The 111499-nt window shown below is 64.0% G+C and carries 113 protein-coding genes and 3 tRNA genes (2 of these 116 running past the window's edge); 40 read left to right on the forward strand and 76 right to left on the reverse strand.

What is annotated here, in order from left to right:
- Both ACW5CM_RS11830 and ACW5CM_RS11835 read right to left on the reverse strand, forming a co-directional pair.
- Window positions 1-288, reverse strand: the 5' end (the start) of a protein-coding gene (locus ACW5CM_RS11830; RefSeq protein ID WP_438254625.1) for an undecaprenyl-diphosphate phosphatase. 540 nt of this gene lie to the left of the window's left edge; 288 of the gene's 828 nt are visible here — the first part of the coding sequence; the start codon lies at window positions 286-288; the stop codon falls past the left edge of the window.
- 29 nt (window positions 289-317) lie between these two features.
- Window positions 318-1613 (reverse strand): M20/M25/M40 family metallo-hydrolase, encoded by a 1296-nt coding sequence (locus tag ACW5CM_RS11835; protein WP_457125105.1) that lies wholly within the window; start codon window positions 1611-1613, stop codon window positions 318-320.
- A gap of 110 nt (window positions 1614-1723) precedes the next feature.
- On the opposite strand from ACW5CM_RS11835, the gene ACW5CM_RS11840 reads away from it, so the two are divergent.
- Window positions 1724-1806 (forward strand) — tRNA-Leu (locus ACW5CM_RS11840).
- Between the two features lie 55 nt (window positions 1807-1861).
- On the opposite strand, the gene ACW5CM_RS11845 is transcribed toward ACW5CM_RS11840, so the two are convergent.
- From ACW5CM_RS11845 to ACW5CM_RS11855, 3 genes are all read right to left on the reverse strand, one after another.
- Complete coding sequence (locus ACW5CM_RS11845; RefSeq protein WP_438254627.1) at window positions 1862-2521, reverse strand: hypothetical protein; 660 nt, start codon at window positions 2519-2521, stop codon at window positions 1862-1864.
- Window positions 2522-2599: 78 nt separating this feature from the next.
- Window positions 2600-3694, reverse strand: a complete 1095-nt coding sequence (locus ACW5CM_RS11850; protein WP_457125106.1) for a VIT1/CCC1 transporter family protein — start codon at window positions 3692-3694, stop codon at window positions 2600-2602.
- Between the two features lie 109 nt (window positions 3695-3803).
- Window positions 3804-5546, reverse strand: a complete 1743-nt coding sequence (locus tag ACW5CM_RS11855) for a DEAD/DEAH box helicase (protein WP_438254629.1) — start codon at window positions 5544-5546, stop codon at window positions 3804-3806.
- Window positions 5547-5664: 118 nt separating this feature from the next.
- On the opposite strand from ACW5CM_RS11855, the gene ACW5CM_RS11860 reads away from it, so the two are divergent.
- The 4 genes from ACW5CM_RS11860 to ACW5CM_RS11875 all read left to right on the forward strand — a co-directional run bounded on the left by ACW5CM_RS11860 (window position 5665) and on the right by ACW5CM_RS11875 (window position 8772).
- Window positions 5665-6492 (forward strand): SGNH/GDSL hydrolase family protein, encoded by an 828-nt coding sequence (locus ACW5CM_RS11860; protein WP_457125107.1) that lies wholly within the window; start codon window positions 5665-5667, stop codon window positions 6490-6492.
- Window positions 6493-6605: 113 nt separating this feature from the next.
- A complete protein-coding gene (locus ACW5CM_RS11865; RefSeq protein ID WP_438254631.1) occupies window positions 6606-7199 on the forward strand; it encodes a hypothetical protein in 594 nt (197 codons plus the stop codon).
- A complete protein-coding gene (locus tag ACW5CM_RS11870) occupies window positions 7196-7756 on the forward strand; it encodes an RNA polymerase sigma factor (protein WP_438254633.1) in 561 nt (186 codons plus the stop codon). The genes ACW5CM_RS11865 and ACW5CM_RS11870 overlap by 4 nt, the downstream gene beginning before the upstream one ends.
- Window positions 7753-8772 carry an acyltransferase family protein gene (locus ACW5CM_RS11875; RefSeq protein ID WP_438254634.1) on the forward strand — a complete coding sequence of 340 codons (1020 nt, stop codon included), beginning with the start codon at window positions 7753-7755 and terminating at the stop codon, window positions 8770-8772. Before ACW5CM_RS11870 ends, ACW5CM_RS11875 begins: the two co-directional genes overlap by 4 nt.
- Here ACW5CM_RS11875 and ACW5CM_RS11880 read toward each other — a convergent pair.
- Window positions 8726-9550: a TrmH family RNA methyltransferase gene (locus ACW5CM_RS11880; RefSeq protein ID WP_439254668.1), complete on the reverse strand. Its 825-nt coding sequence runs from the start codon at window positions 9548-9550 to the stop codon at window positions 8726-8728. The genes ACW5CM_RS11875 and ACW5CM_RS11880 overlap by 47 nt on opposite strands.
- 33 nt (window positions 9551-9583) lie before the next feature.
- Between ACW5CM_RS11880 and ACW5CM_RS11885 the strand changes: the two genes are divergently transcribed.
- Window positions 9584-10423 (forward strand): Sir2 family NAD-dependent protein deacetylase, encoded by an 840-nt coding sequence (locus ACW5CM_RS11885; protein ID WP_438254636.1) that lies wholly within the window; start codon window positions 9584-9586, stop codon window positions 10421-10423.
- Window positions 10420-11004, forward strand: a complete 585-nt coding sequence (locus ACW5CM_RS11890) for a histidine phosphatase family protein (RefSeq protein ID WP_457125108.1) — start codon at window positions 10420-10422, stop codon at window positions 11002-11004. Before ACW5CM_RS11885 ends, ACW5CM_RS11890 begins: the two co-directional genes overlap by 4 nt.
- Before the next feature lie 4 nt (window positions 11005-11008).
- Here ACW5CM_RS11890 and ACW5CM_RS11895 read toward each other — a convergent pair whose 3' ends face one another.
- Genes ACW5CM_RS11895 through ACW5CM_RS11915 form a run of 5 tightly spaced genes read right to left on the reverse strand, consistent with a single transcriptional unit; the run spans window position 11009 to window position 16997 of the window.
- Complete coding sequence (locus ACW5CM_RS11895; protein WP_457125194.1) at window positions 11009-11803, reverse strand: HpcH/HpaI aldolase/citrate lyase family protein; 795 nt, start codon at window positions 11801-11803, stop codon at window positions 11009-11011.
- Between the two features lie 14 nt (window positions 11804-11817).
- Window positions 11818-12291, reverse strand: coding sequence for a MaoC family dehydratase (locus tag ACW5CM_RS11900; RefSeq protein WP_457125109.1), 474 nt, complete (start codon window positions 12289-12291; stop codon window positions 11818-11820).
- Complete coding sequence (locus ACW5CM_RS11905) at window positions 12291-13454, reverse strand: acyl-CoA dehydrogenase family protein (protein WP_439254671.1); 1164 nt, start codon at window positions 13452-13454, stop codon at window positions 12291-12293. The genes ACW5CM_RS11900 and ACW5CM_RS11905 overlap by 1 nt, the downstream gene beginning before the upstream one ends.
- On the reverse strand, window positions 13435-15438 hold the full coding sequence (locus ACW5CM_RS11910; protein ID WP_457125110.1) for an acetyl/propionyl/methylcrotonyl-CoA carboxylase subunit alpha: 2004 nt from the start codon (window positions 15436-15438) through the stop codon (window positions 13435-13437). Before ACW5CM_RS11910 ends, ACW5CM_RS11905 begins: the two co-directional genes overlap by 20 nt.
- 5 nt (window positions 15439-15443) lie before the next feature.
- Entirely contained in the window at window positions 15444-16997 is a 1554-nt protein-coding gene (locus ACW5CM_RS11915; RefSeq protein ID WP_457125111.1) for a carboxyl transferase domain-containing protein, read from the reverse strand.
- A 96-nt stretch (window positions 16998-17093) separates the two neighbouring features.
- On the opposite strand from ACW5CM_RS11915, the gene ACW5CM_RS11920 reads away from it, so the two are divergent.
- Complete coding sequence (locus tag ACW5CM_RS11920) at window positions 17094-17687, forward strand: TetR/AcrR family transcriptional regulator (RefSeq protein ID WP_457125112.1); 594 nt, start codon at window positions 17094-17096, stop codon at window positions 17685-17687.
- A 21-nt stretch (window positions 17688-17708) separates the two neighbouring features.
- Here the strand turns inward: ACW5CM_RS11920 and ACW5CM_RS11925 are convergent, their stop codons facing one another.
- From ACW5CM_RS11925 to pdhA, 3 genes are read right to left on the reverse strand one after another with little or no spacing between them, the layout of a single operon-like run.
- Window positions 17709-19100: a dihydrolipoamide acetyltransferase family protein gene (locus ACW5CM_RS11925; RefSeq protein WP_457125113.1), complete on the reverse strand. Its 1392-nt coding sequence runs from the start codon at window positions 19098-19100 to the stop codon at window positions 17709-17711.
- Window positions 19097-20107: an alpha-ketoacid dehydrogenase subunit beta gene (locus tag ACW5CM_RS11930; RefSeq protein ID WP_457125114.1), complete on the reverse strand. Its 1011-nt coding sequence runs from the start codon at window positions 20105-20107 to the stop codon at window positions 19097-19099. The genes ACW5CM_RS11925 and ACW5CM_RS11930 overlap by 4 nt, the downstream gene beginning before the upstream one ends.
- Window position 20108: 1 nt before the next feature.
- Window positions 20109-21221, reverse strand: coding sequence for a pyruvate dehydrogenase (acetyl-transferring) E1 component subunit alpha (gene pdhA / locus ACW5CM_RS11935; protein WP_457125115.1), 1113 nt, complete (start codon window positions 21219-21221; stop codon window positions 20109-20111).
- A 168-nt stretch (window positions 21222-21389) separates the two neighbouring features.
- Between pdhA and ACW5CM_RS11940 the strand changes: the two genes are divergently transcribed.
- Window positions 21390-21863 (forward strand): Lrp/AsnC family transcriptional regulator, encoded by a 474-nt coding sequence (locus tag ACW5CM_RS11940; protein ID WP_438254650.1) that lies wholly within the window; start codon window positions 21390-21392, stop codon window positions 21861-21863.
- On the opposite strand, the gene ACW5CM_RS11945 is transcribed toward ACW5CM_RS11940, so the two are convergent.
- On the reverse strand, window positions 21835-22782 hold the full coding sequence (locus tag ACW5CM_RS11945; RefSeq protein WP_457125116.1) for an alpha/beta fold hydrolase: 948 nt from the start codon (window positions 22780-22782) through the stop codon (window positions 21835-21837). The two genes, ACW5CM_RS11940 and ACW5CM_RS11945, sit on opposite strands and share 29 nt — an antisense overlap.
- A gap of 60 nt (window positions 22783-22842) precedes the next feature.
- On the opposite strand from ACW5CM_RS11945, the gene ACW5CM_RS11950 reads away from it, so the two are divergent.
- The gene (locus ACW5CM_RS11950; RefSeq protein WP_457125117.1) at window positions 22843-23562 is read left to right on the forward strand and encodes a 3'-5' exonuclease; all 720 of its coding nucleotides are present in this window, start codon (window positions 22843-22845) and stop codon (window positions 23560-23562) included.
- A 62-nt stretch (window positions 23563-23624) separates the two neighbouring features.
- Here ACW5CM_RS11950 and ACW5CM_RS11955 read toward each other — a convergent pair whose 3' ends face one another.
- The 3 genes from ACW5CM_RS11955 to glgA form a co-directional block, all read right to left on the reverse strand.
- Entirely contained in the window at window positions 23625-23879 is a 255-nt protein-coding gene (locus ACW5CM_RS11955; protein ID WP_438254655.1) for a type B 50S ribosomal protein L31, read from the reverse strand.
- A gap of 84 nt (window positions 23880-23963) precedes the next feature.
- Window positions 23964-24749: an ABC transporter ATP-binding protein gene (locus ACW5CM_RS11960; protein WP_438254656.1), complete on the reverse strand. Its 786-nt coding sequence runs from the start codon at window positions 24747-24749 to the stop codon at window positions 23964-23966.
- A 17-nt stretch (window positions 24750-24766) separates the two neighbouring features.
- On the reverse strand, window positions 24767-25951 hold the full coding sequence (gene glgA, locus ACW5CM_RS11965) for a glycogen synthase (RefSeq protein ID WP_438254657.1): 1185 nt from the start codon (window positions 25949-25951) through the stop codon (window positions 24767-24769).
- Window positions 25952-25997: 46 nt separating this feature from the next.
- On the opposite strand from glgA, the gene ACW5CM_RS11970 reads away from it, so the two are divergent.
- Complete coding sequence (locus ACW5CM_RS11970; RefSeq protein ID WP_457125118.1) at window positions 25998-27242, forward strand: glucose-1-phosphate adenylyltransferase; 1245 nt, start codon at window positions 25998-26000, stop codon at window positions 27240-27242.
- Between the two features lie 22 nt (window positions 27243-27264).
- Complete coding sequence (gene serB, locus ACW5CM_RS11975; protein ID WP_457125119.1) at window positions 27265-27900, forward strand: phosphoserine phosphatase SerB; 636 nt, start codon at window positions 27265-27267, stop codon at window positions 27898-27900.
- A gap of 95 nt (window positions 27901-27995) precedes the next feature.
- Here the strand turns inward: serB and ACW5CM_RS11980 are convergent, their stop codons facing one another.
- Window positions 27996-28706, reverse strand: coding sequence for a beta-ketoacyl-ACP reductase (locus ACW5CM_RS11980; RefSeq protein WP_438254660.1), 711 nt, complete (start codon window positions 28704-28706; stop codon window positions 27996-27998).
- A 128-nt stretch (window positions 28707-28834) separates the two neighbouring features.
- Between ACW5CM_RS11980 and ACW5CM_RS11985 the strand changes: the two genes are divergently transcribed.
- The 4 genes from ACW5CM_RS11985 to ACW5CM_RS12000 all read left to right on the forward strand — a co-directional run bounded on the left by ACW5CM_RS11985 (window position 28835) and on the right by ACW5CM_RS12000 (window position 30854).
- Window positions 28835-29428: a DUF4190 domain-containing protein gene (locus tag ACW5CM_RS11985; protein ID WP_457125120.1), complete on the forward strand. Its 594-nt coding sequence runs from the start codon at window positions 28835-28837 to the stop codon at window positions 29426-29428.
- Window positions 29429-29491: 63 nt separating this feature from the next.
- Window positions 29492-29845: a DUF3099 domain-containing protein gene (locus ACW5CM_RS11990; protein WP_438254662.1), complete on the forward strand. Its 354-nt coding sequence runs from the start codon at window positions 29492-29494 to the stop codon at window positions 29843-29845.
- A complete protein-coding gene (locus ACW5CM_RS11995) occupies window positions 29842-30033 on the forward strand; it encodes a hypothetical protein (protein ID WP_438254664.1) in 192 nt (63 codons plus the stop codon). Before ACW5CM_RS11990 ends, ACW5CM_RS11995 begins: the two co-directional genes overlap by 4 nt.
- On the forward strand, window positions 30030-30854 hold the full coding sequence (locus ACW5CM_RS12000) for an SURF1 family cytochrome oxidase biogenesis protein (RefSeq protein ID WP_457125121.1): 825 nt from the start codon (window positions 30030-30032) through the stop codon (window positions 30852-30854). The genes ACW5CM_RS11995 and ACW5CM_RS12000 overlap by 4 nt, the downstream gene beginning before the upstream one ends.
- Window position 30855: 1 nt before the next feature.
- On the opposite strand, the gene trmD is transcribed toward ACW5CM_RS12000, so the two are convergent.
- From trmD to rpsP, 4 genes are read right to left on the reverse strand one after another with little or no spacing between them, the layout of a single operon-like run.
- Window positions 30856-31569 (reverse strand): tRNA (guanosine(37)-N1)-methyltransferase TrmD, encoded by a 714-nt coding sequence (gene trmD, locus ACW5CM_RS12005; RefSeq protein WP_438254667.1) that lies wholly within the window; start codon window positions 31567-31569, stop codon window positions 30856-30858.
- A 20-nt stretch (window positions 31570-31589) separates the two neighbouring features.
- Window positions 31590-32171 (reverse strand): ribosome maturation factor RimM, encoded by a 582-nt coding sequence (gene rimM / locus ACW5CM_RS12010; RefSeq protein ID WP_438254669.1) that lies wholly within the window; start codon window positions 32169-32171, stop codon window positions 31590-31592.
- Window positions 32155-32385, reverse strand: a complete 231-nt coding sequence (locus ACW5CM_RS12015; protein ID WP_438254670.1) for an RNA-binding protein — start codon at window positions 32383-32385, stop codon at window positions 32155-32157. Before ACW5CM_RS12015 ends, rimM begins: the two co-directional genes overlap by 17 nt.
- A 6-nt stretch (window positions 32386-32391) precedes the next feature.
- Entirely contained in the window at window positions 32392-32811 is a 420-nt protein-coding gene (gene rpsP, locus ACW5CM_RS12020; RefSeq protein WP_438254671.1) for a 30S ribosomal protein S16, read from the reverse strand.
- A 210-nt stretch (window positions 32812-33021) separates the two neighbouring features.
- Between rpsP and ACW5CM_RS12025 the strand changes: the two genes are divergently transcribed.
- Window positions 33022-34167: a glutamate--cysteine ligase gene (locus tag ACW5CM_RS12025; RefSeq protein WP_457125122.1), complete on the forward strand. Its 1146-nt coding sequence runs from the start codon at window positions 33022-33024 to the stop codon at window positions 34165-34167.
- Here the strand turns inward: ACW5CM_RS12025 and glpK are convergent, their stop codons facing one another.
- Both glpK and ACW5CM_RS12035 read right to left on the reverse strand, forming a co-directional pair.
- Window positions 34168-35667, reverse strand: a complete 1500-nt coding sequence (glpK, locus tag ACW5CM_RS12030) for a glycerol kinase GlpK (RefSeq protein WP_457125123.1) — start codon at window positions 35665-35667, stop codon at window positions 34168-34170. It abuts the gene before it with no gap.
- Window positions 35668-35768: 101 nt separating this feature from the next.
- Window positions 35769-36734 carry a sugar-binding transcriptional regulator gene (locus tag ACW5CM_RS12035; protein ID WP_438254674.1) on the reverse strand — a complete coding sequence of 322 codons (966 nt, stop codon included), beginning with the start codon at window positions 36732-36734 and terminating at the stop codon, window positions 35769-35771.
- 90 nt (window positions 36735-36824) lie between these two features.
- Between ACW5CM_RS12035 and ACW5CM_RS12040 the strand changes: the two genes are divergently transcribed.
- Complete coding sequence (locus ACW5CM_RS12040) at window positions 36825-38546, forward strand: glycerol-3-phosphate dehydrogenase/oxidase (protein ID WP_457125124.1); 1722 nt, start codon at window positions 36825-36827, stop codon at window positions 38544-38546.
- Between the two features lie 59 nt (window positions 38547-38605).
- Here the strand turns inward: ACW5CM_RS12040 and ffh are convergent, their stop codons facing one another.
- Both ffh and ACW5CM_RS12050 read right to left on the reverse strand, forming a co-directional pair.
- Window positions 38606-40156, reverse strand: coding sequence for a signal recognition particle protein (gene ffh / locus ACW5CM_RS12045; RefSeq protein ID WP_439254684.1), 1551 nt, complete (start codon window positions 40154-40156; stop codon window positions 38606-38608).
- 78 nt (window positions 40157-40234) lie between these two features.
- A complete protein-coding gene (locus tag ACW5CM_RS12050) occupies window positions 40235-40822 on the reverse strand; it encodes a TetR/AcrR family transcriptional regulator (RefSeq protein WP_457125125.1) in 588 nt (195 codons plus the stop codon).
- An 80-nt stretch (window positions 40823-40902) separates the two neighbouring features.
- On the opposite strand from ACW5CM_RS12050, the gene lipB reads away from it, so the two are divergent.
- Together lipB and lipA are read left to right on the forward strand one after the other, a co-directional pair.
- Entirely contained in the window at window positions 40903-41541 is a 639-nt protein-coding gene (gene lipB / locus ACW5CM_RS12055; protein WP_457125195.1) for a lipoyl(octanoyl) transferase LipB, read from the forward strand.
- Window positions 41538-42524: a lipoyl synthase gene (gene lipA, locus ACW5CM_RS12060; RefSeq protein ID WP_457125126.1), complete on the forward strand. Its 987-nt coding sequence runs from the start codon at window positions 41538-41540 to the stop codon at window positions 42522-42524. Before lipB ends, lipA begins: the two co-directional genes overlap by 4 nt.
- Before the next feature lie 48 nt (window positions 42525-42572).
- Here lipA and ACW5CM_RS12065 read toward each other — a convergent pair whose 3' ends face one another.
- The 3 genes from ACW5CM_RS12065 to smc all read right to left on the reverse strand — a co-directional run bounded on the left by ACW5CM_RS12065 (window position 42573) and on the right by smc (window position 47672).
- Window positions 42573-43073 carry a DUF2004 domain-containing protein gene (locus ACW5CM_RS12065; RefSeq protein ID WP_438254683.1) on the reverse strand — a complete coding sequence of 167 codons (501 nt, stop codon included), beginning with the start codon at window positions 43071-43073 and terminating at the stop codon, window positions 42573-42575.
- A 21-nt stretch (window positions 43074-43094) separates the two neighbouring features.
- A complete protein-coding gene (gene ftsY / locus ACW5CM_RS12070) occupies window positions 43095-43970 on the reverse strand; it encodes a signal recognition particle-docking protein FtsY (protein WP_438254685.1) in 876 nt (291 codons plus the stop codon).
- Window positions 43971-44120: 150 nt separating this feature from the next.
- Window positions 44121-47672 (reverse strand): chromosome segregation protein SMC, encoded by a 3552-nt coding sequence (gene smc / locus ACW5CM_RS12075; protein ID WP_457125127.1) that lies wholly within the window; start codon window positions 47670-47672, stop codon window positions 44121-44123.
- 479 nt (window positions 47673-48151) lie between these two features.
- Here smc and ACW5CM_RS12080 point away from each other — a divergent pair, with 479 nt between their 5' ends.
- The 5 genes from ACW5CM_RS12080 to ACW5CM_RS12100 all read left to right on the forward strand — a co-directional run bounded on the left by ACW5CM_RS12080 (window position 48152) and on the right by ACW5CM_RS12100 (window position 52747).
- Window positions 48152-48436 carry a hypothetical protein gene (locus tag ACW5CM_RS12080; protein WP_439254690.1) on the forward strand — a complete coding sequence of 95 codons (285 nt, stop codon included), beginning with the start codon at window positions 48152-48154 and terminating at the stop codon, window positions 48434-48436.
- A 15-nt stretch (window positions 48437-48451) separates the two neighbouring features.
- A complete protein-coding gene (locus ACW5CM_RS12085) occupies window positions 48452-49540 on the forward strand; it encodes a GNAT family N-acetyltransferase (RefSeq protein WP_457125128.1) in 1089 nt (362 codons plus the stop codon).
- Window positions 49537-50613, forward strand: coding sequence for a GNAT family N-acetyltransferase (locus ACW5CM_RS12090; protein ID WP_457125129.1), 1077 nt, complete (start codon window positions 49537-49539; stop codon window positions 50611-50613). Before ACW5CM_RS12085 ends, ACW5CM_RS12090 begins: the two co-directional genes overlap by 4 nt.
- 122 nt (window positions 50614-50735) lie before the next feature.
- On the forward strand, window positions 50736-51431 hold the full coding sequence (locus ACW5CM_RS12095) for an ABC transporter ATP-binding protein (protein ID WP_438254694.1): 696 nt from the start codon (window positions 50736-50738) through the stop codon (window positions 51429-51431).
- Entirely contained in the window at window positions 51428-52747 is a 1320-nt protein-coding gene (locus ACW5CM_RS12100; RefSeq protein ID WP_457125130.1) for an FtsX-like permease family protein, read from the forward strand. Before ACW5CM_RS12095 ends, ACW5CM_RS12100 begins: the two co-directional genes overlap by 4 nt.
- A gap of 38 nt (window positions 52748-52785) precedes the next feature.
- On the opposite strand, the gene ACW5CM_RS12105 is transcribed toward ACW5CM_RS12100, so the two are convergent.
- The 7 genes from ACW5CM_RS12105 to ACW5CM_RS12135 form a co-directional block, all read right to left on the reverse strand.
- Window positions 52786-53922, reverse strand: a complete 1137-nt coding sequence (locus ACW5CM_RS12105) for a hypothetical protein (protein WP_457125131.1) — start codon at window positions 53920-53922, stop codon at window positions 52786-52788.
- 4 nt (window positions 53923-53926) lie between these two features.
- Complete coding sequence (gene mutM / locus ACW5CM_RS12110) at window positions 53927-54802, reverse strand: bifunctional DNA-formamidopyrimidine glycosylase/DNA-(apurinic or apyrimidinic site) lyase (RefSeq protein WP_457125132.1); 876 nt, start codon at window positions 54800-54802, stop codon at window positions 53927-53929.
- Window positions 54795-55487, reverse strand: a complete 693-nt coding sequence (gene rnc / locus ACW5CM_RS12115) for a ribonuclease III (RefSeq protein WP_457125133.1) — start codon at window positions 55485-55487, stop codon at window positions 54795-54797. Before rnc ends, mutM begins: the two co-directional genes overlap by 8 nt.
- Before the next feature lie 17 nt (window positions 55488-55504).
- Complete coding sequence (gene rpmF, locus ACW5CM_RS12120; protein ID WP_438254702.1) at window positions 55505-55714, reverse strand: 50S ribosomal protein L32; 210 nt, start codon at window positions 55712-55714, stop codon at window positions 55505-55507.
- 2 nt (window positions 55715-55716) lie between these two features.
- On the reverse strand, window positions 55717-56214 hold the full coding sequence (locus tag ACW5CM_RS12125; protein WP_457125196.1) for a YceD family protein: 498 nt from the start codon (window positions 56212-56214) through the stop codon (window positions 55717-55719).
- 120 nt (window positions 56215-56334) lie between these two features.
- Window positions 56335-56832: a pantetheine-phosphate adenylyltransferase gene (gene coaD / locus ACW5CM_RS12130; protein ID WP_438254703.1), complete on the reverse strand. Its 498-nt coding sequence runs from the start codon at window positions 56830-56832 to the stop codon at window positions 56335-56337.
- Between the two features lie 59 nt (window positions 56833-56891).
- Window positions 56892-59072 (reverse strand): ATP-dependent DNA helicase RecG, encoded by a 2181-nt coding sequence (locus tag ACW5CM_RS12135; RefSeq protein WP_457125134.1) that lies wholly within the window; start codon window positions 59070-59072, stop codon window positions 56892-56894.
- Between the two features lie 44 nt (window positions 59073-59116).
- On the opposite strand from ACW5CM_RS12135, the gene rsmD reads away from it, so the two are divergent.
- Window positions 59117-59695, forward strand: a complete 579-nt coding sequence (gene rsmD, locus ACW5CM_RS12140) for a 16S rRNA (guanine(966)-N(2))-methyltransferase RsmD (RefSeq protein ID WP_457125135.1) — start codon at window positions 59117-59119, stop codon at window positions 59693-59695.
- On the opposite strand, the gene thiL is transcribed toward rsmD, so the two are convergent.
- On the reverse strand, window positions 59665-60657 hold the full coding sequence (thiL, locus tag ACW5CM_RS12145) for a thiamine-phosphate kinase (RefSeq protein ID WP_457125136.1): 993 nt from the start codon (window positions 60655-60657) through the stop codon (window positions 59665-59667). The genes rsmD and thiL overlap by 31 nt on opposite strands.
- Window positions 60658-60680: 23 nt before the next feature.
- Here thiL and ACW5CM_RS12150 point away from each other — a divergent pair, with 23 nt between their 5' ends.
- On the forward strand, window positions 60681-61196 hold the full coding sequence (locus tag ACW5CM_RS12150; RefSeq protein ID WP_438254709.1) for a DUF3515 family protein: 516 nt from the start codon (window positions 60681-60683) through the stop codon (window positions 61194-61196).
- Between the two features lie 13 nt (window positions 61197-61209).
- Here ACW5CM_RS12150 and ACW5CM_RS12155 read toward each other — a convergent pair whose 3' ends face one another.
- The 8 genes from ACW5CM_RS12155 to ACW5CM_RS12190 all read right to left on the reverse strand — a co-directional run bounded on the left by ACW5CM_RS12155 (window position 61210) and on the right by ACW5CM_RS12190 (window position 69822).
- Window positions 61210-62298, reverse strand: a complete 1089-nt coding sequence (locus ACW5CM_RS12155; RefSeq protein ID WP_457125137.1) for a D-alanine--D-alanine ligase family protein — start codon at window positions 62296-62298, stop codon at window positions 61210-61212.
- Window positions 62204-63337 (reverse strand): NAD(P)H-dependent glycerol-3-phosphate dehydrogenase, encoded by a 1134-nt coding sequence (locus ACW5CM_RS12160; protein ID WP_457125138.1) that lies wholly within the window; start codon window positions 63335-63337, stop codon window positions 62204-62206. The genes ACW5CM_RS12155 and ACW5CM_RS12160 overlap by 95 nt, the downstream gene beginning before the upstream one ends.
- Window positions 63327-64082, reverse strand: a complete 756-nt coding sequence (locus tag ACW5CM_RS12165) for a lysophospholipid acyltransferase family protein (protein ID WP_439254700.1) — start codon at window positions 64080-64082, stop codon at window positions 63327-63329. The genes ACW5CM_RS12160 and ACW5CM_RS12165 overlap by 11 nt, the downstream gene beginning before the upstream one ends.
- Before the next feature lie 5 nt (window positions 64083-64087).
- Window positions 64088-65455 (reverse strand): UDP-N-acetylglucosamine 1-carboxyvinyltransferase, encoded by a 1368-nt coding sequence (murA, locus tag ACW5CM_RS12170; protein WP_438254714.1) that lies wholly within the window; start codon window positions 65453-65455, stop codon window positions 64088-64090.
- Between the two features lie 77 nt (window positions 65456-65532).
- The gene (gene leuD / locus ACW5CM_RS12175) at window positions 65533-66153 is read right to left on the reverse strand and encodes a 3-isopropylmalate dehydratase small subunit (protein ID WP_438254715.1); all 621 of its coding nucleotides are present in this window, start codon (window positions 66151-66153) and stop codon (window positions 65533-65535) included.
- A 2-nt stretch (window positions 66154-66155) separates the two neighbouring features.
- Complete coding sequence (leuC, locus tag ACW5CM_RS12180; protein WP_438254717.1) at window positions 66156-67625, reverse strand: 3-isopropylmalate dehydratase large subunit; 1470 nt, start codon at window positions 67623-67625, stop codon at window positions 66156-66158.
- Window positions 67626-67778: 153 nt separating this feature from the next.
- Window positions 67779-68795: a TerC family protein gene (locus tag ACW5CM_RS12185; protein ID WP_438254718.1), complete on the reverse strand. Its 1017-nt coding sequence runs from the start codon at window positions 68793-68795 to the stop codon at window positions 67779-67781.
- Between the two features lie 187 nt (window positions 68796-68982).
- On the reverse strand, window positions 68983-69822 hold the full coding sequence (locus ACW5CM_RS12190; RefSeq protein ID WP_457125139.1) for a hypothetical protein: 840 nt from the start codon (window positions 69820-69822) through the stop codon (window positions 68983-68985).
- Window positions 69823-69934: 112 nt separating this feature from the next.
- Here ACW5CM_RS12190 and ACW5CM_RS12195 point away from each other — a divergent pair, with 112 nt between their 5' ends.
- From ACW5CM_RS12195 to ACW5CM_RS12210, 4 genes are read left to right on the forward strand one after another with little or no spacing between them, the layout of a single operon-like run.
- Window positions 69935-70492, forward strand: a complete 558-nt coding sequence (locus ACW5CM_RS12195; protein WP_457125140.1) for an RNA polymerase sigma factor — start codon at window positions 69935-69937, stop codon at window positions 70490-70492.
- Window positions 70489-71502, forward strand: a complete 1014-nt coding sequence (locus tag ACW5CM_RS12200) for a DUF4349 domain-containing protein (RefSeq protein ID WP_457125141.1) — start codon at window positions 70489-70491, stop codon at window positions 71500-71502. The genes ACW5CM_RS12195 and ACW5CM_RS12200 overlap by 4 nt, the downstream gene beginning before the upstream one ends.
- A 60-nt stretch (window positions 71503-71562) precedes the next feature.
- On the forward strand, window positions 71563-72111 hold the full coding sequence (locus ACW5CM_RS12205; protein WP_457125142.1) for a helix-turn-helix domain-containing protein: 549 nt from the start codon (window positions 71563-71565) through the stop codon (window positions 72109-72111).
- Window positions 72111-73361 (forward strand): MFS transporter, encoded by a 1251-nt coding sequence (locus tag ACW5CM_RS12210; protein ID WP_457125143.1) that lies wholly within the window; start codon window positions 72111-72113, stop codon window positions 73359-73361. Before ACW5CM_RS12205 ends, ACW5CM_RS12210 begins: the two co-directional genes overlap by 1 nt.
- Window positions 73362-73381: 20 nt before the next feature.
- Here the strand turns inward: ACW5CM_RS12210 and ACW5CM_RS12215 are convergent, their stop codons facing one another.
- Together ACW5CM_RS12215 and ACW5CM_RS12220 are read right to left on the reverse strand one after the other, a co-directional pair.
- Window positions 73382-73816: a hypothetical protein gene (locus ACW5CM_RS12215; RefSeq protein WP_438254725.1), complete on the reverse strand. Its 435-nt coding sequence runs from the start codon at window positions 73814-73816 to the stop codon at window positions 73382-73384.
- A 141-nt stretch (window positions 73817-73957) separates the two neighbouring features.
- Window positions 73958-74030 (reverse strand) — tRNA-Glu (locus ACW5CM_RS12220).
- 156 nt (window positions 74031-74186) lie between these two features.
- On the opposite strand from ACW5CM_RS12220, the gene ACW5CM_RS12225 reads away from it, so the two are divergent.
- Entirely contained in the window at window positions 74187-74825 is a 639-nt protein-coding gene (locus ACW5CM_RS12225; RefSeq protein ID WP_457125144.1) for an MBL fold metallo-hydrolase, read from the forward strand.
- A 7-nt stretch (window positions 74826-74832) separates the two neighbouring features.
- Here ACW5CM_RS12225 and pepN read toward each other — a convergent pair whose 3' ends face one another.
- Window positions 74833-77325: an aminopeptidase N gene (gene pepN / locus ACW5CM_RS12230; RefSeq protein ID WP_457125145.1), complete on the reverse strand. Its 2493-nt coding sequence runs from the start codon at window positions 77323-77325 to the stop codon at window positions 74833-74835.
- A gap of 294 nt (window positions 77326-77619) precedes the next feature.
- Here pepN and ACW5CM_RS12235 point away from each other — a divergent pair, with 294 nt between their 5' ends.
- The 4 genes from ACW5CM_RS12235 to ACW5CM_RS12250 all read left to right on the forward strand — a co-directional run bounded on the left by ACW5CM_RS12235 (window position 77620) and on the right by ACW5CM_RS12250 (window position 81243).
- A complete protein-coding gene (locus ACW5CM_RS12235; protein ID WP_036279545.1) occupies window positions 77620-77823 on the forward strand; it encodes a cold-shock protein in 204 nt (67 codons plus the stop codon).
- Window positions 77824-77986: 163 nt separating this feature from the next.
- Window positions 77987-79093: an ABC transporter substrate-binding protein gene (locus tag ACW5CM_RS12240; protein WP_457125146.1), complete on the forward strand. Its 1107-nt coding sequence runs from the start codon at window positions 77987-77989 to the stop codon at window positions 79091-79093.
- A gap of 102 nt (window positions 79094-79195) precedes the next feature.
- Window positions 79196-79993, forward strand: a complete 798-nt coding sequence (locus ACW5CM_RS12245; protein WP_438254731.1) for an ATP-binding cassette domain-containing protein — start codon at window positions 79196-79198, stop codon at window positions 79991-79993.
- Entirely contained in the window at window positions 79990-81243 is a 1254-nt protein-coding gene (locus ACW5CM_RS12250) for a sugar ABC transporter permease (protein WP_457125147.1), read from the forward strand. Before ACW5CM_RS12245 ends, ACW5CM_RS12250 begins: the two co-directional genes overlap by 4 nt.
- Before the next feature lie 178 nt (window positions 81244-81421).
- On the opposite strand, the gene ACW5CM_RS12255 is transcribed toward ACW5CM_RS12250, so the two are convergent.
- From ACW5CM_RS12255 to ACW5CM_RS12295, 9 genes are all read right to left on the reverse strand, one after another.
- Complete coding sequence (locus ACW5CM_RS12255; protein WP_457125197.1) at window positions 81422-81544, reverse strand: DNA topoisomerase IB-related protein; 123 nt, start codon at window positions 81542-81544, stop codon at window positions 81422-81424.
- Window positions 81545-81626: 82 nt separating this feature from the next.
- Window positions 81627-81698 (reverse strand) — tRNA-Gln (locus ACW5CM_RS12260).
- Between the two features lie 94 nt (window positions 81699-81792).
- Window positions 81793-82290, reverse strand: coding sequence for a lipocalin family protein (locus ACW5CM_RS12265; protein ID WP_457125148.1), 498 nt, complete (start codon window positions 82288-82290; stop codon window positions 81793-81795).
- A gap of 63 nt (window positions 82291-82353) precedes the next feature.
- Window positions 82354-83859 carry a glutamate--tRNA ligase gene (gltX, locus tag ACW5CM_RS12270; RefSeq protein ID WP_457125149.1) on the reverse strand — a complete coding sequence of 502 codons (1506 nt, stop codon included), beginning with the start codon at window positions 83857-83859 and terminating at the stop codon, window positions 82354-82356.
- Window positions 83860-83871: 12 nt separating this feature from the next.
- Window positions 83872-85131 carry an MFS transporter gene (locus ACW5CM_RS12275; RefSeq protein ID WP_457125150.1) on the reverse strand — a complete coding sequence of 420 codons (1260 nt, stop codon included), beginning with the start codon at window positions 85129-85131 and terminating at the stop codon, window positions 83872-83874.
- Entirely contained in the window at window positions 85128-85904 is a 777-nt protein-coding gene (locus tag ACW5CM_RS12280) for a fumarylacetoacetate hydrolase family protein (RefSeq protein WP_457125151.1), read from the reverse strand. Before ACW5CM_RS12280 ends, ACW5CM_RS12275 begins: the two co-directional genes overlap by 4 nt.
- Window positions 85905-86043: 139 nt before the next feature.
- On the reverse strand, window positions 86044-87138 hold the full coding sequence (locus ACW5CM_RS12285; protein WP_457125152.1) for a branched-chain amino acid aminotransferase: 1095 nt from the start codon (window positions 87136-87138) through the stop codon (window positions 86044-86046).
- A 45-nt stretch (window positions 87139-87183) separates the two neighbouring features.
- The gene (locus ACW5CM_RS12290; protein WP_438254743.1) at window positions 87184-88233 is read right to left on the reverse strand and encodes a 3-isopropylmalate dehydrogenase; all 1050 of its coding nucleotides are present in this window, start codon (window positions 88231-88233) and stop codon (window positions 87184-87186) included.
- Between the two features lie 66 nt (window positions 88234-88299).
- Window positions 88300-89835: an MFS transporter gene (locus ACW5CM_RS12295; protein WP_457125153.1), complete on the reverse strand. Its 1536-nt coding sequence runs from the start codon at window positions 89833-89835 to the stop codon at window positions 88300-88302.
- Window positions 89836-89900: 65 nt separating this feature from the next.
- Between ACW5CM_RS12295 and ACW5CM_RS12300 the strand changes: the two genes are divergently transcribed.
- The gene (locus tag ACW5CM_RS12300) at window positions 89901-90458 is read left to right on the forward strand and encodes a TetR/AcrR family transcriptional regulator (RefSeq protein WP_457125154.1); all 558 of its coding nucleotides are present in this window, start codon (window positions 89901-89903) and stop codon (window positions 90456-90458) included.
- Between the two features lie 27 nt (window positions 90459-90485).
- Here the strand turns inward: ACW5CM_RS12300 and serA are convergent, their stop codons facing one another.
- The 3 genes from serA to ACW5CM_RS12315 form a co-directional block, all read right to left on the reverse strand.
- Entirely contained in the window at window positions 90486-92090 is a 1605-nt protein-coding gene (gene serA, locus ACW5CM_RS12305; RefSeq protein WP_457125155.1) for a phosphoglycerate dehydrogenase, read from the reverse strand.
- A 131-nt stretch (window positions 92091-92221) separates the two neighbouring features.
- Complete coding sequence (locus ACW5CM_RS12310; protein WP_439254719.1) at window positions 92222-92557, reverse strand: hypothetical protein; 336 nt, start codon at window positions 92555-92557, stop codon at window positions 92222-92224.
- Complete coding sequence (locus ACW5CM_RS12315) at window positions 92554-93024, reverse strand: hypothetical protein (RefSeq protein ID WP_438254749.1); 471 nt, start codon at window positions 93022-93024, stop codon at window positions 92554-92556. The genes ACW5CM_RS12310 and ACW5CM_RS12315 overlap by 4 nt, the downstream gene beginning before the upstream one ends.
- Window positions 93025-93094: 70 nt before the next feature.
- On the opposite strand from ACW5CM_RS12315, the gene ACW5CM_RS12320 reads away from it, so the two are divergent.
- Window positions 93095-94033 (forward strand): hypothetical protein, encoded by a 939-nt coding sequence (locus ACW5CM_RS12320; protein WP_457125156.1) that lies wholly within the window; start codon window positions 93095-93097, stop codon window positions 94031-94033.
- A 54-nt stretch (window positions 94034-94087) separates the two neighbouring features.
- On the opposite strand, the gene ilvC is transcribed toward ACW5CM_RS12320, so the two are convergent.
- The 7 genes from ilvC to ACW5CM_RS12355 form a co-directional block, all read right to left on the reverse strand.
- A complete protein-coding gene (gene ilvC / locus ACW5CM_RS12325) occupies window positions 94088-95116 on the reverse strand; it encodes a ketol-acid reductoisomerase (protein ID WP_438254752.1) in 1029 nt (342 codons plus the stop codon).
- Window positions 95117-95197: 81 nt separating this feature from the next.
- On the reverse strand, window positions 95198-95707 hold the full coding sequence (gene ilvN / locus ACW5CM_RS12330) for an acetolactate synthase small subunit (RefSeq protein ID WP_438254753.1): 510 nt from the start codon (window positions 95705-95707) through the stop codon (window positions 95198-95200).
- Window positions 95708-95710: 3 nt separating this feature from the next.
- Entirely contained in the window at window positions 95711-97513 is a 1803-nt protein-coding gene (locus ACW5CM_RS12335) for an acetolactate synthase large subunit (protein WP_438254754.1), read from the reverse strand.
- Window positions 97514-97583: 70 nt separating this feature from the next.
- Window positions 97584-99299, reverse strand: coding sequence for a dihydroxy-acid dehydratase (gene ilvD / locus ACW5CM_RS12340; protein ID WP_438254756.1), 1716 nt, complete (start codon window positions 99297-99299; stop codon window positions 97584-97586).
- A gap of 9 nt (window positions 99300-99308) precedes the next feature.
- A complete protein-coding gene (otsB, locus tag ACW5CM_RS12345) occupies window positions 99309-100106 on the reverse strand; it encodes a trehalose-phosphatase (RefSeq protein WP_457125157.1) in 798 nt (265 codons plus the stop codon).
- A gap of 35 nt (window positions 100107-100141) precedes the next feature.
- Window positions 100142-101554 (reverse strand): alpha,alpha-trehalose-phosphate synthase (UDP-forming), encoded by a 1413-nt coding sequence (locus tag ACW5CM_RS12350; protein WP_438254759.1) that lies wholly within the window; start codon window positions 101552-101554, stop codon window positions 100142-100144.
- Between the two features lie 40 nt (window positions 101555-101594).
- Entirely contained in the window at window positions 101595-102830 is a 1236-nt protein-coding gene (locus tag ACW5CM_RS12355) for an MFS transporter (protein ID WP_457125158.1), read from the reverse strand.
- Between the two features lie 140 nt (window positions 102831-102970).
- Here ACW5CM_RS12355 and ACW5CM_RS12360 point away from each other — a divergent pair, with 140 nt between their 5' ends.
- Window positions 102971-103267, forward strand: coding sequence for a hypothetical protein (locus ACW5CM_RS12360; RefSeq protein WP_438254762.1), 297 nt, complete (start codon window positions 102971-102973; stop codon window positions 103265-103267).
- A gap of 13 nt (window positions 103268-103280) precedes the next feature.
- On the opposite strand, the gene ACW5CM_RS12365 is transcribed toward ACW5CM_RS12360, so the two are convergent.
- The 3 genes from ACW5CM_RS12365 to ACW5CM_RS12375 are packed head-to-tail and all read right to left on the reverse strand — an operon-like array spanning window position 103281 to window position 105899.
- Window positions 103281-104459: an acetyl-CoA C-acetyltransferase gene (locus tag ACW5CM_RS12365; RefSeq protein ID WP_438254763.1), complete on the reverse strand. Its 1179-nt coding sequence runs from the start codon at window positions 104457-104459 to the stop codon at window positions 103281-103283.
- Window positions 104456-105109 carry a CoA transferase subunit B gene (locus ACW5CM_RS12370; RefSeq protein WP_438254764.1) on the reverse strand — a complete coding sequence of 218 codons (654 nt, stop codon included), beginning with the start codon at window positions 105107-105109 and terminating at the stop codon, window positions 104456-104458. Before ACW5CM_RS12370 ends, ACW5CM_RS12365 begins: the two co-directional genes overlap by 4 nt.
- Before the next feature lies 1 nt (window position 105110).
- Entirely contained in the window at window positions 105111-105899 is a 789-nt protein-coding gene (locus ACW5CM_RS12375; protein ID WP_438254765.1) for a CoA transferase subunit A, read from the reverse strand.
- Window positions 105900-106003: 104 nt separating this feature from the next.
- Here ACW5CM_RS12375 and ACW5CM_RS12380 point away from each other — a divergent pair, with 104 nt between their 5' ends.
- Complete coding sequence (locus ACW5CM_RS12380; protein WP_438254766.1) at window positions 106004-106789, forward strand: IclR family transcriptional regulator; 786 nt, start codon at window positions 106004-106006, stop codon at window positions 106787-106789.
- Between the two features lie 3 nt (window positions 106790-106792).
- On the opposite strand, the gene ACW5CM_RS12385 is transcribed toward ACW5CM_RS12380, so the two are convergent.
- The 5 genes in view from ACW5CM_RS12385 to ACW5CM_RS12405 are tightly spaced (each overlapping or abutting the next) and all read right to left on the reverse strand, a layout consistent with a single transcriptional unit that may run on beyond the window.
- The gene (locus ACW5CM_RS12385) at window positions 106793-107701 is read right to left on the reverse strand and encodes an alpha/beta fold hydrolase (RefSeq protein WP_457125159.1); all 909 of its coding nucleotides are present in this window, start codon (window positions 107699-107701) and stop codon (window positions 106793-106795) included.
- On the reverse strand, window positions 107698-108450 hold the full coding sequence (locus ACW5CM_RS12390) for a 3-hydroxybutyrate dehydrogenase (protein WP_438254770.1): 753 nt from the start codon (window positions 108448-108450) through the stop codon (window positions 107698-107700). The genes ACW5CM_RS12385 and ACW5CM_RS12390 overlap by 4 nt, the downstream gene beginning before the upstream one ends.
- A complete protein-coding gene (locus ACW5CM_RS12395) occupies window positions 108443-109174 on the reverse strand; it encodes a TetR/AcrR family transcriptional regulator (RefSeq protein ID WP_438254771.1) in 732 nt (243 codons plus the stop codon). Before ACW5CM_RS12395 ends, ACW5CM_RS12390 begins: the two co-directional genes overlap by 8 nt.
- Window positions 109167-110717, reverse strand: a complete 1551-nt coding sequence (locus tag ACW5CM_RS12400; protein WP_457125160.1) for a class I adenylate-forming enzyme family protein — start codon at window positions 110715-110717, stop codon at window positions 109167-109169. The genes ACW5CM_RS12395 and ACW5CM_RS12400 overlap by 8 nt, the downstream gene beginning before the upstream one ends.
- Window positions 110717-111499, reverse strand: partial view of a branched-chain amino acid ABC transporter permease gene (locus ACW5CM_RS12405; protein ID WP_457125161.1) — the 3' portion only. Its footprint extends 360 nt past the window's final position; only the last 783 of its 1143 coding nucleotides appear in the window; its start codon lies beyond the right edge, outside the window — the gene reads right to left on this strand; its stop codon occupies window positions 110717-110719. Before ACW5CM_RS12405 ends, ACW5CM_RS12400 begins: the two co-directional genes overlap by 1 nt.

Genomic DNA, 111499 nt, shown 5'->3' on the forward strand with positions numbered 1-111499 from the left:
GCTGCCGATAATGATCAGCCAGCCCATTTTGGCGTCGGGGTCATTGCGGGGAACGCTGCCGGCCAGTGAGCGGAACCAGCGGCCGATGATTCTCGTGATGTCGCGCCAGAAGAACACCACGACAGCTGCCTCTGTGCCGATCTGAGTGATTGCCGTGAAAGCCGCACCCGGATCCTCGCCCGAGCCGGTGAACGTACCGACGATGCGCAGGTGCGCACTCGATGAGATCGGCAGGAACTCGGTCAGTCCCTGGATGATGCCGAGGAACAGCGCTTCGAGCAAATGCATGGAGAGACCTTCTGATGGTGCGGAGCGGGTTAGTAGGAGCGCAGCAGATCGGTGAGAACCTGTTTGCCGAAGACAAGCGATTCTACGGGTACGCGCTCGTCAACCCCGTGAAACATCCCTGTGAAATCCAGATCCGGCGGCAGCCGCAGCGGTGCGAACCCGTATCCGGTGATGCCGAGGGTTGCGAGAGCCTTATTGTCAGTGCCAGCACCGAGCAGATAGGGAATCACGGGAACTCCGGGGTCGTACTTGCCGAGGCTGTGCACCATTGCCTCCACCAGCTCGCCGGAGAACGGGGTTTCCATCCCGATGTCGCGGACGACGGTCTCGATCGTGATGTCGTCACCGACGATGCGTTGCAGTTCGGTGAGGACCTCGTCTTCGGTACCGGGAAGTACTCGCACGTCGATAAGTGCTTCGGCGCGTTCCGGAATCACATTGTGCTTGTAGCCGGCGTTGAGCGCGGTGGCGTTCGCGGTCGTTCGAAACGTCGAGCGAAGAAACGCCGCGGCGGGACCGGATGTTCCCGCAAGTGCGTCGGGATCATCAACGGGACGGCCCGTGAGCTCGCTGAGTCCGTGCAGCAGCGCGTGCGTGGTGGGAGTGAGCCGGATGGGCCAGCGCGTGTTCCCGATGGCAGTAACGGCCTGCGCGAGTTTCAGCACGGCGTTATCGTCGTGCAGGCGGCTGCCGTGGCCCGCGCGGCCATGCGCGACAAGTCTGATCCAGATGAGCGCCTTCTCCCCCACCTGCAGCAGATAGGCGCGACGATCATCGACGTTGATCGAATATCCGCCGACTTCGCTGATCGCTTCGGTGGCACCGCGGAACCATTCGGGGCGGTCTTTGACGACGAGGGCCGAGCCCTCGACGCCGCCGTTCTCCTCGTCGGCGAAGAACGCCAGAACAAGATCACGCTCGGGTTGCTCCCCTGCTCTGAGGATGTCTGCGACAGAAGTCAGAATCATCGCATCCATGTTCTTCATGTCGACAGCGCCGCGACCCCACAGCATCCCCTCCCGGATCTCGCCGGCGAAAGGGTCAACGCTCCAGTCTTCGGCTATCGCGGGAACGACGTCGAGGTGACCGTGGACGACAAGTGCAGGTTTGCTCGAATCGCGACCGGGCACGCGCGCCATGACATTCGTGCGGCGCGAGATCGGCTCGTAGTACTCAGCAGCCAGCCCCAGGCCCTCGAGATACGCACCGACGTACTCGGCGGCTTCCCGCTCGCCGTTGGCGCGTCCGCCACCAAAATTGGACGTGTCGAACCGGATCAGATCTTGCGCGATGCGCACGACTTCGGGATGCGAGGACGGAACCATATGGTCAGGCTACCGAAGTCCTCCGGCACGCCCGGGGTGCACTGTGGTTCGTCGAGCCTGCCGAGATCTGGTAATGTTTCTCTTCGGTCGGCAACGACTTTTCATCACCTGCGCGGGTGGCGGAATGGTAGACGCGCTACGTTGAGGTCGTAGTGCCCGCAAGGGCGTGGGGGTTCAAGTCCCCCTCCGCGCACAGAACGAAAAAGGCTCCCGAAAGGGAGCCTTTTTCATTCCATCAGGTCGAATTCTTATGTGCTCTCTGAGACCTGCGGATCGAATCTGAGTCGTTCTTGCAACTCATCGACGAGTGCACTGAACTTCGTATTGCATCCATCGATCTCTCGTACGAGCGGTTCCTTGTTTTGCGGTTGTGGCGATTCTTCCAGCTCGAGCGCGGCATCCCGAACGCGATCCAGCCGCAGCGCGATCGCTGCCACATGCCGGAGAATCTCTTCGTTGTCCCCGCTGGAGGCCAGGAACTCTGCCCAGCGGCTTAGCGCTTCGGAGAGTCTCCGCCGTTCATCGACGACGACTTCTCGCAGCACATGCAACTGCGCCGACAGTTCAGCGGGTGTGCTCGCATCCACTAACGTCGGGATGCTTCGGGGGTGTACCCGTCCCCGAGAGATCTCACTGCCTTCTTCATCAGCGAGGGCATGGAGGAATTCTGAGAGTGCCAGACGGTTGACGGGCGCCCACCTTCTCGCCGCCGACTTCTCCATGACGCGGCTCAGCACGAGCGCCGTCAGCAGGAAGGTGACCAGGCCGGCCGCCAACCCCGACAGAATCACCAACTCTTGCCAGATGCCCGTAGCGATATCTATCCAGAGGATGATCCCAATAACGACGAACGCTCCCACGAGCACAGCGATCCGCTGGGTCTGCACGCGCGCTGCATCTCGACGCATGACTCCACCTCCTGATGACTTCCTTCGTCGTCACCATAGCGCGCCCGGTGTGGGCGGTGAGCATTCGCTCGGACGCGCTCAGACCGCGCCGACGCCGAAGAACAGCCCCAGCGCGTAAGTGACTGCAGCGGCACCGAAGCCGATAGCGAGCTGTCGCAACGCGCGACGAAGCGGCGGGCCGCCCGAAAGCACACCGACCATCGCTCCGGTGCCGAGAAGCGCGATGCCCACCAGTGCAAGCGCCACCACGATCGCCGTGAGTCCGTGCAGGCCGAAGATCCACGGCAACACCGGGATGATCGCCCCGGAGGCGAAGAGCAAAAAGCTCGAAATCGCTGCCGTCCAGTCGCTTCCGATGATGTCGTGATCGTTCGATGCCGCGCGGATAGGGCCGGTAGCAGTGCGGCGTACCCCCTCTTGCGCAGCGGTGATGATCCGGCGTGAGCGGGCCAGTGCCTCGTCCTGATCGATACCGCGCGCACGGTAGACGAGCGCAAGCTCGTTCTCATCGATGTCGAGATCGCCGGCGGCCAACGCCGCATTCTCATTAGCCTCGGTGGAAGCCAGCAGCTCGCGCTGAGATCGCACCGACACAAACTCGCCTGCCCCCATCGACAAGGCCCCGGCGAGCAATCCGGCGATACCGCTGAACAGCACGAAACCCGAGCTGACGCCGGTAGCGCCGATGCCGAGCACGAGGGCGAGGTTGCTCACAAGACCATCGTTGGCACCGAATACGGCGGCGCGGAACGAGCCGGAGAGCCGGCGCCGTCCGCGCGCGGCAAGGCCGCGAACCACCTCGTGGTGGATCTTCTCGTCGGCGCGCATTGCCGGAGTCGCGTACTTCTCGGTGTCATACGGCGAGCGAGCTTCTGCGCTCTGAGCAAGTACCAGCACGAAGATCGATCCGAATCGGCCTGCCATCCAACTCAGCAAGCGCGAGCGAAAGCCCGCTCGCGGCAAGCGTGCAGGCTCCTGCCCCAGCAGATCAAGCCAGTGCTGTTCGTGGCGCCGTTCCGCGTCGGCGAGGCTCTGCAGGATCTCCTGCTCCTCACCCGTCTTTCGTGCGGCAAGCTGCTGATAAACGGAGCCCTCAGTGCGTTCCTCCACGAGGTAGCGCGCCCAGCGCCGCCGGTCAGCGGGGGTCGGCTCTGCGGCTGCAGGCGCAGTCATTGTTCCTCCGAGAAAAGTAGTGCATGTGCCCAGCTGGGGCTCATCAACCGTATCGGTGCACGGACGCCCTCCCCGCCGAAACAGCGGGATTGCCAGCATTTCGGGGCTCCTAAGAGCGAACCCGCTTGCGCAGCAGCTCAATACGCGATTGCAGTTGTGTGACGGTCGCCTGGGCGACGGCAGGTCCCCCGCAGAGGCGACGCAGTTCGGCATGCACGGCGCCATGTGGCTCACCGGCTTGTCGAGCGTAAAGGCCCACCAGGCTGTTCAGCAGCTGCCGCTGCTCACGTAGCGTGCGATGCAACGGCGCCGGTAGCGTGGTGACGGTTTCTGGGCCTTCGACGGCCTCGCGCGCTTCGCGCAGCTTCGACTGCCGAGATTGGCGTTGCATCAGCAACTCATGAACGTGCTCAGGCTCCAGCAACCCCGGGATGCCGATGAACTCTTCTTCTTCGGGGGTGCCAGGCTCAGCCAGCTGACCGAAATCCTGTCCCTCAAAGACCACGCGGTCGAAGTGAGCGAGAGACGAGATCGCCTGGTAGCTGAATTCCTGTGTCAGCGCGTCGGATGCGTCTTCTTCACGATTCGCGCTCTCCAGCAACGAGTCATCAAGACCGTCTTCGTCTTTGCTCTGGCGATCAAGTGCGTGGTCGCGCTGCTTCTCAAGCTCGTTTGCGAGCCCCATGAGCACAGGAACATTCGGCAAGAACACGCTCGCTGCCTCGCCGCGGCGTCGTGCACGCACGAAACGTCCGATGGCTTGCGAGAAGAACAGGGGCGTTGACGATGACGTTGCGTAGACACCCACCGCGAGGCGCGGAACGTCGACGCCCTCCGACACCATCCGCACTGCGACCATCCACCGGCTGGTATTCGCGCTGAACTTCTCGATGCGCTCCGAAGCGGAGGCGTCATCGGAGAGCACGACCGTGGGCTGCTCGCCAGTGATGCTGTGCAAGATCTTCGCGTAGGCGCGCGCCACTGTCTGATCCGTCGCCAGCACCAAGCCACCGGCATCCGGCACATGAACGCGGACCTCGGTGAGCCGGCGGTCAGCGGCTGACAGCACCGCAGGCATCCACGCCCCCTCAGGATCCAGCGCCGTGCGCCAGGCCTGGGAGTTGACGTCCTTGGTGTTGTCTTGTCCGAGATGGGCTTCGAGCTCATCCCCCGCACTTGTGCGCCAGCGCATCTTGCCGGAGTACATGTGAAACAGCACGGGGCGCACCACACCGTCGGCAAGGGCACGGCCGTAACCGTAGGCGTAGTCCGTGCTTGAGATCCGGGCGCCGGACTCATCCGGGGCGTACGTGACGAACGGGATCGGAGCGGTGTCGCTGCGAAAGGGCGTCCCCGACAGCGATAGGCGTCGTTTGGCTGGACCATAGGCGTCACGGATCGCGTCGCCCCAGCTCAACGCGTCGCCACCATGATGGACCTCGTCGAGGATGACCAGGGTCTTGGCATCTTCGGTCAAGTGACGGTGCACAGAAGATTTGGCGGCCACCTGCGCGTATGTGACGACGACACCGTGATATTGCCGCGATGGTGCCCAGTGGCTGTTACGGAATCGAGGGTCCAGCCGGATATGTACCCGGGCCGCAGCATCCGCCCATTGTGTCTTGAGATGCTCCGTCGGCGCGACGACGATGACGCGGTTCACCTCGCCCATGCGAAGCAATTCCACAGCCAGAGTCAGCGCGAAGGTCGTCTTACCAGCGCCCGGTGTTGCGGCGACCAGAAAGTCCCGTTGATCACGCGCGAAATAGGTCTCGAGAGCCTCGCGCTGCCAGGCACGAAGTTTGTCGGCCGTTCCCCATGGGGCGCGCTGGGGGAATGACGGAGAGAGCATCGATTCAAGGATAAGCGAGGGCGCGGACATCGGGATCCTCCCCCACCGTCGACGACGCTGAGGGTAGGCTCGGTGCCTGCACGGTCACGATCCATGGCACGGCATGAAGGAGAGCATGATGACCGCTCACGAAACTCCGCGTACACCGTATATACCAAACGAGTCCACGCATCCGTGGCGTCGGTTCGTGGCCGTTGGCGACTCGTTCACCGAGGGCATCGGAGACCCCGATCCCGCCGCACCAGACGGGCACCGAGGATGGGCTGATCGCGTCGCAGAGGTGCTCTCCCAACAGGTTGATGACTTCGCATATGCGAACCTCGCCGTCCGGGGCAAGCTGATCGCGCAGATCGCCGCAGAACAGATCGAACCGGCCGTAACGCTGCGCCCTGATCTCATCTCGATCTGCGCCGGCGGCAACGACGTCATCCGCCCCGGCACCGATCCCGACCAGATTGCCGTTCAGCTTGAGGATGCGGTCGCTCGGCTCACGTCGACCGGCGCGGCGGTCGTGCTATTCACCGGTATCGACACGGGTTTCACGCCCGTGCTGCGAGCGTTTCGAGGCAAAGTCGCCATCTACAACGAGAACGTGCGCGCGATCGCCGATCGATACGACTGCATCATTGCTGATCAGTGGTCGCTCAAGACCGTGCAGGATCCGCGCTTCTTCGGCGATGATCGGCTCCACTTCAACGCCCTCGGGCACCACGAGGTCGCACGCATGGTGCTTCGTGCGTTGAACGTGCCGAACGATCTGCGGCCGATGCAGCCGGATCCGTTGCCCGCGCGAACCTGGCGCGAGGTTCGGGCGGAGGACCTCGGTTGGGCACGGGAGCACCTGGTGCCCTGGGTTCTTCGGCGGCTGCGTCACCAGTCTTCCGGCGACCTGATCACAGCGAAGCGGCCTGAGCCTTCACCGATCGCGCCCTACGAGCCTTCCTAGAGTGAGCGACTCCGCTCAACGCAATGTGAATCTCCATGCAACATTTCTGCGTATGCTGGCCATTTCCTTGGTGACGACGGATTCTTCGCTGTCGTGGAACGCTGGGAGACAACATGCGAAAGCCCACGCTTGACGAGCTGCTCACGGGCAGCGGTCGAGATTACACCCCGCCCGCTTCGACGTCGGCGGCGCTGGACTCCGTCGTCGCCGAGGCACGGCGCTCCGCGAGCCGGGTGCGCAAGCCGGCGCGTGCACTCTGGCTCATTCCTGGGGCGATAGTCGCCGTCGGCGCGCTCACCGCGAGCGCGGTGGTCGTCGATAACCTGCTGCATGCCGATCTGCCGCTCGCGGTGGAGTACACGACGAACACCGGAATCCCCGTCTCGTGTACGGCCCAGATCGAAGGCGGCTCGCTTTTCGCAACGCAGCCGCACGCAGTGATCGAGTACTTCCAGACTCATGATTTCTCCGGGATCGGCCAGCGGATCTACGACTACGCGCTCGTCCTGACCGGTGACACGGAGGCAACACCAGGGGTGCTGCCGGCATCGTCGCAGTGGATTCCCACAGACGAGTTCTTGTCCGACGATGAAGCATTCTCGTTCTCGCTGACGTCGTTCTTGCTGACAGACGCACTCGTCGAACTCGATATCAGCGGGAGTGGCGACTCCTGGCTGAGTAGCGACTGCACAGGACAGCTCCGGTGACGATCGCCTTGCCGCCCAGGCCACTCGCGACCCAGTCGCCTGACATCGAACGGGCTTTCCGCGAATCAGCCCCTGCGTTGCTGGGGTATTTCATTCGCCGGGTGACACCGGAAGAAGATGCCGCCGACCTCCTCAGCGAGACCTTTCTCGCTGCATGGAAAAGCCCGAAGCGCAACGCAATCATGCCGGAAGCGATGAAGCCCTGGCTGTTCGGGATCGCCAGGAACGTGCTCTCCCAGTATCGCCGTGGCGTGCGACGACGTTCAGCTCTCGGCGACCGTCTGCGGTCGCATGTCCGCGCGGATCTGGCCGCGCAACTCGATGGTTCAACGGCCGCGCTAAATCCGGACGTGGCCGAGCATGTCCGGCATCTCATTTCGGACCTGCCCGCGATCGACCAGGAGATCATCACCCTCGTCTACTGGGAAGGCTTCACCCAAGAGGAGGTCGCGGCCATCCTGGGCCGGCGGGCGGTCACTGTGCGCAGCCGCCTCTCCCGCGCCCGCGCACGGCTGGCTCACCAGCTCGCCGACAGCACTGCATCGACTGAACTTTGAGCGCTCGCCCCTCCAATCTGTTCGATGCTCTCCGCCTGGCCGCAGCCTCCATGGTCATTGTCGGCCATGCCTGGCCGCTTTCGGGGCTCTCGGGTGTGCCGACCTTCGCGGGAATCCGTATTCATCATCTCGGCGTCTACATCTTCTTCGCGATCAGCGGCTACCTGTTGGCCACCAGTTGGGAACGCGACCCGCGGGCGATACAGTTCTTGATCCGGCGTTGCCTGCGGATCTTCCCAGCACTGATCGTCGTCGTCGTGCTGACCGTGTTTCTGATCGGCCCGGTCGCCAGCACGCTCCCAGCTGCTGATTACTGGGCGTCGAGTGATACCTGGCGATACCTCCTGACCATGCTGCTCTTTGCGCAGTACGAGTTGCCAGGAGTGTTCACGACCAACCCTGAACCTGTCGTCAACGGGTCGCTGTGGAGCCTGGGCGTCGAATTCTGCTGTTACCTCGTGCTGCTCGTCACCGCGCTGCTGGGACATCGCGCTGGCCGCGCGATCCGCGGAGCGCTCATCCTGACGATCGGATCAGCAGTCCTCACGGGTTGGCTCTTTGGGCCGATGCGCACGACGGCAATGGCACTGGTCTTCTTTTTGCTCGGTTCGCTGGCTTCTAGAGGTGGCAAGCTTGCGCACTGGCCGATCTGGCCAGCACTGATCGGGCTCGTTGCGATCGGACCCACGCAGGGCTCCGCCGCTACCCTGCTCGCGTGGCCCGTAGTCACCTACGCCGTCGTGGCAATCGGATCCAGACCGAGCCGGAGTGCAGGTGTCGTGCGCAGACCAGGCGATCCGTCCTACGGTATGTATCTCTGGGGTTTTCCCGTCCAGCAGCTGCTGATCGTGTTGTTCGGTCCTGTACCGTTGCTCGTCAACATCGCTCTGTCGTTGTCTGTTTCGATGGCCCTCGGGTATGCATCGTGGCTCTTGATCGAGAAACGCGCAATCGCCCTGGGTTCACGCGTCACCTCGTCGCGTAAAAGGTCACTGCCGATGCCGCCGCGACGTTGAGAGAGTCAACGCCACCCATCATCGGAATCGTCACTCTCCGGGCAAGCACGCGATCGGTAGCGGGGATGATGCCGTCACCTTCGGTACCGAACACCAGCGCGAGCTTCTCGTGATCTTCGACGACCAGCTCATCGAGGGTAATGGCGCCCTCCCCCAGGGTCATTCCCGCAACGACGTAACCCGCGTCCTTCAACAGCTCAATGTCCGCCGGCCAACTCTCAATCCTCGTCCACGGCACTTGGAAGACCGTGCCCATACTCACGCGCACGCTCCGCCGGTACAGCGGGTCAGCACACCTGGGCGTAACCAGCACCGCGTCGATGCCCAGTGCCGCAGCATTGCGGAACGCGCCGCCGACATTCGCATGATCGGTGAGGTTCTCCAGGATCGCGATCCGTGATCGGCCCGCGTCCGCTGATTCGTTCGCCGCACTGAGAAGGTCAGCGAGGCGTGGCATCTGCGGACGATGCATCGCAGCCAGAGCTCCCCGGTGCACGGCGTAGCCGGTAACTGCTTCAGCTACGTCATCCGTCACGACGATGATCCGCGTATCGCTCTCCTGCCCGAGCAGTTCAGCGATCCCCTCCACCCAGCGCTGTTGGACCAGCACCGAGCGTGGCTTATGACCGGCGTTGATCGCCCGCTCGATCACCTTCGCTGACTCGGCGATGTAAAGCCCGCCGGCAGGCTCCTGCACCCGTCGCAACGCGGTATCAGTCAGGTTGCGGTAGTCGGCCAGGCGCGGGTCGGCCGGATCTGACACGTACTCGAGATGCATACCCTCGACAGTAGACTCGATGCGGGAGGTTCCGTGAGTGCGACGACAGCTGCAGAGGTCTCTGACAGCATCGCAGCCGCAGCTGATCTGCTTCGCGGACGCCGGATTGCGTTACTCACCGGAGCAGGAATCTCTACGGATTCGGGCATCCCGGCGTATCGGGGTGAGGGCGCGCGTACCCGAACCGACCCGATGACCGGCCAGCGCTACCTGGCCGACGAAGAGGCCCGACGTCGCTACTGGATCGGCGGTCATCTCGGCTGGCGGGCCTTCGCCTCAGCCCAGCCGAACACCGGCCACACCACGCTGGCTGAAATGGAGCGCGATGGCCTCGTCACCGGCGTCATCACCCAGAACGTTGATGGACTGCATCTGCGTGCTGGCAGTGCACGCGTGATCGAGGTGCACGGCACGATGCGGCGAGTCGGCTGTCTGCAATGCGGTCAGGTATTCGACCGGCGAGATATCGCGACCCAGCTGGAACAGCTGAACCCCTGGATCACCGTCCCGGAGAACATCCAGCTCAACCCCGACGGCGACGTTGCTCCGGAGAGCACCGAGAACTTCATCGTGCCCAGCTGCACGGTATGCGGTGGGATGCTGAAACCTGACGTGGTCTTCTTCGGCGAGTTCGTCCCCCGTGACAGGTTTCGCGCGGCGGAATCGCTGCTGCACGCAAGCGATGCCTTGATCGTCGCCGGATCCTCCCTCGTAGTGAACTCGGGCGTGCGCATCGTCGAACGCGCCCGCCGACGCGGCATCCCCCTGATCATCATCAACCATGAGCCCACCCGTGCCGATCCTTGGGCGCATGTGACGCTCGCTGCCGGCACCAGTGATGTCCTTCCCGCCCTTCAGGAGCTTCTGACGTGACACTTTTGACCCTCGTACGACATGGCCAGACCGACTGGAACCTCGCCCGCCGCATTCAGGGCACCACAGATATCCCTCTGAATGAGACGGGACGAGCGGATGCCCGCGCCGCTGCCGCAAGGCTCGCCCCCGACACCCACCACGCCGTCTATGCCAGTCCCCTGGTCCGGGCGCATGAAACCGCCCAGATCATCGCAGCGGAGCTGGGTCTGGCCGAGCCTGTATTGGCCCCGGACATGCGCGAGCGCTCATTTGGTGAGGGTGAGGGAATTCTCGTCGCCGACTATCTCACCCGGTACGGCGATTGGCATGCCGCCCCCGCAGGTTCGGAAACGCTGGCTGCGGTATGCGAGCGCGCGCTGGATGCTCTGGACACCATCGCCCGCGACGCCCGGCGACGCTCAGCGCCTGTCGCCGAATCCGTGATCGTCGTGACCCACGGCGGCGTGATTCGTGCACTCCTGAACCATGTGTCCAGCGGCAGTCTCCCCCGCGAAGGCGAACTGCTGCGCAACGGTTCCGTGCACCGATTCGAATCTTCGCCCGGCGTTCTGCGGTTGTTGCTGCCCAGTACTGTCTGAGCGTCTACTGCGCCCGTGTCACCGTCGCGCGAGCATGACGCAGGAGGGGCTCGTCGATCATCTGGCCCTCGAAACGGAACACTCCGCGTTCGCCCACAGCAGCCGCCAGCATCGCGCGTGCCCGGGTCAGCGCCTGCGGATCGGGCGCATAGGCTTCACGGATGACGCCGACTTGGCTCGGGTGGATGCATGCCGTGGCCGCAAAGCCCGAGGCCACTGCATCCCGCGCCTCTTCAGCGAGACCCGCCATGTCGTCGATGTCGATGTGCACCGCGTCGATTGCGGCCTTCCCGTGTGCTGCTGCTTCCACAAGGATGCGCGAGCGCGCATAGCGTGCAACGTCGCGGTATGCGCCGTCGGGATACCGGCTCGATGTGCCGCTGAGGGAGGCGACCAGGTCCTCAGCTCCCCACATCATCGCCACGATGCGCGGGTGATCAACGATCTCTGCCGCCGCGCTGACGCCCCGCGCCGTCTCGCACAGGGCGATGAGTTCGAATCTGTCGTCGAAGGCATCCAACGCGGCCGCATCTTCGGTTTTCGCAACCATAACGGTGCGATAGCTCGACTGATCGAGCATCGCGAGGTCGTCCGCGAACTCCGGGCTGTCTGGCGCATTGACCCGTACGATGACCCGGGCCGGGTCGAGCGCTGAGGCCAGCACGTTCCGGCGGGCCTCGGTTTTCGCATCCGGTGCTACGGCATCTTCCAGATCGAGGATCACGGCATCCGCGCGATCAGCAGCTTTCGCAAAGCGCTCCGGTCTATCCGCCGGGCAGAACAGCAGGGCAGGCCCCATCTCGAGCGCCACGGTCACTGCTCCTTCGGCTGACAGTGCATGAGAGCGACGCGTGTCGCGATCGCGACGATGACACCGTCCTGGTTGCGACCGGTGTGCGCGATCGTGCAGATGCCCTGCTCCGGACGCGACCCTGATAGCCGCTTATCGGTGATCTCACTCTCGGTGTACAGGGTGTCACCGGCGAAGAGCGGATGCGGGAACGCGATGTCACCGAGTCCGAGCTGGGCCACCAGCGTGCCCTGGGTCAGTTGGGCGACGGATGCCCCGACCATGGTCGACAGCGTCCACATCGAGTTCATCAGCCGCTGGCCGAACTCTTGGGTCTCAGCGAAGGCCGCATCCAGGTGCAGTGCCTGGGTATTCATCGTCAACGTGGTGAACAGCATGTTGTCGGCCTCTGTGGCTGTACGCCCTGGTCGATGCAGGTAACGCGCACCCACTTCGAACTCTTCGAAGTACAGTCCGCGCTGGACGATGTCGGTCATCAGGTCAATCCCAATCCACGAGCGATCACCAGCAGTTGCACCTCGGTCGTGCCTTCGCCGATCTCGAGGATCTTCGAATCACGATAGTGGCGTGCGACCGAGAACTCGTTCATGAAGCCGTTGCCGCCGAAGATCTGCGTCGCATCCCGAGCATTGTCCATCGCTGCGTCTCCGGCAACGAGCTTCGCGATCGCGGCCGGCTCGGCAAACGGCTTTCCGGCGTCCCGCAGGCGTGCGGCGTGATGCCAGGCCAGGCGGGCCGTGTGCACCCGGGTACGCATCCTCGCCAGCGTGAACTGAGCGTTCTGACGCGTGCTGAGCGCGCTGCCGAAGACTGTGCGGCTCTTGGCGTAGTCGACAGCGGCTTCCAAGCATCCCTCCGCAGCGCCCGTTGAGAGCGCCGCGATGGCGATGCGCCCCTCGTCGAGGATGTTGAGGAAGTTCGCAAACCCGCGCCCCTCTTCACCCAGCAGATTCTCCGCGGGGACGCGCGCGCCGTCAAAGCTCAGCGGGTGTGTGTCTGAGGCATGCCAACCGACCTTGTCGTACGGTGCTTCCACGGTGAAGCCCGGGGTGCCGTTGGGAACGATGATCGTCGAGATTTGCTTACGCGCCTGCGCGCCCGGAGTCTGAGTGGTACCGGTGACCGCGGTGACTGTCACGAATCGAGTGATGGGCGTGCCGGAGTTCGTGATGAACTGCTTCGATCCGTCGATCACCCATTCGTCGCCATCGCGGCGAGCGGTTGTGCGGGTGGCTCCGGCATCGCTGCCGGCCTCAGGCTCGGTCAGTCCGAACCCGGCCAGGGCGCGGCCAGCGAGCAGATCCGGCAGATACTCGGCGCGCTGCGCATCCGTTCCGAACCGGAAGACCGGCATTGCGCCCAGGCTTACTCCGGCCTCCAGTGTGATCGCGATGGACTGGTCCACCCGGCCGAGGGCTTCGATCGCAAGGCCGAGAGCCATGTAGTCGCCGCCCTGCCCACCGACTTCCTCAGGAAACGGCAACCCGAACAGCCCAAGCTCGCCCATCTGCGAAACAACGTCCATCGACAGCGTGTGCGTGCGATCAGCCTCGTACGCCTGCGGTGCGACAACGGCGTCGGCGAACTCACGCACCATGGTGCTCAGTTCGAGTTCTTCTTCAGTGAGGTCGTAGGTCATGGTCGTTCTCCTCCGTCGGGTGTTCTGAGGCGGATGTGACGGTCGCAACGGATTGGTCACGCCGTACTTGGTCGCCGACGGCAACCAGTAGATGCACGTCGCCGTCGTGTGGTGCGAGCACCGGATGCTCCATCTTCATCGCTTCGATAGACACGAGCGGCTGTCCCGCTGTGACGTGAGCTCCGTCGGTGACGTGTACGGCGACGACGCTGCCTGGCATCGGGGCTCGCGCTTCCGGGCTCGTCTCGGCGGCAGCGGGCTGCTGAGCAGCCAGACGATGGCGCATGCGAGCACGTCGGCCCAGCGGGCGGAGCCGCGTGGTGTGACCGGCCACCGACACCCAGACCGCTCCTTCTTCGTCGATCGCACTGGCGGCGGCGTCGGCATCCGATGTCCATCCGCCAGGTACGTCGACGAGCTCGCCGCTGTCGGCGAGGAAAGCAATTTCGCGAGCGGTTTCATCGGTCAGGGCTGCCCAGACCGATCCGCTGCGATGAGAATTGCCTTGCTGCATGAGAAACACGTTCTGGGGCTGTTTCTCATGCAGCACGGTGTTTCTCGCGGCCTGCAGCATGCCGGGCGATGCCACGAGGGGCGACAGCGGAAGCAGCGTCTCGATCAGCCCGGTGTCCAAGTCCCCGCGCAGGACACGCTCGTTGGTCACCAACTGCCGCAGGAACGTGATGTTCGTCTCCACCCCGAGCACAACAGTGCGGGCGAGAGCCGCGTCCAGTCGGGCAAGCGCCGACTCCCGGTCAGGGCCGGAGGCGATGACCTTGGCGATCATCGGATCGTAGAAGCCGGTGACTTCGCTGCCCGTCTCGATCGCGGCATCCACGCGCACGCCCGGCGGGGCATCGAAACGCAACACGTGCCCGGTCGACGGCAGAAAGCCCCGTTCCGGAGACTCCGCGTAGATGCGGGCTTCGACGGCATGGCCAGTCACGGCCGGCGGCTCGGGCAGCTTCTCCCCCGCGGCAACCGACAGTTGCAACGCGACAAGATCCAGTCCGGTGACCGCTTCGGTGACGGGATGCTCCACCTGCAGTCGCGTGTTCATCTCGATGAAGAAGAACTCATCCGGGGCATCCGCATCGACCAGGAATTCTACGGTGCCGGCACCGACATACTCGACGCTCTCGGCCGCTCGAATCGCCGCGGCGAACAGTTGCGTTCGAACGGCCTCCGCGAGCCCCGCGGAGGGAGCTTCCTCAACGACCTTCTGGTGCCGTCGTTGCAGCGTGCACTCGCGCTCGCCGAGGGCGATCACCGTGCCGTGCGCGTCGCCGAAGACCTGTACCTCGATGTGGCGCGGGCGCGCGATAAGTCGCTCCAACAGCAGCGAATCATCGCCGAACGCTGCTGATGCCACGCGACGAGCCGATGCCAGCGCACCGGCGAGCTCATTAGCCTGCGAGACGACCTCCATCCCCTTTCCGCCGCCGCCGGCACTGGGCTTGACGAGCAGCGGGTAGCCGACCTCTGCGGCACGCTGGGCAATCTGTTCGTCCGAAAGTCCGGTGGCATCGAAGCCGGGGACGACCGGCACACCATGGGCTTCGACCTGTTCCCGGGCAGCGGACTTGTCGCCCATGATCTCAATTGCTCGGGGCGAGGGGCCAATGAAGGTGATTCCCGCTTCCGCACAGGCTTCTGCGAGGGCGATACTCTCAGACAGAAAACCGTAGCCGGGATGAATCGCCTGCGCGCCACTCTGCTGCGCGGCAGCGATGATGGCGTCAACGCTCAGGTATGACTCCGCTGCCGGTGCCGGGCCGATCAGCACGGCGCTGTCGGCTTCACGGACGTGCGGCGATGTGGCATCGGCCTCGCTGTAGACGGCGACGCTGTGCACTCCACGTTCGCGCAGTGTGCGAATGATGCGTCGAGCGATCTCCCCGCGGTTGGCGACGAGGACGGTGTCGAAGTCCGCGCGCGCGGGACGACGAGTGGTGATCGCGGTGGCTGGCTCACTAGTGGTCATGGCACTCACATCCGGAAAAGGCCGAAGCGCGGTTCGGGTAGCGGGCTGCGGGCGATGACATCCAGTGCGAGCCCGAGCGTGTCGCGGGTCTGGTCGGGGTCGATGATTCCGTCATCCCATAGCCTCGCGGTGGCATAGTACGGCTCCCCCTGAGTCTCGTACTGGGCACGGATAGGCGCTTCGAACGCGGTGCGCTCCTCGCCGCTCCAGTTCTCGCCGCGCCCGGTGAGTTGGTCTTCTTTCACGGTCGCCAGCACCGAGGCTGCTTGCGCGCCACCCATCACGGAGATCCGGCTGGCAGGCCATGTCCACAGAAAACGCGGTGAGTACGCGCGGCCGCACATCGAGTAGTTGCCGGCGCCGAAGGATCCACCGATGATGACGGTCAGCTTCGGCACCCGAGTCGTGGCAACAGCGGTGACCATCTTCGCGCCGTCCTTGGCGATGCCGCCGGCTTCAGCTTCGGAGCCGACCATGAAGCCGGTGATGTTCTGCAGGAACAGCAGGGGAATGCCGCGTTGGTCGCACAGCTCGATGAAGTGAGCTCCCTTGAGGGCGGACTCGCTGAACAATACGCCGTTGTTCGCAACGATGCCGATCGGATGTCCGTGGAGCCTGGCGAATCCGGTGACCAGTGTCGTGCCGTACTCAGCCTTGAACTCGTGGAACGAGTCGCCGTCGATAAGTCTGGCGAGAACCTCTCGCACGTCGTAGCTTGCGTTCACGTCTACGGGAACCACGTCGTACAGGCTGGATGGCTCCGCGGGCTCGTGAGAGGGATCCACATCCCACGCCGGCTGTGCGGGCTGCGGCAGGGTGGCAACGATGTTGCGCACGATCTCCAGGGCATGCTCATCGTCTTCGGCGAGATGGTCGACGACGCCCGAGCGGCGGGCATGCAGCTCTCCCCCGCCGAGTTCTTCAGCGCTGACGACCTCGCCGATCGCCGCCTTCACCAGCGGTGGCCCGCCGAGGAAGATCGTGCCCTGGTTGCGCACGATCACTGTTTCATCGCTCATAGCGGGGACGTAGGCGCCACCGGCGGTGCAGCTGCCGAGCACGGCCGCGATCTGCGGGATGCGTTCCGCGCTCATACGGGCCTGGTTGAAGAAGATGCGACCGAAGTGCTCGCGGTCGGGAAACACTTCGTCCTGTTTGGGGAGGAATGCTCCCCCAGAATCGACGAGATAGAGGCACGGCAGCCGATTCTCCAGCGCGATCTCCTGCGCGCGCAGGTGCTTCTTCACCGTCATCGGCAGGTAACTGCCCCCCTTGACGGTGGCGTCATTGCATACGACCATCACATGCCGCCCGTGCACCAGACCGATGCCCGCAATGACACCCGCCCCCGGAGCTTCGCCGTCATACATGCGATCCGCAGCGAGCGGCGAGACCTCGAGGAAGGGGCTGCCCTCATCCAGCAGCCGGGTGATGCGCTCTCGCGGCAGCAGCTTGCCCCGTTCAACGTGCCGCTGGCGGGAACGTTCGGGACCTCCGAGCGCGGCGGTCGCCAGACGGTCGCGCAGCTCGCGCGCGAGCGATTGCTGGGTAGGGGGCATCGTGATGTCCTCCTTGACTCACGTGGTGGCACTCATCATGCATTTTCGGTTAGTGTTCACTAACCAGTTCATTTAGGTTAGCGAGCATTAACTGAGATGACAACCCCTGTCACTGCGCGAGATCGCGCCAAGGCCGAGCGTGCCGATGCCCTCCTGCAGGAAGCGGCGCGCCTTTTTGCTGAGCGCGGATACTCCGGGGTGAGTCTTGAGGACATCGGGTCCGCCGTCGGTGTCTCCGGTCCCGCTGTGTATCGTCACTTCGCCGGCAAGCAGGCCCTGCTGGGAGCTGTGCTGATCAAGGTCAGCGAGGAACTCGTCAGTGGCGGCCGGAACGTGTTTGACGGCGCAGCGGACGAGAGAGAGCGGATGCGGGCACTCGTCACCTTCCACGTTGATTTCGCACTGTCCAACGCCGACGTCATCCGGGTGCAAGACCGGGACCTGGCCCATCTCGCAGATGCTGACCAGGCGGAGGTCCGCCGCCTGCAGCGCACCTATATCGACCTGTGGATCGACGCATTGCATCCCTTGCAGTCGGGCGCAACCGATGAGCTGCGCCTCCGCGTCCAGGCGTGCTTCGGCCTCATCAACTCCACGCCCCACAGCACGCGCAGCGCTTCCCGTTCGAAGAAGACAACCGCGCGCACGCTGATCACGATGGCCGAGGCCGCACTGCTCGCTGGCCTCTGATTTCAGACCGGCTCCGCGCGATCACCGCAGGAGCATCGCCCGGCCCGGTTGTTCGAGAATATCCGCGACGTCCTTGACGAAGCGCGCACCCTCGGCGCCATCCACGACGCGATGATCGAACGAGAGACTCAGCGTCATCATTTGCCGCAGCGCGATCTCACCGCGGTATTCCCAGGGTTGACGACGAACCGCTCCCACCGCGAGAATTCCCGACTGACCGGGTGGCAGGATCGGGGTTCCCGCATCGATACCGAAGACTCCGATGTTGGTGATCGAGAATGTGCCACCCATCAGCTCGGCCGGCGAGGTCTTCCCGGACCGCGCAGTCTCGGTCAGAGCACTCAGTGCGTCGGCGAGCTCTGGCAGAGTCATCTGATCCGCATCACGGATGTTCGGCACGATGAGACCACGCTCGGTTGCCGCTGCAATGCCCAGATCGACGTAGTGCGGCTGTACGATCTCCGCGGCTTCCTCGTCCCAGCGCGAGTTCAGCCCGGGTGTACGGGGCAGGGCCAGGCAGACAGCCTTCGCCACGACGACGAGCGGTCCGATCCGATGCTCGGCCAGAGCGCGATCCTGACGCAGGCTCGCGATGAGATCCATCGTTTCGGTGACATCAACCGTGTGGAAGGTGGTCACGTGCGGAGCGGTGAACGCACTCTGCACCATCGCGGCGGCGGTGTGCTTGCGCACCCCGCGAATGGGAATGCGTGTTTCACGCTCCCCCGGCGTCGACGGAGGCGCTGTAGGCGGCGCCGGATGCTTCGATGCTGCTGTCTCAGCGGGACCGGTCTGCGGAGCCGCACCGATGCGCTCGGCATAGGCATCGATGTCATCGCGTGTAATGAGCCGGTCACCGACTTCCGCGGCAACCAGGACGATGTCTACGCCCAGCCGCTTGGCGTAGGCGCGCACCGGCGGCGTGGAACGCGGCCGTTCACCGGTCTGGCGGGTCGCTGGCATCTCGGGCAGAACATCGTGCGGGGCCGCCTCCAACACAGCGGTATCGATAGTCCTGGTCCCCACAGCCGAGCGCCGAGCGCGCCGGACCGGGCGTGCCGTGCTCGACGGAGCTGCGCCATAACCCACCAGATTCGGCGGTGTCTTCTCCGCTTCCTCTGCCGGAGCCTGGGCCTGGGCCTGGGCTGGCGGCGCTGCACCATCCGCGGCTTCGCCGGCGACGTCGAAGGCGATGAGCGGTGCACCAACGGCCACGGTGGCTCCGGCCTCGGCGTGCAGACTGTGCACGGTGCCCTCATAGGGTGACGGCAGCTCAACAACGGCCTTAGCGGTTTCCACCTCGGCCAGGGTCTGATTCAGCGTGACGGTGTCACCGGGCGCAACGAGCCACTGCACGACATCGGCTTCCGTGAGCCCCTCACCGAGATCAGGAAGACGGAATTCTTCGATCATGATTCGGCCCCCGTCAAGCTGTTCGGCCGCTCAAGGACGCGGTCGACGGCATCAAGAATCCGGTCCAGATCCGGCAGATGGAACTTCTCCAGCTTTGCGGGCGGATACGGCACATCGTGTCCGGTTACGCGCAGAGGGGCGGACTCGAGATACTCGAAGCAGCGCTCCGTGATGCTTGCGATCACCTCAGCCGCAACTCCGGCCTCCCGTGATGCCTCGTGCGCGACAACGACGCGTCCGGTACGCCGAACGGATGCGGCGACCGTGTCGTAGTCGATGGGCGACAACGAACGCAGATCGATCACCTCGAGAGACAAGCCCTCGTCGGAGGCAGCGTCCGCGGCATCCAGCGCTGTGGATAGCATCGCGCCGTACGTGATGACCGTGGCATCCGATCCTTCGCGGACGACACGGGCGAGCCCCATCGGCGAAGCATCCGCCAGCGAAGATTCCAAGTCAACCTCGCCCTTGTGGTGATAGAGGCGCTTGGGTTCGAAGAAGATCACCGGGTCGTCTGATGCGATCGCCTGCTGTAGGCAGCGATAGGCGTCCTCCGGGTTGGAGACAGCGATCACCCGTAGCCCGGCGGTGTGTACGAAGTAGGCTTCCGGGGACTCCGAGTGGTGTTCCGCCGCACCGATTCCACCGGCCCAGGGAATGCGGATCGTGATCGGCATCTTCACCCGGCCCTGCGTGCGGTAGTGCAACTTCGCAACCTGCGAGACGATCTGATCAAACGCCGGATAGACGAATCCGTCGAACTGGATCTCGACCACGGGTCGGTACCCACGGTAGGCCAGCCCGACTGCGGCGCCCACGATCCCGGACTCGGCGAGTGGAGTATCGATCACGCGCGTCGCGCCGAACTCGTCCAGCAACCCGTCGGTGATGCGGAACACGCCCCCGAGCTTTCCGATGTCTTCACCCATCAGCACGACTTTGTCGTCGTCCTTCATGGCCTGACGGAGTCCAGCGTTGAGGGCCTTGCCCAGAGTCATCACGGTCATCTCACGCCTCCTCGAAGCTCGAGAGGTACGCTGCGTACTCATCGCGCTGGCGATCGATACCGCAATGCGGCTCGGCGTACACACCATCAAAGACGGCGAGCGGCTCACGGGTCACCATGCTGATGCATTCGGCACGCATCTGACGAGCGATGACATCTGCGTCGGCATGTGCTGCGGCGATCTGCTCGTCATCGATCTCTCCGGCGGTGCGCAGGTGCGCTTCCAACCGTGCGATCGGGTCACGCGTGCGCCAGGCCTCAAGCTCGGCAGCATCCCGGTAACGCGTCGGGTCGTCGGAGGTGGTGTGCGGCCCCATCCGGTAGGTCACCGCCTCGATGAACGCCGGTCCCTTACCTGCCCGCGCATGCGCCAGAGCCCAGCGCATCGCAGCCATACAGGCCAGTACGTCGTTTCCGTCGACACGCATGCTGGGGATGCCGAATCCGGGGGCGCGGCCGGCAATCGGATACTGCGACTGCACAGCAACGGGCTCGGAGATCGCCCAGTGGTTGTTCTGGCAGACAAACACCACCGGTGCCTGATAGGAAGCAGCGAACACCATGGCCTCGTTGACATCACCCTGGCTGGTGGCGCCGTCTCCGAAATAGGTCACGGCAACTTCCGGGGCCTTGTCGTATTTGATGCCCATCGCGTAGCCGACAGCGTGCAGTGTCTGGGCGCCGATGATGATCTGCAGCGGCGCAACGCGCATCTCCTGCGGATCGAAGGGTGCACCCTCTTCACCGCGCCACACGCGGACGAAGTCCGCCGGCTGCGCGCCCCGCGCGTAGATCACGCCGGTCTCGCGGTAGCTCGGGAACACGAAGTCGATTGGGTCCAGAGCGCGCGCTGTGCCGATCTGCGCCGCTTCCTGGCCGTTGCACGGTGCCCACAGGCCCAGCTGTCCCTGGCGTTGCAGCGCAACACCCTCGGAGTCGATGCGTCGAAGAATCACCATGTCGCGATGAAGGCCGCGCAGCTGCGCGGCGTCAACGTCAGCGACCAATGCGTCCAGCGCGGGGTTGCTCAGGCGCGTCCCGTCGGGCGCGATGAGCCGCTCGGAGAGCTCAAGATCCTGTGTGGTGTCTGCGATCGGGGTGGTCTGCGGTGACATCATCGTCCTCCTGTCAGGTGACTCCCTCGTGAGGAGTTGCACGCCTGCTCCGACATCGTCATCGGATGCTTCGAGCGTACGTCTACTGATCAGCACGCTCAAGCATTGAGCCAACCGCTGAGCATGTTGCCCATTAACGCGGCACAGATCCTGCTAACGTTTGGCACTATGTCGACGCTTGACCGAGTTGATCTCGAACTGCTCACTGTGCTCGCTGAGGACCCACGCACGACGATTGTTGCGCTCGCAGACATGCTCGGCTTGTCGCGCAATACGATTCAGGCCCGAATGGCTCGGCTTGAGCAGACCGGAGTGTTCCTGTCCTACGAACGCTCGTTCTCACCGGAGGTGCTCGGTTTCCCGCTGCAGGCGTTCGTGAGTATCGGGCTGCGTCAGACCGATCTGCCGCGGATCACCGCGGAACTTGCACGAATTCCCGAGATTCTGCAGGTGCACGGTTTGAGCGGATCCATCGATCTGCTTGCGCGAGTGGCGTGCCGTGATGCACGGCATCTCTTTGACACGGATGCGCGAATTCTGTCCATCGAAGGCGTGGAGCGTACCGAGACTTCGCTGGCGATGGGCGAAGTGATTCCGTTCCGTGTTGCGGGGCTCATCGGCCTTGCGCGACGGGAACCCTGAGGAAGCGACGAATGTGCCCGGCCGCTTCCGCGGGGGTTTCATAGTGGATCAGGTGTCCGACATCTGCGATTTCCACCAGCTCCGCGCTCGGGAACAGAGTGGCCAGATGCCGTTCAGCTTCGATCGGGGTGATGTCATCCTGTTGCGCCGCCACCAGCAGCGTCGGCACCGCGATGCGCGGGGCGAAGGCTCGCACATCCTGCGAGACACTGGCGACGAAGGCATCCCGAAGCACGTCACGATCAGCGAAGTCCGAGAAGTAGGTGTCGTGCTGGTCATGGATGAAACGCCGCAGCACGGGGTCCTTGGTCTTCGCCATCGTGATGCTTGCGACGCGGACGATCAGACGACTGCGCAGCAGAGCTGTGCCGAGCTTGGCCGGCAGCTTCGCGCCCAGTTCGTAGTAGAGAACGGCCAGCCGGGTCATCAGTCCCTTCGGCCCCTCCAGTGCCGGCGCGCCGATCGGGTTGATGAGAATGAGACGGGGAGTCTGCAAGCCGGTGGCGACAGCGGCTGAACTGACGATCGAACCGAAAGAATGCCCGAGGATCACCGCTCCCGGTGCCACCGCCGCGGCGAAGTCCTGCAACCACCCCGCGTACTCGTCGAGATCGTGGGTGCTTCCGGGTAACGGTGGCGTCTCGCCGAAGCCGGGAAGGTCAGGCGCGATCACGCGCACGTCAGGCAGGTACGCCAGAACCGGCTCGAGGCCATGGTGCTCGCCCCGGAAACCGTGCACGGCGATGACGGTCAACGGCTCTGTCTTCGGGGCCGCCGCGTCCTGTGCACTTTGGTCGGTATCCGAGTCGGCTGACGGACCGTAAACCCAATACGCTGTTGTTCCGCCGCGCACTTCGACCTCGTGACGCTCAATCGGAATACGGCTCAAACGATCGGCGTACGGCGAGAAGACGGGCATGATTCCAGTCTACGGGCGAGCCTCAGCGACAATGTCCGAGGCTCTCCATACCGTTAGGGCATGGCAACAGATCTCGAACTCCCCGACTGGCTCGGTCGTATCGGCGTCTTCGATCTTGAGACGACGGGTGTTGATGTCAGCGCCGATCGCATCGTCACCGCGCACGTCGGAGTGCTCGACGCGAAGGGGCGCGAGATCGCAGCCCGATCGTGGATGGCCGATCCCGGTATCCCTATTCCCGACGGTGCAGCGGCCGTGCACGGCGTGACCACCGCACAGGCCCAGCGCGACGGGCATCCGGCTGCCGAGGTCGTCAGCGAGATCACCGCAGCGCTGCGCGCCCTGTTTGCACAGGGAATGCCGGTGGTCGCGTACAACGCCTCGTACGACTTCTCGCTGCTGACGAACGAGTGCCTGCGTCATGGCATCGCACCGCTTGAGACTCCGGGCCCAATCATCGACCCGCTGGTGATTGATAAGGCCGTTGACCGGTACCGCAAGGGCAAACGAACGCTCGAAGTGGTCGCTCAACACTATGGTGTCCAGCTCGATGGCGCACACGAGGCCTCAGCAGATGCCATTGCCGCGGGCCGCGTCGCGCAGGCGATCGGCCGATCCTTCGAGCTCGCTCCTTCAGCCCAAGAGCTACACACTCAGCAGATCAGCTGGGCCCGTACTCAGGCCGAAAGCCTCACAGAATACTTCATCCGCATCGGCCGGCTCGACGCCAGCGATGCGCTCGACGGCACCTGGCCGGTACGGGCGTACACCAGCGTCTGAACCCCCGCCCATGAACGACGAAAGCCCCGCCGGAGCGGGGCCTTCGTGCTGCGGGAAGCTGCTTACTTGCTGCCGCCGAAGCCCTTGAAGCGCTGGTTGAACTTCTCGACGCGACCGGCCGAGTCCATGATGCGCTGCTTGCCCGTGTAGAACGGGTGCGAAGCCGAGGAGATCTCGACGTCGATGACGGGGTACTCCACGCCGTCCAGCTCAACGGTCTTGTCGCTGGTGACGGTGGAACGGGTGAGGAACGTCTCGCCCGAGCCGAGGTCGCGGAACACGATGTCCTTGTAGGCGGGGTGAATGTCAGTCTTCATGCGGATTCCTTGGCTTGCGGGTGCGTACAAATTGAAAGTCAGAGGGTGCAGGTGCACCAGGGGTCGAGTTTAGCAGATGCGCGGTCACGAAGTCGCGCGCGCCGCGTACCGACCTTCTTCCGACGAGAGTGCGATCGGCAAGCCGAACGTGTCGGTGAGGGCCGCGGCAGTCAGTGTCTCGGCGATCGGACCGGCAGCAACGATCGCGCCGTCACGGATGAGGAGCACGTGGGTGAATCCGATCGGAATCTCTTCGACATGGTGAGTCACCATGACCATCGCCGGCGTCGTGGGCGACGATGCGTACCCGCTCAACAGGCTCAGCAGTTCTTCACGCGCGCCGAGATCGAGGGATGCCGTCGGCTCATCCAACAGGAGCAGTTCCGGGTCGGTCATCACCGCACGAGCGATCTGCACACGCTTCTGCTCGCCGTCGCTGAGTGTGCCGAACGTGCGGTCTGAGAGGTGACCGAGTTTCCATTCCTCCAGAACGCGCAGCGCGCGACGCTCATCGATGTTCTCGTACTTCTCGTTCCAGCGGCCCATCACTGAGAAGGCCGCGGTGAGTACGACGTTGAGCACTGTCTCGTCGCGTGGGATGCGCTTGGCCATCGCAGAGGAGGCGAAGCCGATGCGCGGACGGATCTCGAACACGTCGGCGCGACCGAGTGTCTCGCCCAGGATGTCGACCCTGCCCTCCGTCGGGTGCATCAGCGTGTCGGCCAACTGCAGCAGGGTCGTCTTGCCCGCGCCGTTCGGCCCGAGCACCACCCATCGCTGGTCGTCTGCAACCTGCCAGGTCACATGATCGACGATGTTGCGCCCGTCACGGCGCACGACGACATCGGTGAATTCCAGAGCGCTCGGCATGATTCCAGCCTATCGGCTCAGGGCATCAGGTCTGCGTACAGCGCGCGGGTGGCGTCAGCAATTGCGGACCAGCTGAACTCTTCGGCCGCTCGCTGTCGACCGGCTGCCCCGAACGATGCCGCACGGTCCGGGTCCAGGCAGACTTCGGTCAGCACGCGCGCGAGATCTGCGACGTAGCGGTCCGGGTCAACGGGTGTTCCGGTGCCGTCCTGCACCTGCTCGATCGGGACAAGCCGCCCCGTTACGCCGTCATCGACGACTTCGGGAATGCCTCCCGTCGCGGTACCGACCACCGCCGCACCACACGCCATCGCCTCCAAGTTCACGATGCCCAGAGGCTCGTAAATCGATGGGCAAACGAAAGTCGTCGCGGCGGTGAGGATTGCGGACAGTTCCTCGCGAGGCAGCATCCGTTCGATCCAGATCACGCCCTGTCTGCTCTGTTGCAACTGGCGGACCCCGTCCTGCACCTCGGCCATGATCTCGGGCGTATCCGGCGCGCCCGCGCAGAGCACGAGTTGCACCTCGGGTGGCAGCTGGGCTGCGGCCCGAAGCAGATACGGAAGCCCCTTCTGGCGGGTGATCCGCCCGACGAAGACCACAGACGGGCGCGTGATGTCCAGCCCGATGGTCTGCAGGAACGCCGGGTTGCGCACCGGCTGCCAGCGCTGCACATCGATCCCGTTATGGATGACGTGCACCCGATCCGGGTCGATCTGCGGGTAACTGCGCAGAATGTCCGAGCGCATACCGGCGGAGACGGCGATGACGGCCGCCGCATTCTCATAGGCGAGCTTCTCGATGCCGCTGGAGACGGCATAGCCGCCACCAAGCTGCTCCGCCTTCCACGGGCGCAGCGGCTCGAGGCTGTGCGCTGTCAGAACATGCGGGATGCTGTGCAGTTGTGAGGCGATGTGACCGGCGAAGTTCGCGTACCAGGTGTGGCTGTGCACCAGGTCTGCTCCCCCGATATCGCCGACCATCGCGAGGTCGGTGCCGAGGGTTTGTATTGCCGCGTTGAGACCGGAGAGTTCAGCAGGGGTCCGATATGAGCGTGTGCCTGCTTCATCGCGATCAGCGCCGAAGGCCCGTACCTGAACATCAATGGATTCCCGTAGCGCTGCGACGAGTTCTGCCACGTGAACGCCCGCTCCGCCGTAGATCTCCGGCGGATATTCCTTCGTGATCATGTCAACGCGCATGTCTGAACGCTAGTACAGCGACACCTTCGGGATCTATGGTGGATCCATGGCGGTCCCTCAGAAGGTTTTCGGCATCATCCTCGCCGGTGGCGAGGGCAAGCGGCTCATGCCCCTGACAGCGGATCGAGCCAAACCGGCGGTGCCGTTCGGCGGCCAATACCGGTTGATCGATTTCGCAATCTCGAATCTCATCAATTCCGGTTTGCGACAGGTCGTCGTGCTCACCCAGTACAAGTCCCACAGCCTCGACCGGCACATCTCGCAGACGTGGCGGATGTCGTCGCTCCTCGATTCGTACGTGACGTCTGTGCCCGCTCAGCAGCGGCTCGGGAAGCGCTGGTTCTCCGGATCTGCCGACGCTATTCTGCAGAGCCTGAACCTCATCAATGACGAAAAGCCGGACATCGTCGTGGTCATCGGTGCCGATCACGTCTATCGCATGGATTTTCGTCAGATGCTCGATGCCCACATCGCGTCCGGCGCGAAAGCCACGGTTGCGGGCATCCGTCAACCGCTCTCTCTCGCAGATCAGTTCGGTGTGATCGATGCCGAGGACGACGGCAGCGGCCGCATCCGGGCATTCTTGGAGAAGCCGACGGATGCTGCCGGCCTCCCGGACGCGCCGCATGAGGTGCTCGCGTCCATGGGCAACTACATCTTCGACACCGATGCGCTCATCGAGGCTGTGCAGGCCGATGGCGAACTCACAACCTCCGGCCACGACATGGGTGGCGACATCATCCCGTATTTCGTAGATCGCGGCGAGGCCGGTTACTACGACATGAAGGACAACGATGTTCCGGGTTCGTCGTTGCGTGATCGCGCTTATTGGCGAGATGTCGGAACGATCGATTCGTTCTTCGATGCACATATGGATCTCATCTCCACACTGCCCGTGTTCAACCTGTACAACACGGCCTGGCCGATTCGCACGCAGAGCGTGAACGCACCGCCCGCAAAGTTCGTGCGTGATGCGGTCGGACGCATCGGCAATGCGATCGACTCGATCGTGTCGCTGGGCTCTGTGCTGTCTGGCACGCATCTCGAACGCAGTGTCGTGGGTCCGGGGACGCTCGCGGCCGGCGGGTCGACGATAACCGACTCCGTGCTGTTCGACCAGGTGATCGTGGGCCAGGGTGCACGGGTACATCGAGCGGTGCTCGACAAGAACGTCGTCCTCTTCGACGGTGCAACCGTCGGCGTCGACCGGGAGCGTGATCTGGAGCGAGGCTTCACCGTAACCGACTCCGGAATCACCGTGGTCGGAAAGGGTGTGCAGATCGAAGGCTGATCTGCGCGCTACGCTCGATCGCGTGACTGCTGCGCGTTTTCTCGTCGTTCTTGATGCCGATTCCACTCTCATCCGCAACGAGGTGATCGAGCTGCTCGCTGACGAAGCCGGCAGACGCGCCGAAGTGCAGGCGGCTACTGAGGCCGCCATGCGCGGCGAGATCGATTTTGCGGCGAGTCTGCGTTCGCGCGTCGCAGCGTTGCAGGGGGTGCCGACATCCGCGTTCGAGCGCGTGCGTGCGCGCGTCGAGCCGACACCAGGCGTGCGCGAACTGACGGATGCTGTGCACCAGCGCGGCGGCATCGTCGCGGTCGTCTCGGGGGGATTCCACGAGATCCTCGACCACATCGCCCCGGCACTGGGCGTGGATCGCTGGCGGGCGAATCGGCTCGCCGTCGCCGATGACCAGCTCACCGGTCAGGTCGAGGGTGAAATCGTGGATGCTGCCGCGAAAGCGCATTCGCTCATGTCTTGGGCGTCCGAGCTCGGCGTCGCGCAGCACGCGACGATTGCGATCGGCGACGGCGCCAACGACCTGCAGATGATGGCGGCGGCGGGTCTCGGACTCGCGTTCAACGCGAAACCTGCAGTGCGGGAAGCGGCAAGCATCGTCATCGGACCGCAGGATCTCAGCGAGGTCATCGCTCTACTGCCCTGAATCAACCGGGTCTTGTCCGATGTCAGAGGTGCCGCGCTCGGTCCCGGCATGCATGCCCACCGGCCCCGGAGCGGCTGGTGACTCTGATTAACGAGTCAGTGTCCCATTCCCAGTCCACCGTCGACGGGAATGACAGCGCCTGAGATGTAGCCCGAGTCGTCACCGGCGAGCCACGTCACGACCCCGGCAACCTCGTCCGGCGTGGCGAAGCGTGCGGCAGGAATGTTCGCCTTGTACTTCTTCTGCGTCTCTTCCGGCAGCTCCGCCGTCATATCTGTCTCTATGAATCCGGGAGCGACCACGTTGGCCGTGATGCCGCGGGCACCGAGTTCGCGGGTGAGCGAACGGGCAAAACCGACCAGCGCGCTCTTCGACGCCGAGTAGTTGACCTGGCCGGCGGATCCATACAGCCCGACGACGCTGGAAATCAGGATGACTCGACCGAAACGTGCCTTCAACATGCCCTTGGACGCACGCTTGACCACCCGGAAGGTGCCGCCGAGGTTGGTCGCGACGACACTGTCGAAGTCGTCTTCGCTCATCCGCATCAGCAGCGTGTCTTTGGTGATGCCGGCGTTGGCGACGACGATCTCGACCGGACCGAGCTTCGCTTCAACCTCGGTGTAGGCGGCATCGACCGAGGCGGCATCCGTCACGTCTGCGCGCACAGTGAGCGTGCCCTCAGGACCTTCCCCGCTCCGGGCAGTGACAGCAACACGATAACCATCGCGGACGAACCGCTCGGCGATCGCACGGCCAATGCCGCGGTTGCCGCCGGTGACGAGGACGACGCGTTCTGAACTCATGTTTTCCCACTCCCAAGGCGCACGGTTTGGCCCGAGCTATCCTATCGGGACGGCAGTCCGTGCTGCGTTGGAGCAAATTGACAGGGGTATGGTCTCCTGCCAGCCTGTCAACAACGAAAGGCAGCCTCATGAGCGACAACAACAACCCCCTCGGACCGGACTCGGCTGTTCCGCCCGTTCCGCAGGCGACCCCGTACGCTCCGCCGCCTCCCTACCCGGGTGCTGCTGTGCAACCCAGCACGACTCCCCCGCAGTACGTGCAGCCACAGCAGTATGCACAACCCCAGCATTACGAGCAGCCGCAGCAGCACGTCCAGCCGCAGCAGCCGCAGTACCCGTACGCAGTCCAGCAGCAGCCGTACGCACCGCAGCAGCCTTACGCTGCCCACCAGCCTTACGTTGCCCACCAGCCCTACGCCGCGGGCCAGCCATACGCTGTTGCTCCATCGCCGAGCGGTCTATCCGTAACCTCGTTGATCACCGGGATAGCGGGTCTCCTGCTGAGCTTCGCCCTGGTGCCCCTGGCAGCATCCATCGTCGCCGTGATTACCGGACATATGGCGCTCAAGCGCAGCCGGGAGAACTCGGCGATCGGTGGCCGTGGGCTGGCTATCACCGGACTCGTCCTCGGATACTTCGGAGTCGCCATTCTCGCCATCGGACTGATCATCCTCGTCGTCTCCTTGCTCTTCTTCGGCAGCATCGGACTGATGGTGGCCTAGCGCCGTCGATTCACCGCTTTCACGGCATCCGGCAACGTCCACGCGGCGTAGGCTTGAGGTACCGTGAAACGCTCCCACCAGGCCCCCGCAGTCACCTCCCTGCCGCAGTCCCCGCAGGAAGAGGCGACCGGTCGCGCCCGGCGATATGTGCTCACGATGGTAATCCGCATGGTCTGCTTCGCGTTGACGGTCTTGGTGACGCCCTACGGCTGGTACACCTGGGTGTTCGCCATCGCAGCCGCCGTGCTGCCGTATATCGCGGTGGTCTTTGCGAACGCCGTCAGTCCCACAACGCGCACTGCGGCAGAGTCCCCGACGGAGCAGCTGGCTGCCTCTTCCTCAGCTCCTCCGCCGGAGAAGGTCGAGGATCCGCCGGTGATCCGGTTGCAGGAACGACCGAAGGACGCTGAGCAGTGACGCATCAGTGCTCACGCGCCGCGTGTCGCAGCGACGCAACCCAGCAGATCGTCTGGCGAAATCCGCGCATTCACCCGGAGGATCGCGAGAAGATCTGGCTGGCCTGCGATGAGCATGCGACGTTCCTCTACGACTATCTCGCCGCCCGGGACTTTCCCGTGACCATACGTGAAGGACTCCCGAAGTGAGCAACCGTTTCGTCCGATGGGCCCTGTACCTCGTTATCGCGGCCGCTTTCGCCGTTGCCTGCGTCTTCCTGTCGAACTGGCAGTTTGACAGGGGCGCGAACCGCGCCGAACAGATCGAGCTCGTCGAGAAGAACTACGACGCTGCCCCGGTTGCGTTGGATGAACTCATCGGGAGCGACGGAACTCTGGCGGCGGACGAGGAATGGCGTCCGGTGAAGCTCCAGGGCGAGTACCTCGCCGGGGACCAGATGCTCGTGCGCAACCGGCCGCACGGCGGTACCAGCGCGTTCGAAGTGCTTGTCCCCTTCCGGGACACGGACGGTCGCATCTTCGTCGTCAACCGCGGCTGGGTTCCGCCCGGTGAGGGCCCGCTGCCCGATGCTGTTCCTGCACCGCCCTCGGGCATCGTCGAGGTGACCGTTCGGCTACGTCCGGGTGAGCCCCTGCCAACGTCGGGACGCAGCGCCCCCGAAGGACAGGTGCCGACGATTCATCTGCCGAGCATCGCTGATGCTGTCGGCGGCGATGTCATCACGGGGGCCTACGGTCTCATCAAAAGCGAAGACCCGGCACCGGAAACCGCCCCGGGTGGCTTCGACTCCCCCACTGATGATCCGGGCCCGCACCTGTCGTACGCGATCCAGTGGATCCTGTTCGGCATCATGGGGTTCATCTTCATCTTCTACATGATCCGCACAGAGGTACAGAAGCGTCGGGAAGAGCTAGAGGGACGCCCGACGCCTGTGAAGCGCCCCCGTCGTCGTGATCGCGATGCGGATGTCGAGGACGAGCTGCTCGACGACGTCGAAGCTCGCGTCTGATTCAGTCGCCGAGCAGATCGGGGCGTCGAAGTCTCGTCCGCTCAAGCTGCTGCTCGCGCCGCCATTTCGCGATCGCTCCGTGATTGCCGCTGAGCAGAATCTCGGGCACCGCACGGTCACGCCAGAGCGAGGGCTTAGTGTATGAGGCGTACTCGAGCAGCCCGTCCTCGTGCGACTCCTCGACCAGGCTCTCGGGGTTACCGACGACGCCGGGAATCAGGCGTCCAACAGCTTCGATCATCGCCATCGCAGCGACCTCGCCGCCATTGAGCACATAATCGCCCAGGCTGACCAAGCGCACTTCCCCGACAGTCGCGGCGTACTCGAACACCCGCTCATCGATACCCTCATAGCGACCGCAGCCGATGATGAGGTGCTCACGCTGTGCAAATTCACGCGCAGTGCTCTGTCGGAAGACTTCGCCTGCCGGCGACGGAAAGATGAAGGTCGGCTGCGTCGTCGATGCGGTCGCCAGGTCGTCAATGGCACGAGCCCAGGGTTCAGGCTTCATCACCATGCCGGCGCCGCCTCCGTAGGGCGTGTCGTCCACTGTGCGGTGCCGGTCGTCGGTCCAGTCGCGGAGATCGTGCACATGCAGATCAAGCAGTCCGCTTTCGCGCGCTTTGCCCAGCAGGGAAAGCGTCAGCCCGTCGAAGTACGACGGGAAGATCGAGACGACGTCGATGCGGTGGGCTGAGCCAGGCGATGAGTGCATGCGTTGATCGTAGTGATCGATCATTCAGCTGTGGCGTCGGGAAGCTCTTCGAAGAGGCCAGGAGGCGGGGTCACAACGACACGGCCACCGGACACATCAACGGACGGAACGATGGCTTCCACGAAGGGAACCATGATGTCCTGCTCACCGGCTTTGACGATCAGCAGGTCCTGCGCAGGCATGTGCTCGACCCGGACGACCTTGCCGATAACGACATCATCACGCACGACATCGAGGCCGACCAACTGATGGTCGTACCAGGCGTTGTCCTCGGTTTCGTCAACATCCTGATCGATCCAGAGGATCGCGCGCACGAGACCCTCGGCGCTATCGCGGTCATCGATGCCGTCAAAAAACACCACGGGATTGCCGTTCATCACCCGGTACTCGCGGACAACGACGGTCTTGCGGTGCCACGGAGATGCCTCGGGCACCTGCAACGTGAACTCGGCCCCGGTGACGAAACGTCGCTCAGGGTTATCGGTGTACAGCTCCAGCTTCAGCGCGCCTTTGAGGCCGTGAGCCTTGACAAGGCGTCCGACGCGCAGCTGGTTCTTGCCCTGGTTTCGTTCTGTCGACACCACGTCAGTCGTCCGCGACATCAACGCGAACCCGACGCCCATCAGCCAGAGCCGTGATGAGCGTACGCAGTGCCTTTGCGGTGCGTCCGCCGCGCCCGATTACGCGCCCCCGGTCGTCGGGGTGCACGCGCACCTCGAGCAGATCGCCTCGCGGCGAGTTGGAAGCTTCGATGCGAACATCGTCGGGGTGATCAACGATCCCCTTGACGATGTGTTCGAGCGCGGCGGCAAGCACAGCGAATTACTCGGCGTCGGCTGCGGGGGCCTCAGCGGCCTCCGCGTCGGCTGCGGCGGTCGGCTCAGCGGCCTTCTCTGCCTTGGGCTTCACGACGGACTTCTTCGAAGCGTCGATCTCGAACGGAGCCTTGGGCTCTGCAACCTGGACAGTGGACTTCGCGTCCTTGTCACCCTTGAACTTGCCCCAGTCGCCCGTGAGCTTGAGGAGCGCAGCAACCTGCTCGCTCGGCTGTGCGCCGACGGAGAGCCAGTACTGTGCACGCTCCGAGTCGACCTCGATGAACGAGGGCTGCTCGGTCGGGTGGTACTTGCCGATTTCTTCGATGACGCGGCCATCGCGCTTGGTGCGCGAGTCGGCGACGACGATGCGGTAGTAAGGCGCACGGATCTTGCCCATGCGCTTGAGACGAATCTTTACAGCCACGATTCTCCTGAATTGTGTGGAAGGAAACGAACTGATCGCCTGGAGAGTGGGGTGCACAACCCGGCGGAAGCTCTAATGAGTGAACGCGATCTGGATAGAGGGTCGAGAACGTCGTTCGACCTTCTATTCTGCCAGATGCCGGAGGCAGTCGCGAAACCTCAACACTCAGGGTCCAGGCGTGTCGCCGCATCTGCGTGTCAGAATGTGCACGTGCAGCAAGAATTCGCGCCCTCGCCACGCTCCACTGTGGGTCTGGAATGGGAGGTCATGCTCGCTGATCCGAGCACAGGTGATCTCGCCGGGCGGGCGCCTGAACTGCTCGAGGCGCTGGAGGCCGAGAGCGAACCGGAGCGGCATACCGTCACCGGCGAGCTGCTCACCAACACCATCGAGGTCACCAGTGGCATCGGCACGTCGGTGTCCCAGGCGATCGGCGACATCGCCCATGCCATCACCGCTGTTCGCGCGGCGACGGATCCCGCCGGTATTGAACTGCTGTCGGCCGGCAGTCACCCTTTCGCGCAGTGGTTCGATCAGCAGGTGACCGACAAGTCCCGCTATCACCGGATGATCGAACGCACCCAGTGGTGGGGCCGCAACATGATGATCTGGGGCATCCATGTGCACATCGGCGTGGAAGATCGCGACAAGGTGTTCCCGATCATCAATGCGCTGGCCTGTTTCCTGCCGCATCTGCAGTCGCTGGCGGCGTCCAGCCCGTTCTGGGCGGGTGAGCGCACCGGATATGCCTCGAACCGCGCCCTGGTGTTCCAGCAGCTACCCACAGCAGGCTTGCCCTGGCCGTTGCAGAGCTGGGCCGAGTTCGAACGCTACCTGGGCGACATGACCCGCACCGATGTGATGGCCGATGCTTCCGAGATTCGCTGGGATATTCGCCCGGCACCGCGTTGGGGCACGATCGAGGTGCGTGCCTGCGACGGTTTGTCGACGCTCACCGAACTCGCCTCCGTCGCGGCGCTCGTGCAGGTTCTCGTCGAGCATTTCTCGCGGATACTGGATTCCGGTGAGCCGCTGCCGCAGATGCCGGCCTGGTTTCACCGCGAGAACAAGTGGCGTGCGGCTCGGTATGGTTTGGACGCCCGACTAATAATCGATGCCGACGGCTCACAGCAGCCGGTACGAGATCATCTGCGGGAGCAGATCGCTGCGCTCACCCCAGTGGCGAGAGATCTGGGGTGCGAGTCCGAGCTCGCATCCATCCACACAATCCTCAGCGAGGGTGCCAGCTATGAACGTCAGCTCGCTGTTGCGGATGCCGCGGACGGCAATCTCCACGAAGTCGTACAGCACCTCATCCGTGAGTTCCGCTCCGGGCCCGGAGTGCCAGTGATCTGACTAGTCCTCGTCGACCCAATCGAAAGTGCGGGTCACGGCTTTGCGCCAGCGAGCGAGTCTCCGCTCACGCTCGTCGTCGTCGATGCTGGCACTCCAGCGCTGGTCCTCCCGCCACATGGATCTGAGCTCGTCCAGATCGCTCCACACCCCGACAGCAAGGCCGGCGGCGTATGCCGCGCCCAGAGCCGTCGTCTCGATCACAGCGGGTCGGATGACGGGAACGCCGATGATGTCGGCCTGAAGCTGCATCAGCGTGGCATTGCCGACCATGCCGCCATCGACCCGCAACTCCTGCAATGTGACGCCGGTGTCAGCGGTGACGGCATCCAGCACCTCACGGGTTTGGAAGGCCACGGCTTCGAGAGCGGCGCGGGCGATATGCCCCTTGTTCGCGAAACGGGTGAGGCCGAGAATCGCGCCACGCGCGTCCGGCCGCCAGTACGGCGCGAACAATCCGGAGAAGGCCGGCACGATGTAGACGCCGCCATTGTCTGGCACAGTCAACGCAAGCTCTTCGACCTCGGGGGCTTCCGAGATCAAGCCGAGGTTGTCACGCAGCCACTGCACGAGGGAGCCGGTGACGGCGATGGAGCCTTCCAGTGCGTAGCGGGGCGGCTCCTCACCAAGCTGATACGCCACCGTGGTGATCAGGCCGTTGTCGCTGGCGACGATGTCTTCGCCGGTGTTGACGATGAGGAAGTTGCCCGTGCCGTAGGTGTTCTTCGACTCGCCCAGATCGAACGCGGCCTGCCCGAAGGTTGCAGCCTGCTGGTCGCCGAGGATCGACGCGATCGGCGTGCCCTGCAGCGTTGTGCTGGCAGCTTCGCCATATACCTCGGACGAGGATCGGATGTTCGGAAGCATTGAGCGCGGGACGCCGAAGGCGGCCAGCAGCGATTCGTCCCAGTCGAGTGTGCGCAGGTCCATCAACAGCGTGCGGCTCGCGTTGGTCACATCTGTGACGTGAACCCCGCCCTCTGATCCTCCGGTGAGGTTCCACAGCACCCAGGCGTCGGTTGTTCCGAACAGCAGCTCCCCGCGTTCTGCGCGCTCGCGAGCTCCGTCGACGTTGTCCAGAGCCCAGGCGATCTTGGAAGCCGAGAAGTACGTTGCCAGCGGCAGCCCCGTTGTTTCGGCGAAACGACGCACTCCGCCGTCGGCTGCGAGCTCATCGATGAAGGGCTGGGTGCGGGTGTCCTGCCAGACGATCGCGTTGCAGATAGGCTCGCCGGTCGCGCGATCCCACACGACGGTGGTCTCGCGCTGGTTCGTGATGCCGATCGCAGCGACATCGGCAGCCGTGATGCCGGCCTGTGCGACAGCCTCATCGATGACGAGCTGGACGTTCTGCCAGATCTCGCTGGCGTCGTGTTCGACCCACCCAGCTCGGGGGAAGATCTGTTCGTGCTCTCGCTGACCGGTTGCGACGATCGCGCCCTTGTGGTCGAAGACGATGGCGCGTGTGCTCGTGGTGCCCTGATCGATGGCGACGATGTGCATAGGTGTTCTCTCCAGCCGGTGACGGCATTGTCTGCTCTGCAACAGCCTAGAAGAAGACGGACGTGTGACTCAGCCGTGATGCACGAATGTGCAAGCGCTACTCACGAAGCGACCAACTGCTCGGCAAGATGTTCGTCCAGAACCAGATCAGTGATCAGTCTGGTCGCGATCGCCCCGCGCAGGCTCGGCAGCTTCTGTGCGCCCGAAACCACGCAGATTCGCCGCGATGATCGAGCCAAGACCGAGAAAGCCGGCCCGGTCGCACGGCTGTTCAGCTGGATGTCGCGCCAACTGCCGTCTGGCCGGTAGAACACGGTCGCGATGTCGCCGACGACATGCTCATCGCGCAGGCTCCGGTAATCGGCCTTCTCCAGGTATCCCCCGATGTACACGCGGCTCGGGATCTCGGCGAACGGCGACCCGAGACCAAACAGGATCACGTCGGCGCGCGCCTGCAGGTCGAGGACTCGCCGGGTACTGCGCTCACGCCACATCGCCTCTTTCGTGGCCGGGTCATCGAAGAACGCCGGTACCGGAAACTGCTGGATGCTGGCGCCGAACGCCTGCCCGAACCGGTGCAGGATCTCACTGGCGTAGTCGACGCCGGTCGTGAACGTATTCCCAGCGCCGTTGAGTTGCACGACCGTCGAGTTATGCGTGTCTTTCTTCGGCAAATGGCGACTGATCGCGTCAAGCGTTGATCCCCAGGCGATGCCGAGCGTCATGTTCGACTCGAAGTACAGCGGCAGCTGACGGGCAGCGCTCATGGCTACGCGTTCGAAGCGTTCGACATCGGACAAACCCTGCGGGGTCGGCACAACGTGTGCGGCGATGCCGAAACGCGTCCGGATGGCCTCTTCCAATCGCAGCTCCTGCTCCTGCGGCGGGTGAATCTGAATCTCGACCAGGCCCGTGTCTCGTGCATGGGTCAGCAGCCGCGAGATGGACGAGCGCGACGTCGCCAGTTCTCGAGCGATGGCATCCATCGTCATGTCCTGCAGGTAGTACATCTGGGCCGCGCGCAGCGCAGAGGCCGCCCGCGGATCACTCGCTGGCCGCTCGACCATGGAAGCCTCCTTGCACGTTCGTGCATCTCACTTGCGCAGTTGTGCTGACACGCTCAGGATATACCGTGAAGGCCCAGCAAGGAGAGACACATGAGCGCTGCCATCACGACCCCGATCGAACGCGACAACGTCCGCGCCGCACGAGAGAGCGGCCGCACGAGCGTTGTCGTCATCGGTGCTGGAATCAACGGCATCGCCACGTTCCGTGACCTCGCGATGCAGGGCGTCGACGTGCTGCTGGTCGAGCGCAATGACTTCGCATCTGGCGCGACCGCGGCTTCGAGCCACATGATCCATGGCGGCATCCGCTATCTGGAGAACGGCGAGTTCCGGCTCGTCAAGGAGTCCGTCCAGGAGCGCAACGGTCTGCTCAAGGTCGCCCCGCACTACGTCAAGCCCCTGCAGACCACAATTCCGATCTACTCGACCTTCTCCGGCATCCTCGCGGCGCCCCTGCGCTTCCTCACCCACAAACAGGGCAAGCCTCAAGAGCGCGGTGCGTTCCTGATCAAGATCGGCCTCACCCTCTACGACACGTTCTCCCGCGACGGCGGTTCGGTCCCCCGGCACCGTTTCCTCGGCCGCAAGAAATCACTCGAGCAGCTGCCCAAGCTCGACAAGAACATCAAGTACACGGCCACCTACTACGACGCGTCTGTGCATGACCCGGAGCGGCTGGCGCTGGACGTGCTGCGCGATGGCGAGGCCGCTCATGACGGCGCCCACGCCCTGAACTATGTCGAAGCCGTCGGGCTGGATGACCAGGGCGTGCTGCTGCGCGACCGCGAGACCGGTAACGAGTTCCACATCACAGCCGACACTGTTGTGAATGCGTCAGGACCGTGGACGGATCTCACCAACGAGGCACTCGGAACCGATACGGCGTTCATGGGCGGCACCAAGGGATCGCACATTGTGCTCGACAATCCGGAGTTGCTCGAAGCGACCGCCGGACGCGAAATCTTCTTCGAGCACTCCGATGGGCGCATTGTCCTCATCTACCCGCTCAAGGATCGCGTGCTCGTCGGCACGACCGATCTCGAGGCAGATCCCCGCGAGCCCGCCCGCTGCACCGAGGAAGAGGTTCAGTACTTCTTCGACCTGGTCGGCCATGTCTTCCCCACTATCGCCGTCGACCGCTCGCAGATCGTCTATCGGTACTCGGGCATCCGCCCCCTGCCGCACCACGATGACACTGCACCCGGTTTTGTGTCGCGTGACTACCGCATCGAGCGACGCAAGGACGCAGGTTCCCCCGCCGTGTTCAGCCTCGTCGGCGGCAAGTGGACGACGTTCCGTGCGCTCGGAGAGAACCTCGCGAATCACGTGTTGGAGGAGCTGGGGCGCGAGCGCGTCGCCAGCACCGTGGGCGTGCGCATCGGCGGCGGAAACGGCTACCCGAAGACGCCACGACGCAAGATCGAGTGGCTGCGTGACAACGTCGGCGACACCGCCCGAGGCCGTGTGCTCTTCACCCGCTACGGCACGCGTGCCGCCGATGTCGCTGCGTTCATCGCCGAAGCCGAAGACGCTGCCGTGATCGGCGATGCGCTCTCCACCCGAGAACTGCTCTGGATGGTCGAGAACGAACAGGTCTGCCACGTCGCGGACGTCATCTTCCGTCGTACCAGCCTCGCCTTCACCGGCGATGCGGATGCCCAGGTCGTACAGACGATTGCTGAGGCGCTGGCGCCGCTGCTGCAGTGGTCTGCAGATCGCACCGCAGCAGAGATCGACGACACGCTCACGCAGCTGCGTGAGGCGCACGGCGTCGCTGTCGCTGTCGCTGTCGCGGAGATCGCCTCCAGCTGAGCCGTCTCGCAATGCGAAAGGAGCTCCCGCCGATTGGCGGGAGCTCCTTTTCGTGAAGGTCAGTTCTTACCGAAAAGCTTCTGAATCTCGGCGAGGTCGGCTTCGGTCGGAGCCGTCTGTCCGCCCAGTCCGAATCCGGAACCGGTGGCGGGCCCGGTCGGCAAGCCGGCATTCTCAGCTGCACGCTTTGCCGGGTTGCCCGAGCGGGACACGCTCTTACTCTTGCTCTTCTTGCCGCGCTTGGAGGAAGCACCGGGACGCCCCATACCGGGCATAGCACCCATCCCAGGGATGTTCGGGGTGCCACCGCGCGCGACGGTCTTCATCATCTTCGCAGCCTGGTCGAAGCGCTGCACGAGGGAGTTCACGTCGGTAACGGTCATGCCAGACCCCTTGGCGATACGCAGACGGCGCGAGCCGTTGAGCACCTTGGGGTTGTGACGCTCGCCCGGAGTCATCGAGCGGATGATCGCCTCGGTGCGGTCGATCTCCTTCTCATCGAAGTCTTCGAGCTGCTGCTTCATCTGGCCCATGCCCGGGAGCATCCCGAGCATCTTCTTCATCGAACCCATCTTCTTCATCTGCTGAAGCTGGTCGAGGAAGTCCTCAAGGGTGAAGGCCTCGTTCGCGAGTTTCTCGGCAACCTTCTGCGCCTCGTCCTCGTCGAAGGCCTCCTGGGCCTGTTCGATCAGGGTGAGGATGTCACCGAGGTCGAGGATGCGGCTCGCCATGCGGTCCGGGTGGAAGGGCTCGAGGTCATCGAGGCCCTCACCGGTGGAGGCGAAGATGATGGGGCGCCCGGTGACGGATGCCACAGAGAGGGCAGCTCCGCCTCGTGCATCACCATCGAGCTTGGAAAGGACAACACCCGTGAAGTCGACGCCCTCCTGGAAGGCCTTCGCCGTGTTGACAGCATCCTGACCGATCATCGCGTCGATGACGAACAGGACCTCGTCCGGGTTCGTGGCCTTGCGGATGTCGGATGCCTGCTTCATCAGCTCGGCGTCGACGCCCAGACGACCGGCGGTGTCGATGATGACGACGTCGTGCTGCTGACGGCGGGCGTGCTCCACGCCGTCACGTGAAACCTTCACCGGGTCACCGGTGCCGTTGCCCGGCTCGGGAGCGTAGATGGTGGCACCGGCTTGCTCGGCAACGACCTGAAGCTGGTTCACGGCGTTGGGGCGCTGAAGGTCGGCGGCTACCAGGAGCGGGGTGTGCCCGTCCTTCTGCAGCTGCTTGGCGAGCTTGCCAGCGAAGGTCGTCTTACCGGAGCCCTGAAGACCCGCGAGCATGATGACCGTCGGCGGAGTCTTGGCAAACTCCAGTCGCCGCTGCTCGCCGCCGAGGATCCCGACGAGCTCCTCGTTAACGATCTGCACGACCTGCTGCGCCGGGTTCAGTGCCTTGCTGACCTCATCGCCGAGAGCGCGTTCCCGCACCTTCGCCGTGAAGTCCTTGACGACAGCGAGTGCGACGTCGGCATCCAAAAGAGCGCGTCGGATCTCGCGGACGGTGCCGTCGACGTCGGCGGCAGTCAGCTTTCCCTTCGTGCGAAGGTTGCGGAAAGTCTCGGTAAGCCGATCGGAGAGCGTGCCAAAGGTAGCCATGGTGCTCTCGATTCTACGCGAGCGCGACCTCGAGCTCGACCTTGCGCGCGCCGCGAACTGGTTTCCTCCGCGAGCCGTTCAGATTCTCCATGGAAGTGCGTGAACGTCCGACATTGCCTCGTTCAACAGCGCCTCCAACGACCCACTGCCTGCTCCACGCTCGGCCCAGACGCGCAGTGATGACATCAGCGCTGCCGCGTAGGCGGCCCCGAGGATGTCGGCGCGGATCGCGCCGATGTCGGCACGGCATGCCGCCTCGGCAATGCCGGCGGCCAGTCGCGCTTGGCGAAGCCCGGTGTCACGCACGAGTTCTTCTTCCAGGCCCATCACAGTGGCGTTGCGCAGGGCGAGGGCAAGCGGATCCGGCGCGAAGTCCGTCATGACGCGCACGAGAATCGCACGCAACTCTGCTCCCCCGGCATCCGACCCGAGATTCGAAAACGCTGTCAGCGCCTGCTCGATCCGGGCGTCCAGCCCGGACCAGAGCACATCGCTCTTCGATGCGAAGTAGTTGAAGAAGCTTGAACGGCTGACGCCTGCGCGCTGAGTAATATCTGTGACCGACGTCGAGCCGTAGCCCTGCTCGAGGAAGAGCTCGCACGCAGCCTCGGCAAGCGTCTCTCGCGATGAGGCGCGGGGACGCCCGGCTCGAGGTTCATTTATCACCCTCTCACCGTACATCGCACGCCGATTCGACTCGCGAGATGTATTGTTAGACCGCATCCAACAATATGTGAAAGGTGATCATGCTCGACATCCTGACTCCGGGTCTCGCGCCAGACCTTGTCCCCTATCTCGACGGCTGGGCGCTGCAGCGCAGCATCCATCACGACGTCGTCGAGGGCGCTCGCCCGGACACGTTGGTCCTCCTCGAGCACGAGGCCGTCTACACAGCCGGCAAGCGCACAGAGGATCACGAGCGTCCGCAGGACGGCACACCTGTTATCGATGTCGATCGCGGCGGGAAGATCACCTGGCACGGCCCGGGCCAACTCGTCGGCTATCCGATCGTGCGTCTGCGCGAACCGATCGATGTCGTGGCACACGTGCGACGGCTCGAGCGCGTGCTGATCGATATTCTCCGGCCGCTCGGTGTGGATGGCTATCAGGTCGAGGGGCGCAGCGGGGTGTGGGTGCGCCGTCCGCTCTCGGAAGACAAGGTCGCGGCAATCGGCGTGCGCGTGCAGAACGGGGTGACGATGCACGGCTTCGCGATCAACTGCAACAACTCGCTCGCCGGCTTCGGCGGGATCATCCCGTGTGGCATCGCCGATGCCGGAGTCACAACAGTCAGTGAAGTAGTCGCTGCAGAGACCTCGCCCGCAGACCTTGTCACTGCTGTGGCCGAAGCGTTCCTCACCGAGTACTCGGCGGTGGCTGCATGAGCGCGCCAGAAGGGCGGAAGCTGCTGCGGCTCGAAGTGCGCAATGCCGAGACGCCGATTGAACGAAAGCCCGCGTGGATCAAGACCAAGGCGAAGCTGGGGCCCGAATACCAGGCACTGCACTCGCTCGTGAAGGACGAAGGCCTGCACACGGTGTGCCAAGAAGCCGGTTGCCCAAATATCTTCGAGTGCTGGGAAGACCGTGAAGCAACCTTCCTCATCGGCGGATCGCAGTGCACCCGTCGTTGCGATTTCTGCCAGATCGACACCGGCAAACCTGCCGCTTATGACACGGACGAACCGCGCCGCGTCGCCGAAAGCGTCGCCCGAATGGAGCTTCGTTATGCCACGGTCACCAGCGTTGCACGCGACGATCTTCCCGACACCGGGGCCTGGCTGAACGCCGAGACGGTACGGCGGATCCATGCGCAGAATCCGAACACCGGCGTCGAACTGCTCGCGAACGACCACGGTGGCGACCCCAACTTCCTCGGGGAGATCTTTGACGCCCGGCCCGAGGTATTCGCCCACAACGTCGAGACCGTGCCGCGCATTTTCAAGCGCATCCGCCCGGCGTTCCGCTACGAGCGCTCGTTGGGTGTGCTGACTCAGGCCCGCGATGCCGGCCTCATCACGAAGTCGAACCTCATCCTCGGCATGGGCGAAGAACCAACCGAAGTGATCGACGCACTGCAGGACTTACATGATGCGGGCTGCGACATCATCACGATCACGCAGTATCTACGCCCGACCCCGCGACACCTGCCGGTGGCACGCTGGGTGAAGCCGGACGAATTCGTCGAGTTCAAGCAGGAAGCCGAGCGAATCGGGTTCCTCGGGGTTCTGGCGGGTCCGCTCGTGCGGTCGTCGTATCGCGCCGGACGCCTCTGGGCGCAGTCGATGCTGTCGAAGGGACGCGAGATCCCACCGCACCTGGCGCACATCGCAGAAAGCGCGGATCTGGGCTTCGCGCAGGCCGTGTGATGACGCTCCGGGCAGCGCGTCGGCGCTGTCCGGAGTGGGCGGAAAGATTTAGTCGGCGCTCATGACCGATTGCACGGTGCCGTCTGAAGCGAGGTTCACCAGCAGGACTTCATCGGTCTCGTCAGCATCCAGCGCGTACTCGAGTACGGCGAACGGCTCGGATCCACCGTGCTCATCGGCCAAGATCGTCATGCTCATCAGTCGCAACGAGCGGATGATGTCGACCGAATCGTCACCGCTGACATCCACCAGGACCTCTGCGAGCTCATCGCCATAGGCTTCCTGCTGCTGCAGGATGTACTCGGTCACTTCGCTGGTGCGATCATCCACCTCCGCGAGCATTCCGCGCCGTGCCGTGGCATCCACATCCTCGAGTCCAGAGATCAACGAGGCTGCGATATCGAGAGCGTCCGGGGAAACATCATCCTGGTCCGGAGCGGTGAGGTCGACCGTCACCGACTGGTCGCCGAGGTCGACCGTCTCGGACCAAAAAATTGATCCGTCCGGCCCCGAGGACAAAAGCCCGAAGTAGTCGTGTTCGATCGCCATAACGCTATGAAACCAGTCCAATCACTGCCCGACAAGGGATGCCACGAAGACGTGCGGCGTGAAACCCGTGAGGTCGTCGATTCCCTCACCCTGACCGAGGAGTTTGACGGGGATTCCCGTTCGCTCCTGTACCGCCAGCACAAAGCCGCCCTTGGCTGAGCCATCAAGCTTGGTGAGCACGAGTCCGGTGACACCAGCATGTTCGAGGAACGATTCGGCCTGCATGACGCCGTTCTGTCCGGTCGTGGCATCCAGAACCAGAAGAACCTCGCTGATCGGTGCTTGCTTCTCGATGACGCGGCGGATCTTGCCGAGTTCATCCATCAGGCCGCCCTTGGTGTGCAGGCGCCCCGCGGTGTCGATGATTGCAATCTCGATGCCCTCGCGCTGTGCATACTCGATCGTCTGAAACGCGACGGATGCCGGATCTTGCCCCTCCTGCTGAGGACGAACGATCGCCGCTCCCCCGCGCTGGGCCCAGGTTGCGAGCTGCTCGACGGCCGCGGCACGGAAGGTGTCTGCGGCACCGACGACGACGCTGCGCTGGTATCCGCGCAGGAACTTCGTGAACTTCCCGATCGTGGTCGTCTTGCCGACGCCGTTGACGCCGACGACCAGCACGACAGCTGGGCGCTCCGTGAGCTTCAGCGTCGTGTCGAACTTCGCGAAGTGCTCTTCCAGCGTCTCGCGCAGCATCCGCTGCAGATCTTTCGGGTCGGTCGTGCGGTACTTCTCGACCTTGTCGCGCAGCTCGTCGACGATGCGCTCGGAAATGTCCGGCCCGAAGTCCGCCGTGATCAGCGCCGTCTCGAGGTCTTCCCACGTCGTTTCATCGATCGTGGGTTTGACGAACATGCCGCGCAGTGCGCGACCCAGGGACCAAGACTTCTCCGCCATGGCTCCAGCCTAGGCGGTGCTGCCTGGTGCCCGTGCCGATTTCCAGACGCTCGAGGGTCGCGGCGGCGTGTCGCACGTGCAGGTCGGCCGGACACGCCGTGGGCGAGTTTGGTCGTCTGGGATTTGGGCCGGTCTGCGGATGCTCTTCGCTCAGCTTGCGGCAGCGGCGCGGTCTCCCACGCGCTGGCCGACAACCGCCGAGACGCCGTCCTGGCGCATGGATACGCCGTACAGGGCATCGGCGATCTCCATCGTGCGCTTCTGGTGCGTGATCACCAGCAACTGCGAACTTTCCCTCAGCTGCTCGAACACGGTGAGTAGACGACCGAGGTTGGCGTCATCCAACGCGGCCTCGACCTCGTCCAAGATGTAGAACGGGCTCGGCCTGGCCTTGAAGATCGCCACCAGCAGCGCGACAGCGGCAAGTGACCGTTCACCACCAGAAAGCAGGGACAACCGCTCGATCTTCTTACCAACAGGCCGTACCGAGACCTCGATGCCCGTGGTGAGCATGTTGTCCGGATCAGTCAGGGAGATGCTTCCCGAACCGCCAGGGAACAGCAGGGGGAAGACCTCGCCGAAGGCGCGCTGAGTATCCTCGAACGCACTCGCGAAGATCGTCTGCATCCGTTCGTCGAGATCAGTGATGATCGTCAACAGATCCTGACGGGTCTGGGTGAGGTCGGCGAGCTGTTCCGTCAAGAATGCATGGCGCTGCTCGAGCGCGGCGAACTCCTCCAACGCCAGCGGGTTCACCCGACCGAGTTGGTTGAGCTTTCGCTGAGCTTCGGAGAGACGGCGTTCTTGGATGCGTCGGTCATACGGGATAGCGGTGGAATCCGCGCCGTCTTCCTCGGCGGTTACCGGCTCTGCCAGCGGGTCGCGCGGCACCGGCTGATCCGGCCCATATTCCGCAACGAGAATATCTTCGTCGAGCGCGAGTTCGGATGCCACGCGCTCCAGCAGACTGGTCAGATGCAGCTTTTTCTCATGGATCTGCAGCTCCAGCCCGTGCACGCTCTCGGTGAGCCCGGCAAGCCGCTCGCGAAGCGAAGTCTCCTGTGCACGGAACGCCGTCAACTCCTCGTTCTGCGCTGATCGAGCGCTCTCTGCCTCGCTCAGGCTGATGCGCGCTTCCGTCACCGAGCGGTCGATCGAATCCAGAACCCGCGGCAGTTCATCAGCCACAGCGGTCGCCGCTTCGCGCTGCGCCCGCCGGATCACGGCACGCCGCGCAGCTTCCGCCGCAGCATCCCGTTCCTGCTCCCGCTGGCGCTCCAGGCTCGCGGCCCTGGCCTGAGCTGCACGCACACGCTCACGCAGTGTCTCGATCTCCAACCGCGCACGCACTTCGTCTTCACGGGCGCTCTCCAGCGCTTCGAGCAGGCCGTCTCGGGCCGAGGCATCCAGCACTGGCCTCGGCGTTGCCTCAGCCGCTGCCAACTCAGCCGTCGTTGAAGCCGCTCCGGCCTCGGCATCCGCGACGGCTGCCTGCGCCTGCGCGAGCCCGGCCTCAAGCCGCTCGCACTCCGCAACAGCCGACTCATGACGAACGGTGACTCTGTTGACCTGCTCCGCGTGCGTCGCGAGCGCCGCATCGTGCTCACGCAGCGCCCGCAACGAATCCTTCGCCTGACGACGCGTGGTCTCCACCCGCTCCGAGGCATCCTCCCGCGCCGTGCGCAGTGAGTCGACGATCACGCGGACCTCGGCGAGCCGGTCCTGCGCCGCATCCCGTTCCGCGGCGAGCTCCAAGCGCGAGCGTTCCCCGCCCGATCCGGTTCGCAGCGTCTGTGCGGTGATGACATCACCGCCGGTTGTGACGATGGTGACGGTCGTGTTTACGAGCGCGTCCAGTGCCGCTCGCGCGCGGCGGGCTGCGTCAAGATCGTCAGCCACCAGTACATGAGAGAGCACCGCCAGCACACCAGCCGGGGCAGTGACGACCGACGTCGCCGCCGTCACGCCGGCAACCTCCGGCAGCACGGCCTCAGACGCCACAGCTTCAGCGGCAACGAAATCTACGACACCGAGTTTCTGCTCAACAGATTCTGCTGCCAGCGCGAAGGCTGCCGCCGAGTCGTCGACCAGCACGCCCTCGGCAAGCGGTCCGAGAACCGCGGCTATCGCAGCTTCAAATCCTGCCGTCACCTGTACGGAATCGCCGACCAGTCCCCGCACGCCCGCAGCGCCGGATTTCACCACCTCGGCCGCACCGCCCGAAAGCGACAGGGCGCTGCTCAGTGCCGATGCCTTCGCCGTCAGTGACTCCGCCTCGCGCTCAGCTGAGTGCAGCTTCTCCCGCAGCGCTTCCCGCTCGGTCTCGGCGGCAGTCGCTTCCCGCTGCGCAGTCTCATAGGCCGCGGCATGCTCAGCCGCGGTTCCTACGGGGGCTTCCGCTTCATCGATCTGTTCGAGCGCATCGGCCGCCTCACGGCGTCGTTCATGAGCCGCTTCGAGCGCGTTCTCCTGGCGCAGCACAGCGCCACGAACGGCAGCCAGTGCCGATGCCGCTGCCTCTGCCGTGCCGCGTAACGCAGTGATGCGCATGTCATGCTCGGAGACCAGTGCGCTCTGCTCGGCGATGTCCACATCGAGGGTGTCGAGTTCTGCCCTCGCGTTGATGACCTCGCGACTAGCGCTTGCCGCACCATCCTGAGCGTCACCGAGACCGGCCGATATCGCCGTGATCTCATCCTTGGCCTCGTCGATCATCGCCTGTGTCACCGTCACTGCGGTGACGGCAGCGTCGTCCGCGTCCGACCCCAGCAGCGCGAGCCGTTGGTTGGCCAGCGTGTAGAGCGACCGCATCCGCTCCTGTGCTTGTTCAAGGCCGAAAGTGATGCGCCGTGCCTCGTCGACGCCGGCCGAGTTCTGAGTAGCTTCGAGCCGAGCGATGCCGGCACGAACAGTATCGGCCTGATCTGTCAGCACCAGCCGCTCCGTGTGCCGCTCCTGCTCGGTGTGCGTATGGTCAGCCAGCGCGGTTCGCAGCGCGACGACGTCATCGGCGAAGATGCGCGCCTTCGCGTCACGGACGATGGCGGCGATCGATTGTGCTTCGCGGGCGATCTCGGCCTGCCGGCCGAGCGGCTTGAGCTGGCGCCGGATCTCGCCGGCGAGATCACTGAGCCGGGTGAGATTGGCCTCCATGGCGTCGAGTTTGCGGAGGGTCTTCTCCTTGCGCCGGCGGTGCTTGAGGATGCCGGCGGCTTCTTCGATGAACCCGCGACGATCCTCCGGCGATGCCTGCAGCACGGTGTCCAGACGTCCCTGCCCGACGATGACGTGCATCTCTCGACCGAGACCGGAGTCGCTGAGCAACTCCTGCACGTCGAGCAGCCGGCAGCTTGAGCCGTTGATCGCGTACTCACTGGAGCCGTTGCGGAACAGCGTGCGGCTGATCGTCACCTCGGCGAATTCGATCGGCAGAGCGCCGTCACTGTTGTCGATGGTGAGCTGCACTTCGGCACGGCCCAGAGGACCACGCGTGGATGTTCCGGCGAAGATGACGTCTTCCATCTTGCCGCCGCGCAGCGTCTTGGCGCCCTGCTCACCCATCACCCAGGCCAGGGCGTCGACGACGTTCGATTTGCCGGATCCGTTCGGTCCGACGATGCAGGTAACGCCGGGTTCGAACACGAAACTGGTCGGCTGTGCGAACGACTTGAAGCCCTTAAGCGTCAGGCTCTTCAGATGCATACGAGCACCACTCGTTCGGGAAGAATCACGCCTGAAGATTATCCGAAGCCGCCCCGGAATCCAGCATCCCGCGCGGCGCGACTCCGGATCCGCGACGACCGCGACACGCCGTAAAGACGGCAATTGCTTGACGTACGCTGTGCCTGCCCACTAAATTGACAAACCGGATCGCTCACGAAAGGAGGACGCTCATGATTACTTCAACTCTCATCGCTCACACCGCAGGCACTGCCGCGGATCGTGCGGAGAATCTGGCGTCCTCGTACTTCGGCATCCGTCCCAGCACGCTGTCGTAGCACCGCCATCTGAGATTCCTGGCCCGTAGTGGGCCTTCTCTGCCGGTCTACGCCGCCTCCGCATCGGTCGTCTCTCTTCGACCCTCTGCACCCCTTCTGGCCGCGTCTCATCTTTCGAGCGCACAGGCCTCTGCATCCGATCATCGGACTCTGCACCCATCTCTACACGAAACGAGCAACACCGTGAGTACTCGCACGCTGCTTCGCAGCACCGCCCACCCGCCATGTACCGAGGACCAGGAGATCCTCGAGATCACTGTTCCCAGCAACCGGCACGAACTCGCTCTGCGCGATCGGCTGTCATTGCGTATCGGCCTGTGGCTGCTAGTCCGTGCCCAGCGCCCGAACCGGCCGTCGAAGCCAGCTATGAGCCGTGAGCAAGTAATGCTCATGCTCGAAACACGCCGCACCGTCGAGCGTGAGGCGCTGGCCGTGGTCATGTACGACCTGCACCGCGTTCAGCGTTGATCGAAAGGATCAATCATGGCAATCACCCTCACCGACGCCGCGACGCTGCACCTGCTTCCTCTTCCGGAGGCGGGTGCAGCACCCACCGCGCTGATCCGCCAGTACGCGGACGTGCGCAATGCATCGATTCTCGAGACGAGCGGACGCGATGATGATGTTTTGCCAGTCGAGTCGTTACTGCCCGTGCTGTACTCGACGCGCGCTTCGCGCAGGCGTCAGTGGTACATCGAGCAGGACGGCTCGATGATCGGATGCATCAGGGCAGACATCCTGCAGGATGCCGATGGCGAATCCGCCATCGTTGTCATCGCTCTGCTTCAGAAGCACGGGGGCCAGGGCCTCGGCACTGCAGCGCTCGCTCACCTCGAATCGGAACTTCGAGAAGCCGGGGTTCGCAAGCTCCTGTGCTGGGTGGAGCACCACGGCGACGACACGGATGTGATCTGCTCGCCAACAGGCTTCGGATCTGTGCCCCGCGACAACGTCGCACATTTCCTCGAGCGCCGCGGGTTTGCGCTCGGTCAGGTCGAACGCGCCAGCGCTCTGACCTGGGATGCTGACACCGTTCACGGACTCGAGCGCGCGCGGGCCGCAGCCCAAGAGCACGCGCAGGACTACCGCGTCGTGCAGTGGCTGTCGCCAACGCCTGCCGAGTATGTTGACGGCTACGCGTGGATGAAGTCCCGAATGTCGACCGACGCCCCAGACGCCGATCTCGGAATGCCCGAGGAGATCTGGGATGCCGCACGGGTGGCAGAACTCGATGCGCGACAAACCGCGAAGGGCTTCACGATCCAGGTCACGGCCGCGCAGCACCTCGCCACCGGCGAGCTGTGCGCATTCAACGAGTTGGCGATGAGTATCAGCGATGCGTCCAGCGTCACCCATCAGTACGACACCCTCGTGCTGGCGGGGCATCGCGGCCATCGTCTCGGTGCCTTGGTGAAGACGGCCGGTCTCCTCGGATGGCACCAGAAGTTCCCTGCGTCCCCGCGCGTGGTCACCTACAACGCCGAGGAGAACCGCCCGATGCTTGACATCAACGAGGCCCTGGGCTTCGCACCGTTCGCCTATGAGGGCGCCTGGAAGAAAGATCTGACGTGAACGCACCCATCATCACCGACCTGGTGATTCCGGCATCCCTCGACACGATCGACGCTGCGGAATTTCGAGCGATGGTCGACCTCGGCAATTGGATGGCGCAACTCGACAGCGGCATCGACGATCTCGACGACACCCCCGAACAGCTGCTGCCTTCGTGGCGCGACCAGACCGACCGCACGCGGCGCGGTTTCATCGCACGGCGGGACGGTCAGATCGTCGGCGCCGCCGAGATCACAACGTCGAACGCCGCGGGAACGACCTCCGCAGAGATCGGATTCATGGCTCTTCCCGACGAGCTCGCGGGCGCCGTCGGCCAATCGCTGTTGGAGCGCGTCGAGCAGGAAGCGCGGGTACTCGAACGTTCCGCACTGCAGACGTGGTCGCTGCATCCCGCGGCCCAGGGCGAGCGGATGCTGACACCAGCGACCGGCTGGGGTGAGGTCGCATCCACGCCGCTCAGCGCGCTGCTTACAGCGAATGGCTACGCACTCGAGCAGGTCGAGCGCAACAGCGTACTCCCCCTCGACGGTCCGCTCATCGATGCTGAGCGCCGGCTTCGGGAGGCCTCAGCCATCGCTGGGGCAGATTACCGCGTCGTGAGTTGGACGCTGCCGACGCCTGCCGAGTTACGTGCCGGATACGGAAGCATGATCGCTCGTATGGCCACTGATGTGCCCAGCGGAGACCTCCTCATGGAGGCAGAGATCTGGGATGACGAGAAGGTTAGTCGCCGCGACATGCAGTTCGCCGCGGGTGGTCAGATGATGTCGGTCGCGGCGGTGATTCATGAGCCGACCGGTGCCATGGTGGCGTTCAACGAGCTGCTGGTCGGCGCGGATCGCGCGAGCGTCACCCATCAGTGGGGAACGCTCGTCGCGAAGGAGCACCGGGGCCGACGCCTGGGCACGATCGTGAAGTGTGCGAACCTGCTGCGGTGGAAGGAGCTGGCCCCGAAATCGCCCAAAGTCTCGACATTCAACGCGGAAGAGAATCGTCGGATGCTCGACATCAACGAGGCGATCGGCTTCGTGCCTGCTTCCTATGCCGGAGGGTGGCAGAAGCGACTCGGCTGAGGCCTGCCTGCTGACAGCCAGCCAGCCAGCCAGCCGAGGATCATCCTCGCGATGTACGCCCGGCCGGTTTGACACGACTGCAGATGGATGACCGCACGGGCACCGGCGACGAGGCTGGAGGTATGAATGATTTCGTCCTCGAAGCCTCCGGACTCACAAAGAGCTATGCGACAACCTCCGCCCTCGCCGGCGTGGACCTGCGTGTGCAGCGCGGCCAGTCGCTCGCAATCATGGGAGCGTCGGGATCCGGCAAGACGACGCTCTTGCACGTGCTTGCCGGCATCGTCACACCGGATGCCGGTGCCGTGCGCTTCATGCCCGCATCCGGCGCACCGATCGATGTGACCGGCGGGTCCGAAAGTGTACGTTCACGTCTGCGGCGCGAGCAGTTCGGTTTCGTCTTTCAGCAGGGTTTGCTGATGCCGGAGCTGACGGCCGTCGAGAACGTGGCGCTCGCGCTCATGATCAACGGCGTGAAGAAAACGGATGCCACAACCCAAGCCGCTTCGTGGCTGCACGCGCTCGGACTGGCAGGAAAAGAGGACAGCCGAATCGGCGAGCTCTCTGGCGGCCAGGCGCAGCGCGTCGCGATCGCCCGCGCTCAGGTGGCCGGCGCCGAGCTCGTTTTCGCAGATGAACCGACGGGAGCATTGGATTCACAGACCGGCGCCGAGGTGATGGATGCTCTGCTCTGGTCGACGACCGGCCAGGGCAAGACGCTGCTCGTCGTCACACATGATTCCGATGTCGCCGCGCGCTGCTCACAGACCCTGCACGTGCGTGACGGCCGTTTCGTCCAGAGCGGTGTCTCCGCATGAACGCGCGTGTCCTCGCTCTGCTACTGCGAACCTCGCCGGGAGACCGTGCCATCGTCGCCCTCCCCATCATCGCCTTCGGTGTTGTGACCGCACTCGTCCTGACGGTCATCGGCGGCGCACAGGCATTCTGGACGTGGACTGACCCTGACGCAGGGCTTTACCAAGCGCTCGCCGCAATCGCCGTCGTCCTGCTGATTGTCCCGCTGTTCACACTCGGCGGTGCGGCAGCTCGGCTCTCGGCACGGCGCAGGGATGAGAAGCTCTCGACGCTTCGGCTCCTCGGTGTCTCCCCCGCCGGTGTCGTCGCAGCGACGGTGATCGAGTCGACGTTGTTGGCATTCGCCGGTGCCGTTGCCGGGCTGCTCGGATACTTCGTTCTGGCCCCGCTGGTGGCTCTGATTCCTTTCCGTGGCGAAGCGCTGGGGATCGAATCAGTGTTGCTGCCAGCAATCCACATCCTCGCGGTCGTCATCGGGGTCGTTCTGCTCTCCGCGGTCAGTGCCGCGATCGGCCTGCGGCGCGTCGTCATCTCGCCGCTCGGCGTGCGGATGCGCACTGACGTGCCAAAAGTTCACTGGATTCGCGCGGTGTTCGCTGTGGCAGTGATCGCGGTGGCCATCGCCCTGATCCAGGTGTTCCCCCAGGTCGCGGGACTGGCGGTCACGATTCTCGTGGTTGCTGCGCTCTTCGGCGCAGTTCTCGCAGTGCTCAACCTCGTCGGCCCCTGGGTCCTGAAGTTGCAGGCGCGCCGACGCCTGAACCGTGCCCAGCGCCCCGAGCAACTGCTTTCTGCCCGTCATGTCTTGGAGTCTCCGAAGGCAGCGTGGCGACAGGTTAGCGGCGTGGCGATGACGAGTTTCGTCGCGGTCTTCGCCGGCACAGGCGTTTCGCTGATGGACACCATGAGCGGTGCTGAGGCGGATGCCAATCTCATGCTCGCCGTCGACATTCGCACCGGGCTCATCATCACGCTCGCTGCCTCGTTCCTGATGGTTGCTGTTTCCGTCGGCGTGAATCAGGCATCCAGCATCCTCGATCAGCGTGATCTGCATCGGAGTCTGCACTTTCTCGGCATGCCGTTGCGCACCGTCGATATTGCACGCCGCCAGTCGATGATGTCGCCGCTGCTGATGACGGCGATCGGATCGGCCGTGTGCGCCGCCGCGATGATGCTCCCGCTGATCGGCATCTCGATCATCGTCGCACCGTTGTCGCTGTTGACGATCGCCGCGGTTATCGCCGCCGGAATCGGACTCGTGTGGCTCGGCGCGCGGGTGACAACACCGTTGTTGGCGCGGGCATTCTCCGCGGCCTGACGGCCAGCATCGCCAGGGAGCGACCGCACGACCGTGCGTCAGTGGCCGTCGACGATCGACATGACCGCGGCGAACAGGAACAGCCCCGGGACCACGTACAGAAATGCGAGTATGGCGAACCAGCCGAGCGCTCCGAGCACGGCCGACCACCCCGTGCGACGATCGCTGAGCTTCAGCCGCTGACCGGCCGATCCGATCCTCGGTCTGGGCGCTGTCCACGATTGGTCGGATGCCTCAACCGCGGTTCGCGAGGCTGCCAGCGCTGACAATCCATCCTGGCCAGGCACGTTCTCGTCACGGTAGCGGGTCGCCGTTCGCACCAGGGGCGGCGCAGTTCCATGCAGTGCTGCATCGATCGCGAGCCAGGCGTGTGGTTTCGCGTAGTCTGCCGCTTCGGGTGCGAAAAAGACTACTGAATCGTCCACGATCTCGATGTTGAACGAACTCGCATGGTCAATGAGCGCCGCCATCACGTCGGGCGGGAGCACGAACAAGGCATCACGCTCGTAGCGTTCCGGCGCGAAAACCTGGAAGAACCTGTCGAAGTCGCCTTCCAGCGAGAGCCGCTGTGCAGGATCCACACGCACCGGCAGCCGTTTCGAGACTCCACCTGCCGCTTCGGAACCGAGGATGAGATGCGGCATCGGCACCGGAAGCTTCACGACCAGATAGTGCCAGATGTCGCCCCCACCGCGCCCGCGTCGCAGGTTGCCGAACTCGATCCCGTCTGCCACGAACCTCGGGTAGAAGAACGTCTCGTCATTGCCCACAGTGATCAGGGAGCGAAAGTGCGCACGACGTGTGGGCTGCGGCTCAAATCCGTTGGCCAGGGCTGTCAGCGTCTGCCGCCACTCCGTTATGCGGGAACGCGGTGACGGCGGCCGTTTGGACCACCGACTCAACCAAAAGGCACCGACGCACCAGAAGAGAAAAACGATGACGACGACCGCCATGTCGCGCACGTCAGCGGTTGTGATCCGATTGTCCTGGAGAGTGTCTATCCGTACCGCCAGGGTGAACCAGGCTAAGCAGAGATACCACAGCATCAGGCAGCGGTTCACGTGAACAAGCATCTGGCGCACCGTGGGCACCCAGCTCGGTCGGCCCTCCCTGCGAAGCCGAGCCATCGCCGCGGCGACATCAGCCTCCGGGGCGTTCAGCCACTGCAGATTCATGCCCTCATCCACCGACTCTGCGACGTCGCTGGCAGCGCGGGCAATAGTGACTTGAGCGGTTCATGAACGCCGCACGCCGGATCTCGCCACCACAGCGCGGGCACGACTGGCCCCCGCGACCGTAGGCATTCAGCGAATGCGCGAAGTAGCCAGCCTCGCCGTTGACATTCACGTACTGTGCGTCGAAGCTCGTGCCGCCCTCTGCCAGCGCCTTATGCAGCACCAGTCGGGCCTCGTTCAACAGGCGGCGGACAGCCTGCGCCGAAAGAGCGCGCCCGTCGGTTTCCGGATGGATGCGCGCCGCCCAGAGCGACTCATCGGCGTAGATGTTGCCAATCCCACTGATGACGGTCTGGTCGAGCAGAATGCGCTTGATTGCGCTGGATCGGCGCCGCACTGCGGCGATGAACGCGGCGTCATCGAACTCAGCATCCAAGGGGTCACGAGCGATGTGCTGCACCTGCATGGGCACCGAATCGGAGCCGTCGAGCACAAGAGCGTCCACGGCGAGAGAGCCGAAGGTACGTTGGTCGGCGAAGACGACGGCCAGTCTTCCGTGCGAGGGATGCTCGACACCGATCCGGATCCGTTCGTGGCGCTCGGCTGGAGCATTCGGAACCCGAAGCAGCATCTGACCGCTCATCCCCAGGTGCGCCGTCAGCGCGTATCCCGGATCTGCCAGCGGCAACCACAGAAATTTGCCACGGCGCGATGCCGCAGTGATCGATACGCCTTCCAAGCGGTCGACGAAATCGACGACACCGGCCGTATGGCGGGTCAGCGCACGCTCGTCGAAGACCTCAACACTGGTGATCGTTGCGCCAATAACGGCGGGGGCGAGGCCTGCGCGGACAACCTCGACCTCAGGAAGTTCAGGCACTCTTGCTGAGGGAGCGCCAAGCGCTGAGGGCAGCCGCCATCTCAGCGGTCTTCTTGCTGGTGCCCTCGCCTGTCATGGCAACTGCACCGACGAGAACCGTCGCGGTGAAGCGCCGATCGTGGTCGGGACCACTTGAGGTGATCGTGTACTGCGGCGGCGTGGAGCCGATGCGAGCAGCCAGTTCCTGCAGGCTCGTCTTCGGATCCATTGCGGCGCCGTAGCGCTCCGGATCGGCGAGCAACGGCTCGGTCAACCGAAGAATAAGCTCGGTTGCCGTTTCCGGGCCCGCCCACAGATAGGTGGCGCCGAAAACAGCTTCCATGGTGTCGGCAAGGATCGAGTCCTTTTCACGGCCACCAGTCTGCTCTTCACCGCGTCCCAGCAGCAGGTGCTGCCCCAAGCCGATACCACGAGCGACCTCTGCCAGCGCAACCGTCGAGACGACGCTCGCACGCCGTTTGGCAAGCTGGCCTTCATCAATATCGGGATGGGTGGTGAACAGCATCACTGTCACCGCCTGTCCCAACACGGAATCGCCGAGGAACTCGAGACGCTCGTTGTGCGGAATGCCACCGTGCTCATACGCGTACGAGCGGTGGGTCAACGCCAACGCAAGCAGCTCAGGGTCGATATCGACCCTGAGCTTCTTTGCGAGAGCTGCAGTCCCGCCGGGGACCTCCGCCACGATCGTGAGACCGCGACTCAGACGTCTGCGACCTTGCGGCCCTTGTACTCCATGAACAGCTCCGTGCCCTGCGAGTCGGTGACGACCTTCGCCTGGTGCGGGCGGCTGTAAACGACCTTGCCGTTCTCGATGGTCTTGACGAGGGCCGGGGCCTCCGCCTTCCACTGCGCGCGACGCGAGCGGGTGTTCGAACGGGAAACCTTGCGCTTCGGGGGGTTACCTGCCATGGCTAACTCTCTTCTGTATTCTCAGGAGCACAACTGTCTGCCGCGCTCCCCTGGTCTGTGATCTGTTGGAGCACACTCCACCGAGGATCGATGGGAGTGTCACTCTCCGCCCCGGCGCTTCCGGTCAGCTTCTCACCCGTGTTCGGGTCGAGCCCCGGGCAATCCGGCTGACACACCGGCTGAAATGGAAGAGCCAAAACGGCCGCTTCCCTGACTAGCGTTTCAAGATCCACGTGGTCGTCTTGAACCTCGAAGTCAGTTTCTTCTTCACCAGGATACGCGAAAAGCTCCTGGAACTCGACTTCGACAGGCTCAGTGATGTCAATGAGGCATCTTCCGCAGACGCCGGTGTACTCAGCGTCGACGCTTCCGGTTACCAGAATGCCTTCGTGCACTGACTCCAGGCGCACCTCGATGTCGAGCTCGGTACCGGCTTCGAACGAGACGATGCCCTCACCCCACTGCTCTTTCAGAGCAAAGGAGAACTGATGCTCCCGCATCTCCCCTGGTCGTCGGACGATGTCTCGGACCGGCACCACGAATGGGCCGTTGAATCGGGTCTTCACACTTTCATGTTACCGGCGGATGCCGGGAACGGCACTGTTACCCGCGCGGACAGGTCACAGTCCGCGTGCGCCGGTGTCGAGGAACGCAGCGACCGCCCGCGGCACGAACGGTGCCACATCTCCACCGAGTGCCGCGACCTGGCGCACGAGGGAACTCGAAACCATCGCGTGCGAGGGATCGGGCAGCAGGAAGACTGTTTCGATGTCAGCGAGGTGTCGGTTCACGATGGCCATTGGAGATTCGTAGGCGACGTCTATCTGTGAGCGGATGCCCTTGACCAGCACGCCCGCATTGACGTTTCGGGCGTAGTCGACCAGGAGACCCATGCTCCAGGAATCCACCACGATGTTGCCTCCCATCCCCTCTTCGGCGATGGACTGCTCAAGCAGCGACATTCGCTGTGAAAGCGGCAGCATCGCCTGCTTGCCGGGGTTGTGCACCACCAGCACGTGCAGCTCGTCATAGAGCTTCGCTGCTCGTCTGATCACATCAAGATGACCAAGCGTGGGTGGGTCAAAAGAACCTGGGACAACGGCGATCCGGCTGCTCACTTCGACTCCTTCGAACGCTCAGTACGTCGCATGAGGTCAGCCTATTGCACGTTGCCGATCTAGTTCTTCGCCAGAGCCGCCCGATCGTCCTCCGTCACGCGCTGCGCGATGACCTCCCGCAGTCCTGTGTGAGATGCGAGCTGCGGGTCTGTTTCGAGGATCTGCTCGGCGAGATCTCTGGCCCTGGCAATCAGCTGGGAATCTTTGACCACGCGCAGCAGGCGCAACGACGAGCGCACGCCGGACTGCGTAGAACCGAGTACATCGCCCTCTCCGCGCAGCTCGAGGTCGACTTCAGCCAGGGCGAAGCCATCGAGGGTCGCAGCTACGGCTTCAACCCGCTCGCGGGCCAGCGACCCGGCTTCGGCCTCGGTCACCAGCAGGCACAATCCCGGTACCTCGCCACGGCCGACCCGTCCGCGAAGCTGGTGCAATTGTGAGACTCCGAAACGGTCAGCATCCAACACGATCATCGTGGAGGCGTTCGGAACGTCGACACCGACCTCGATCACCGTCGTCGCGATCAGAACATCGATCTCGCCACGGGCGAACGCCTGCATCACGGCATCCTTCTGATCGGCAGGCATCTTGCCGTGCAGAACCGCGCGCCTGAGTTGTCCGACCGTTGGGTGGGTCGCCAGCGCCTCGTCCAACTGCACAACTCCCCAGCGCGGCCCCGTGGCGCCTTCTTCGGTGGGGACGAGCGCGGCCGCGTCCTCTTCGCCGCTGCTCTTCTTGGTCGTATCGATCGCCGCGCACACGGCGAATACCTGCCGTCCTTGTGCGACCTCTTCAGCCGCCCGATCCCAGACCCGACGGAACCAGTCAGGATGCTCCGCCAAGGGGGCGACGAATGTCTCGATCCCGGCGCGCCCGGCAGGCATGGTCCGGATCACCGAGGTGTCCAGATCACCGAAAACAGTCATCGCGACGGTGCGAGGAATAGGCGTGGCCGTGAGCACCAGTGCGTGCGGGCTCGATCCTTTGGCTCGCAGTGCTTCGCGCTGTTCGACGCCGAAACGGTGCTGCTCATCGACGACCACGAGTCCCAGATCAGCGAAGGTGGTCTTATCCCCCAGCAGAGCGTGAGTTCCGACCACGATCAGCGACTGCCCGGACGCAACGCGCAGCGCGGCTTTCCGGCGCTCCGGTGCTGACATCTGCCCCGTCAGGAGCGTCGGCATGACCTCGGGTGCCAGCTGTGGCCCCAGCATCCGTGTTATCGATCTCAGATGCTGGGAAGCCAGCACTTCGGTGGGCGCGATCAGCGCCGCCTGGCCACCGGTCTCGGCAACCTGCAGCATCGCCCGCAGCGCGACCAGGGTCTTACCCGAGCCGACTTCTCCTTGGACGAGCCGATTCATCGGCCAGCTGCCGGTGAGATCTGCCGCGATCTGCTCGCCGACAGTCTGCTGATCGGGTGTGAGCGTATACGGCAGCGCCGCATCGAATCGCTCGAGCAATCCGCCGGGTGTCGCATCCCGGCTCGTCGCGCTCAGCTCGCGAACGGCAGCCCGCTGCTGCAGCAGCGCTGTTTGCAGCACGAGAGCCTCGTGCATACGCACTGTGCGCACTGCCGGGTCGACTTCGTTGAGATTCTGCGGACGATGCAGTTGCACCAGCGCTGTGCGGGCGTCAAGCAGCTGCTCGCGCCGTCGCACTTCATCAGTGAGCGGGTCAGGAACCTCGCCGAGCTTTGGCAGCACCGCCTCCACGAGTTCACGAAACTGTCCGCTTGAGACAGCAGAGGTTGCCGGATAGATCGGGATCGGTCGATGCGCTCTGTCGTCAGCACGTGCCTGCGCGCTCTCATCGTCGTCGAAGAGCTCATATTGCGGGTGCGCGAACTGGGTGACGTCGTTGTACGTTCCGACTTTGCCGGAGAACACCCCGCGACGCCCGCGACGCATCTCGCCTGCCCGCCACTCCGCCTGTTTCAGATTCTTGGCGAAGAACGTCAACGACACGCGACCATTACCATCCCCGATGATCACATCGGTCATTGCCCCGGGTCGGTTTCGCATGCCCCGTGCCGTCGCGGAAAGCACCTCTGCAACGATCGTCACCGTCTCGCCCACGGGCAGGTCAAGGATCGGAGTGAGCTCTGCGGGATCGGCATAGCGGCGTGGGTAGTGACCGAGGAGATCCCCCACCGTGGTCATTGCGAAGGCACGCTCGATCTTCTTCGCGGCGGCCGGACCGATGGCGTCGGACAGACTCGAGGTGAGAGAGAAGACCATGTCTGAAGTCTAGAGAACGCCCCGGACAGCCATAGGCTGAACGGGTGACAAGAATTATCGCCGGCGCCGCGCGCGGCCTCCGCCTCGAGGTGCCGGGAAAGGGCACTCGCCCCACCAGCGACCGCGTGCGTGAGTCGCTGTTCGGTGCGCTCGAGTCAGCGGATGCCATCGCCGGTGCCCGCGTGCTCGATCTCTATGCTGGCTCCGGAGCACTCGCGCTGGAGTCGCTGAGTCGCGGTGCCGTGAGTGCAGAGCTGGTCGAGCGGTCGCGCTCTGCGGCATCCATTGTCCGCCGCAATATCGCGACGGTGAGCAAGGCCGTCACCGGCACCGTCGCTCATGTTCACGAAACTGCTGTGCTGGCGTTCTTGTCTCGGGCCGCCGGCCCCTATGACCTGGTCTTCATCGACCCGCCTTACGATCTCGACGATGCGGCGATGACCGCCGATCTCATCGCACTTTCGCCGTTACTGTCGCAAGACGCTGTTGTCGTCATCGAGCGTGCACGACGGGCGACAGCGCCTGATGTCGCAGCCGCCGGGCTCGAAGTCTTCCGTGAGAAGGCCTACGGTGACACCGCGCTGTGGTGGGCTCAGCCCGTCGTCGAGTCCCAGTCACGGTAGGGATCCCAGCCACTAACGTCCACCGGCTCGCCGTCGCACAGCACGCCCTCGTCCACGCGCTCGCGCACGGAACCGATGATCCGAAACCCGGGCGGCAACACGCCCGGTGGGAACGTTGCCAGCAGTGCGTGATCCTCGCCGCCAGCCAGTGCCAGCAGCGCATCCTCGCCCAGCGCAGAACGCACCAGATCCAGTGTGACATCGGATGCCGCGGCAAGCCGCCGTGCATCCAGCGCAAGCCCATCAGAGATGTCCATCATCGCGGTCGCACCGGCGACGGATGCCATGACGCCCAGCGCGATCGGCGGTGCCGGGCGCAGCTGGGCATCCAACGCGGACCGCTCCCCTGCTGCCAACTGGGACGTGACCACGGCAATCGGTGTGCCCTGATCGCGGAACTTCCCGAACAGCACCGCGAGTCCGCGGGCAGCATGCCCCAGCTCGCCGGCTACGGCGACGACGTCTCCGACGCGTGCGCCCCCTCGTGTGACAGCATCCCGCCCCTCCAGATCGCCGAGCGCCGTGACGGCGACCGTCAGCACATCAGAGACCGTCAGATCGCCGCCGACCACCGCGCACCCCGGCGCAAGGGCCTCACAGGCTGCGCGCAGCCCGTCCGCCATCTGCTCCACGAACGACACACGCATATCGCGCGGAACGGCCAGCGCGACCAGCAGCGCGGTCGGCCGAGCACCCATCGCGGCGATGTCCGCAAGGTTGACGGCGGCTGATTTCCAGCCCAGGTCGTAACCGCTGGACCAGGCCAACCGAAAGTCGGGACCGTGTACGAGCGTATCCGTTGTCGCCACCACTGTTCCCGACGCTGCCGCGATGACAGCCGCGTCATCACCGGGTCCGATGATCGCGGCGGCCGCGCGCGGGGTGCGGGCCAGAATGGCACGCAGAACCGTGCCTTCGGAAACATCGCCCAGGCGCGGGTCATCAGCTGAGTCGGAAGGCATGCTGTCAAAGGTAGCCTGGAATCATGTCTCGTCGTTTTGCCGCCGTCGCCTCCGTTGTGCTGGGAGCGGCGCTCTTGAGCGGATGCTCGACGACCGTGCACCTGGAGCCGGCCGCGGACTCGAATAATCCGCTCTGCGCTGAGGTATCGGTTGGTTTGAACAACGCCCGCAGCGTTGCCGATCTCGACCGCCGATGGACCGATGCTCAGGCCACTGCGGCCTGGGGCGCGCCGGGTGAGGATTCGGCCGTGCTCTTGCGCTGCGGGGTCACCGTTCCCGCGCCCACGAGCGAATTGCAGTGCGTCACGCTGGAAGGTGTCGACTGGCTCGTCGATTCCTCAGCTACCCCGTTCTTGACGCTGACCACCTACGGGCGCGACCCCGCCGTGCAGCTCTACGTCAACACCGGTGCCGTCAGCTCCAATGACGTGATCAGTTCACGTTCGCTGGTCGGCGCAATCACCGCTATCCCCGCCGTCGGCAAATGCACGACACCTGACGAACTGGACGAAGACACCCAGCAACTGCTGGACGGCTGAAGCGCCGCGCGCGTCAGCGCTCCAGTCCGAGCTCAACGAGCTCGGTGATCAGATCGCGGTAGCTGAGGCCGGAGGCGATCCAGCACTTCGGGAACATCGAGATCGGCGTGAAACCGGGCATCGTGTTCAGCTCGTTGACGATCAACTCTCCGCTGGGCGTCACGAAGAAGTCCACCCGTGCCAGGCCCTGACCATCCACGGCTTCGAACGCACGAACAGCCGTTGCCTGCAGACGTGCGATGAGCTCGTCGTCGACATCCGCCGGACAGACGATCTCCACGCCATCACCGCCGAGGTACTTGCCTTCAAAGTCGTAGAAGCTCCGCGAGGTCAGGACCACCTCGCCCGGAAGCGAGGCGCGCGCCGATGCGCCGTCGCGTCCGGCGAGAACTCCAACCTCGATCTCACGACCCTCAACCTTGGACTCCACGAGAACCTTGTCGTCTTCGTCGAATGCAATGCGCATCGCCTCGTCCAAGCCCTCACCGTCGACAACGCAGGAAACGCCGACGCTGGATCCGGCGGTGGCCGGTTTGACGAACACGATGCCCCCGAGCGCGGCGATCTCGCTGCGGACGCGATCGGGATCGCTCTCCCACTGCGTGCGACGAATCGTCAGCCCGGGTGCGACGGCAATACCGGCCGATGCCAGGGCGAGTTTCGTGAAGTGCTTGTCCAGGCAGATGGCGGAATCCAAGATGCCGCATCCTGCATAGGGCACCCCGATCACGTCGAAGAAGCCCTGTATAGCACCGTCCTCGCCGTGCAACCCGTGCAGCAGCGGAAGCACAACATCGATCTCGCCATAATTGGTGACGGATCCATCGGCCTGTGCCACACGCAGTGTGCGGTCGCCTTCTGGCTGTGGCCACAGCACGCGAGTACCGTTATCGATCACCTCGGGCAGATGCGCGGCATCCAGAGCGAACTTCGCTGCGTCATCGGCTTCGAGCACAAAGGCTCCCGCACGTGTGATCCCCACGGGGATGACCTCGTAGCGGTCGCGATCAATCGCCTGCAGCACTCCGCCCGCCGTTGCGGAACTGATGGAATGCTCGCTGGAACGCCCGCCGAAGAGCACCACCACCGTCTGCTTGTCCATGATTGGTTCTCTCCTCCTGGGGAGTGTCGTCTTCAGTCGTCAGGTGCGGTGCGATATCGCGGGGGTTCATCTTCCCGTCGAGCACCATCTTCACCTGTTCGACGATGGGCATGTACACGTCAGACTCGTGTGCGAGTTTGAGAATCGGGGCGACGGATGCCAGACCCTCTGCGGTCTGGTTCATCTGCTTGACGACGTCCTGGAACCCGTATCCCTGACCCAGCAGCCGTCCGGCGGTGTTGTTGCGGCTCAACGGCGACTGGCAGGTGGCGATAAGGTCGCCCAGGCCGGCGAGGCCCTGCAATGTCTCCGGCTGCGCACCGTTAGCTACGGCGAAGTCCGTCATCTCCACGAGACCGCGGGTGATGATCGAGGCCTTCGTGTTCTCGCCGTATCCGACTCCATCGACGATGCCGATGGCAACGGCGATGAGGTTCTTGAGCACTCCGCCGAACTCCGTGCCGATGACGTCGGTGTTCACGAAGGTGCGGAAATACGAGTTGCGCGCGGCACGGGCGACGGTTTCCGCAGTCTCTTGGCTGAGCGAGGCGATCACCGCTGCCGTCGGCTGTTCCCGGGCTATCTCGAGAGCGAGGTTCGGCCCGGATGCGACGGCGATGCGAAGCGGGTCGCAGGCGAGCTCCTGCTCGATGACCTGACTCATACGCAGGCCGCTGGAGCGTTCGACGCCTTTCATCAGGCTGATGAGCGGCGCATCCGATTTCGTCAGAAGTGGTCGGAGGGCCTTGAGATTCTCACGCAGCGATTGACTGGGCACCGAGAGGTACACCTGCTCGGCGCCCTCCACCGCTGCGGCCAGTTCGTGAGTGGCGGTGATCGTGCGGGGCAGGTTGATTCCGGGGAGATACTTCGAGTTGCGCTTGCCCTCGGCGATCTCGAGAGCCTGCTCCGGCCGCCGCGCCCACATTGTTACTTGGGCTCCGCCGTCGGCGAGGATCTTGCCGAAAGTCGTACCCCAGCTGCCCGCGCCGATGACTGTGACCCGGGGACCGTCTGAGGTCTGATTCTTACGAGTCAAGGCGTCCCGTCTCCTTCTGACCGTGATCGGCAGGGTTCCACCGTTTCTCGGGTGCCTTCTCGTCTCGCAGTTCTTCCAGCAGCGCCGTGATCGCGTTCATCACCCGGTTGGTGGCCTCGGTGAGAACCGCCGACTCGCTGGCGTGCTCCTTCAAGTCAGACAGATCGACGGGATCGCCGATCAGCACCTGCACTCGCTTGCGCGGTGGCCACAGACTCAGGCCCTTCTGATACCTGCCCATGATCTTGTGGGTGCCCCACTGCGCCATCGGGATCACCGGAAGGTCGCCTGCCAATGCCAGCCGCACCGCTCCGGACTTGCCGCGCATCGGCCACATATCCGGGTCGCGAGTCAGTGTGCCTTCGGGGTAGACGATGACACCGCGATCGTTCTCGACGAGAGCCTTCGACTGCGCGATCGTCTCTCTCGCGGCTTTGGCCGAGGCAGAGCGCGACACCGGAACCATTCCGGTTTTACGCAGCGCCCACCCGACCACAGGAATCCGGAACAGGCTCTCTTTCGCCATGAAGCGCGGCGCACGCCCGAGACGCCAGACAGCAACAGCAACGATGAGCGGATCGAACTCCGAGTAATGGTTGGGAGCCAGGACGAAGGCACCCTTCTGAGGAAGTTTCTCTTTGCCGCGAATCTCGATCTTCGCGAGAAAACCAACGATGGGCACCACGAGGCCCGCGAGCGGCCAAAAGAGGCTCGGGCGGGACTTCTCAGATGAGCGAGAGCCCATCAGCGTCACCGAACGACGTCGAAGTCGGCGCCAAGCACATCGAGCTTAGCGAGGAAGTTCTCGTATCCGCGGCTGAGGATGTCAACACCCGACACCTGGGACTCCCCCTGCGCGGTGAGCGCTGCGATCACATGGCTGTAGCCGCCACGGAGGTCAGGCACCACGATGTCTGCGCCGTGCAGCGGTGTGGGACCGGTGATGACCGCTGCCTGCTCCAGTTCGCGGCGCGGCACGCGTCGCGGTCCATCCTGCAGTCCGTGCGGGTGGACGACGATATCGGCGCCCATTTTCACGAGGGCCTGTGTGAAGCCCATCCGGTTCTCATAGACCGTCTCGTGCACGATGGAACGGCCGTTCGCCTGCGTGAGCGCGACCACCAGCGGCTGCTGCCAGTCAGTCATGAAGCCCGGGTGCACGTCGGTCTCCACCACGACAGGACGGATCTCGCCATCGCGTCGGAACAGGATGCCGTCCTCCTGGATGTCGAACCATCCGCCGGCCTTGCGGAAGACGTTGAGGAAGGTCAGCATTTCTGGCTGCTTCGCACCGCCGACGAAGATCTCCCCGTCGGTGGCAAGAGCTGCCGAAGCCCAGGATGCAGCCTCATTGCGATCGAAGATCGAGCGGTGATCGTATCCGCGAAGCTTTTCGACCCCCTCGATGAAGATGACACGGTTCGGCTCGTACGAGATGATCGCGCCCATCTTCTGCAGCAGCGCGATGAGATCCATGATCTCCGGCTCGATGGCGGCGTTGCGCAGTTCGGTGACACCTTCGGCGCGCACTGCTGTGAGCAGCACCTGCTCGGTGGCGCCGACGCTCGGGTACGGGAGGTGGATGTTCGCACCGTGCAGACGCCCGCCCTGCGTCGATAGGCGGATGCCGCTGGGAAGCTTCTCAACGACCGCGCCGAATTTGCGGAGTGCATCAAGGTGGAAGTCGATCGGGCGGTCGCCGATACGGCATCCGCCCAGGTCAGGGATGAATGCCTGACCGAGCCGATGAAGAAGTGGTCCGCAGAACAGGATCGGGATGCGGGAGGCACCGGCGTGTGCGTCGATTTCTTCCATGTGAGCAGATTCGACGTCGCTCGGGTCCAGACGCAGCGAACCTGCTTCGTCACCCTCGGTGACCCGCACACCGTGAACCTCGAGGAGCGAGCGCACAACGGCAACATCACTGAGGTTGGGCACGTCCCGAAGAACACTGGCGTCTTCTCCGAGGAGAGCGGCAACCATGGCTTTCGTCGCGAGGTTCTTCGCGCCTGTTACATCGACACGACCCCGGAGCGGTCGGCCGCCTCGAATCGCCAGTACGTCTCCGGTCAAAGCAGGAACTCCATCCTGAAGTTCAGCGCGCACGGTTGTGGTCATTCGAGGGCCTCACTTCACATTCACGGTCGCGGCTCAGCCGCTGGAGCGGATGCCCCGGGCTCACGGTGTGCCCCGTGTCAGCGGACAGGGAGCGTACGTGGCCGCCACGACTCGCGGCGGGCCTCGAACTGCGTGATCTTGTCTTCGTTGCGCAGAGTGAGCCCGATGTCATCGAGCCCTTCGAGGAGCCGCCATCTAGTGTAATCGTCGATTCCGATCTCGACCTGGAAAGCCGCGTCTGAGGTTTCAGCCGGGTCACCGACCGTCGCCGTGCGTGCCTCAAGATCAACCGTGATCGACATGCCGGGGTTCGCATCGATCGCTGCCCAGATGCGCTCGAGGTCTTCTTCGGAGATCGTTGCTGCGAGCAGCCCCTGCTTGCCCGAGTTGCCGCGGAAGATGTCTGCGAAGCGCGGGCTGAGCACAACGGCGAAACCGAAGTCGCGAAGCGCCCAGACGGCATGCTCACGGCTCGAGCCGGTGCCGAAGTCAGGACCGGCGACGAGCACGGACGCTCCGTGGAACGCCGGCTGATTGAGTACGAACTCCGGGTCCTGACGCCAGGCGTGGAACAACGCGTCCTCGAAACCGGTCTTGGTCACGCGCTTGAGGAACACCGCGGGGATGATCTGGTCCGTGTCGACGTTCGAACGCTTCAGCGGTGCGGCGATCCCGGTGTGAGTGGTGAACTTTTCCATGATCAGACTCCCGCTTCGACAGACTCGGCGACCGGCGAATCCAACAGATCGCTCGGGCTGGACAGTGTGCCACGAACCGCAGTGGCTGCTGCCACCAGCGGAGACACGAGGTGGGTGCGGCCGCCCTTGCCCTGCCGACCCTCGAAGTTTCGGTTCGAGGTGGAAGCGCAACGCTCGCCGGGGGCGAGCTGATCAGGGTTCATTCCCAAACACATCGAGCAACCGGCGAAACGCCATTCCGCACCGAAGTCCTTGACGATCTGGTCGATCCCCTCGGCCTCGGCTTCCAAGCGGACGCGCGCGGAGCCGGGGACGACCATGACGCGCACGCCGTCTGCCTTTTTACGACCGTTGATCACTGACGCAAACGCGCGGAGGTCTTCGATACGACTGTTCGTGCAGGAGCCCATGAACACGGCGTCTACCGGCACCTCCTTCAACGGCGTCCCGGGAATGAGGTCCATATATTCCAGAGCGCGCTGCGCAGCCACGCGCTCGTTGGGGTCTGACATCTCTGCAGGATTCGGCACGGTCGCAGAAAGCGAGCTGCCCTGGCCAGGGTTGGTGCCCCAGGTCACGAACGGCTCGAGTTCATTCGCATCGAGGACGACCTCGGCGTCAAAGGTCGCGCCGTCATCGGTGGGCAGCGTACGCCAGTAGGCGACGGCATCCTCCCAGTCCTGCCCTTCGGGAGCGTGCGCACGACCCTGCAGATAGGCGAATGTGGTTTCGTCCGGGGCGACCATGCCGGCGCGGGCGCCGGCTTCGATCGACATGTTGCAGATCGTCATGCGCCCCTCCATGGAGAGCGCGCGAATCGCACTGCCACGGAACTCGAGCACGTAGCCCTGGCCACCGCCGGTGCCGATCTTGGCGATCACGGCGAGAATGATGTCCTTCGCGCTGACACCGGGCTTGAGCTCGCCGTCAACGGTGATCGCCATCGTTTTGAAGGGCTTCAGCGGCAAAGTCTGAGTCGCCATGACGTGCTCGACTTCGCTCGTTCCGATGCCGAAGGCCATGGCTCCGAATGCGCCGTGCGTGGATGTGTGCGAGTCACCGCAGACCACGGTGATACCCGGCATGGTCAGACCCAGCTGCGGTCCGACGACGTGCACGATGCCCTGCTCTGCATCGCCGAGCGAGTGCAGGCGCACACCGAACTCTGCGGCGTTGCGGCGCAGTGTCTCGATCTGGGTGCGGCTGGTGAGATCGGCAATGGGCTTGTCGATCTCGAGCGTCGGAGTGTTGTGATCCTCGGTCGCGATCGTGAGGTCGACACGGCGCAGCGGTCGGCCCTCTGAACGCAGACCATCGAAGGCCTGCGGGCTCGTCACCTCGTGCACGAGGTGCAGGTCGATGTAGATGAGGTCGGGTTCGCCATTGTTGCCCTTGACGACGAGGTGGTCATCCCAGACCTTCTCGGCGAGTGTGCGTGGGCCGCTCGAATGAGCAGTATCAGCTGAGGTCATGTTGATATCTCCAGAAGTCGGTGGTTCGGCCGCGCTGAACTCCGCGACGAGGAGGCCTAGTTCGAGGTCTCGTCGCGGCCGCTAAGAAGAAGAACCACCCGCCGCATGCCGGTCAGTTTACACCGGTGCGACGGGTGGTCGGGACCATGACGATCAGTGTGTGGGCGGCTCGGGATGCAGCTGCTCAGGCGCCCGGCGTCGGTCATTTGCCGAGGCGATAAGGCTGGCAACGGTGGCAATACCCATCGCGCCGACAATCACGGTCAGCGACAGCCAGATCGGAATGTCCGGTGCCCACTCGATGTGCTGTCCGCCGTTGACGAACGGCAGCTCGTTGACGTGCATGGCATGCAGGATCAGCTTGACCCCGATGAACCCCAGGATGACCGCGATGCCGTAGTGCAGGTACCGCAGACGATCGAGCAGATCGCCGAGCAGGAAGTAGAGCTGACGCAGACCCATCAGAGCGAAGATATTCGCGGTGAACACAAGGAACGTGTTCTGCGTGATGCTGAAGATGGCAGGAATCGAATCAATCGCGAACATCAGATCAGTGACACCGATCGCCACGAACACGATGATCATCGGAGTCCACATGCGCTTGCCGCCGACGACCGTGCGCAGCTTGGCCTCGTCGTACTCATCGCTGATGTCGATGCGACGACGGAGCAGACGAACGATGAAGTTCTCGCGCTTGGCTTCGCCTTCGTGGTCCCCCTCCGGCATGGCCTGGCGGATTGCTGTCCAGATCAGGAAGGCTCCGAAGATATAGAAGATCGGAGAGAAGTTCTCGATGATCGCGACGCCGGCGACGATGAAGATACCGCGCAGGACGATGGCGATAAGGATTCCGACCATCAGCACCTGCTGCTGCAGGCGCCTCGGGACCGAGAACTGCGCCATGATCAGCACGAACACGAAGAGGTTGTCGATCGACAGGCTGTACTCCAGCGCCCAGCCGGTGAGGAACTCGCTAGCGAACTGACCGCCGGCGATGAAGTAGAGCAGAACGGCGAAGATCAGAGCGAGGCCGACGTAGAAGGCGACCCACAGGCTGGATTCCTTTGTCGAGGGGATGTGCGGTCGCAGGCGCACCAGAAGCAGGTCGCCGATGAGGACGACGACCAGAACCGCCAATGCGGTGATCTCAAACCAGACAGGGATGTTCAAAAGTGCTCAGCACCTTTCGCGAGGGTCGATTAAGTGCCGAAAGTCTCTCCCCCGCACTGAGTGCGTCGCGCGCCCGGAGCAACTTTGATGGTGCTCGTGATGACGATACGCGCGGACTGGGATACTCCCTCTCGCCTCAGCAATGCTACCTGAGGCACGCCCGCACTGGGAACGCTGCGCAGACCCCTCAGCTCGGTGGGACGTCCCCAAACGTCCCACCTGTGTACGTCACACCATCGGGCCCGATCGAACCGAGCACGAACTCCACCGGGTACCCACCAACGTCTGCGCCGGCCAGGTGCGGCTGACGCAGTCGAGCATCGATGTCATGTACCTGTTCCGGTGTCAGGCGCGCGACATATAGCGTCGGGTACTGCGGCCCAGCCGTAGGCGCTTCCAAGAGGACCTCAGCGGCGGGGTAGCTGCGTGCCAGATCGATGACTTCAAGGATTGCGACGTCGGCGGTGCGGCTGGGAACGTGAACGATCCTGAGCCTCTCCTCGAGCGCGAACAACGTGTACGTGCCACCATGCTTGAACAGGGGTGTGGAAGACACCGACATGAACACGTCATCGAACTGCTCAAGGTCTGAAACGCGCACATAGGGCCAACCGTCGGCGACGCCGATCCCCCGCACCCCGGGCACATCGGCCACGGCAAGCATCCCGGTCAGATCGGATTCGACCGCCGCTTCTTCTGCCGGGTACACGGTCAGCTTCCATAGCGCGGGGGCTTCAACCTCGGGGTCCAGTTGGCGAGCATCCGCGGTCTCCCGCTGGAGGGTGACACCGGCGGTCAGATTCTCGGATGCGCCGGCCGAATGCAGACGGCGCGCGAAGGCGAGGGTTTCCTGCTCGTCTGCGTCATCCCCGATCGTCACCGACAGCCAGCCGTCGCCTCCTTCGCATGCGACGACGAGGTCCTCCGCGCAGAGATTCGCACTGGCAGCCTCAGACCATGTACACCCGGTGAGCACAAGGGCAAAGACACAGGTTGCTCCGGCCGCGACACGTCGAAGCATCCTCATATCTGCCAGTCTGCACCATGACAGCTGGACGTCCGCGCCCGAGCAAGAAATGATTCTGAGACGATGACGCATTCGCCGACACTCTCTAGTGAGAGAGACCGAAAGGAGCCGGATGTCAGAGCGATCTGAGGATCAGGAACTGGCCGCACGGGCAGCGACAGGTGATGAGAGCGCCTTTCGCTTGTTGTATCGCGCGCACGTTCGCCCGGTCTACTGGATCGCCCACGGCATCCTGAACTCCCCCGTCGACGCCGAAGACGTAACCCAGGAGACCTTCGTCACGGCTTGGCGAAAGTTGCCGGACCTGCAGCTCGCCGGCGAGTCGATCCTGCCGTGGCTGGCTACGATCTGCCGGTTCCAGTCGGCAAACCGGCTGCGCCAGAAGCGACGCGATCAACTGCACACAACGGATGCTGCCGATGAGACGCTCGCCGACACGGTGAACGTCGAGGAGCAGGTCATCACGGCGGCGCTTGCCGACCGGATCGCGAAGGAGATCGGGACTCTGAGCGCCCTGGATCAGGACATCTTCCGCCTGTGCGCGTCGGAGGGATACGCGTATGAGGCTGCAGCTGCCGAGCTCGGCGTCAGTCACGCTGTTGTTCGCAACCGTCTCTCCCGAGTGCGCACGCGGATGCGCGGCGCCGTTGAGGAAGTGAGAGACGCATGAACCCACAAGACCAGCCCACACTCCCCGAGTTGTCACCGGAGAGCATCGCCAGAATCGAGGATGCCGTGTTCGCAGAGATAACCGCCAAGCGACCGATTACTCAACCATCAGCTGCACGCTCGCGTCGACGCCGGTGGCTCACCGGCTTGGGTATCGCTGCGGCCTTCGCCGCCGGCATCCTTGTCGCACCGCCGATCCTCGACATCGTTGACTCTGGTACCTCGATGACCGCCAGCGGCGGAGCGATGCCCGAATCCGCGGCCGACTCGGCCACGACATCCGCGCAGGTCGACCAGGCAGTCGCCGAGGACTCGGGCCGTGAGATCATCCAGACTGCCAACGCAACACTCCAGGTCGCCGATATCCGGGATGCTGCGGACGCTATCGCGGCGCTCGCCGATACGCACGGCGGATATGTGGAGACGACAGAGATCCGTTCGGCGCCGGTCACGGACAAAACCTCCGTCGAAGCGCCTCCCGAATCCGAATACGGGTGGATCGGGATCCGAGTTCCCTCTGCAGATCTGGCCACGGTCATCGAAGAGCTGGCTGAGTCCGGCACCGTGCTGTCGTCATCCGTCTCAAAGCAGGATGTAACCTCGACCGCGATCGATCTGCGGGCGCGGGTGGATGCGACTCGTGCTTCTGTTGAGCGCCTGACGGAACTCATGTCGAACACCGGAACTCTCTCCGAGCTCATCGAGGCCGAAGTGGCGCTGTCCGAGCGCCAGGCCCAACTCGAGTCCTACGAGCAGCAATTGGCAGCTCTGGACGATCAGGTGGCGATGTCCTCGCTGCAGGTCGAACTCACCCGCACTGCTACTGCCACCACAGCCGATCCCGCGGGATTCGGTGATGGCCTGCTCGCGGGCTGGAACGGACTGATCGTCTCGCTGAACGCACTCGTGATCGCGTTCGGGTTCCTGCTGCCGTGGCTCGCCGTCGCTGGCGTCGTCGTTCTGGTCATCTGGCTGGTGCGCCGGCGGCGCGGGAAGTCGCCAGAAGCCTGATTTTCCGGGGTATACAAGAAGCCTTGTGAGATTCGTAGACCGCATCTAGCGTTGTGGATTGTGGAAGATATCTCCGTAATCACTGCTGTGCACCACCCGCTGCGCCGACGCATCTTCGACTTTCTGCTGCTCTACGGAACCTCGCAGGTCACGGCGATCGCAAGCGTCCTGGACAGCCAGGTCGGCAGCATCAGCCACCATCTGCGGATGCTGGAGCGCGCAGGCGTCGTCGAGCGCGCAACCGATCCCCACGGCGACAAGCGCACGAGCTGGTGGAAAGTCGCGAGGAGCGGATTCACCTGGTCGACCGATGACTTCGAGGACTCGCCCGCCGATGCGCTTCTTGCGCGCGAGGCCGAGCGAACCGGTATCCGGCAGCAGATCGAGCGCTTGCAACGCTGGTACAAGCGTCGACAGCGCGGTGAGCTCAAAGACTACGACGCCTTCAATATGGAGAACTTGGGGTGGGCGACACCGGAGGAGCTCACCGATCTCTCGAACCGCGTGCGACTCCTGCTGGAACAGTGGCGCGAGAGCGTCGATCTCGAAGACGGGCAACAACGCACGCCCGTCTTCTTCTTCGCGCGAGCGTTTCCGACGGAGCCGTGATGACCGCCGAGCCTCTGCTTCTTCGCGAGCCGCCACGCTTTTCTCGAGATCGCGCCGTTCATGCGTGGATCGGCATAAAGGCGCTCTCTGACGCCGGCGATGCGGTGTGGACCATCGCCCTGGCATGGACAGCCGTGCAGATCACCAGCCCGGCCATTGCGGGCCTGATCGTGGCTGCGGGCACTCTGCCGCGAGCTGTCATCCTGCTGTTCGGCGGGATCCTCGCCGATCGTGCGAACTCTCGTCACGTGATGATGCTGTTCAACAGCATTCGAGTGGTTGTGCTCATCACCGTTGCCCTGTGGGTGCTGGCATCTCCGCCATCCGTATTGATTCTGTTGCTCGCAGCCATCGCATTCGGCGCCTGCGACGCTTTCTACGAGCCATCCGCCGGCACGATTGCACGGCAACTGGTGCGGACGTCGGATCTTCCGTCATACACCGCCGTGATGCAGACCGCATCGCGTCTGGGAACGATGGCAGGTGCGGCGGCCGGTGGCTTCCTCGTCGCTGCCATGGGGCTCGTCGGCAGCGCCTCGGTGAATGCGCTAACTTTCACCGTGGTCGTCGCGTTCATCGCCATCTGGTTGCGGCCCCGGTTCGCTCTGCCTCGAGCAGACAAAGAATCGGCGCTGCGCGGCATCCAAAAGGGGTTCGCCCATCTGCGCAACGCCCCCACCACCCGCACGCTCGTGATTGCGGTGTCTGGCTTGAACCTTGCGAGCGGTCCGGCCATTGCGATCGGCATCGCGCTGCGCGCCCATGACGAGGGCTGGGGTGCATCGGCCGTCGGCATCTTCGAGGGGCTGCTAGGCCTCGGCGCTGCGCTCGGGGCGGTATCGGTGGCGAAGTGGCGCCCGAAACGTGAGGCGCGAGCCGGATTCGCCGCACTGGTCGTGCAGGGAATCGGCATCGTGGCGCTCGGGATCGGTCCCGCTTGGTCGGTCGGCGCAGCGAGTTTCACGATCGGCGCGACCGCCGGATATGCATCCGTTCTCCTCGGTGCCACTTTCGCCGCGACCGTTGATCCGTCGTATCTCGGACGAATGGGCTCCCTCACCCGGCTCGGCGATGACGTGCTGATGCCCCTGGCCATGGCCGCGTTCGGCGCGTTGGCGTCGGCAACGGCGCTGTGGGTGCCGTTTGCGGTCTACGGTTCAGCAATGGCCCTGCTGATGATCCTGCCGCTGCGAAATCCGGCGTTTCGTGAGATATCGCTGCGCACGCCGGCTTCGCAGGGAACTGCCTGAAGCCGCTCCCCCGCGGTTGCTCAGCCGGCAGCCTTGCGGATGTGTTCGGCGATCGTCTTCTCGGTGTCCGGTGTCAGCGCAAGAAGGGCGAACGATGTCACCCAGAGGTCGCCGTCGTCCAGCTTCGCCGATTCCTCAAAACCCAGCGTTGCGTAGCGAGTGGTGAACTTCGAAGCAGCCTTGAAGAAGACGACGACTTTGCCATCAGCGTCGGCGTAGGACGGGAATCCGTACCAGGTCTTCGGCATGAGGTGGGGCGCTACCTCAGAGACGATGCGATCTATTCCCTCAGCGAGTGCGCGGTCATCATCAGGCATCGCCGCGATAGCCTCGCGGATCGCTTTCTCCCCCGCCGCGCGTGACTTTCCAGACTTTTCTTGCGCTCGCACTTCTGCTGCGCGCTCCTTGACAGCGTCTCGCTCGTCCTGGGACAGTCCTGCGGTCTTGTCAGCCATTTCGCTCTCCTCGTTCGTCATGGTGGTTCTGTGCTTCTACACCCACGCTACGACGCGACATCCGAGGCCGCTTCTCGATTCCTGACGGCTTGACCGGAGATACGCGAAAACCCCCGGGTAAGCCGGGGGTTTTCTGTGTTGTGACCCCAACGGGATTCGAACCCGTGTTACCGCCGTGAGAGGGCGGCGTACTAGGCCGCTATACGATGGGGCCAGGTCTTGCGGAGCGTTTCCGTCCCGCGACAACTAGACAAGTATGCCACGAGGATTTCGGCTCCGCCAAATCGAGACACCCCGACAGAGTTTCTCGGGCGAGTCTCCGCGAGAATGGGGTTTGCCGCCCGCGCGGGAAAGGAGTTGACTCAGCGTTATGCACGTCACAAAACACGAACATGCCACGCTCCGTCTCGAACACGACGGCGACACCCTGATCGTCGATCCCGGTGTCTTCACCGCGCCTCTGGATGACCTTTCCGATGCCGTCGCGCTGGTGATCACGCACGAGCACGCCGATCACTGGACTGCAGCTCATCTTGATCGCATCCTCGCCGCGGTTCCCGGCATCCCTGTCTTCGCCCCCGCCGGCGTAGCCGAGGCCGCCGGTGACTATGACATCACTGTCGTCACCCCCGGTGACATTGTGTCCGCGGGCGCGTTCACGCTGCAGTTCTTCGGCGGCGAGCACGCCGTCATCCACTCGTCGCTGCCCGCGGTTCAGAATGTCGGTGTGCTGGTCAACGGCATGCTCTACTACCCCGGTGATTCCTACGCTGTTCCCGTGGACGTCGATGTCGATGTGCTCGCCGCTCCGCTCGGCGCTCCCTGGCTGAAGATCGGCGAAGCGATGGACTTCGTCCTCGAGGTGAGGCCGCGCCGTGCCTTCGGCGTGCATGACATGACGCTCTCTGAAGCGGGTCGCCGGATGCACCGCGAACGTCTGCAGTGGTCGACCGAGCAGCATGGCGGCGAGTTCTTCGAACTCAACCCGGGTGATTCGCTCGAATTCTGAACGATCTCTAGCCGGGCAACAGGGCCTGCGCCGCTCGCACACGCAGGTCGCGCGCGAGATGATCGCGCTGTTCGATGACGAGTCGGCGAAGCGCCGCCGGAGCCGAGTCGTTCTCCGCCAGCCATCCGTCAACGAGCGAGAGATCATCGGATGCGGGGAACAAGCCCACGACGAGACGCCGAGCGAGCTCGATGCTGCGATCTCGCCAGGCTCCGAGGATTCGATCGAAGTAGTCCTCGTCGAGACTCGCGATGAGGTCGCGGCGGCCACCGGCCCGCACACCGCTGATCACCGCACTGAGGTGATCGTTGGTCAGCGAAAGATCCTCCCAGGCCGCATGCCACGCTGTGCCGCGCGACGCGGCGATCGGCTTCGACCAGAGGGCACGCAGCGACGCGGTGCGGCCGCTGGCGGTCTCATCGCGATCAAGTTCGGCCGAGATTTCTTCCCCGGTCGCATGACCCGTGGTGCGCAGCGAAGTCAGCAGCGCCCAGCGCAGGTCGGGGTCAATGACGAGGCCGACTGGCGCTTCCCCGGCGAGGAGCGCCCGCGCCTGCTCGGCGTAGCCATCGTCATAGGCGGATGCCGCAGCGAACGCCCGCGCCCACGACAGCTGAGCGTCACTGCGGGGTTCCGCCTCCTGCAGCGCCTGCCATGTGCTCGTCAGCCAGGCACGACGGTGCTGGGCTCGCACGGCATCCGGCACAAAATGACCGACGGCATACGCAGCATTCGCAACCACCCCGCTGAGGAGGCCGATGTTCTCCTCACGCGGTGCGTGAGCTGCGACAATACCGAGATACCGCACCGCCGACAGATCGCCATCGCGTGTCGCATTCCACAGCGAAGACCACACGAGCGCACGCGGGAGCGGGTCAAGCGTAGACAGGGCCTGTTCCACCGCTGCGAGTGAGCGCTCATCCAGTCGCGCCTTGGCGTAGGTGAGGTCATCGTCATTGATCAACACGAGATCAGCGGAATCGAAGTCGACTGGCGTGCGTTCCTCGACGATGTCGAATTCGTTCTTCTCACGGAGAGCGAAACGGCCGTCGACGAGGTCGTACAGGCCCACGCGCAGACGGTGCGGACGCGGATCCGTCTGCACCAGCATCCGAGCGCCATCCGCGTCCGTCTCGAGCGAGAGTGTGGACATTCCGCTCGTCTCAAGCCAGGCGCGCGACCAAGCGCGCACATCGCGGCCCGATACGTCCTCCAGTTGGACGAGCAGATCCTCAAGCGTGGTGTTGCCGTAGGCGTGCGCAACGAAGTACCGGCGCGCACCCTCGAAGAAGTTCTCTTCGCCGACGAAAGCGACGAGTTGTTTGAGGACGGCCGCTCCCTTCGCATAGGTGATGCCGTCGAAGTTCAGCTTCGCCGCTTCGAGATCAGTGATGTCGGCGACGATCGGATGCGTCGTGGGGAGTTGATCCTGCTGATATGCCCAAGCCTTGCGGTTCGCAGCGAAGCGTACCCAGGCGTCCGTGTACCGGGTAGCGACAGCCGAGGCATGTGCGCCCATGTAATCGGCGAACGATTCTTTCAGCCACAGGTCATCCCACCAGCGCATCGTGACGAGGTCGCCGAACCACATGTGCGCCATCTCGTGCAAAATGGTGTTCGCTCTCGCACCACGCTGCGCGTCTGTCGCAGCGCCACGAGAGAGATAGGCCTCGGTGAAGGTGACCAGCCCGGGATTCTCCATAGCGCCCAGGTTGTACTCGGGTACGAAGATCTGGTCGTACTTGCCCCAGGGGTACGGGAATGCGAAGGCGTCGGAGAAGAAATCGAGTCCCTGCCGAGTGACCGTGATGATCTCATCCTCTTCGAGGTATGCCGCCAGCGACGGACGACATAGAACTCCGAGCTCGATCGTCTGTTCGTTACGCGTCCAAGTCGCGTTTACCCGGTGATACGGTCCAGCGGCGACCGAGGTGATGTAACTCGACAGCGGAAGCGTTGGGGCGAACTCAACCGTCTGGGAATCAGCGTGGTCGGTCGTAGCGACGGCGCTCTGGTTCGACAGCACGTGCCAGCCCAGCGGGGCATGCACAACGAATGTGTAGGCCGCCTTCATGTCGGGCTGTTCGAAACAGGCCATCACCCGGCGGGAGTCGGCCGGCTCATACTGCGTATAGAGGTAGGTCTCCCCGTCGACAGGGTCGACGAAGCGGTGAAGTCCCTCGCCGGATCGGCTGTACGCACCCGTTGCCTCGATCACGACGGTGTTAGAGGATTCAAGGCCGGCGATGGCGATCCGTGCACCGTCGTACGCGACCAACTGTTCGACGCCGTTGACCGTGACGCGCTGCACCGACTCGCCGATAAAATCAATCCACGTCTCAGAGACTGTGGCGTTGAACACCAATGTGGAGCTGGTGGTGAAACCTGATCTGGCCTGATCTGGGGCCTCGCGCAGGTCGAGTTCGACGCGGATAGCGTGCACTGTGACGTTCGCGGATCGCGCGGCCGTCTCGTCCCTATTCAGATTCGCGGAGCTCATCAGACCATCGTTTCACGACTCAGTCTCATCGCTGTGAACAGAAACTCGGCAGAATCCGCTAAGCTGAGTTGACACATTCACGATGGCACCCGGAATCTCCGCGTATTCATCGGTCCGATTGCCTCATTGGCATGGTGGCCACTCGATCACCTTCCACCGTCTACCTCACGCACTCAGATGAGTAGTGCCGCGATCAATCGCCGCCACTCTGAGAGCCCCCTAAGCTGCCGAGCCGAACATCGTCGAGGCATAACGGGTCGATGCTCGGCCCACGAACAAAAAAGGAAACACAGCATGGCCACTGGCACTGTCAAATGGTTCAACTCCGACAAGGGCTACGGCTTCATTGCTCCCGATGACGGATCCGCCGATGTCTTCGCGCACTTCAGCGCGATCCAGGGCAGCGGACACCGCAACCTCGAGGAAGCACAGAAGGTCGAGTTCGACACGGAGCAGGGTCCCAAGGGCCCCCAGGCGACGAACATCAACGCGCTCTGAATTAGAACAAACTGAAGGCCCGGTTTCCCACCTCGCGTGGGAACCGGGCCTTCGGCGTTTCCGGCAAAATTAACGCTCTTATGAGCGCCGCCAATGCCCTGATGTGCTCCAAAGATACGCTCGTCGAGTCCCCTTGACACAGCAGTCCTGCGAAGGAGCCTCAATGAAGATGTCCCACGGGCGAAAGTCCCTCTTTGGTATGGCGCTTGCCTCAGCGCTCCTCCTCTCCCTATCCGGTTGCGCCTCAGGAGGCGAAGAATCCGGTGGCGGCAGCGATGGTGGCGGCGGGGAATCAGCCAGTTCCGGCAGCATCGCCTTTCTCATGCCGGATCGCGGATCCACACGGTACGAGCAGCAAGACCACCCGCTCTTCGCGGCGAAGGTTGCTGAACTCTGTGACGGCTGCGAGGTCATCTACCAGAACGCGGATGCTGACGCGACGAAGCAGCAACAACAGGCAGAGTCCGCTATCGCCCAGGGTGTGAAGGTCATCGTCTTGGACGCAGTCGACACCACGGCTGCGGCATCCATCGTCACCAGTGCGCAGGCATCCGGGATCAAGGTGATCACCTACGATCGCCCGATCGTGGACGTACCGGCCGACTACTACGTCTCTTTCGACAACAAGGAGATCGGTTCACTCATCGCAACCGACCTTGTCGAGCATCTGGCATCCGAAGGCGTAACCGAGGGCGGCTTGCTCATGGTCAATGGCTCGCCGTCGGACAAGGCAGCCATGCTTATCAAGGAGGGCTCGGTCGAAGCCATCGAGGCGAGCGATTTCACCGTTCTCGCGTCCTTCGACACCCCCGATTGGGTGCCGGCCAAGGCCCAGGACTGGGTTTCCGGTCAGGTTGCGCAGTTCGGCGATGAGATCCTCGGCGTCGTCGCCGCAAACGATGGCACGGGCGGAGGCTCCATCGCCGCTCTCAAGGCCGCTGGAATCACGGACGTACCGCCGGTCACCGGCAACGACGCCGAGATCGCGGCTATCCAGCGCATCATTGCGGGCGATCAGTACAACACCATCTCCAAGCCGATCCGCATCGTCGCTGAGGCGACTGCCGAGATCGCCGTACAGCTCATGAACGGTGAGACTCCGGAAGCCGGCACTGAGCTGTTCGACACTCCCTCGCAGCTGTTCGTTCCTGAGGTTGTGACGCTCGACAACGTCAAGGAAGTCATCTTCGACGGCGGCATCTACACCTACGACCAGGTGTGCACCGATGAGTACGTTGAAGCGTGCACTGCGGCGGGTATCGAAAAGTAGCCGTCGATACGCGCAGAGCCGGTCTTGCTGCTGCAAACGCACGGGACCGGCTCTGACGCGCTCCACAGCAATCTCGCCGTCCTCGCCGGGAAAGAGGCTTCCATGACATCACCTTCCACTGATTCGCCCGTACTTTCGTTGCGCGGCATCAGCAAGAATTTTGGCGCGGTAGCCGCGCTCACGGGCATCGATCTCGATGTGCACACCGGCGAGGTCGTCGCCGTCGTCGGTGACAACGGTGCCGGAAAATCAACGCTCGTAAAAATCTTGTCTGGTGTACACAGCCAAACGGCCGGGACGATCACGTTCGCCGGATCCGATGTGACCATTCCGACGCCGGATTCCGCGTTGCAGCTGGGAATTGCCACCGTGTTCCAGGATCTCGCGCTGTGCGACAACCTCAGCGTCGTCGAAAACCTGTTTCTCGGTCGCGAGATCAACGCCTGGAAACTCAACGAGGTCGAGATGGAGGTTCAGTCGTGGAAGCTGCTGCGGCAGCTGTCTGCAAAAATTCCGTCGGTGCGGATCCCGGTGGCATCCCTCTCGGGTGGACAGCGCCAGACCGTCGCCATCGCCCGATCGCTGCTCGGCAGCCCGAAGCTCATCATCCTCGACGAACCGACCGCTGCCCTCGGAGTCGCTCAGACTGCCGAGGTGCTGAACCTGGTGGAGCGTCTGCGTGAGAATGGCCTCGCTGTGATCATGGTCAGCCACAATATGGCGGACGTGCAGGCAGTGGCGGACAAAGTCGCCGTGCTGCGACTGGGGAAGAACAACGGTACGTTCGCCGTCGGAGATGTGTCCTCGGACGAGATCATCGCTGCAATCACCGGTGCCAGCGACAACGTCGTCACGCGCCGGGCTGCTGCTCGAGCAACACAGAACGGAGCCGACGCATGAGCGACATCGATATGGCTACCAACTCCATCGCGACCGACCTCCAGGATGAGCGGCTGATCCAGCGCACCGGCTTCCGCGGCGCAGTAAGTGGTGCGATCGACCGCGTACGCGGGGGTGACCTCGGTGTTCTTCCGGTTATCGCCGGGCTGGTGATCATCTGGGGGATCTTCTCGTTTTTGAACCCGGTCTTCCTCTCCCCCGCAAACCTCGGCAACCTGCTCATGCAGTCTGCCGCCGTCGGTGTCATCGCGCTCGGTGTCGTATGCGTGCTGCTGCTGGGAGAAATCGACCTGTCCGTAGGATCTGTGAGTGGTCTTTCAGCTGCGGTGCTCGGCGTCACGTTCGTCAATATGCAGTGGCCGATCGTGTTGGCGATTCTCGCGGCGGTCGCCGTCGGCGTCGCTGTCGGCTTCATCTATGGCTTCGTCTACAACCGCTTCGGGGTGCCCTCATTCGTCATCACTCTGGCGGGGCTACTGAGCTTCCTCGGCCTGCAACTGTGGGTGTTGGGCGTTGATGGAACCATCAACCTCCCGTATGACTCGTTCCTGGTCTGGTTCGGGCAGCTCGCCTTCGTGCCTGCCTGGTTGTCGTACACGCTCATCGCGCTGACTACCGCGGCGTTCTTCGGCTACCAGTTCTTCACAGCCCGCACACGACGGAAGGCCGACCTCTCCACAAAGTCGCTGCAGATGATGTTCGTCCAGACCGCACTCCTGGCTGTTCTGCTGCTGCTCGCTGTCTGGTACCTCAATCAGGGGCGTGGCATCGGCTGGATGTTCGTCTTCTTCGTTGGCCTCGTGCTGGTCATGCAGTACGCGCTGACGCGCACCAAGTGGGGTCGCTCGGTCTACGCTGTCGGCGGCAACCGTGAGGCTGCTCGCCGCGCGGGGATCAACGTGAACTGGATCTACATGTCGGTGTTCATGCTGGCCTCGTCTTTCGCAGCGATCGGTGGCATGCTCGCTGCTGGACGACTCGCAGCGGCCGCGCAGAGCAGCGGCACCGGAGATGTCAACCTCAATGCGATTGCGGCAGCTGTCATCGGCGGAACGAGCCTGTTCGGCGGGCGCGGATCCGCCTATGCCGCGCTGCTGGGCATCATCGTGATTCAGTCCATCTCGAGCGGGCTGACGTTGATGAATCTCGATTCTTCGTTCCGGTACATGATCACCGGCGCGGTGTTGCTTCTCGCAGTCATGCTCGATGCGGCGTCTCGCCGCAGTCGCACGACGCACGGACGTGCATGATCAGCGCTTCTGCAAGATCCGCAGCACGCACTGTTCTTCGACGGTGAGATAGGTTCGTGGACGCATTCGGGTCATAGCTCGTCGAACTTCAGGGATCGTCACACCGTCCTCGACGGCGCTGAACACGCGAGGATCAAATCGATCAGCTTCACGATGCAGGCGACGACCTTGTCCTCACTCAGCCGATGTCGCCGCAGGTCTCGATCGACCTGCTTACGCAGCCGTGGCCGACGCGCGGCGAACGCGCGATCTCAACATCGGACCAGGCCGGCGGAATCGAAAGAGAATCTATGCGCTTGATCTCACGTTTGCTTCACGTTGACTCGAAAGCGATTCCCCGGGAAAGCAAGAACTCCCCGCTCGAAAGCGGGGAGTTCTGAATGCTGGGGTACCTGGACTCGAACCAAGAATGGCGGTACCAGAAACCGCTGTGTTGCCAATTACACCATACCCCAAGGGCAAAACCGGAGCCTTGCACCGAGAGTTAACTTTACCCGACTTCTGTGTTCCTGCCAAAACGTGCGCACCCCTCCGGGCGCGTCGCCGCGGTCAGATCTCGACCCGGCGTCCGGACTGACCCGCTTCGATCCAGTTCTTCACCTCATATCCTTGCAACCGCGCCTCCTCGAGGTACTCCGCACGGGTGGCAGTATCCGTCTGAGGCTCTCTCCCGAGCAACCACAGGTACTTGTGATCGGGCGTACCGACGAGCGCATAACGGTAGTCAGAATCGATCTTTAGAACCCAGTAGTCCGCCTTTGTGAACGGAATCCAGCGCAACCCCTCGGGAAGGAAGGTGACCTCCAACCGGCCCGGGTGATCCTCATCCGGAATCGCCAAACCGAGCGCCTGAGTCGGCTCTCCCTGTTCGTCGCGACAGCGGTTGTCGACCTTTACGGTGCCGTCGTCGTTGAGCGAGTACTCCGCTGTGACATCGGTCGCCTTGTCGTCTTCATAACGCAACGGCAAACGCCCCAACTCGTACCAGAGGCCGAGATAGCGCTGCAGATCAAATACATCGACAGAGCGTGCTTCATGGTCGGTCATTGTTCCTCCTCGTTCGGTCTGCACCACGGTATTCGGTCACAGAGCTCACGATGAGGGGGTTGCCTATCGGCGCAAGTGCTGAGACAGTGCGCCGAGGCGACGCAACGACTCTTCCTTGCCGAGCAACTCCATCGATTCGAACAGCGGCGGCGATACCCGGCGTCCGGTGATGGCCACGCGAGGAGGCCCGTAAGCGACGCGAGGCTTCAACTCCAGCTTCTCCACGAGTGCTGTTGACAGCGCCTCCTGGATCTTCTCGGTGGTGAACTCGGTGGCCGGCTCCAGAGCCGCGGTGCAGGCATCCAGAACATCCGCTGCGTTCGCAGGCAGACCCTTGAGCGCATCGGCGTCATAGGAGACATCGTCCGAGAAGAGGAATCCGACCATGCCGGGCACCTCCCCCAGAAGCTGCACGCGCTCGTGCACGAGCGGTGCCACCCGGAAAGCCATCACGAGCTGTTCGTGGGTCGGTTCTTCGAACAGGCCCGCAGCGGCGAGATACGGGATGGTGCGTTCCGCGAAGTCCTTCTCCCCGAGCATCCGAATGTGGTCGCCGTTGATCGACTCGGCCTTCTTCTGGTCGAAGCGAGCCGGGTTCGGGTTGACGTTCTCGATATCGAACGCCTCGATGAACTCGTCGAGAGAGAAGATGTCGCGGTCAGGGCCGATAGACCAGCCGAGCAATGCGAGATAGTTCAGCAGGCCCTCGTGGATGAAGCCACGCTCGCGGTGCAGGAAGAGGTCTGCCTGCGGGTCGCGCTTGGACAGCTTCTTATTGCCGGTCTCCCCCAGCACCAGCGGCATGTGAGCGAAACGGGGCACGAAGGTTGTGACGCCGGCGTCGATCAGCGCGGCGTAAAGCGCGAGCTGACGTGCAGTCGAGGGCATGAGGTCCTCGCCGCGAAGCACGTGGGTGATTCCCATCAGTGCGTCATCGACCGGGTTCACGAACGTGTACAGCGGGATGCCGTTGGGCCGAACCACCACGAAGTCGGGGAAAGACCCGGCGGGGAAGGTCACTTCTCCGCGGATGAGGTCGACGTACGTGAGATCCTCATCCGGCACGCGCAGGCGCAGCGCCGGCTGACGCCCCTCTGCGCGGAAAGCTGCCTTCTGCTCATCGGTCAGGTCGCGATCGAAGTTGTCGTAGCCGAGCTGCTTCGCCCGACCGGCTGCCTCGTTGCGTGCGTCAATCTCCTCCGCGTTCGAGTAGCTCTCGTATAGCGCACCCGTCGCGAGCAGCTTCTCGATGACGCCGCGGTAGATGTCGTGACGCTCAGACTGGCGGTACGGCCCGTGCGGCCCACCGACCTCGACGCCCTCGTCCCAGTCGATCTTCAGCCAGGTGAGAGCGTCGACGAGCTGGCGGAAGCTCTCCTCGCTGTCGCGTGCGGCATCCGTGTCTTCGATGCGGAAGATCATCTTGCCGCCGTTATGACGGGCGTACGCCCAGTTATACAGGGCAGTGCGCACCATACCGACATGCGGCAGACCCGTCGGAGACGGGCAGAAGCGAACGCGGACGTCAGAGCCCGAAGCAGTGGTGGTGAGAGCGTGAGGAGTAGCCATATCTCCTCAATCCTACGCGGGTGTCCGAAGCCTTCCGAGCGGAGACGCGACGGCGATCGTGATTACGACGACGGCTGCGACCACGGCGAGGCCAGAGTACTGGAAGTTCGCCATCACGACCCCCGCGAGAACTGCGCCACCGGCGCCGCAGAAGCTCATGAGCGAGTCGCTGCGTCCTTGGCGACGCGTACGAAGTTCCGGTGTGGTGGCTTCGGTGAGCAGAGCCGCGCCAGCAACCGTCGAGGCGCTCCAACCCAGGCCCAACAGGATCAACGCGATCATCACTCCCCCCGCCTGATCGTTGGTGAAGAAGGCGAAACCGAGGGCTGCTGCGAGCAGCACCTGTCCCAGCAGAACCACGCGCAGCCGGCCCCAGCGGTCTGCGAGGATGCCGAAGACCGGCGACAGGGCGTACATCCCCGCTACGTGAGCGGCGATCGTGATGCCGACAAGTGTCGTGATGTCTGTGGATGATGCGTGCCCACCGTGCATGTCGTGTGCCATGTGCGACAGATGGATCGGCGTCATCGCCATCACGGAAACCATCACGATGTGCGCACCGGCGATAGCGAACATCGCGTAGCGGGCGACGCCAGCGTGGTCGCGGAGCGCCGCGGTGTGCGTCTGCGCGGCGGCTGCCGCCAGCATCCGCTGTGCCAGCAGCAGCGGGTCGGGCCTGAGAGCAATGATGTACAGGATGAAGGCGGCCGACTGGGCAACGAGCGAGAACAGGTACGAACCGGTCTGCGGCGGCATCCCGATGGCCTGACCCACGATCTCACCGGGGCCGAGCAGCAGCGGACCTGCGACACCGCCCACAGTGGTCGCCCACACGACGATCGACAGATCACGTCCGCGGTGCACAGGCTGCGCGAGATCGGTTGCGGCGAATCGCGACTGCAGGTTTCCGGCGTTCCCGGCGCCGATGAGGATGATCCCGACCAGCAGCAATGGGAAGAGACGCAGCGCCGCTGCGAGGATGACGATGCCAATGCCGACGAGCGCGAAGAGGTTACCGAGGGTGAGCGCGCGCCGACGGCCGAACGCACTCGCGAACCGCGCGAGCGGAATGGCGCACAGCGCCGCCCCGAGGGTGACGGAGGCGGTGGCAAGTCCGGATAGCGCATCGTCCCCGGAGATGTCGGCGGCCAGCAACGCTCCGAGAGAGACGGTCGCACCGAAGGCGATGCCGCCGAGAACCTGTCCTGCCGAGAGGACCAGCACCGTTCGGCGCTGGAGAGCGCGCTGCTCCTGAACGGTCGGTACGCTCACGAAACCGGGATCGCGTCCCGCACGGAGCTGCGCAGGATGCCAATGCCTGAGACCTCGACTTCGACGGTGTCCCCGGCGACGAAGGTGCCTACCCCGGCGGGCGTTCCCGTGAGGATGACGTCACCGGGAAGCAGCGTGAACACCGCTGATGCGTATTCGATGATCTCTTCAACCGAATGGATCATGTCGCTGAGCGGCGCGCTCTGACGCACTTCGCCATTCACGCGTGTCTCGATTGTCGCGTCATCCCGCTCGAATTCGGTCTCGATCACGGGGCCGAGCGGGCAGAAGGTGTCGAAACCCTTGCCCCGAGTCCACTGTCCGTCTTTCTTCTGCAGGTCGCGGGCAGTGACGTCGTTGGCGACGGTGTACCCGAACACATAGTCCAGAGCATCCGCTGCCTTGACGTTCTTGGCGATGCGACCGATGACCACGGCCAGCTCACCCTCGTGCTCGGTGCGCTCAGACAGGGTCGGACGCACGATCGTGTCGCCAGGGCCGATCACCGAGGTGTTGGGCTTGAGGAACAGCAGCGGTTCTTCGGGTGCCACTCCCCCCATTTCTGCGGCGTGATCGTGATAGTTCTTGCCGACGCAGACCACCTTCGACCGCGGAATGACGGGTGCGAGCAACGCAACATCCGCCAGCGGAACGCGCTCGCCCGTGGTTTCGAAACCGGCGAACATCGGATCCCCATCGAGGACGACGAGCTCTTGCTCATCGAGGATGCCGTAGCGAATAGCGTCATTGTGGCTGAACCGAGCGATCTTCACCCTGTCAGCCTACTCGCGCGGTCGATCCGCTTCATCCGTCTGCCCGGATGCAGGGCGAAAAGACGGATGCAGGACGAAACACCGTGGTTTCGCCCTGCATCCGTGCATCGGCCCTGCATCCGTACAGGTAGAACTGAGGTCAGCCGTCGAGCCGCTGCAGCCAGCCGTGCTTGTCTGCGCGGCGACCGTATTGGATGTCGGTCAACTCTTCCCGCAGGGACAGCGCGAGGTCGCCGATGGGCTGCTGATCTTCGAACTCGCCGGTCACCAGAGCGCCGATCGGAGTCACAACCGCCGCGGTACCGCAGGCGAAAACCTCGACGATATCGCCAGATGCCACCCCGTCGCGCCATTCCTGCAGGGAAACCGCACGCCGCTCGACGGTGTGTCCGCGGTCCTCGGCCAACTGCAGCAACGAGTCGCGGGTGATTCCTTCCAGGATGCTGGCGGAGTGCGGAGTGACGATACGCCCGTCCTTGTACACGAACACGACGTTCATGCCACCGAGCTCTTCGACATTGCCGTCCTGATCGAGGAAGACGACCTGGTCGCAGCCCTGATCGGCGGCCTCAGCCTGTGGGAGCAAACTCGAGGCGTAGTTGCCTCCGGTCTTTGCTGCCCCTGTGCCGCCCTTGCCTGCACGCGCATACGTCTCGGACAGCCAGATCCGCACCGGCTTCACTCCGCCCTTGAAGTACGAGCCTGCGGGGCTCGCAATCAGGTAGTACGCCACCTTCTGCGCGGGACGCACGCCCAGGAACGCCTCTTTGGCGAACATGAACGGCCGGAGGTACAGGCTCTGGTCCTCGCCCGACGGCACCCACGCGCCATCGACCGCAACGAGCTCGCGCAATGACTGGAGGAAGTACTCACTCGGCAGCTCTGGCAAGGCCATGCGCCGGGCACTGCGCTGCAGGCGCGCGGCGTTCTGGTCGGGACGGAACGTGTACACAGAGCCATCCGCGTGGCGATAAGCCTTAATGCCCTCGAAAATCTCCTGGCCGTAGTGCAGCACGGCAGCTGCCGGATCCAAGGAGATCGGCCCGTAGGGCTGCACGCGCGGGCGGTGCCATCCACCGCGTGCCGACCAGCAGATATCGACCATGTGGTCGGTGAAGACCGAGCCGAAGCCCGGTGCCTTCAGAATCTCTTCACGCTCAGCAGCGGATTTTGCTGCGAGGTTCTTCGTCACTGCGAACTCCAACGGAGCGAGTTCGGTTTCGGTGGTTGTCATGTCACATCCTGCGTTCGATGCGGGCGGCGCTCGCGTGAATCCAGACTACGCCTGGAGTCTGGCGATGATGGCGTCGCCCGTCTGGCTGGTGGTTCGAGAGCCGTCTCTGGCTGCGATGTCCTCCTCGACCGCGCGTGTCACGCGGGCCGATTCCTCGCGGAGCCCGAGATGGTCGAGCAGGAGCGAGATAGACAGGATGGCCGCAGTCGGGTCGGCTTTCTGCTGACCTGCGATGTCCGGCGCCGAGCCGTGAACGGGCTCGAACATCGAGGGGTACGCGCCGTCGGGGTTGATATTGCCCGAAGCGGCGAGGCCGATGCCACCGGTGACGGCGCCTGCCAAATCCGTGAGAATGTCGCCGAAGAGGTTGTCGGTGACGATCACGTCGAAGCGATCGGGGTTTGTGACCAGGAAGATCGTGGCCGCATCGACGTGCAGATAGTCTACGACCACATTCGGATGCTCAACGGCCACCTCGTTGACGATGCGCTGCCAGATGCCCCCGGAGTGGACCAGAACGTTGGTCTTGTGCACCAGTGTGAGCTTCTGACGGCGACGCTCGGCGAGAGCGAATGCGTAGCGCACGACGCGCTCGACTCCGAAAGCAGTATTGACGCTCGTCTCATTGGCGATCTCGTGCGCAGTGCCGACTCGGATGGCACCGCCATTGCCGACGTACGGACCCTCGGTCCCCTCGCGGACGACGACGAAGTCGATCTCGCCCGGATCCGCCAGAGGCCCGGATGCCCCGGGATACAGTTTCGACGGACGCAGATTCACGTAGTGGTCGAGTGTGAACCGCAGCTTCAGCAGCAGGCCGCGCTCGATGTTCGCGTTCTTCAGGCGCGGGTCGCCAGGTGTTCCTCCGACAGCGCCGAGGATGATGGCATCCTGCGCCTTGATCGCTTCCAGGTCTTCATCGCTCAGCGTGTCGCCGGTTTCGAGATAGCGTGCAGCGCCGAGCGCAAAGCGCGTCTTGTCGAACACGACATCGGATCCGGCGGTGACGGCGTCGAGCACCTTCTCGGCTTCTGCGACGACCTCGGGGCCGATCCCGTCACCCGGGATGACCGCAAGCTTCACGACACGCGACATGGACTCTCCTTGCATCGGGATCCGCGGCGTCGAGGCTCCGGCGCGCGGTATCTCCCAGCGTACTGGTCAGCGTGCGCGTGGTGCGCGCAGTGTGACGGCGGCTATCGAACCAGCGAGCACGACGAGTGCCGCGCCGATCAGTGACGTGACCATGATTCCGGATTCAAACGCGGACGCCGCAGCATCCCACAGCGCCGTGCCGACCGCATCCGGCAACTGCTGAGCTGACGTGTAGGCGCCGGCAAGAGTTTCCCGGGCAACACGACCGGCTTCGGCAGGCACGCCTTCTGGAACCACGAGTGCACCGCGATACAGAGCCGTGATGACTCCGCCGAGGATGGCTGTGCCCAGCACAGCCCCCAGCTCGTAGGCGGTCTCTGAGACGGCACTCGCTGCACCCGCTTTCGAAGCGGGTGCGCTGGAGAGGATGAGTTCGTTGGAGATGGTCTCTGCCGCACCGATTCCGATCCCGAGCACAGCGAAGGCAATGATCAGCGGCAATGGCCCGTGCCCTGCTGCCGTGAATGCGACCAGGAGGTATCCAACGACAGAGAACACCAGGGCGGCAGGCACGACCAGATGCGGAGGCAGACGGCGCGATATCGGCACGACGCTGAGCCCGGCGACGATGACGGCGAGCATTCCCGGCACGAGCGCCAGGCCGGCCATCATCGGTGACATCCCCAGCACGAGTTGCAGGTGCTGCGGGACGAAGTACAAGAATCCCACCAGCGCCACCACGCTGAGCAGGTTCACCAGGATCGCACCGGAGAAGGAGCCCCGGCGAAACAGTGCCATATCAAGCATCGGAGACTTTGCGTGCAACTGCCGGCGGACGAACATCACGCCGAAGACGACCCCGACGATCGCCCACGCCGCGGCGATGAGAGTGGGACCGTCCACAGCAAAGGATTTGATCGCGTACACGATCGGGATCATGGTCCCCAGCGAGAGCAGGATGCTGATCGGGTCGATCTTGCCCGGTGCAGGGTCGCGGCTCTCCGGAACAAGGAGGGGCGCGCAGATCAGCAACGGAATGAGCACCGGCACGGCGATGAGGAACACCGATCCCCACGCGAAGTGTTCCAGCAGGATCCCACCGACGATCGGGCCGAGCGCGGCACCAGCGGAGAAGGCGGAGGCCCACACGGCGATGGCCATTCGTCGCTGATCGCGATTCTGGAAGATCGAGCGCAGCAGCGACAGCGTCGAGGGCATTAGCATTGCTCCGAAGAATCCGAGCATCACGCGCGCCACGATCAGCAATGCGGCTGTGGGCGCGAAAGCAGCGAGTACCGAGACCACCGCGAAGCCTGTGGCACCGAACAGCAGCATGCGGCGGCGGCCGAATCGGTCCCCGAGCGTTCCCATCGTGACCAGCAGACCGGCGAGCACGAGCGGGTACGCGTCGATGATCCACAGCTGCTGGGCACCGGATGGTGCGAGAGCGATCGCGATCTCCGGCAGCGCGAAGCTCAACACCGTGGTGTCGACGGATACGAGCAGTACGGGCAGCATCAGAACGACGAGTGCGAACCACCCGCGTGCGCCCACACGCGGTGCGTAGATTCCGCCGGTGTCAGTCGGCGTGGCCTGGGTCATGGAGATCCTCTTCTGCGTTCGACGGCGTCGAGATACTGAACCGTCCAGATGGTATAGTAACAGACATGGCCAGACCTCCCCGCGCCCGAAAGCGCGTCCTGGACGCCTTCGAAGCGATCCTCATCGAGGATGGTGAGCGCACGGCGACACTGGATGCGACTTCCAAGGCCGCCGGAGTCTCCAAGGGCGGTCTGCTGTATCACTTCGCAGCGAAAGAAGACCTGATCACCGGGCTCCTGGAGCGTCTCGAAACTCTTGCGGAGGAAGACCTCGAACGCATGGCGTCTGCCCCGGAGGGTGCTGTCGCCTATTTTCTGCGCACCTCCGTGATGGAAGATGCCGCGCTCGACCGCGCCTTGGTCGCCGCATCGCGCGTCGCGCAGGGAGGTTCCGTCGCAGCATCCGAGGCTTTGAGACGCATCCGCGAGGCATGGGCTGCTGCTTTACGCCCCCACGTTCGCGATGAAACAGCGCTCGACCTGGTGATGCTACTCAGCGACGGCCTCTACTACAACAACGCGCTGGATGCCGCGGGCGCTGAAGCCAGCGGACTCGCAACACCGGTGCCGGTCGGAGACCGGCTCGACGAACTCATTGCGCTTGTTCTGCGTTCCGCCTCCTGAGCGCTGAGCTCAGGAGGCGGGCGCTGATCAGACCTCGGTGATCTCGATCTCGCGCATGACGTTGGCCTCAATCGCCTCGCCGACCTCGGCGAGCAGGTCCTCGGGAACGCGGGAGTCGACGGTCAAAACGGTCAACGCCTGGCCACCTGCTTCACGGCGAGCAACCTGCATGCCGGCGATGTTGATGCCTGCCGCACCGAACTTCTGGCCGTACACCGCCACGATGCCCGGACGGTCGGTGTACTGCATGACGATGTGGTGCGTCTCGATCGGAACCTCGATGTCGTGGCCGTTGATGCCCACGATCTTCTGCACCATTCGGGTGCCCGCCAGAGTACCGGCCACGGACAGCACAGTGCCGTCGGCCAGAGCCCCGCGCAGGGTGGTGAGGTTGCGATACTCCGGGCTGTCCTTCTCGACGATCAGACGAGCCTCGATTCCACGCTGCTCTGCGAACAGCGGGGCATTGACGTAGGAGACATTCTCACTGACAACATTCGAAAGAATGCCCTTGAGCGCAGCCAACCGGTAGACGCTGACGTCATAGTCCGCCAATTCGCCGCGGACCTCGATGTCCAAGCTCGTGAGAGCAGACGTGGTCAGGCCACTGAAGATCTGACCGAGCTTCTCGACGAGCGCGATGCCCGGACGGACGAACGGGTCGATGATGCCGCCAGCGACGTTGACAGCATCCGGAACCAGGTCACCCTCAAGCGCGAGCTTGACGGAGCGGGCGACCGAAACGCCGGCCTTCTCCTGTGCCTCGTCGGTGGATGCGCCGAGGTGGGGTGTGACGACGACGTTCGGCAGGTCCAGCAGGGCGTGTGCGGAGCCGCCCTCCGCCGGAGGCTCAGAAGTGAACACGTCGAGACCGGCACCGGCGATCTCACCGGCGATGAGAGCCTCGCGGAGAGCCTCCTCATCGATCAGGCCGCCACGGGCGACGTTGATGACGTAGGCGGACTTCTTCATCGCCGCGAACTGTTCTGCGCCGATCATGCCTGTCGTTTCGGGCGTCTTGGGCATGTGGATCGTCAAGAAATCTGCCTCAGCGACCAGCTCGTCGAGTGTGCGCAGTTCGACGCCGAGCTGCTGCGCGCGTGCACTCGTGACGTAGGGATCGTAGGCGATGACCTTCACGCCGAATCCCTGCATTCGAGCGGCCACCAGCGCACCGATACGGCCGAGGCCAACGATGCCGAGGGTCTTCTCGAACAGTTCCGTACCGGTGTACGCGCTGCGCTTCCACTGGCCGGCAGCCAGCGATGCGTGCGCCGCGGGCACGTGGCGGGCAAGGCTGAGAATGTGCGTGCAGGTGAGTTCTGCAGCAGAGATGATGTTCGACGTCGGTGCGTTGACCACCATGACGCCGGCCTTCGTCGACGCCGGGATATCGACGTTATCGAGGCCCACCCCGGCGCGGGCGACGACTTTCAGCTTCGGTGCGTGGCTCAGTGCCTCCGCATCGATCTTGGTCGCAGAGCGGATGAGGACGGCCTGCGCGTCAGCGAGCGCCGCGAACAGCGCCTCTCGATCGGTGCCGTCGACTTGTCGTACGTCGAAGTCGGGGCCGAGGGCCTCGATCGTGGCGGGCGAGAGAACTTCGGCGATGAGCACGACGGGCTTCGACACAGCGGATCCTTCGAGATAAGCGACAAGCGCGGGTGGGATCGATGCGCCGCACACCGTCGGGGCGCGATCGGTTCCACCTTACCGGAGGGTGAACGGTGCTCCGTGCCGTGTGACGCGATGCGTCATGCGCACTATCCGGTCAGCGAGGCGAAGTTCAGGGTGCTCAACGCGACGACGTTCATCCAGAACACGGCCACCAGGCCCAGTCCAGCGATCAGAGTGATGCTGAGCTCCGCGGCGCTGCGGCGTCGGCCTGATGCGTAAGCTGCCGCGAAGACCAGGATCGGGAAGAGCACCGAGAAGATGAGCACGAACCAGCCGTACGCGTTCAAGCCGAAGCCGGCCACTGCTGCCAGGTACGCGACGGCGTTCCACACACCGTAAGCGTAGAAGAGTCCTGCCAAACCGATGATGATCGTCTTACCCAGGCCGAGGCTCTGCCCACGGGATGCTGTCATCTCGCTCATGCTCCGATCACTCCTGTCATGACGAACGGCCAGGGCACGAGCAGAAACACTCCGCCCAGCAGACCGAGCACGCGCACCCAACTGGCTGCGGTACGGGTCAAGAACCAGACGGCGGCGAACCACAGGGCGGGGGCCAGCACCGCCGCCCACAACGCCACCTGGTACATGACGCCGGGAATCAGGAACAGCGCGCCGCCTTGCAGGTTGAGTCCGCCGACGATCCAACCGATCGTGTACAGCAGGTAGACGCCGCCGACGATACCCAGCAGAAGGAGCATCGGCGTGCTGAGTGGCTTCGACTCCGTCGGAGCGGTTACGGAACCGTCCTCTTCGAGGCGCCCCACCGTTTCGCTGTCTTTGCCGACGGCATTCCATCCATCCGGCAGCGCAGGAGTGGCGGCTGGCTGGGGCGCAGCCGTGTCTTCATCGCCCGCCCAAGAGAGAGCGTCGTCAGCATCCGATGTCATGTGTCCAGCGTAGCGATCACTGCACCCCGCCCGATATGCTCAGGGCGTTCATAGTCTGAGGAGAATTTACGTGGTTGAGCGCAAGAACAAGGTCGCCGATTCGGCTGACGCCTCCGTGCCGGAGCCTGCCGACGGATCCGACCGCTCCTGGGTTCCCACCCCGGCGTCGAAGAAGAAGGCGACGACCTTCCGCTGGATAGCAGCAGCATTGTGGGCTGTCGCCATCGCGGCCGAAGCCGTCGCGATCTTCTGGCTGCTGCGCCAGCGCGAGTTCGTCGGCGAAGACGGCACGCTGATCCGCGACCCCGATACCGGGCTTCTGGAAACACAGAATGCGACCGCCACCTTCCCGCAATGGGCCTTCATCGCCCTCATCGTCGCCCTCGTCGTGATCGCAGCGCTCTCGATCACCGGTTCGATGCTGTGGAAGAAGGCCAATCGGCTGGATCCGGCGAAGAAGTCCGACACCGTTCGCTTCTTCGTGCAGAACCAGCTCGGTGCGATCATCGCCATCGTCGCGTTCCTGCCGCTGATCATTCTGATCTTCCTTAACAAGGACATGGACAAGGGGCAGAAGACAACGGCCGGCATCATCGGCGTCGTCCTTGCGGCTGTCGCGGTCGCACTGGGGATCGACTACAACCCGCAGTCCGTCGAGCAGTACACGGCTGACCAGTCCGCCGTGATTCAGCTGCTCGGCCAGGACGAGGTCGTCTGGGTCGCCGGTGGCAGTGTCTACCATGTGTGCGACGAGGTCTCGGATATTCAAACGGGCAGCGAGAAGATCACCGGCACGACCGCCGAAGCCATCGAGGCCGGCAAGGGCCGGCTCACGCTGAAGTTCGTGTCCGAGCTGCGCGCCTGCGATCTGGCTGTTCCCGAGAACGCCGATGAGATCACGGATGCACTGCGTGAGATCCAGGGCGGGGCCGTAGACACACTGCTGCCTCAGCCGGTGTGGGCTGACCCGGCAGATGATCCCCTCAAGCTTGAGGCTGTCGCCGAATAGCCGAACGCAAAATGGGCGCCCCGCGAGGGGCGCCCATTTTCGTACCGCGGTGGATCAGCGTGCGGCTGAGCCGTCGACGTAGTCCTCGTCCTGCTGCTTCCATGAGAACAGCGAACGCAGCTCCTTGCCGGTGACCTCGATCGGGTGCTGCTCTTCCTTGGCGCGCAGCTCCTGGAACTCCTTGCCCCCGTTGTCCTGGTCGTCGATGAAGCGCTTCGCGAAGGCGCCGTTCTGGATGTCGGCGAGCACTGCCTTCATGCTCTCCTTGACCCGGTCATCGACAATGCGCGGACCCGAGACGTAGTCACCGTACTCTGCTGTGTCAGAGATCGACCAGCGCTGCTTCGCGATGCCGCCCTCCCACATGAGGTCAACGATCAGCTTGAGCTCGTGCAGCACCTCGAAGTACGCGATCTGCGGCTGGTAGCCCGCCTCGGTCAGCGTCTCGAAGCCGGCCTGCACGAGGTGGCTCATGCCGCCGCAGAGCACAGCCTGCTCGCCGAAGAGGTCGGTTTCGGTCTCTTCGGTGAAGGTCGTCTTGATGACGCCGGCGCGCGTGCCGCCGATGGCCTTCGCATACGACAGTGCCAGCGCCCAGGCCTGACCTGAGGCGTCCTGCTCGACAGCGATGATGTCCGGGATGCCACGACCGGCGACGAACTCGCGACGCACGGTGTGACCGGGCGCCTTGGGAGCGACGAGGATGACGTCAACGCCCGCGGGAGCGTCAATGTAGCCGAAACGGATGTTGAAGCCGTGCGCGAACGCCAGCGTCTTGCCCTCAGCCAGGTTGGGGGCGATCGAGTCGGAGTAGATCGTGCGCTGGTGCTGGTCCGGCGCGAGGATCATGATGACGTCGGCCCAGGCCGTCGCATCCGCAACATTCTTCACCGGGAATCCGGCTTCTTCTGCCTTGGCGATCGACTTCGAGCCGTCCTTGAGCGCGATGGCGACCTCTACGCCTGAATCGCGAAGGTTCATCGCGTGGGCGTGGCCCTGCGAGCCGTAGCCGACGATCGCGACCTTCTTGCCCTGGATCAGGGACAGGTCTGCGTCATCGTCGTAGAAGATCTCAGTACTCACGTTGTGTTTCTCCTTGATTGTGGTTGTTTCAGGACCAGACGGTCCCTGCAGGACCAGACGGTCCCTGAGCTTGTCGAAGGGTCAGCTGCGCAGAACGCGCTCTGTGATGCTCTTGCTGCCGCGCCCGATGGCGAGCAGTCCGGATTGGGCGAGTTCCTTGATGCCGAACGGCTCCAGTGCGCGCAGCAACGCCTCGACTTTGCCCTTATCGCCGGTGACCTCGATCACCAGCGCATCGGCGGCATAGTCCACGACCGAGGCGCGGAACAGGTTCACGACTTCGATCACGTTCGAGCGAGTCGTGTTATCTGTTCGCACTTTGACGAGGACGTGCTGGCGCTGCACGGAGGATGCCGGGTCGAGCTCAACGATCTTGATGACGTTGATCAGCTTGTTCAGCTGCTTCGTGACCTGCTCGAGCGGCAGCTTGTCGACGTCGACGACCACAGTGATCCGGGAGATTCCCGGAACCTCGGTCACCCCGACGGCGAGGGATTCGATGTTGAAGCCGCGGCGGGCGAACAGTCCGGCGACACGAGTCAGCAGACCCGGCGTGTTCTCCACGAGGAGACTCAGAACGTGAGTTGACATGGCTCAGATCTCCTCATCGAAGGCGGGTGCGTGGTCACGGGCATACTGCACGTAGTTATTGCTGACACCCTGGGGCACCATCGGCCACACCATCGCGTCGGCCGAGACAACGAAGTCGATGACGACGGGACGATCGTTGGTGTCCAGCGCAAGCTGGATCGCGGCGTCGACTTCCTCTTCCTTCTCCACGCGGATGGCGAGGCATCCGTATGCTTCAGCGAGTTTCACGAAGTCGGGGATTCGGACCGTTCCATGCCCGGTGTTCAGGTCGGTGTTCGAGTGCCGGCCGTCGTAGAACAGCGTCTGCCACTGGCGAACCATGCCCAGCGAGGAGTTGTTGATGATCGCGACCTTGATCGGGATCTTGTTGATGACACAGGTCGCGAGTTCCTGGTTCGTCATCTGGAAGCAGCCGTCACCGTCAATCGACCAGACCGGGCGGTGCGGCTCAGCGACCTTCGCGCCCATCGCTGCCGGAACGGAGTAGCCCATGGTGCCGGCCCCGCCCGAGTTCAGCCAGGCGTTGGGGCGCTCGTACTTGATGAACTGCGCAGCCCACATCTGGTGCTGTCCGACCCCGGCGGCGTAGATGCCCTCGGGACCGGTCAGCTCGCCAATGCGCTTGATCACGTATTGCGGTGCGAGCAGACCATCGCTGGGTTCGGTATAGCCGAGCGGGAATTCGTCGCGCAGACCGTCCAAGTACGACCACCACTCAGCGGTGTCGGGCTTGGCACCATTGATCGCGCCACGGTATGCAGCATCCAGATCGACGAGCACGTCGCGAACATCCCCGACGATGGGCACATCCGCCATGCGAATCTTCGAGATCTCCGCGGGGTCGATGTCGACGTGCACCACCTTCGCATTCGGGGCGAAGAGTTCCGACTTACCGGTCACCCGGTCATCGAAGCGCGCACCGAGCGAGACGAGGAGGTCTGCCTCCTGCAGCGCGAGAACAGCCGGCACCGTGCCGTGCATTCCCGGCATGCCGAGGTGCTGAGGATGCGAGTCGGGGAACGCGCCGCGAGCCATCAGCGTCGTCACCACCGGTGCACCGGTGGATTCTGCGAGCTCGAGCAGTTCAGCGGATGCACGGCCGCGGATCACACCGCCGCCGACGTACAGGACCGGCTTCTTGGCTTCGGCGAGCATTGTCGCCGCGGCCTGGATCTGCTTGCCGTGAGCCTTCGTCACCGGACGATAGCCGGGCAGGTCGATCTTCGGCGGCCACACGAACGGCGCCATGTTCTGCTGCGCATCCTTCGTGATGTCCACCAGCACCGGACCGGGGCGGCCCGTCGAGGCGATCTCGAAGGCGGCAGCAATGGCTCCCGGGATGTCGGCGGCATCCTTCACAAGGAAGGAGTGCTTGGTCACCGGCATCGTGATGCCGACGATGTCGGCTTCCTGGAACGCATCCGTTCCCATCAGCGTCGAGAACACCTGACCGGTGATCGCCACGATCGGCACCGAGTCCATGTACGCGTCAGCGATGGCTGTGACCAGGTTGGTCGCGCCGGGTCCGGACGTCGCGATGCAGACGCCGACGCGGCCGGATGCCGAGGCATAGCCCTCCGCAGCGTGACCGGCTCCCTGCTCGTGGCGAACCAGGATATGGCGAAGCTTGTCGGTGTCCATCAGCGGGTCGTAGACCGGCAGGATCGCACCACCGGGAAGACCGAACACGTCGGTGACGCCCAGCAGCTCCAGCGAGCGGACGACAGCTTCTGCGCCGCTCATTTCGGGCGGCGTGGACTTCGAGGATGGTGGCCGCGGCACGGCCGAAGCAGAATCAGCAGTCATGATTTTCCTTGATGATCTGATTGTTTCGTCAGGATCGGACCGACGTGCGGTCCCTGAGCCTGCCGAAGGATCAACCCGTCGTCGCGCCTTGGGCAGCGGAGCGGACGAGGGCTGCGTACTTGGCAAGAACGCCACGGGTATAGCGCGGGGGAAGCGGTTCCCAGCCAGAGCGGCGGGAGGCGAGCTCTGCGTCGTCGACGAGTAAGTCAAGAGAGCGAGCTGCGATATCGACCCGTATCAGATCACCATCGCGCACGAAGGCAATGGGACCTGCGTCCACTGCTTCGGGTGCTATGTGGCCGATGCACAGGCCGGTTGTGCCGCCTGAGAATCGTCCGTCAGTCAAGAGTAGTACATCTTTTCCGAGACCCGCGCCCTTGATGGCCGCCGTGATGGCGAGCATCTCACGCATGCCCGGTCCACCCTTGGGACCTTCATAGCGGATGACGATGACAGTGCCTGATTCGATCTCGCCGTTGGCAACGGCATCCATCGCCGCGCGCTCGCGTTCGAACACACGGGCGGGTCCCTCGAAGACCGTCGCGTCGAAGCCGGCTGTCTTCACGACAGCGCCTTCCGGTGCGAGCGAGCCGTGCAGAATCGTCAGACCGCCGGTTGCGTGGATCGGGTTGTCGAAGGTGTGGATGACATCACCATCGATCGGTCCGGGGTTCAACTCCGCCAAGTTCTCGGCCAAGGTCTTGCCCGTCACGGTGAGGGCGTCACCGTGCAGGAGTCCCTCGTCGAGCATCGCCTTCATGATCACCGGGATGCCGCCGTGCCGATCGACATCGTTCATGACGTACTGCCCGAACGGCTTCATGTCTGCGACATGCGGAACCTTGTCGCCGATGCGGTTGAAGTCGTGCAGCGTCAGATCCACATCGGCCTCACGGGCGATCGCGAGGAGGTGCAGAACGACGTTCGTCGAACCGCCCAGTGCCATCGCCAGAGCGATCGCGTTCTCGAATGCTTCCTTCGTCAGGATGTCGCGGGTCGTGATCCCCTGACGCAGCAGGTTGATCACCGCCTCACCGGAGCGGTGCGCATAGTAGTCACGGCGTCGATCGGCAGCGGGCGGTGCAGCAGATCCGGGAAGGCTCAGCCCGAGCGCCTCGGCGACGGATGCCATCGTGTTGGCGGTGTACATACCGCCACAGGCACCCTCACCGGGGGCGATCGCACACTCGATGCGCTTGAGGTCTTCCTCGCTCATGAGGCCGGCACGGCAGGCGCCGACGGCTTCGAACGAGTCGATGATCGTGACGTCCTTCTCGGTGCCGTCCGAGAGCTTCACCCAGCCGGGGGCGATGGAGCCCGCGTACAGGAACACGCTGGACAGATCCAGGCGAGCGCTGGCCATGAGCATGCCGGGGATCGATTTGTCGCAGCCGGCCAGCAGCACGCTGCCGTCGAGGCGCTCAGCCATCATGACCGTCTCGACAGAGTCGGCGATCACCTCGCGCGAAACGAGCGAGAAGTGCATGCCCTCGTGCCCCATCGAGATGCCGTCCGAGACGGAGATGGTGCCGAACTGCAACGGGTAGCCGCCGCCGGAATGCACGCCTTCCTTCGCGCCCTGCGCGAGACGATCAAGGCTCAGGTTGCAGGGCGTGATCTCGTTCCAACTGGACGCGATGCCGATCTGCGGCTTGTCCCAGTCAGCATCACCCATGCCGACGGCGCGGAGCATTCCGCGCGAGGTCGTGGCCTCGATGCCGTCGGTGACGACACGGCTGCGGGGTTTAATGTCAATGGAAGCGTGTGAAGGATCGTGCGAGGACATGACGGCAGTCTATTCCCGACCGGCGGCGCGCTCGGACGCCAACGCCTCTAGAAGAAGCGCGATCTGTTGTGGAGTGTCCACACGCAAAGTTGCCGCAGACTCCCCCGCCCCGACACGAACCCCCAGATCATCACCGCGAAGCACCGTCATCGCGTCCTCATCGGTGACGTCATCACCCGCGAAGAGGATGCCCGTGGCGTTGAAGTGATCGCGCAGCACACTCATCGCCAGGTCCTTGCCCTCGATCCGTGACGAGAACTCGAGCACGCGATGACCTGCGCGGCGTCGCCAGTGCGGGAAGCGCTCAGCGGTGAGGGCATCGATCTCGGCGAATACCTCAGCCTCGACCTCAGGCGTCGCCCGGCGGGTATGAATGCCCATGCCGAAGGTTTTGGGTTCCAGCTCAACCCCCTCGAAACGCTCGACGATCGGTCGCGCCGCGGCCCACAGCTGCTCATTCGCGGCCTGGTCTGCGATCACGCCGGGCGCTTCGGCGTCTCCGGTGCCGGGAAACCAGTACTGCGCACCGTGGGATCCGGCCAGGGCGAACGGCGAGTCGGCCGTATGTTCGCTGATCTCCTTCAGATCGTGCATGCTGCGTCCCGACACATACGCGACGGAGGTATCCGGCAACGCTGCCAGCGTGCTCAGCTGTGCCTTCACTTCTGGCAGCGCTCGCGCGGACATCGGCTCGACGACCAGCGGTGAAGCCGTGCCGTCGAAATCGAGCGCGATCAGCAACCGCGGTGTGCGGGCGATAGCGCGCAACGCCGCGTCAGCGGAACCGGGGATCCAGGTGCGAGTCATCATTCTTCTCCTCGTCGATTCTCAGCAATTGCCACTCAGGTGCGCGCTGCACGGGCGTTTGCCAGGGCTTCCAGGAACGATGACGACCACGCGTTGACGTCGTGCTCGAGCACCCGGCGGCGCAGCGATCGCATTCGCTTGCTCTGCTCGGCGCGCGGCATCTCCACGGCCGTCATGATGGCGTCTTTGAGGTCTTCGATGTCGTGCGGATTGACGCGCACGGCCTGGCGCAACTCGTCGGCGGCCCCGGTGAACTCGCTGAGTACCAGTGCGCCTCTGTTGTCGGCGCGTGTCGCGACGTACTCCTTCGCAACGAGGTTCATGCCGTCCCGGAGTGCTGTGACCAGCATGACGTCCGCCGCCAGATACAAAGCCACCATCTCCTCTCGGGGGAAGGCCTGGTGCAGATAACGGATCGCCGAGTGATCCATCGTGTCGGTGTCGCCGTTGATGCGCCCGACGGCGAGTTCGATCTCGTCCCGCAGTTGCACGTAGGCGTCGACTCGTTCTCGGCTAGGGCTCGCGACTTGCACGAGCGTGGCGTCCTCGACCTTCAGCCGCCCTGCGTCGAGAAGCTCGCCGTATGCCTTGATCCGGTGCAGGATGCCCTTGGTGTAATCCAGTCGGTCCACCCCCAGCAGAATGGTCTTCGGATTGCCGAGACTCTCGCGGATCTCTGCTGCCCTGGCCTGAACCTCGGGCTTCTCGATGAGCTCGAGATAGGGCGCCGTGTCGATCGAAATGGGGAATGCCTTGGCGATGACCGTGCGTGTCTGTTCGTCCACGGGCACGCTGATGGTGGTCGCCTTGGTGTCGTACTTGAGTCTGCGACGAACCGCCGCGACGAAGTAGCTCGCATCCTGTGCACGCTGGAATCCGATCACGTCAGCGCCCAGCAGACCGCGCAGCACCTGATCGCGCCACGGCAACTGTGCGTACAGGCCATGCATCGGGAACGGGATGTGGTGAAAATAGCCGATTGTGACATCGGGTCGCAGAGCACGCACCATCTGCGGGACCAGCTGCAACTGGTAATCGTGCACCCAGACCGTGCCGTTCTGGGCGACGGCCTCGGCCGCTGCCTCAGCGAAACGGCGGTTCACGGTGACGTAGGAGTCCCACCACTCCCGGTGATACTGCGGGGGCGCGATCACATCGTGATAGAGCGGCCAGATCGTATCGTTGGCAAAGCCTTCGTAGTATTCCGCCACTTCTCGAGCAGACAGCCGGATCGGAATGAGCCGGATGCCATTCGCTTCAAAGGGCTCCAACGCGAGATCGGCCTGTCCACCCCAGCCGACCCAGGCGCCGTCGACCTGATGCATCACCGGCTCGAGCGCGGCGACCAGTCCCCCGGGCGATGTCCGCCAGGTCTCTGCCCCGTCCGGGCCCACCACCCGATCGACGGGAAGTCTGTTTGCGACGACGACGAAATCTGCGGTGGCCATGGTGACTCCTCACACAGGGGCTCCGTGCCCCGCTCTTAGGCTAGCCACTTCGGGAGCGCACGCGGCTCAGATACCAGTTGATGACCCCGGCGATGAAGGCAATAGCTGCGGCGATCATCGGCAGAAGCAGCGCCGCAGACGTGCCGAGGCTCTCGGCGATCTCCCCCGTGACGGCGGCGCCGATCGACTGTCCGACGATCACGCCGGAGCCCAGCATCGTCATCACCGTCGCCGAACGGCCGAGCGGACTGCGCGCAGCTCCGAAGCTGTACTGGGTCACCAGAGTCGGGCCGATCCCGATGCCCATCACGGCAAGCACCACCATCATCGCGGCAGGCGTGTCGACGGCGCCGAGGAAGACGGATCCGATCAGCAGAATGCCTGAGAACACCAACCAGCGCGCCCGCAGCGAGAACCGTGGTGGTAGCCAGGCCACAGCGAGTGCCAGGATCGCCGAGCCGATTCCCATGACACCGTAAAGCACTCCTGCCTGTTCGGAAGCACCCCGATCTGCCATGAACGATGTCAGCGCGGTCAGCATCGTTCCGAAGAACATACCCACCCCCAAGATCCCCACGACCACGACGAGCAGTTGGGGCCGAAAGAGCTCGGATGCCCGGGAGGGCGCACGGCCGTCCGCATCGCGATCCTGAGAGATGCTGCGGCCGCTGGGGTGCAGTGCGAAGGTGCCGACGAACACCACGGTCAGCACGGCAGCGCCGATCAGCGGCGCCCACGGCGCGATCCAGGAGGCCACGATGCCGACGACGAACGGACCGAAGACGAACACCGTTTCGTCGGCTGCTGATTCGTACGCCATGGTCGAGGAGACGGTGCGCACCCGAACAGGTTCCGGCATCCGCTCGTTGATGATCGCGACAAGTCGTGAGCGCGACATCGGCGCGACCTGCGGAGCTGTGGCGCCGATGCCGACGGCGGCGAGCAGAATGAGAGCGTCAATCGATGTCGTATAGACGACAGCGGTGAAGACCACGAGCATCGCGCCATTGGCTACGGCGAGGATCACCAGCACCGGACGCTGCCCGAACCGGTCGGCTGCGCCTCCGAGCAGAGGCCCGAAGCATGCCGTGCCCAGTCCGACAGCAGCCGATGTCAGGCCGCCCAGAGAAAGGGAACCGCTGACCGAGACGACGAGGGTAAGTACTCCGACGACCATCATCGCAAAGGGAAGTCGCGCGATGAACGCGATCAGGAAATAGGGAAGGCCCGCCTCGCGGAGCAGGCTGGCAGAAGCGGGTGCGTGTGTTCTCGTCATGACTCTCACGCACCCGAGGATGCGGGATCCGGTGCCGCCGCTGTCCGTCAGAGTGCCGACGGCCGGTAGTTACACAGCTACAGCGCCGAAGCGCCGATGTCATTCTACCGGTGCCACCTGAGCGCAGGTAGGTTGGAGCCATGCGCTACCTCTTCAGCACAGGCCTCATCGGAGCGATCACGGCCGGTGTGTCAATGCTCCGTGGCACACGAGAAACGCCAGTCACCTGGCGCGCGGTACTCGCGTGGATCAGCTGGGGCATCACCCTCGCCCTGGCGGTCGGTGCGGCTATCGACCTCAACCGCGAGAATCGGGGCGTCCCCATTGCGGAGGACTCCCCGCTCGCGATGAAGCAGGCGAAGAAGGCTCAGAAGGAACAGGCCAAGGCCCAGAAGGAGCAGGCCAAGGCGCTGAAAGAGGCTCAACGCTTGCGCTGAGCCCCTCCCGCAATCAGCGCGTGAGGATCAGCGCTTCACCCTGACCGCCGCCGCCGCACAGTCCGACAGCTACCGTTCCGCTGCCGCGCCGGGCGAGTTCGTGAGCCATGTGCACGACCAGCCGGTTGCCGGAAACTCCGATCGGATGCCCGATCGCGATTCCGCCACCGTGGACGTTCACGATGTCACTTGTCACGCCGAGTTCGGTCTGCGAGCGGGCAACGACGGCACCGAACGCCTCGTTGATCTCGACGAGGTCGAGATCGGCGGCAGTGATGCCCTGCTTCTCGAGCGCACGGTTGATTGCCTGCGCCGGCTGCGCCTGCAGCGAGTTGTCCGGACCAGCGGTCTGACCGCTCGCGCCGATGACGGCGAGCACCGGCCACCCATTGGCCTCGGCGTTCTCTCGTGTGGTCACCACGACGGCGGAGGCGCCATCGGAAATCTGCGAAGAGTTTCCGGCAGTGATCGAACCGCCCTCGGCGAACGCCGCGCGCAGCCGGCTGAGCGTCTCGATCGTCGTGTCCGGTCGGATGCCTTCGTCCTGGGTAATGACAAGAGCATCACCCCGACGCTGCGGAACTTCGACCGGGACGATCTCGGCGTCGAAGGCACCGCTGGCCTGACCGGCGGCAGCACGCTGGTGCGAGAGGGCCGCAACTTCGTCCTGTGCCTGGCGGGTGAGCTCGAACCGCCCGTTATGGCGTTCGGTCGACGCACCCATGCTCTCTTTGTCATATGCGTCGGTCAAGCCGTCGTAGGCCATGTGGTCGAGCACCTCGACGCTGCCGTAGGTCCACCCATCCCGAGATCCCATCAGCAGGTGCGGTGCGCGCGTCATCGATTCCATGCCCGCCGCGACGACCGTCGTCGCGTCGCCGGTGCGAATCATCCGTGCCGCATCGATGATGGCAGTCAGGCCCGACAGACAGACCTTGTTTACGGAGTGTGCGGGCACGTCCCAGCCCAGTCCGGCGCCGATCGCCGCCTGGCGGGCGGCGTTCTGACCGGAGCCGGCAGCCAACACCTGCCCGACGATCACCGCGTCGACGGAGGTCGGTTCGATGGATGCCTGCGCGAGCGCGCCTTTGATGGCGAATGCGCCCAACTGGGGTGCGGTGAATGGGGCCAGCTGTCCTTTCAACCGCCCCTGGGGCGTGCGTGCTGCGGCGACGATGACGATGTCGATCATGATTGCTCCTTCAGATCCGGTGCGAGGGTCAGCGGCGGTTCAGTGGCATCGATAACTTCCTGAACGCTCACACCTGGCGCAGTTTCGACGAGGACGAGACCTGCATCGGTCACATCGATGACGGCGAGGTCGGTGATGATGCGGTGCGCCACTCCCCTGCCGGTCAGCGGCAGAGAGCACTCGTTGACGATCTTCGCGGAGCCGTCCTTTGCCACGTGCTCCATGAGGATGATCAGGCGTCCGGCACCGTGGACAAGATCCATCGCCCCACCCGGTCCCTTGACCATCTTTCCCGGGATCATCCAGTTCGCGAGGTCCCCGGTGGCCGACACCTGCATGGCGCCGAGAATGGCGGCATCGATCTTGCCGCCGCGGATCATTGCGAAGCTGGTCGCCGAGTCGAAGAATGCGGTGCCGGGCAGAGTCGTGACCGTCTCTTTGCCGGCATTGATCAGGTCGGGATCGACCGCGTCTTCTGTCGGGTACGGTCCGACACCGAGGATGCCGTTCTCTGACTGCAGGACGACAGTGACGTCCTCCGGCACGTAGTTCGGCACGAGTGTCGGCAGGCCGATGCCGAGGTTCACATACGAGCCGTCGGTCAGCTCTTGGGCGGCGCGGGCCGCCATCTGCTCACGGGTGAGTGCCATGTCAGGCCCCTTCCTTCGCCGTGTCGGGTTTCGAAACGGTGCGCCGTTCGATGCGCTTTTCAATGTCGGTGCCGACCTCGACGATGCGGTGGACGAACACCCCAGGCAGATGGATGCTGTCCGGATCGATCTCGCCGGGCTCGACCAGTCGCTCCACCTGAGCGATGCAGACGCGGCCGGCCATCGCGGCGATCGGGTTGAAGTTGCGCGCAGCCTTGTTGAAGACGAGGTTGCCGTGTCGATCCCCCATGAGCGCATGCACGATCGAGAAGTCCGTGGTGATGGCCTCCTCCAGCACGAAGTCCTTCGGTGTGCCGTCGACGTCAAAGGATCGCACGTCCTTCTTCGGCGAGGCCACAGCGATCGAACCGTCCGGGTTGTAGCGGCGTGGCAGTCCGCCCTCGGCGACCTGTGTGCCGACACCGGTCTGTGTGTAGAAGGCCGCGATCCCTGAGCCGCCGGCGCGCAGCTTCTCGGCGAGCGTTCCCTGCGGCGTGAGCTCCAACTCGAGCTCACCGGAGAGGAACTGCCGTTCGAACTCCTTGTTCTCGCCGACGTAGGACGAGGTCATCTTGCGGATTCGCTGCGCGTTGAGCAGGATGCCGAGCCCCCAGTCGTCGACACCGCAGTTGTTGCTGACGATGCTCAGGTCTGCGGTCCCCTGCGCCAGCAGCGCCTCGATGAGCGCAATCGGGTTGCCGGACAGGCCGAACCCGCCAACGGCAAGGGACGAGCCGTCCGAGATGTCAGCGACGGCTTCGGCGGATGAAGCCCATTCTTTATCGATCACGCAGCGCTCCTTCGTGTGAGGTCTTCCTCCAGCATCCGCCTTTTGGTTCACCATCAGAACACCAATCTTGCGATATGGGCGATCTCGCCGGTAGTGTCCACATTATGGACACCACTCGCACCGTACCCGGCGCGCAGGCGATTGCACGTGCGGCTCGACTGCTGCGATTGGTCACGGCATCCGGCGAGGGAGGGGCAGCGCTGCAGGAGCTCGCGCAGCAGGCTGATCTGACACGCTCCACAACGCACCGACTGCTGAGCGCCCTGCGCGCCGAAGGCCTCGTCGATCGCGATGAAGAGAGTGCTCGATGGATGCCGGGACCGGAGCTGTTCCTGATGGGATCAGTGGCGGCGGCTCGGTACGACGTCACTGCGCTGGCGAAAGATATCGTCCGCTCCCTTGCTGTCAAGACCGAAGAAAGCGCGTTCCTCTCGGTGCGCAGAGCGGATGAGACCGTCTGTCTGCTGCGCGAGGAGGGCTCGTTCCCGATCCGCTCCTTCGTCCTGAGCGAAGGTGTGCGGTTTCCCCTCGGAGTCGCCAGCGCCGGACTCGCGATCCTGTCGTTCCTGCCTGACCACGATGTGGATGCCTATTTCGACCGCCATCCGGAGCTGGCCGACCGCTGGGGCACAGCGCACGGCGCTCGCCGGATGCGCAAACGACTCAGCGAGACGAAGGAACGCGGCTATTCACTGAATCCTGGCCTCATCGTCTCGGGCAGTTTCGGCATGGGTGCTGCCGTCTTCGATCGGGCTGGCAGAGCGGAGTGGGCGCTGAGTCTGACCGGCGTGGAGTTCCGATTCGGACCAGATCGCACGGCGCAGCTCGGACGCACGCTGCTCGCGCATGCCCATCAACTCTCCTCACGGATCGCGAGCGTTCGGCGCTGATGCTCAGGCGCTGACAGCGCTGGCCGCCGCACGAACCAGGGGTGCCAGTTGCCTCGCTCCGCGCTCGCTCATCACCACCGTGTAGTGATTGAGTCCGCCCAGGTGCTGATGCACAATCGATGGGTGCGCGGCGAGCACCTGCGCACGATGGGCAGGCGGGTACAGACCTGGCTCCTCGTTCTGCAGACCGCGCGGCACGCTGATGAACAGCGTCTGGTGGTGCAACTGGGCAAGTGCCGCTGACAGGGCGTTACCGAGATTCAGATCCACGGTGTCTTCGACCGTGGTCTGGTAGCTCGTGGCGGGGCGATATCCGTCGCCGTCCGCGCAGAGATCGTAGGCGATGTAACGTTCGAGGGCCGCGCTCCAGTCGCTGCTGAATGCCGGATGACCGCGCCAGAAGACGTCGATGTACTCATCCACGCTCGTCCAGCGGCGTGACAGCCGCTCAGCTGTCGGGCCGAGGATCAGCGTCACCAACTGCTCAGGAGCGACATCCGCGGGGACATCGAGCGGCAGTCCACCGTCGACCAGGATCAGCTGCTGCACGCGCGCGGCGTGCCGATGCGCAAGAACGACGGCGACGAAACCACCCATCGAGTGACCGATGACCGCGACAGCACCGACGCCGACAGCATCCAGAACAGCAACGAGATCGTCGGCGTGCGCGCTCATCCCTGCCGGCCCCTCGATCGCGTTGCTCCGACCCCGACCACGCAGGTCAGGTGCGACGACCCGGACACCGGGCAGTTCTGCCACGAGGAACTCCCACGCCAGATGTGACGCCGTCACACCGTGGATCGCGAGCACGGTGGGGATCTCCCCTGTGGTTCCCTGAGGATCCCAGATCCCCACGCGAAGATTACCGCCCGCGACCGGGACATCGATGGTCCGATAGGTGTGCGTGTTCATCGTGAGGTCCATCCGCCATCCATCGTGTACGAAGCTCCGGTGACCATCGCGGCATGCGGCGAGGCGAGCCAGCCGGCAAGGGATGCGACCTCGGATGGGTCGACCAGACGCTTGATCGCACTCTCGGTGAGCATGACCTTTTCGATCACTTCGCTTTCGGGAATGCCATGCACGGCAGCCTGATCGGTGATCTGTTTCTCGACGAGCGGGGTGCGCACATAGCCGGGGTTGATGCAGTTACTGGTGACACCGTGTGCGCCTCCCTCCAGCGCTGTCACCTTAGACAGCCCCTCCAGTCCGTGCTTGGCCGCAACATACGCGGATTTGAACGGGCTGGCGCGCAGGCCGTGCACGCTAGACACATTGATGATGCGCCCCCACCCACGCTCGTACATGCCGGGCAGCGCCGCACGGATCAGCAGGAACGGGGCCTCCAGCATGATGCGCTGGATGGTGCGGAACGCATCCGGATCGAACTCGGCGATGGGACTCACCCGCTGGATGCCGGCGTTATTCACCAGGATGTCCGCATCCAACTGAAGATCATCCAACGCTCTGGTGTCAGAAAGATCGACTTCCCACACGTCGCCGCCGATCTCGGCGGCACTGGCCTCGGCTGCTGCCCCGTTCAGATCCGCGATGGTCACCTGCGCACCACGCGCTGCAAACTCTCGGGCGCAGGCCAGGCCGATCCCGCTCGCGCCACCGGTGATGACGGCACGCCGTCCGGCAAGATCCTGTTCAGCCATTCCCGCGCTCCTTCTCCCCCGTTGCCGGTTCGTCTCCCGTTGCCACGTCGCTCGCTGCTGTCGATGACCGCGGGCGCAGGGCGTTTCCGACGAAGCGGCTCATTCCCTCGATCACGGCGGCGTCGATCTCGGCAGGCGGGTGCCCATCCGCATCGCGTTCCCACAGCAGGTAACGCATGCCGATTAGCTCGCCCGCGCCCATCAGCGCCCACGCGGCTACCTCCGGGTCCAGCGCCTCGTCGACGTCTCCGGCTGATTGAGCAGCGCGGAGCCCGGCGTGATAGCCGTCGACGATGCGCTCATAGTGCAGTCGCAACGTCGCCGGGGAGACGAACTCGGCTTCTCTGACGACCCGATAGAGGGCTGGGTGCGCGGCGGTGAAACGGAAGAATCCCTCGAAACCGAGCCGTTCGGCTTCGATTCTGTTCTGGGCACCTGCCATCGACTCAGACATCGAATGACGTACCCGCGAGTTCAGGTCGATCACGAGCGCCTCGAAGATCGTTTGCTTGCTGTCGAAGTACAGGTAGAAGGTGCCGAGCGCGACGCCTGCGCCTTCAGTGATCTTTACGATTGATGCTTCGTGATAGCCAAGGTCGGCGAAGACGCCCTCGGCAGCCTCAAGGAGCTTGCGTCTGGTCGCCTCGCCGCGTTTGGTCAGCGGACGCCCTGTTGCCGGAGAAACGAATGTCTCGGGGGTGGCGGTATCGACCGTTTCAGCCATGAGCGTTCTCTTCCTCTCGCGCGGCGATGACCTGCATGGCCACTGCCCGCAGGGTTGTACGGGCGACTTTATCGATGGTCAGCCTCGGCAGCTCGTCGACGAAAACGATCTGCGCCGGCAGTTTGAATGCCGCAAGCTTCTCCCTGGCGAAGGCGTGCAATTCGTCGCTGGAAAGCGGTTGACGGGCAACGACGAAAGCGAAGCCGCGCTCTCCCCACACAGCATCCGGCACACCGACGACGGCCACAGCGCTCACCTGCGGATGCTGGCCGAGCGCCCGCTCGACCTCAGCAGGTGACACGTTCTCGCCGCCCGAAACGTAGATGTCCTTGAGGCGGTCGACAATGCGATAGTTGCCGGAGCCATCTCGGTGCGCAAGATCTCCCGTGCGCAGCCACTCGCCGATGCGAGCTCTGGCCGTCGCAGCCTCATCGTCGAGGTAACCGGCGAATGTGCTGGGTCCGCGCACCCACAGCTCCCCCGTCGCCTCACCCTCGAGCATGAGAGAGGTCTCAACATCCGCCAAACAGACATCGACGAACGGATAGGGACGTCCGACAGTGCCGGAATGCGCGGTGAGTTGATCAGCCGGCAGCGCGAGCACATTGGGTCCGGCCTCGGTCAATCCGTAGCCCTGGGTGAGGAACACATCACGCGCCGCCCATGTCTCAGCGATCTCAACAGGCATCGTGGCTCCGCCGACGAGCACATCACGAAGCGATGAAAGGTCGGTCGTCGGCCACTCGGCAGACTCCTGAAGCAGACGGTACTGAGTGGGCACACCCATCATCGTGGTGACCTTGCGCTCCCCGATGAGCTGCAGGATTCGTCCCGGCTGGAACGACCGCTCCAGAACGACGGTCGCGCCGGACCACCATGCCAGCAGCGGTTGCACATTCCAGGCGGCGACGTGGTGCTGAGGCAACATCGACAGCACGACGTCATCGGCGCGCATCGGCATCGACTGAGCAAGCGCCATATTCGTCCAGAAGCAGTTCGCGTGGGTGAGTACGACTCCCTTCGGAGCAGCTTCACTTCCCGAGGTGTAGATCACCAGCAACGGGTCATCGTCGCGCACCTCACGAGAGGTCACCACCGTGCGAGATCGCGGTGCGTGAACTTCGACCCCGGTGACGCCGAGGAACACATAGGGCGGTGTGTCCGCACTGTCCAGCATCCGCAGCGCCGCTCCGGCGAGGGCGACGTACTCGTCCTCGACGAGCACGAGTGCCGGGTCGCTGCGACGAATCAGATCGGCCAACTCTGTCGGAGTCAGTCGCCAGGACAGCGGCATGAAGCTGATGCCGAGGAAAGCGCAGGCGAAGAACGCCACCACGTGATCGGCTGAGCTTCCTGACACTGTGGCGATGCGCTGGCCCGGCCCGTACCCGGCATCCCGCAGCCGCGCGGCAAGCTGATCTGCTCTGCTGAACAGCGTCTGATAATCCACTGCGACGCCGCGATCATCGATCGCGATCTTCTTCGGATCTGAGCCGGCGCGATCCCGGAGCCATCGCCCCAGGGTGTGGGGTTCATCCATCATCACCGGGCACCAACTTCGGCATCGGCATTCTCACTGTCTTCGAGAGCGCCCAGCGAACCGGCTGCCGCCGCAGGGCTGCCACGGCGTCGGCGCCGCCATCCATCGACGGTTCCAGCGATACCACCGGGCAGGAACATGACGACCAGGATGAACAGCACGCCGAGCAGGAACAGCGGCTCGGACAGCGGGATGCGCAGAAAGTCCGGCAGCGCTTGGATGCCTTCTGCGCGGGCGAGGACGGTGAGTCGCTGGTCGAGGATCGTGTAGAGCACGCCCCCTACGATCGCACCCCATCGGAATCCCACTCCGCCCAACACGACCATCACCAGCACCGTGATGGTCAGATCGGCTCCGACAGCGCTGGGCTGTGTGCCGGACTGCAGCAGCAGATAGGCGACGCCAGCAAGGCTCGCGCACAGCGCTGCGATCACGAAGACCACGAGCTTGGCGCGCGCCGGACGCAGCCCCAGCACCTGCACGCGTAGTTCGTTCTCACGGGCTGCGGCGGCCAGGTGCCCGAGGCGGGACGTGTCGACCCACAGGACGACCAGGTACACCACGACGAGCACGATCAGAGCGAGCCAGTAGAGGTTGCGGGTGTTGATCACGCCCACGAGCCAGTCCGGAACCGGGTCTGTGTTGAGGCCGAGGCCTTCTTCGCCGCCCGTGATCGACTGGTTACGGCGCACGAGCACGGATCCGGCCTGGGCGAATGCCAGGGTGACCATCGCGAACGGGATGCCGTTGACACGCATGGCAACCGCTCCGGTGACCAGTGCGAT

The sequence above is a fragment of the Microbacterium wangyouchuni genome (assembly GCF_054072595.1).

Bases quoted from the DNA above. Each gene is read 5' to 3' on its own strand.
- ACW5CM_RS11835 (WP_457125105.1), bottom strand. From the start codon at position 1,613: ATGGTTCCGTCCTCGCATCCCGAAGTCGTGCGCATCGCGCAAGATCTG.
- ACW5CM_RS11845 (WP_438254627.1), bottom strand. From the start codon at position 2,521: ATGCGTCGAGATGCAGCGCGCGTGCAGACCCAGCGGATCGCTGTGCTC.
- ACW5CM_RS11850 (WP_457125106.1), bottom strand. From the start codon at position 3,694: ATGACTGCGCCTGCAGCCGCAGAGCCGACCCCCGCTGACCGGCGGCGC.
- ACW5CM_RS11855 (WP_438254629.1), bottom strand. From the start codon at position 5,546: ATGCTCTCTCCGTCATTCCCCCAGCGCGCCCCATGGGGAACGGCCGAC.
- ACW5CM_RS11860 (WP_457125107.1), top strand. From the start codon at position 5,665: ATGACCGCTCACGAAACTCCGCGTACACCGTATATACCAAACGAGTCC.
- ACW5CM_RS11865 (WP_438254631.1), top strand. From the start codon at position 6,606: ATGCGAAAGCCCACGCTTGACGAGCTGCTCACGGGCAGCGGTCGAGAT.
- ACW5CM_RS11880 (WP_439254668.1), bottom strand. From the start codon at position 9,550: ATGCATCTCGAGTACGTGTCAGATCCGGCCGACCCGCGCCTGGCCGAC.
- ACW5CM_RS11895 (WP_457125194.1), bottom strand. From the start codon at position 11,803: ATGGGGCCTGCCCTGCTGTTCTGCCCGGCGGATAGACCGGAGCGCTTT.
- ACW5CM_RS11900 (WP_457125109.1), bottom strand. From the start codon at position 12,291: ATGACCGACATCGTCCAGCGCGGACTGTACTTCGAAGAGTTCGAAGTG.
- ACW5CM_RS11905 (WP_439254671.1), bottom strand. From the start codon at position 13,454: ATGACCTACGACCTCACTGAAGAAGAACTCGAACTGAGCACCATGGTG.
- ACW5CM_RS11910 (WP_457125110.1), bottom strand. From the start codon at position 15,438: ATGACCACTAGTGAGCCAGCCACCGCGATCACCACTCGTCGTCCCGCG.
- ACW5CM_RS11915 (WP_457125111.1), bottom strand. From the start codon at position 16,997: ATGCCCCCTACCCAGCAATCGCTCGCGCGCGAGCTGCGCGACCGTCTG.
- ACW5CM_RS11920 (WP_457125112.1), top strand. From the start codon at position 17,094: ATGACAACCCCTGTCACTGCGCGAGATCGCGCCAAGGCCGAGCGTGCC.
- ACW5CM_RS11925 (WP_457125113.1), bottom strand. From the start codon at position 19,100: ATGATCGAAGAATTCCGTCTTCCTGATCTCGGTGAGGGGCTCACGGAA.
- ACW5CM_RS11930 (WP_457125114.1), bottom strand. From the start codon at position 20,107: ATGACCGTGATGACTCTGGGCAAGGCCCTCAACGCTGGACTCCGTCAG.
- pdhA (WP_457125115.1), bottom strand. From the start codon at position 21,221: ATGTCACCGCAGACCACCCCGATCGCAGACACCACACAGGATCTTGAG.
- ACW5CM_RS11940 (WP_438254650.1), top strand. From the start codon at position 21,390: ATGTCGACGCTTGACCGAGTTGATCTCGAACTGCTCACTGTGCTCGCT.
- ACW5CM_RS11945 (WP_457125116.1), bottom strand. From the start codon at position 22,782: ATGCCCGTCTTCTCGCCGTACGCCGATCGTTTGAGCCGTATTCCGATT.
- ACW5CM_RS11950 (WP_457125117.1), top strand. From the start codon at position 22,843: ATGGCAACAGATCTCGAACTCCCCGACTGGCTCGGTCGTATCGGCGTC.
- ACW5CM_RS11955 (WP_438254655.1), bottom strand. From the start codon at position 23,879: ATGAAGACTGACATTCACCCCGCCTACAAGGACATCGTGTTCCGCGAC.
- ACW5CM_RS11960 (WP_438254656.1), bottom strand. From the start codon at position 24,749: ATGCCGAGCGCTCTGGAATTCACCGATGTCGTCGTGCGCCGTGACGGG.
- glgA (WP_438254657.1), bottom strand. From the start codon at position 25,951: ATGCGCGTTGACATGATCACGAAGGAATATCCGCCGGAGATCTACGGC.
- ACW5CM_RS11970 (WP_457125118.1), top strand. From the start codon at position 25,998: ATGGCGGTCCCTCAGAAGGTTTTCGGCATCATCCTCGCCGGTGGCGAG.
- ACW5CM_RS11980 (WP_438254660.1), bottom strand. From the start codon at position 28,706: ATGAGTTCAGAACGCGTCGTCCTCGTCACCGGCGGCAACCGCGGCATT.
- ACW5CM_RS11985 (WP_457125120.1), top strand. From the start codon at position 28,835: ATGAGCGACAACAACAACCCCCTCGGACCGGACTCGGCTGTTCCGCCC.
- trmD (WP_438254667.1), bottom strand. From the start codon at position 31,569: ATGCACTCATCGCCTGGCTCAGCCCACCGCATCGACGTCGTCTCGATC.
- rimM (WP_438254669.1), bottom strand. From the start codon at position 32,171: ATGTCGCGGACGACTGACGTGGTGTCGACAGAACGAAACCAGGGCAAG.
- glpK (WP_457125123.1), bottom strand. From the start codon at position 35,667: ATGCACATCGTCGCCATCGATCAGGGCACCACGAGCACACGCGCCATC.
- ACW5CM_RS12035 (WP_438254674.1), bottom strand. From the start codon at position 36,734: ATGGTCGAGCGGCCAGCGAGTGATCCGCGGGCGGCCTCTGCGCTGCGC.
- ACW5CM_RS12040 (WP_457125124.1), top strand. From the start codon at position 36,825: ATGAGCGCTGCCATCACGACCCCGATCGAACGCGACAACGTCCGCGCC.
- ffh (WP_439254684.1), bottom strand. From the start codon at position 40,156: ATGGCTACCTTTGGCACGCTCTCCGATCGGCTTACCGAGACTTTCCGC.
- lipB (WP_457125195.1), top strand. From the start codon at position 40,903: ATGCTCGACATCCTGACTCCGGGTCTCGCGCCAGACCTTGTCCCCTAT.
- lipA (WP_457125126.1), top strand. From the start codon at position 41,538: ATGAGCGCGCCAGAAGGGCGGAAGCTGCTGCGGCTCGAAGTGCGCAAT.
- ACW5CM_RS12065 (WP_438254683.1), bottom strand. From the start codon at position 43,073: ATGGCGATCGAACACGACTACTTCGGGCTTTTGTCCTCGGGGCCGGAC.
- ftsY (WP_438254685.1), bottom strand. From the start codon at position 43,970: ATGGCGGAGAAGTCTTGGTCCCTGGGTCGCGCACTGCGCGGCATGTTC.
- smc (WP_457125127.1), bottom strand. From the start codon at position 47,672: ATGCATCTGAAGAGCCTGACGCTTAAGGGCTTCAAGTCGTTCGCACAG.
- ACW5CM_RS12085 (WP_457125128.1), top strand. From the start codon at position 48,452: ATGGCAATCACCCTCACCGACGCCGCGACGCTGCACCTGCTTCCTCTT.
- ACW5CM_RS12095 (WP_438254694.1), top strand. From the start codon at position 50,736: ATGAATGATTTCGTCCTCGAAGCCTCCGGACTCACAAAGAGCTATGCG.
- ACW5CM_RS12100 (WP_457125130.1), top strand. From the start codon at position 51,428: ATGAACGCGCGTGTCCTCGCTCTGCTACTGCGAACCTCGCCGGGAGAC.
- ACW5CM_RS12105 (WP_457125131.1), bottom strand. From the start codon at position 53,922: ATGAATCTGCAGTGGCTGAACGCCCCGGAGGCTGATGTCGCCGCGGCG.
- rpmF (WP_438254702.1), bottom strand. From the start codon at position 55,714: ATGGCAGGTAACCCCCCGAAGCGCAAGGTTTCCCGTTCGAACACCCGC.
- ACW5CM_RS12125 (WP_457125196.1), bottom strand. From the start codon at position 56,214: ATGCGGGAGCATCAGTTCTCCTTTGCTCTGAAAGAGCAGTGGGGTGAG.
- ACW5CM_RS12135 (WP_457125134.1), bottom strand. From the start codon at position 59,072: ATGGTCTTCTCTCTCACCTCGAGTCTGTCCGACGCCATCGGTCCGGCC.
- thiL (WP_457125136.1), bottom strand. From the start codon at position 60,657: ATGCCTTCCGACTCAGCTGATGACCCGCGCCTGGGCGATGTTTCCGAA.
- ACW5CM_RS12150 (WP_438254709.1), top strand. From the start codon at position 60,681: ATGTCTCGTCGTTTTGCCGCCGTCGCCTCCGTTGTGCTGGGAGCGGCG.
- ACW5CM_RS12155 (WP_457125137.1), bottom strand. From the start codon at position 62,298: ATGGACAAGCAGACGGTGGTGGTGCTCTTCGGCGGGCGTTCCAGCGAG.
- ACW5CM_RS12165 (WP_439254700.1), bottom strand. From the start codon at position 64,082: ATGGGCTCTCGCTCATCTGAGAAGTCCCGCCCGAGCCTCTTTTGGCCG.
- murA (WP_438254714.1), bottom strand. From the start codon at position 65,455: ATGACCACAACCGTGCGCGCTGAACTTCAGGATGGAGTTCCTGCTTTG.
- leuD (WP_438254715.1), bottom strand. From the start codon at position 66,153: ATGGAAAAGTTCACCACTCACACCGGGATCGCCGCACCGCTGAAGCGT.
- leuC (WP_438254717.1), bottom strand. From the start codon at position 67,625: ATGACCTCAGCTGATACTGCTCATTCGAGCGGCCCACGCACACTCGCC.
- ACW5CM_RS12190 (WP_457125139.1), bottom strand. From the start codon at position 69,822: ATGAGGATGCTTCGACGTGTCGCGGCCGGAGCAACCTGTGTCTTTGCC.
- ACW5CM_RS12195 (WP_457125140.1), top strand. From the start codon at position 69,935: ATGTCAGAGCGATCTGAGGATCAGGAACTGGCCGCACGGGCAGCGACA.
- ACW5CM_RS12200 (WP_457125141.1), top strand. From the start codon at position 70,489: ATGAACCCACAAGACCAGCCCACACTCCCCGAGTTGTCACCGGAGAGC.
- ACW5CM_RS12210 (WP_457125143.1), top strand. From the start codon at position 72,111: ATGACCGCCGAGCCTCTGCTTCTTCGCGAGCCGCCACGCTTTTCTCGA.
- ACW5CM_RS12215 (WP_438254725.1), bottom strand. From the start codon at position 73,816: ATGGCTGACAAGACCGCAGGACTGTCCCAGGACGAGCGAGACGCTGTC.
- ACW5CM_RS12225 (WP_457125144.1), top strand. From the start codon at position 74,187: ATGCACGTCACAAAACACGAACATGCCACGCTCCGTCTCGAACACGAC.
- pepN (WP_457125145.1), bottom strand. From the start codon at position 77,325: ATGAGCTCCGCGAATCTGAATAGGGACGAGACGGCCGCGCGATCCGCG.
- ACW5CM_RS12235 (WP_036279545.1), top strand. From the start codon at position 77,620: ATGGCCACTGGCACTGTCAAATGGTTCAACTCCGACAAGGGCTACGGC.
- ACW5CM_RS12240 (WP_457125146.1), top strand. From the start codon at position 77,987: ATGAAGATGTCCCACGGGCGAAAGTCCCTCTTTGGTATGGCGCTTGCC.
- ACW5CM_RS12245 (WP_438254731.1), top strand. From the start codon at position 79,196: ATGACATCACCTTCCACTGATTCGCCCGTACTTTCGTTGCGCGGCATC.
- ACW5CM_RS12250 (WP_457125147.1), top strand. From the start codon at position 79,990: ATGAGCGACATCGATATGGCTACCAACTCCATCGCGACCGACCTCCAG.
- ACW5CM_RS12265 (WP_457125148.1), bottom strand. From the start codon at position 82,290: ATGACCGACCATGAAGCACGCTCTGTCGATGTATTTGATCTGCAGCGC.
- gltX (WP_457125149.1), bottom strand. From the start codon at position 83,859: ATGGCTACTCCTCACGCTCTCACCACCACTGCTTCGGGCTCTGACGTC.
- ACW5CM_RS12285 (WP_457125152.1), bottom strand. From the start codon at position 87,138: ATGACAACCACCGAAACCGAACTCGCTCCGTTGGAGTTCGCAGTGACG.
- ACW5CM_RS12290 (WP_438254743.1), bottom strand. From the start codon at position 88,233: ATGTCGCGTGTCGTGAAGCTTGCGGTCATCCCGGGTGACGGGATCGGC.
- ACW5CM_RS12295 (WP_457125153.1), bottom strand. From the start codon at position 89,835: ATGACCCAGGCCACGCCGACTGACACCGGCGGAATCTACGCACCGCGT.
- ACW5CM_RS12300 (WP_457125154.1), top strand. From the start codon at position 89,901: ATGGCCAGACCTCCCCGCGCCCGAAAGCGCGTCCTGGACGCCTTCGAA.
- ACW5CM_RS12310 (WP_439254719.1), bottom strand. From the start codon at position 92,557: ATGAGCGAGATGACAGCATCCCGTGGGCAGAGCCTCGGCCTGGGTAAG.
- ACW5CM_RS12315 (WP_438254749.1), bottom strand. From the start codon at position 93,024: ATGACATCGGATGCTGACGACGCTCTCTCTTGGGCGGGCGATGAAGAC.
- ilvN (WP_438254753.1), bottom strand. From the start codon at position 95,707: ATGTCAACTCACGTTCTGAGTCTCCTCGTGGAGAACACGCCGGGTCTG.
- ACW5CM_RS12335 (WP_438254754.1), bottom strand. From the start codon at position 97,513: ATGACTGCTGATTCTGCTTCGGCCGTGCCGCGGCCACCATCCTCGAAG.
- ilvD (WP_438254756.1), bottom strand. From the start codon at position 99,299: ATGTCCTCGCACGATCCTTCACACGCTTCCATTGACATTAAACCCCGC.
- otsB (WP_457125157.1), bottom strand. From the start codon at position 100,106: ATGACTCGCACCTGGATCCCCGGTTCCGCTGACGCGGCGTTGCGCGCT.
- ACW5CM_RS12350 (WP_438254759.1), bottom strand. From the start codon at position 101,554: ATGGCCACCGCAGATTTCGTCGTCGTCGCAAACAGACTTCCCGTCGAT.
- ACW5CM_RS12355 (WP_457125158.1), bottom strand. From the start codon at position 102,830: ATGACGAGAACACACGCACCCGCTTCTGCCAGCCTGCTCCGCGAGGCG.
- ACW5CM_RS12360 (WP_438254762.1), top strand. From the start codon at position 102,971: ATGCGCTACCTCTTCAGCACAGGCCTCATCGGAGCGATCACGGCCGGT.
- ACW5CM_RS12365 (WP_438254763.1), bottom strand. From the start codon at position 104,459: ATGATCGACATCGTCATCGTCGCCGCAGCACGCACGCCCCAGGGGCGG.
- ACW5CM_RS12370 (WP_438254764.1), bottom strand. From the start codon at position 105,109: ATGGCACTCACCCGTGAGCAGATGGCGGCCCGCGCCGCCCAAGAGCTG.
- ACW5CM_RS12380 (WP_438254766.1), top strand. From the start codon at position 106,004: ATGGACACCACTCGCACCGTACCCGGCGCGCAGGCGATTGCACGTGCG.
- ACW5CM_RS12385 (WP_457125159.1), bottom strand. From the start codon at position 107,701: ATGAACACGCACACCTATCGGACCATCGATGTCCCGGTCGCGGGCGGT.
- ACW5CM_RS12390 (WP_438254770.1), bottom strand. From the start codon at position 108,450: ATGGCTGAACAGGATCTTGCCGGACGGCGTGCCGTCATCACCGGTGGC.
- ACW5CM_RS12395 (WP_438254771.1), bottom strand. From the start codon at position 109,174: ATGGCTGAAACGGTCGATACCGCCACCCCCGAGACATTCGTTTCTCCG.
- ACW5CM_RS12400 (WP_457125160.1), bottom strand. From the start codon at position 110,717: ATGATGGATGAACCCCACACCCTGGGGCGATGGCTCCGGGATCGCGCC.